Source organism: Christensenella hongkongensis, from assembly GCF_000981035.1.
Taxonomy (GTDB): Bacteria; Bacillota; Clostridia; order Christensenellales; family Christensenellaceae; genus Christensenella; species Christensenella hongkongensis.
This window is the reverse complement of sequence record NZ_LAYJ01000112.1, coordinates 173,015-287,993: the sequence shown is the minus strand read 5'-3', so window position 1 is coordinate 287,993 and position 114,979 is coordinate 173,015. Positions and strand designations below refer to the sequence as shown.

At 49.9% G+C, this 114,979-nt stretch carries 112 protein-coding genes, 2 tRNA genes and 1 pseudogene (2 of these 115 cut by a window edge); 29 read left to right on the top strand and 86 right to left on the bottom strand.

Annotation, left to right across the window (positions count from 1 at the left end):
• On the bottom strand, positions 1-1,445 hold the 5' portion of the coding sequence (locus tag CHK_RS11400) for an amino acid permease (RefSeq protein WP_046444163.1). It extends 67 nt beyond the left edge of the window; the window shows 1,445 of its 1,512 coding nt (coding positions 1-1,445); its start codon is at positions 1,443-1,445; the stop codon falls past the left edge of the window.
• Between the two features lie 338 nt (positions 1,446-1,783).
• Here CHK_RS11400 and CHK_RS11395 point away from each other — a divergent pair, with 338 nt between their 5' ends.
• Positions 1,784-2,797 (top strand): choloylglycine hydrolase family protein, encoded by a 1,014-nt coding sequence (locus tag CHK_RS11395; RefSeq protein ID WP_046444162.1) that lies wholly within the window; start codon positions 1,784-1,786, stop codon positions 2,795-2,797.
• 195 nt (positions 2,798-2,992) lie between these two features.
• Here the strand turns inward: CHK_RS11395 and CHK_RS11390 are convergent, their stop codons facing one another.
• From CHK_RS11390 to CHK_RS11380, 3 genes are all read right to left on the bottom strand, one after another.
• A complete protein-coding gene (locus CHK_RS11390) occupies positions 2,993-3,535 on the bottom strand; it encodes a cysteine hydrolase family protein (RefSeq protein WP_046444161.1) in 543 nt (180 codons plus the stop codon).
• A gap of 165 nt (positions 3,536-3,700) precedes the next feature.
• On the bottom strand, positions 3,701-4,627 hold the full coding sequence (gene cysK, locus CHK_RS11385; protein ID WP_046444160.1) for a cysteine synthase A: 927 nt from the start codon (positions 4,625-4,627) through the stop codon (positions 3,701-3,703).
• A gap of 16 nt (positions 4,628-4,643) precedes the next feature.
• Positions 4,644-5,921, bottom strand: a complete 1,278-nt coding sequence (locus CHK_RS11380; RefSeq protein ID WP_046444159.1) for an O-acetylhomoserine aminocarboxypropyltransferase/cysteine synthase family protein — start codon at positions 5,919-5,921, stop codon at positions 4,644-4,646.
• A gap of 210 nt (positions 5,922-6,131) precedes the next feature.
• Here CHK_RS11380 and CHK_RS11375 point away from each other — a divergent pair, with 210 nt between their 5' ends.
• From CHK_RS11375 to CHK_RS11365, 3 genes are all read left to right on the top strand, one after another.
• Positions 6,132-6,563 (top strand): RrF2 family transcriptional regulator, encoded by a 432-nt coding sequence (locus tag CHK_RS11375; RefSeq protein ID WP_046444158.1) that lies wholly within the window; start codon positions 6,132-6,134, stop codon positions 6,561-6,563.
• Positions 6,560-6,994, top strand: coding sequence for an RrF2 family transcriptional regulator (locus CHK_RS11370; RefSeq protein ID WP_046444157.1), 435 nt, complete (start codon positions 6,560-6,562; stop codon positions 6,992-6,994). Before CHK_RS11375 ends, CHK_RS11370 begins: the two co-directional genes overlap by 4 nt.
• Before the next feature lie 66 nt (positions 6,995-7,060).
• Positions 7,061-7,867, top strand: coding sequence for an NYN domain-containing protein (locus tag CHK_RS11365; RefSeq protein ID WP_046444156.1), 807 nt, complete (start codon positions 7,061-7,063; stop codon positions 7,865-7,867).
• 97 nt (positions 7,868-7,964) lie between these two features.
• On the opposite strand, the gene CHK_RS11360 is transcribed toward CHK_RS11365, so the two are convergent.
• The 5 genes from CHK_RS11360 to CHK_RS11340 all read right to left on the bottom strand — a co-directional run bounded on the left by CHK_RS11360 (position 7,965) and on the right by CHK_RS11340 (position 12,558).
• On the bottom strand, positions 7,965-9,038 hold the full coding sequence (locus tag CHK_RS11360; RefSeq protein ID WP_046444155.1) for a uroporphyrinogen decarboxylase family protein: 1,074 nt from the start codon (positions 9,036-9,038) through the stop codon (positions 7,965-7,967).
• A gap of 201 nt (positions 9,039-9,239) precedes the next feature.
• Entirely contained in the window at positions 9,240-10,448 is a 1,209-nt protein-coding gene (locus CHK_RS11355; protein ID WP_046444154.1) for an ROK family transcriptional regulator, read from the bottom strand.
• A gap of 339 nt (positions 10,449-10,787) precedes the next feature.
• Positions 10,788-11,435: an ABC-2 transporter permease gene (locus CHK_RS11350; protein ID WP_046444310.1), complete on the bottom strand. Its 648-nt coding sequence runs from the start codon at positions 11,433-11,435 to the stop codon at positions 10,788-10,790.
• A gap of 5 nt (positions 11,436-11,440) precedes the next feature.
• A complete protein-coding gene (locus tag CHK_RS11345) occupies positions 11,441-12,277 on the bottom strand; it encodes an ABC transporter ATP-binding protein (RefSeq protein ID WP_046444153.1) in 837 nt (278 codons plus the stop codon).
• Positions 12,278-12,303: 26 nt separating this feature from the next.
• On the bottom strand, positions 12,304-12,558 hold the full coding sequence (locus CHK_RS11340) for an AbrB/MazE/SpoVT family DNA-binding domain-containing protein (RefSeq protein WP_046444152.1): 255 nt from the start codon (positions 12,556-12,558) through the stop codon (positions 12,304-12,306).
• A 292-nt stretch (positions 12,559-12,850) separates the two neighbouring features.
• Here CHK_RS11340 and CHK_RS11335 point away from each other — a divergent pair, with 292 nt between their 5' ends.
• Positions 12,851-14,233 (top strand): TrkH family potassium uptake protein, encoded by a 1,383-nt coding sequence (locus CHK_RS11335; protein WP_046444151.1) that lies wholly within the window; start codon positions 12,851-12,853, stop codon positions 14,231-14,233.
• 101 nt (positions 14,234-14,334) lie between these two features.
• A pseudogene (locus tag CHK_RS11330) lies at positions 14,335-14,583 on the top strand (nitroreductase family protein); the annotation flags it as partial.
• Between the two features lie 68 nt (positions 14,584-14,651).
• Here the strand turns inward: CHK_RS11330 and CHK_RS11325 are convergent.
• The 16 genes from CHK_RS11325 to nth all read right to left on the bottom strand — a co-directional run bounded on the left by CHK_RS11325 (position 14,652) and on the right by nth (position 25,381).
• Positions 14,652-14,957, bottom strand: a complete 306-nt coding sequence (locus tag CHK_RS11325) for a Dabb family protein (protein ID WP_046444150.1) — start codon at positions 14,955-14,957, stop codon at positions 14,652-14,654.
• A gap of 13 nt (positions 14,958-14,970) precedes the next feature.
• Positions 14,971-15,639 (bottom strand): DUF6320 domain-containing protein, encoded by a 669-nt coding sequence (locus CHK_RS11320; protein WP_131924672.1) that lies wholly within the window; start codon positions 15,637-15,639, stop codon positions 14,971-14,973.
• The gene (locus CHK_RS11315; RefSeq protein ID WP_046444148.1) at positions 15,636-16,916 is read right to left on the bottom strand and encodes a hypothetical protein; all 1,281 of its coding nucleotides are present in this window, start codon (positions 16,914-16,916) and stop codon (positions 15,636-15,638) included. Before CHK_RS11315 ends, CHK_RS11320 begins: the two co-directional genes overlap by 4 nt.
• 156 nt (positions 16,917-17,072) lie before the next feature.
• Positions 17,073-17,702 carry a uracil phosphoribosyltransferase gene (upp, locus tag CHK_RS11310; protein ID WP_046444147.1) on the bottom strand — a complete coding sequence of 210 codons (630 nt, stop codon included), beginning with the start codon at positions 17,700-17,702 and terminating at the stop codon, positions 17,073-17,075.
• A 30-nt stretch (positions 17,703-17,732) separates the two neighbouring features.
• Positions 17,733-18,185, bottom strand: a complete 453-nt coding sequence (rpiB, locus tag CHK_RS11305) for a ribose 5-phosphate isomerase B (protein WP_046444146.1) — start codon at positions 18,183-18,185, stop codon at positions 17,733-17,735.
• Between the two features lie 144 nt (positions 18,186-18,329).
• Complete coding sequence (locus CHK_RS11300; protein ID WP_046444145.1) at positions 18,330-18,812, bottom strand: arsenate reductase/protein-tyrosine-phosphatase family protein; 483 nt, start codon at positions 18,810-18,812, stop codon at positions 18,330-18,332.
• Between the two features lie 4 nt (positions 18,813-18,816).
• Complete coding sequence (locus tag CHK_RS11295) at positions 18,817-19,872, bottom strand: L-threonylcarbamoyladenylate synthase (protein ID WP_046444144.1); 1,056 nt, start codon at positions 19,870-19,872, stop codon at positions 18,817-18,819.
• Entirely contained in the window at positions 19,869-20,630 is a 762-nt protein-coding gene (locus CHK_RS11290; protein ID WP_046444143.1) for a ZIP family metal transporter, read from the bottom strand. The genes CHK_RS11295 and CHK_RS11290 overlap by 4 nt, the downstream gene beginning before the upstream one ends.
• A gap of 428 nt (positions 20,631-21,058) precedes the next feature.
• Positions 21,059-21,271 (bottom strand): zinc ribbon domain-containing protein, encoded by a 213-nt coding sequence (locus CHK_RS11285; protein WP_046444142.1) that lies wholly within the window; start codon positions 21,269-21,271, stop codon positions 21,059-21,061.
• A 51-nt stretch (positions 21,272-21,322) separates the two neighbouring features.
• Positions 21,323-21,688 (bottom strand): ribosome silencing factor, encoded by a 366-nt coding sequence (gene rsfS / locus CHK_RS11280; RefSeq protein WP_046444141.1) that lies wholly within the window; start codon positions 21,686-21,688, stop codon positions 21,323-21,325.
• Positions 21,688-22,254, bottom strand: a complete 567-nt coding sequence (gene yqeK, locus CHK_RS11275; protein ID WP_046444140.1) for a bis(5'-nucleosyl)-tetraphosphatase (symmetrical) YqeK — start codon at positions 22,252-22,254, stop codon at positions 21,688-21,690. The genes rsfS and yqeK overlap by 1 nt, the downstream gene beginning before the upstream one ends.
• The gene (gene nadD, locus CHK_RS11270) at positions 22,232-22,891 is read right to left on the bottom strand and encodes a nicotinate-nucleotide adenylyltransferase (protein ID WP_052740541.1); all 660 of its coding nucleotides are present in this window, start codon (positions 22,889-22,891) and stop codon (positions 22,232-22,234) included. Before nadD ends, yqeK begins: the two co-directional genes overlap by 23 nt.
• Positions 22,892-22,895: 4 nt before the next feature.
• Complete coding sequence (gene yhbY, locus CHK_RS11265) at positions 22,896-23,183, bottom strand: ribosome assembly RNA-binding protein YhbY (RefSeq protein WP_046444139.1); 288 nt, start codon at positions 23,181-23,183, stop codon at positions 22,896-22,898.
• Entirely contained in the window at positions 23,177-23,473 is a 297-nt protein-coding gene (locus tag CHK_RS11260) for a hypothetical protein (protein WP_046444138.1), read from the bottom strand. Before CHK_RS11260 ends, yhbY begins: the two co-directional genes overlap by 7 nt.
• Positions 23,474-23,495: 22 nt before the next feature.
• Entirely contained in the window at positions 23,496-24,764 is a 1,269-nt protein-coding gene (obgE, locus tag CHK_RS11255; protein ID WP_046444137.1) for a GTPase ObgE, read from the bottom strand.
• Positions 24,761-25,381 carry an endonuclease III gene (nth, locus tag CHK_RS11250; RefSeq protein WP_046444136.1) on the bottom strand — a complete coding sequence of 207 codons (621 nt, stop codon included), beginning with the start codon at positions 25,379-25,381 and terminating at the stop codon, positions 24,761-24,763. Before nth ends, obgE begins: the two co-directional genes overlap by 4 nt.
• A 564-nt stretch (positions 25,382-25,945) precedes the next feature.
• Between nth and CHK_RS16380 the strand changes: the two genes are divergently transcribed.
• From CHK_RS16380 to CHK_RS11225, 4 genes are all read left to right on the top strand, one after another.
• The gene (locus CHK_RS16380) at positions 25,946-26,242 is read left to right on the top strand and encodes a hypothetical protein (RefSeq protein WP_160295642.1); all 297 of its coding nucleotides are present in this window, start codon (positions 25,946-25,948) and stop codon (positions 26,240-26,242) included.
• A 541-nt stretch (positions 26,243-26,783) separates the two neighbouring features.
• On the top strand, positions 26,784-27,023 hold the full coding sequence (locus CHK_RS11235; protein ID WP_046444133.1) for a helix-turn-helix transcriptional regulator: 240 nt from the start codon (positions 26,784-26,786) through the stop codon (positions 27,021-27,023).
• A complete protein-coding gene (gene def / locus CHK_RS11230; protein ID WP_046444132.1) occupies positions 27,023-27,475 on the top strand; it encodes a peptide deformylase in 453 nt (150 codons plus the stop codon). Before CHK_RS11235 ends, def begins: the two co-directional genes overlap by 1 nt.
• Before the next feature lie 157 nt (positions 27,476-27,632).
• The gene (locus CHK_RS11225; RefSeq protein ID WP_046444131.1) at positions 27,633-28,175 is read left to right on the top strand and encodes a helix-turn-helix domain-containing protein; all 543 of its coding nucleotides are present in this window, start codon (positions 27,633-27,635) and stop codon (positions 28,173-28,175) included.
• A gap of 91 nt (positions 28,176-28,266) precedes the next feature.
• On the opposite strand, the gene CHK_RS11220 is transcribed toward CHK_RS11225, so the two are convergent.
• The 18 genes from CHK_RS11220 to CHK_RS11135 all read right to left on the bottom strand — a co-directional run bounded on the left by CHK_RS11220 (position 28,267) and on the right by CHK_RS11135 (position 42,688).
• Positions 28,267-28,518: a TM1266 family iron-only hydrogenase system putative regulator gene (locus CHK_RS11220; protein WP_046444130.1), complete on the bottom strand. Its 252-nt coding sequence runs from the start codon at positions 28,516-28,518 to the stop codon at positions 28,267-28,269.
• Positions 28,519-28,524: 6 nt separating this feature from the next.
• Positions 28,525-29,718: a S41 family peptidase gene (locus CHK_RS11215; RefSeq protein WP_046444129.1), complete on the bottom strand. Its 1,194-nt coding sequence runs from the start codon at positions 29,716-29,718 to the stop codon at positions 28,525-28,527.
• A 194-nt stretch (positions 29,719-29,912) separates the two neighbouring features.
• A complete protein-coding gene (locus tag CHK_RS11210; RefSeq protein WP_046444128.1) occupies positions 29,913-30,485 on the bottom strand; it encodes a uracil-DNA glycosylase in 573 nt (190 codons plus the stop codon).
• The gene (locus CHK_RS11205; protein WP_046444127.1) at positions 30,472-31,038 is read right to left on the bottom strand and encodes a uracil-DNA glycosylase; all 567 of its coding nucleotides are present in this window, start codon (positions 31,036-31,038) and stop codon (positions 30,472-30,474) included. The genes CHK_RS11210 and CHK_RS11205 overlap by 14 nt, the downstream gene beginning before the upstream one ends.
• Before the next feature lie 28 nt (positions 31,039-31,066).
• Positions 31,067-31,657: a recombination mediator RecR gene (gene recR / locus CHK_RS11200; RefSeq protein ID WP_046444126.1), complete on the bottom strand. Its 591-nt coding sequence runs from the start codon at positions 31,655-31,657 to the stop codon at positions 31,067-31,069.
• Between the two features lie 6 nt (positions 31,658-31,663).
• Complete coding sequence (locus tag CHK_RS11195) at positions 31,664-31,999, bottom strand: YbaB/EbfC family nucleoid-associated protein (protein WP_046444125.1); 336 nt, start codon at positions 31,997-31,999, stop codon at positions 31,664-31,666.
• A 27-nt stretch (positions 32,000-32,026) separates the two neighbouring features.
• Positions 32,027-33,664, bottom strand: coding sequence for a DNA polymerase III subunit gamma/tau (dnaX, locus tag CHK_RS15800; protein ID WP_052740540.1), 1,638 nt, complete (start codon positions 33,662-33,664; stop codon positions 32,027-32,029).
• 38 nt (positions 33,665-33,702) lie between these two features.
• Positions 33,703-34,425, bottom strand: a complete 723-nt coding sequence (locus tag CHK_RS11185; protein WP_046444124.1) for a phosphatase — start codon at positions 34,423-34,425, stop codon at positions 33,703-33,705.
• A gap of 29 nt (positions 34,426-34,454) precedes the next feature.
• Entirely contained in the window at positions 34,455-35,333 is an 879-nt protein-coding gene (locus CHK_RS11180; RefSeq protein ID WP_046444123.1) for a DNA-3-methyladenine glycosylase family protein, read from the bottom strand.
• A gap of 62 nt (positions 35,334-35,395) precedes the next feature.
• Positions 35,396-35,662 (bottom strand): hypothetical protein, encoded by a 267-nt coding sequence (locus tag CHK_RS11175; protein ID WP_046444122.1) that lies wholly within the window; start codon positions 35,660-35,662, stop codon positions 35,396-35,398.
• A 111-nt stretch (positions 35,663-35,773) separates the two neighbouring features.
• Entirely contained in the window at positions 35,774-36,022 is a 249-nt protein-coding gene (gene rpsR / locus CHK_RS11170) for a 30S ribosomal protein S18 (RefSeq protein ID WP_046444121.1), read from the bottom strand.
• 27 nt (positions 36,023-36,049) lie between these two features.
• Positions 36,050-36,499 carry a single-stranded DNA-binding protein gene (locus tag CHK_RS11165; protein ID WP_046444120.1) on the bottom strand — a complete coding sequence of 150 codons (450 nt, stop codon included), beginning with the start codon at positions 36,497-36,499 and terminating at the stop codon, positions 36,050-36,052.
• 74 nt (positions 36,500-36,573) lie between these two features.
• Complete coding sequence (gene rpsF, locus CHK_RS11160) at positions 36,574-36,864, bottom strand: 30S ribosomal protein S6 (protein WP_046444119.1); 291 nt, start codon at positions 36,862-36,864, stop codon at positions 36,574-36,576.
• A gap of 96 nt (positions 36,865-36,960) precedes the next feature.
• The gene (locus CHK_RS11155) at positions 36,961-38,025 is read right to left on the bottom strand and encodes a hypothetical protein (protein WP_046444118.1); all 1,065 of its coding nucleotides are present in this window, start codon (positions 38,023-38,025) and stop codon (positions 36,961-36,963) included.
• Positions 38,026-38,112: 87 nt separating this feature from the next.
• Complete coding sequence (gene gltX / locus CHK_RS11150) at positions 38,113-39,576, bottom strand: glutamate--tRNA ligase (RefSeq protein WP_046444117.1); 1,464 nt, start codon at positions 39,574-39,576, stop codon at positions 38,113-38,115.
• A 26-nt stretch (positions 39,577-39,602) separates the two neighbouring features.
• The gene (locus CHK_RS11145) at positions 39,603-41,258 is read right to left on the bottom strand and encodes a glutamine--tRNA ligase/YqeY domain fusion protein (protein ID WP_046444116.1); all 1,656 of its coding nucleotides are present in this window, start codon (positions 41,256-41,258) and stop codon (positions 39,603-39,605) included.
• Positions 41,259-41,309: 51 nt separating this feature from the next.
• Positions 41,310-41,786 carry a 23S rRNA (pseudouridine(1915)-N(3))-methyltransferase RlmH gene (rlmH, locus tag CHK_RS11140; RefSeq protein WP_046444115.1) on the bottom strand — a complete coding sequence of 159 codons (477 nt, stop codon included), beginning with the start codon at positions 41,784-41,786 and terminating at the stop codon, positions 41,310-41,312.
• Positions 41,787-41,893: 107 nt separating this feature from the next.
• Entirely contained in the window at positions 41,894-42,688 is a 795-nt protein-coding gene (locus CHK_RS11135) for an MBL fold metallo-hydrolase (RefSeq protein ID WP_046444114.1), read from the bottom strand.
• Between the two features lie 276 nt (positions 42,689-42,964).
• Here CHK_RS11135 and CHK_RS11130 point away from each other — a divergent pair, with 276 nt between their 5' ends.
• Together CHK_RS11130 and CHK_RS11125 are read left to right on the top strand one after the other, a co-directional pair.
• The gene (locus CHK_RS11130; RefSeq protein ID WP_052740539.1) at positions 42,965-43,660 is read left to right on the top strand and encodes a C40 family peptidase; all 696 of its coding nucleotides are present in this window, start codon (positions 42,965-42,967) and stop codon (positions 43,658-43,660) included.
• Between the two features lie 143 nt (positions 43,661-43,803).
• Positions 43,804-44,358, top strand: coding sequence for a TetR/AcrR family transcriptional regulator (locus tag CHK_RS11125; RefSeq protein WP_046444113.1), 555 nt, complete (start codon positions 43,804-43,806; stop codon positions 44,356-44,358).
• Positions 44,359-44,428: 70 nt separating this feature from the next.
• Here CHK_RS11125 and CHK_RS11120 read toward each other — a convergent pair whose 3' ends face one another.
• Positions 44,429-45,592, bottom strand: coding sequence for an iron-containing alcohol dehydrogenase (locus tag CHK_RS11120; RefSeq protein WP_052740538.1), 1,164 nt, complete (start codon positions 45,590-45,592; stop codon positions 44,429-44,431).
• Between the two features lie 271 nt (positions 45,593-45,863).
• Between CHK_RS11120 and CHK_RS11115 the strand changes: the two genes are divergently transcribed.
• Entirely contained in the window at positions 45,864-46,766 is a 903-nt protein-coding gene (locus CHK_RS11115) for a hypothetical protein (RefSeq protein WP_046444111.1), read from the top strand.
• A 151-nt stretch (positions 46,767-46,917) separates the two neighbouring features.
• The gene (locus tag CHK_RS11110; protein WP_046444110.1) at positions 46,918-49,338 is read left to right on the top strand and encodes a YhgE/Pip domain-containing protein; all 2,421 of its coding nucleotides are present in this window, start codon (positions 46,918-46,920) and stop codon (positions 49,336-49,338) included.
• A 285-nt stretch (positions 49,339-49,623) separates the two neighbouring features.
• On the opposite strand, the gene CHK_RS11105 is transcribed toward CHK_RS11110, so the two are convergent.
• A complete protein-coding gene (locus CHK_RS11105) occupies positions 49,624-50,727 on the bottom strand; it encodes a DNA alkylation repair protein (RefSeq protein WP_046444109.1) in 1,104 nt (367 codons plus the stop codon).
• A gap of 403 nt (positions 50,728-51,130) precedes the next feature.
• Between CHK_RS11105 and CHK_RS11100 the strand changes: the two genes are divergently transcribed.
• Both CHK_RS11100 and CHK_RS11095 read left to right on the top strand, forming a co-directional pair.
• Positions 51,131-52,183 carry an inorganic phosphate transporter gene (locus tag CHK_RS11100; RefSeq protein ID WP_046444108.1) on the top strand — a complete coding sequence of 351 codons (1,053 nt, stop codon included), beginning with the start codon at positions 51,131-51,133 and terminating at the stop codon, positions 52,181-52,183.
• A 34-nt stretch (positions 52,184-52,217) separates the two neighbouring features.
• On the top strand, positions 52,218-52,841 hold the full coding sequence (locus CHK_RS11095) for a DUF47 domain-containing protein (RefSeq protein WP_046444107.1): 624 nt from the start codon (positions 52,218-52,220) through the stop codon (positions 52,839-52,841).
• 156 nt (positions 52,842-52,997) lie between these two features.
• Here the strand turns inward: CHK_RS11095 and CHK_RS11090 are convergent, their stop codons facing one another.
• The 6 genes from CHK_RS11090 to CHK_RS11065 form a co-directional block, all read right to left on the bottom strand.
• Entirely contained in the window at positions 52,998-54,506 is a 1,509-nt protein-coding gene (locus CHK_RS11090) for a glycoside hydrolase family 32 protein (protein ID WP_046444106.1), read from the bottom strand.
• 27 nt (positions 54,507-54,533) lie between these two features.
• Positions 54,534-56,024 carry a xylulokinase gene (xylB, locus tag CHK_RS11085; RefSeq protein ID WP_046444105.1) on the bottom strand — a complete coding sequence of 497 codons (1,491 nt, stop codon included), beginning with the start codon at positions 56,022-56,024 and terminating at the stop codon, positions 54,534-54,536.
• Positions 56,025-56,087: 63 nt separating this feature from the next.
• Positions 56,088-57,023 (bottom strand): ABC transporter permease, encoded by a 936-nt coding sequence (locus CHK_RS11080; RefSeq protein ID WP_046444305.1) that lies wholly within the window; start codon positions 57,021-57,023, stop codon positions 56,088-56,090.
• Between the two features lie 82 nt (positions 57,024-57,105).
• Positions 57,106-58,602 carry a sugar ABC transporter ATP-binding protein gene (locus CHK_RS11075; RefSeq protein ID WP_046444104.1) on the bottom strand — a complete coding sequence of 499 codons (1,497 nt, stop codon included), beginning with the start codon at positions 58,600-58,602 and terminating at the stop codon, positions 57,106-57,108.
• Positions 58,603-58,754: 152 nt separating this feature from the next.
• Positions 58,755-59,765, bottom strand: coding sequence for a sugar ABC transporter substrate-binding protein (locus tag CHK_RS11070; protein ID WP_046444103.1), 1,011 nt, complete (start codon positions 59,763-59,765; stop codon positions 58,755-58,757).
• A 240-nt stretch (positions 59,766-60,005) separates the two neighbouring features.
• Positions 60,006-61,226: an ROK family protein gene (locus tag CHK_RS11065; protein ID WP_046444102.1), complete on the bottom strand. Its 1,221-nt coding sequence runs from the start codon at positions 61,224-61,226 to the stop codon at positions 60,006-60,008.
• Between the two features lie 531 nt (positions 61,227-61,757).
• Here CHK_RS11065 and CHK_RS11060 point away from each other — a divergent pair.
• A complete protein-coding gene (locus CHK_RS11060; RefSeq protein WP_046444101.1) occupies positions 61,758-63,227 on the top strand; it encodes a GH32 C-terminal domain-containing protein in 1,470 nt (489 codons plus the stop codon).
• 108 nt (positions 63,228-63,335) lie between these two features.
• Here the strand turns inward: CHK_RS11060 and CHK_RS11055 are convergent, their stop codons facing one another.
• The 11 genes from CHK_RS11055 to CHK_RS11005 all read right to left on the bottom strand — a co-directional run bounded on the left by CHK_RS11055 (position 63,336) and on the right by CHK_RS11005 (position 73,836).
• Positions 63,336-64,151, bottom strand: coding sequence for an acetyl-CoA carboxylase carboxyltransferase subunit alpha (locus CHK_RS11055; RefSeq protein ID WP_046444100.1), 816 nt, complete (start codon positions 64,149-64,151; stop codon positions 63,336-63,338).
• On the bottom strand, positions 64,148-65,062 hold the full coding sequence (gene accD, locus CHK_RS11050; protein ID WP_082103528.1) for an acetyl-CoA carboxylase, carboxyltransferase subunit beta: 915 nt from the start codon (positions 65,060-65,062) through the stop codon (positions 64,148-64,150). Before accD ends, CHK_RS11055 begins: the two co-directional genes overlap by 4 nt.
• A gap of 3 nt (positions 65,063-65,065) precedes the next feature.
• On the bottom strand, positions 65,066-66,415 hold the full coding sequence (gene accC / locus CHK_RS11045) for an acetyl-CoA carboxylase biotin carboxylase subunit (RefSeq protein ID WP_046444099.1): 1,350 nt from the start codon (positions 66,413-66,415) through the stop codon (positions 65,066-65,068).
• A gap of 40 nt (positions 66,416-66,455) precedes the next feature.
• Positions 66,456-66,887: a 3-hydroxyacyl-ACP dehydratase FabZ gene (gene fabZ / locus CHK_RS11040; RefSeq protein WP_046444098.1), complete on the bottom strand. Its 432-nt coding sequence runs from the start codon at positions 66,885-66,887 to the stop codon at positions 66,456-66,458.
• 18 nt (positions 66,888-66,905) lie between these two features.
• Positions 66,906-67,391 carry an acetyl-CoA carboxylase biotin carboxyl carrier protein gene (locus tag CHK_RS11035; RefSeq protein WP_046444097.1) on the bottom strand — a complete coding sequence of 162 codons (486 nt, stop codon included), beginning with the start codon at positions 67,389-67,391 and terminating at the stop codon, positions 66,906-66,908.
• 39 nt (positions 67,392-67,430) lie between these two features.
• The gene (gene fabF / locus CHK_RS11030) at positions 67,431-68,672 is read right to left on the bottom strand and encodes a beta-ketoacyl-ACP synthase II (RefSeq protein WP_046444096.1); all 1,242 of its coding nucleotides are present in this window, start codon (positions 68,670-68,672) and stop codon (positions 67,431-67,433) included.
• 81 nt (positions 68,673-68,753) lie between these two features.
• Positions 68,754-69,488, bottom strand: a complete 735-nt coding sequence (gene fabG, locus CHK_RS11025; RefSeq protein ID WP_046444095.1) for a 3-oxoacyl-[acyl-carrier-protein] reductase — start codon at positions 69,486-69,488, stop codon at positions 68,754-68,756.
• Positions 69,489-69,514: 26 nt separating this feature from the next.
• The gene (locus tag CHK_RS11020; protein WP_046444094.1) at positions 69,515-70,450 is read right to left on the bottom strand and encodes an ACP S-malonyltransferase; all 936 of its coding nucleotides are present in this window, start codon (positions 70,448-70,450) and stop codon (positions 69,515-69,517) included.
• Positions 70,451-70,537: 87 nt separating this feature from the next.
• A complete protein-coding gene (locus CHK_RS11015; protein WP_046444093.1) occupies positions 70,538-70,756 on the bottom strand; it encodes an acyl carrier protein in 219 nt (72 codons plus the stop codon).
• A gap of 60 nt (positions 70,757-70,816) precedes the next feature.
• Complete coding sequence (locus tag CHK_RS11010; RefSeq protein ID WP_046444092.1) at positions 70,817-71,767, bottom strand: 3-oxoacyl-ACP synthase III family protein; 951 nt, start codon at positions 71,765-71,767, stop codon at positions 70,817-70,819.
• Positions 71,768-71,901: 134 nt separating this feature from the next.
• The gene (locus tag CHK_RS11005) at positions 71,902-73,836 is read right to left on the bottom strand and encodes an aconitate hydratase (protein ID WP_046444091.1); all 1,935 of its coding nucleotides are present in this window, start codon (positions 73,834-73,836) and stop codon (positions 71,902-71,904) included.
• A gap of 185 nt (positions 73,837-74,021) precedes the next feature.
• Between CHK_RS11005 and CHK_RS11000 the strand changes: the two genes are divergently transcribed.
• From CHK_RS11000 to CHK_RS10990, 3 genes are read left to right on the top strand one after another with little or no spacing between them, the layout of a single operon-like run.
• Positions 74,022-74,960, top strand: a complete 939-nt coding sequence (locus tag CHK_RS11000; RefSeq protein WP_307757335.1) for a DMT family transporter — start codon at positions 74,022-74,024, stop codon at positions 74,958-74,960.
• Positions 74,961-75,011: 51 nt separating this feature from the next.
• Positions 75,012-75,272, top strand: a complete 261-nt coding sequence (locus CHK_RS10995) for a hypothetical protein (RefSeq protein WP_046444089.1) — start codon at positions 75,012-75,014, stop codon at positions 75,270-75,272.
• A 24-nt stretch (positions 75,273-75,296) separates the two neighbouring features.
• Positions 75,297-76,331, top strand: coding sequence for a 2-hydroxyacid dehydrogenase (locus CHK_RS10990; protein WP_046444088.1), 1,035 nt, complete (start codon positions 75,297-75,299; stop codon positions 76,329-76,331).
• On the opposite strand, the gene CHK_RS10985 is transcribed toward CHK_RS10990, so the two are convergent.
• Complete coding sequence (locus tag CHK_RS10985) at positions 76,328-77,260, bottom strand: YitT family protein (RefSeq protein ID WP_082103527.1); 933 nt, start codon at positions 77,258-77,260, stop codon at positions 76,328-76,330. The two genes, CHK_RS10990 and CHK_RS10985, sit on opposite strands and share 4 nt — an antisense overlap.
• 181 nt (positions 77,261-77,441) lie before the next feature.
• Here CHK_RS10985 and CHK_RS10980 point away from each other — a divergent pair, with 181 nt between their 5' ends.
• Positions 77,442-77,621, top strand: coding sequence for a hypothetical protein (locus tag CHK_RS10980; protein WP_046444087.1), 180 nt, complete (start codon positions 77,442-77,444; stop codon positions 77,619-77,621).
• A gap of 77 nt (positions 77,622-77,698) precedes the next feature.
• On the opposite strand, the gene CHK_RS16375 is transcribed toward CHK_RS10980, so the two are convergent.
• The 6 genes from CHK_RS16375 to CHK_RS10955 all read right to left on the bottom strand — a co-directional run bounded on the left by CHK_RS16375 (position 77,699) and on the right by CHK_RS10955 (position 83,831).
• Positions 77,699-77,872, bottom strand: a complete 174-nt coding sequence (locus CHK_RS16375; protein ID WP_160295640.1) for a hypothetical protein — start codon at positions 77,870-77,872, stop codon at positions 77,699-77,701.
• A gap of 378 nt (positions 77,873-78,250) precedes the next feature.
• Positions 78,251-79,741 carry an L-fucose/L-arabinose isomerase family protein gene (locus tag CHK_RS10975; RefSeq protein ID WP_046444086.1) on the bottom strand — a complete coding sequence of 497 codons (1,491 nt, stop codon included), beginning with the start codon at positions 79,739-79,741 and terminating at the stop codon, positions 78,251-78,253.
• A gap of 20 nt (positions 79,742-79,761) precedes the next feature.
• The gene (locus CHK_RS10970; protein ID WP_046444085.1) at positions 79,762-80,385 is read right to left on the bottom strand and encodes a DUF4867 family protein; all 624 of its coding nucleotides are present in this window, start codon (positions 80,383-80,385) and stop codon (positions 79,762-79,764) included.
• A gap of 92 nt (positions 80,386-80,477) precedes the next feature.
• Positions 80,478-81,509 (bottom strand): TIM barrel protein, encoded by a 1,032-nt coding sequence (locus tag CHK_RS10965; protein WP_046444084.1) that lies wholly within the window; start codon positions 81,507-81,509, stop codon positions 80,478-80,480.
• Between the two features lie 195 nt (positions 81,510-81,704).
• The gene (locus CHK_RS10960) at positions 81,705-82,625 is read right to left on the bottom strand and encodes a helix-turn-helix domain-containing protein (RefSeq protein ID WP_046444083.1); all 921 of its coding nucleotides are present in this window, start codon (positions 82,623-82,625) and stop codon (positions 81,705-81,707) included.
• Between the two features lie 54 nt (positions 82,626-82,679).
• On the bottom strand, positions 82,680-83,831 hold the full coding sequence (locus CHK_RS10955; protein ID WP_046444082.1) for a Gfo/Idh/MocA family protein: 1,152 nt from the start codon (positions 83,829-83,831) through the stop codon (positions 82,680-82,682).
• Positions 83,832-83,995: 164 nt separating this feature from the next.
• Between CHK_RS10955 and CHK_RS10950 the strand changes: the two genes are divergently transcribed.
• The gene (locus CHK_RS10950; RefSeq protein ID WP_046444081.1) at positions 83,996-85,042 is read left to right on the top strand and encodes a Gfo/Idh/MocA family protein; all 1,047 of its coding nucleotides are present in this window, start codon (positions 83,996-83,998) and stop codon (positions 85,040-85,042) included.
• Positions 85,043-85,230: 188 nt separating this feature from the next.
• Here CHK_RS10950 and CHK_RS10945 read toward each other — a convergent pair whose 3' ends face one another.
• The 5 genes from CHK_RS10945 to CHK_RS10925 form a co-directional block, all read right to left on the bottom strand.
• Positions 85,231-86,307: a sugar-binding protein gene (locus CHK_RS10945; RefSeq protein WP_052740537.1), complete on the bottom strand. Its 1,077-nt coding sequence runs from the start codon at positions 86,305-86,307 to the stop codon at positions 85,231-85,233.
• Positions 86,308-86,364: 57 nt separating this feature from the next.
• Positions 86,365-87,345: an ABC transporter permease gene (locus CHK_RS10940; protein ID WP_082103526.1), complete on the bottom strand. Its 981-nt coding sequence runs from the start codon at positions 87,343-87,345 to the stop codon at positions 86,365-86,367.
• Between the two features lie 29 nt (positions 87,346-87,374).
• Positions 87,375-88,889, bottom strand: a complete 1,515-nt coding sequence (locus CHK_RS10935) for a sugar ABC transporter ATP-binding protein (RefSeq protein ID WP_046444080.1) — start codon at positions 88,887-88,889, stop codon at positions 87,375-87,377.
• A 1,020-nt stretch (positions 88,890-89,909) separates the two neighbouring features.
• Positions 89,910-89,986 (bottom strand) — tRNA-Met (locus CHK_RS10930).
• Positions 89,987-90,073: 87 nt separating this feature from the next.
• On the bottom strand, positions 90,074-90,415 hold the full coding sequence (locus CHK_RS10925) for an FtsB family cell division protein (RefSeq protein WP_052740536.1): 342 nt from the start codon (positions 90,413-90,415) through the stop codon (positions 90,074-90,076).
• Between the two features lie 193 nt (positions 90,416-90,608).
• On the opposite strand from CHK_RS10925, the gene CHK_RS10920 reads away from it, so the two are divergent.
• The 3 genes from CHK_RS10920 to CHK_RS10910 all read left to right on the top strand — a co-directional run bounded on the left by CHK_RS10920 (position 90,609) and on the right by CHK_RS10910 (position 93,520).
• Entirely contained in the window at positions 90,609-91,748 is a 1,140-nt protein-coding gene (locus CHK_RS10920; protein WP_046444079.1) for a DUF3048 domain-containing protein, read from the top strand.
• A 250-nt stretch (positions 91,749-91,998) separates the two neighbouring features.
• Positions 91,999-93,327 carry a type I glutamate--ammonia ligase gene (glnA, locus tag CHK_RS10915; RefSeq protein ID WP_046444078.1) on the top strand — a complete coding sequence of 443 codons (1,329 nt, stop codon included), beginning with the start codon at positions 91,999-92,001 and terminating at the stop codon, positions 93,325-93,327.
• Between the two features lie 118 nt (positions 93,328-93,445).
• Positions 93,446-93,520: transfer RNA gene (locus tag CHK_RS10910), tRNA-Glu, on the top strand.
• 182 nt (positions 93,521-93,702) lie between these two features.
• Here the strand turns inward: CHK_RS10910 and CHK_RS10905 are convergent.
• From CHK_RS10905 to CHK_RS10855, 11 genes are all read right to left on the bottom strand, one after another.
• Positions 93,703-94,719 (bottom strand): carbohydrate kinase family protein, encoded by a 1,017-nt coding sequence (locus CHK_RS10905; RefSeq protein WP_046444077.1) that lies wholly within the window; start codon positions 94,717-94,719, stop codon positions 93,703-93,705.
• A 42-nt stretch (positions 94,720-94,761) separates the two neighbouring features.
• A complete protein-coding gene (locus CHK_RS10900; protein ID WP_046444076.1) occupies positions 94,762-95,754 on the bottom strand; it encodes an AraC family transcriptional regulator in 993 nt (330 codons plus the stop codon).
• A gap of 241 nt (positions 95,755-95,995) precedes the next feature.
• Positions 95,996-96,883 carry a glycyl-radical enzyme activating protein gene (locus CHK_RS10895; protein ID WP_052740535.1) on the bottom strand — a complete coding sequence of 296 codons (888 nt, stop codon included), beginning with the start codon at positions 96,881-96,883 and terminating at the stop codon, positions 95,996-95,998.
• A gap of 88 nt (positions 96,884-96,971) precedes the next feature.
• Positions 96,972-99,413, bottom strand: coding sequence for a glycyl radical protein (locus CHK_RS10890; protein WP_052740534.1), 2,442 nt, complete (start codon positions 99,411-99,413; stop codon positions 96,972-96,974).
• A 342-nt stretch (positions 99,414-99,755) separates the two neighbouring features.
• Positions 99,756-100,841: a sugar ABC transporter substrate-binding protein gene (locus CHK_RS10885; RefSeq protein ID WP_046444074.1), complete on the bottom strand. Its 1,086-nt coding sequence runs from the start codon at positions 100,839-100,841 to the stop codon at positions 99,756-99,758.
• Positions 100,842-100,913: 72 nt separating this feature from the next.
• Complete coding sequence (locus CHK_RS10880; RefSeq protein WP_046444073.1) at positions 100,914-101,903, bottom strand: ABC transporter permease; 990 nt, start codon at positions 101,901-101,903, stop codon at positions 100,914-100,916.
• 29 nt (positions 101,904-101,932) lie between these two features.
• A complete protein-coding gene (locus CHK_RS10875; RefSeq protein WP_046444072.1) occupies positions 101,933-103,420 on the bottom strand; it encodes a sugar ABC transporter ATP-binding protein in 1,488 nt (495 codons plus the stop codon).
• 31 nt (positions 103,421-103,451) lie between these two features.
• Entirely contained in the window at positions 103,452-105,140 is a 1,689-nt protein-coding gene (lpdA, locus tag CHK_RS10870) for a dihydrolipoyl dehydrogenase (RefSeq protein ID WP_461949957.1), read from the bottom strand.
• 42 nt (positions 105,141-105,182) lie between these two features.
• Positions 105,183-106,550 (bottom strand): 2-oxo acid dehydrogenase subunit E2, encoded by a 1,368-nt coding sequence (locus tag CHK_RS10865; RefSeq protein WP_046444070.1) that lies wholly within the window; start codon positions 106,548-106,550, stop codon positions 105,183-105,185.
• A gap of 122 nt (positions 106,551-106,672) precedes the next feature.
• On the bottom strand, positions 106,673-107,644 hold the full coding sequence (locus CHK_RS10860; RefSeq protein ID WP_046444069.1) for an alpha-ketoacid dehydrogenase subunit beta: 972 nt from the start codon (positions 107,642-107,644) through the stop codon (positions 106,673-106,675).
• 34 nt (positions 107,645-107,678) lie between these two features.
• Complete coding sequence (locus tag CHK_RS10855; RefSeq protein WP_046444068.1) at positions 107,679-108,650, bottom strand: thiamine pyrophosphate-dependent dehydrogenase E1 component subunit alpha; 972 nt, start codon at positions 108,648-108,650, stop codon at positions 107,679-107,681.
• Between the two features lie 683 nt (positions 108,651-109,333).
• On the opposite strand from CHK_RS10855, the gene CHK_RS10850 reads away from it, so the two are divergent.
• The 4 genes from CHK_RS10850 to CHK_RS10835 all read left to right on the top strand — a co-directional run bounded on the left by CHK_RS10850 (position 109,334) and on the right by CHK_RS10835 (position 113,787).
• Positions 109,334-110,161 (top strand): transketolase, encoded by an 828-nt coding sequence (locus CHK_RS10850; protein WP_046444067.1) that lies wholly within the window; start codon positions 109,334-109,336, stop codon positions 110,159-110,161.
• A gap of 18 nt (positions 110,162-110,179) precedes the next feature.
• A complete protein-coding gene (locus tag CHK_RS10845) occupies positions 110,180-111,154 on the top strand; it encodes a transketolase family protein (protein WP_046444066.1) in 975 nt (324 codons plus the stop codon).
• 1 nt (position 111,155) lies between these two features.
• Positions 111,156-111,626 carry an RpiB/LacA/LacB family sugar-phosphate isomerase gene (locus CHK_RS10840; RefSeq protein WP_052740533.1) on the top strand — a complete coding sequence of 157 codons (471 nt, stop codon included), beginning with the start codon at positions 111,156-111,158 and terminating at the stop codon, positions 111,624-111,626.
• Between the two features lie 154 nt (positions 111,627-111,780).
• A complete protein-coding gene (locus CHK_RS10835; RefSeq protein WP_046444065.1) occupies positions 111,781-113,787 on the top strand; it encodes a heavy metal translocating P-type ATPase in 2,007 nt (668 codons plus the stop codon).
• Positions 113,788-113,869: 82 nt separating this feature from the next.
• Here the strand turns inward: CHK_RS10835 and glmM are convergent, their stop codons facing one another.
• Positions 113,870-114,979: the 3' portion of a phosphoglucosamine mutase gene (gene glmM / locus CHK_RS10830; protein ID WP_046444064.1), read on the bottom strand. 237 nt of this gene lie beyond the right edge of the window; only the last 1,110 of its 1,347 coding nucleotides appear in the window; the start codon falls outside the window, past its right edge — the gene reads right to left on this strand; the stop codon is at positions 113,870-113,872.

The following is a 114,979-nucleotide window of genomic DNA, read 5'->3' as shown; positions in this document are numbered from 1 at the left end:
ATTTTTTTCCCTTTCGGCAACGGCCTTTTTTTACGGGCAATGCGATATAAAATAAACGGCGCGATCATCACAAGAACAAAGCTTCCGGCCAACATTGCGATATATCCCTCCGGTTTGACGGAGCCGGCTAATTGCGAAGGAGGCACAAAAGAGATCGCCAGTGCAAAAACAGATACGGCAAGGCCGGCAAAAGCCAGAATCAACCTGACCGGTTTTCCTTTGGATATTCGGAATCCGCGTTCCAGGTCATCATGCTTCCTGACAAGCTTAATATAAGAAACCAGCATGATAACATATCCCGCGAGATAAATCACAGCCGTCAATGAAATGGCGGTAAAAAATGAAATGTTATTACCGCCTCCGCCGCCAAAGGTGAGCAACGCAGCCCAGCCGCTTACGATTGCGGCCTGCATCATCAGAAATTTGGTGGGAACGCCGTGCTTATTTGTTTCAGTCAGCGGCTTTGCGAGCAATCCAAACTTACCGGCATATTGCATACCCCAGGAAGGGCCGACGATCCAGGAGGATACCTCCGCGCAAATACCTATGATGATCAGTATCCCAATCAAACCTGGCATCCAGCTCAAAGCTGCGCCAAAATGACCGGAAAGGGCTTCAAATCCCTGGATAACGCCCAACGAAAGGCTGATTTCCTTTTCCGGTACAACCGAAGCAATCGACATTCCGTTCACTGTATTCAGAATAATGGCCATAATAATGAGCATAATGATTGCAAGCGGATAATTCTTTTTCACATTTTTCATTTCGATTGCGTGAGGCGCGGATGCTTCGCTGCCCGCATACGATAAAACAAAGGAAACAAAAACAACCAGGGTACTAATCTGGGAAAAACTGGGGACCAGACTTTGTGCGTCAAGCTTGATCAGGCTTTTCCCTCCGGTTGAAAAATAGGCGACCAGCATGGCGATTAAGATGATCGCCGGAACGATAGCTCCCGATGTAAAGCCTACCCTTGTAACCAAGGACGTCAGGCGCGTTCCTCTGAATTGCAGAAATGTCAGCCCCCAGTAAACGATAAGCACAAAGACATATTTGATCCACGGCGTTGTGTTCAGCGCGTCCCATTTCAGGACATAGGAGAGCGCTCCCAGAAGAAAATAAATCATGGTTACAGCGCTGACCGTACACTGGAACCATTGGAAAAACACATTGGCAAAGCCCCATTTTTCTCCCAGCATATTTCCCGACCAGGTATAAACGCCGCCTTTATCCCACCCCTTGACAGTCGCCATTTCGGCAGAGGATAACGCGACTGGGATAAACCATAAAATTGCAGCCAATAATAAGTAGAACACAAGGGAGAAGCCGGAAGATGCAAATGTTGGATATTCGTAAATTGCGACCGACATTGACGCTGTCAATGCAAAAAACGCGAATAAACTTAAATGTTTTCCCTGTGGAGCAACGTTATTTTCTTTTTTCATTTTGATTCTCCTCTATCGTTGCATGGCAGAATGAATATTTACACTATAATAAACTCCGGTTCGGTTTGTAATCATTGTTTTTGACGCGGCGCACCGTCCCGTAAACATTTCCCCAAGAGACTTATGCGTTAAAAAACACCCGCGCCATTTGTAGCGTAAAACACGTGATTTTAATAAACGGGAAGCCTTCCGCATAGCCCCAAATATTTTGTTTCCGGCCGGGGCGCGTTTGTCCTGAGATGCTTTTATTTTGTTTGGATTTCTTAGCCCGTGGTTATAATAGCTGAAATATATTTGCCAAACGCAAAAGTAATTTATTTAGAAAGAGGTTGTTCGATATGTGTACTGCATTGACACTCATGACTGATCAAAAAGAAGTTTTCTTTGGTAGAAGCATGGACTTTTCATACGCCATAGAGCCAGGCGTTTTTGCTGTCCCGGAGGCTTTTGAATGGAGCGACATTTTGGGAAATGCAAAATTCCAGAATAAATACCGCTTTATTGGCATCGGGCAGGAACTGGACCTTGGCCAGGGGGCAGAAAAAAAACTTGTCTTTGTAGACGGCGTAAACCAAGAGGGCTTTGCGGCAGCAACCTTGTATTTCCCGGGATACGCGCATTACAGCTCCGCGGCGGAAAACGTGGGGAAGCCTGCGCTTGCCGCCCTGGAGGTCGTACATTATCTTCTGGGGCAGTGTTCTTCCGTAGACGAAGTAGAAGATGCGATCCGTTCGGTCGAGATTATCAGCGTCGAAAACTCCGTTACAAAAATGGATACGCCGCTGCACTGGATTGCGACAGACAAAAGCGGCAAGTGCATCGTGATCGAACAGACGAAAAAAGGACTGGATGTGTGGGATAACCCCGTTGGCGTTTTAACCAACAGCCCTGATTTCAACTGGCATCTGACCAATCTTCGCAATTACATGAACGCGTCTACGCAGCAGGACGCGCACGTCCAGTGGGCAGATGCTACATTGACTCCCTTTGGTAACGCTTCAGGCACAGACGTACTTCCCGGAGGTTATACCCCGCCGGCAAGGTTTGTCCGTACTGCTTTCCAAAGGGCTCACGCACAAATTCCAAAAAGCAGGGAAGAAGCTGTTACCATGTGTTTCCACCTGATTGAAAACGTCATGATACCCAAAGGCATTGTGATCACAAATAACGACACTGTGGATTTCACACGCTACGTCTCCTTTATGAATACGCAGACATGCGAATATTTTTTCAAAACATACGATAACAATCAAATTATTACGGCGAAACTTCCGAAGGGGGATATGACAGGTCCGGTTTCTATGGGAAAAATCAGCCAGCCCCTTACGTTTCAGAGCTTAGCTGCAGAATAAAAAATATTTGAAGTGTTTTGCAACGAGCCGATGGAACGTGCCGTACTGAAGAAATGTTCCATTTTCCATTCATACTGAGATTTACAAAAGCAGGGAGGAACATGTTCCCCCCTGCTTTCTTCCTGCCCGTTCTCGTTCGGCCTTTATAACACGCTTGCTTATTTTTTCCGTGCTTTACCGCGCGCTTTCAGGCCGTTAAAATGTTTTGACTACTTCGTCAACCGTCGTAATTTGCGCGCCATACACATCCTTCAGGTAATTGATGCCGTAAATGTAATCTTCCTCCGTAAAGGAATCTGTCGCATCCTTTGGCACTACGATCTCATAGCCCCAATAATAAGCGTCCGCCGTCGTATGGCGCACGCACATATGCGCGTGCAGGCCCGTAATCACAAGGCGCTCAATGCCAAGCTCGTCCAGCAGGAGCTGCAAATCTGTCTGGAAAAATCCGCTGTAGCGTCTTTTAGGAATCACAAAATCGCCTTCCTGCGGCGTAAGCTCAGGGATCACCTCTGCGCCCGGCGTGCCTGCGATTGCATGATCCCCCCACAATTCCAGTTCCCTGTCAATCCCTTTTAAATGGGAATCGTTGGAATAAATGACGGTCACGTCTTTTTTCCTTGCCTCCGCCACAAGCTTTTCAAGCTGCGGCACGATTGCCACAGCACGCTCGCAGGTAAGCGCCCCTGTCACAAAATCATTGAGCATATCTACCAGAATTACTGCCGTTTTTGCCATTGTTTTTCTCCTTTAAATAATCGAATTATTTTTTATTCCTTACCATTACCTGATAGTGTAGCACAGAAAAAAATGATTACAATAGCATTTCCACTTTTGTTCATTAAAAAAGGAGAGCGAATGGGCTCTCCTATAGGGGAGGATAGGCAAATGAAGCCTATACCATTATTCATATAATGCAGTTGAAAGGTACCGCTCTCCCGTATCCGGGCAAAGAACCACAACCGTTTTTCCTTTGTTCTCAGGACGCCTGGCGATTTGTGCCGCCGCATAAAGGGCCGCGCCGGAGGATATGCCCACCAAAAGCCCCTCCTTTTTTGCGGCAAGCCGCGACGCCGCAAAGGCCTGTTCGTTTTCCACAGTGATGATTTCGTCAATCACCTTTGTGTCCAGTATTTCCGGCACAAAGCCCGCGCCGATTCCCTGTATCTTGTGCGGGCCTGCCTTGCCCTGCGAAAGCACCGGAGAATCCGCAGGCTCTACGGCGATCACCTTAACGTCCGGGTTAGAGCGCTTAAGCACATCTCCAACGCCTGTAATCGTGCCGCCTGTTCCGATTCCCGCTACAAAAAAATCAACTTTGCCGTTTGTGTCGCGCAGGATTTCCTTTGCCGTTGTGCGCCTGTGGATATCCGGATTCGCCGGGTTCACAAACTGGCCCGGAATGAATGAATTCGGTATCTGCTGTTTGAGCTCTTCCGCCTTTGCGATTGCTCCTTTCATCCCCTTTGCGCCTTCCGTCAGCACAAGCTCAGCGCCAAGCGCCGCGAGCAGCTTCCTTCGCTCGACGCTCATGGTTTCCGGCATGGTCAATATCAGCCGGTACCCCTTCGCCGCGCATACAAACGCAAGCGCGATGCCTGTATTTCCACTGGTCGGCTCTATGATCACCGAATCCCGGTCGATAAGGCCCTTTGCCTCAGCATCTTCGATGAGCGCCGCGCCGATGCGGTCCTTTACTGAGGAAAGCGGGTTAAAGTATTCGAGCTTCGCGACAATTTTTGCCGCCGCGCCTTCCTCCCTTTCATAATTTCTAAGCTCCAACAGGGGCGTATTTCCAATCAATTCAATTAAACTATTTGCAATAGGCACTTTCGTTCACTCCTTTTCAAATCTTTGAAAACGCAATTTCAAGGTCCTCAATGATATCGTCAATATTTTCAAGTCCAATCGACAATCTTACCTGATCCTCCGTAACGCCCGCCTTTTCCTGCTCTTCCGGCGACAGCTGCTGGTGTGTTGATGAAGCGGGATGCACCACCAGGGATTTTGCGTCCGCCACATTGGCAAGGTTCGAGAAAAGCTCCAGATGATCGATGAACTTTCTGGCAGCCGCCCCGCCGCCTTTCACGCCAAAGGTAAAGATCGATCCCGCGCCCTTTGGAAAATATTTTTGTGCAAGCCCGTAATATTTATCACCTTTGAGCGACGGATAATGAACCCACGCAACCTTGTCATGCCCGCTCAAATACTCCGCAACCTTCCTGGCATTCTCCACATGGCGTTCTACCCGCAGGGAAAGCGTTTCCAGCCCCTGAATGAACAGGAAGGAATTAAACGGCGACAGGCACGCGCCCGTATCCCTCATGAGCTGCACGCGAATCCTTGTTACAAATGCCGCGGGCGCTGTGTCATATCCAAAACGAACGCCGTGATAGCTTTGGTCCGGCTCTGTGAAATAAGGAAATTTACCGCTCGTCCAATCAAAGGTTCCGCCGTCTATAATCACGCCGCCAATCGACGTTCCATGCCCGCCAATAAATTTCGTTGCCGAATGTACCACTACATCCGCGCCAAATTCAAATGGCCGAATAAGGTAAGGCGTTCCAAAGGTATTATCCACAATCAGCGGGATTTTGTTTTTGTGCGCAATATCCGCCACCTTCTCAATATCGATTACATTGATGCCCGGGTTTCCAAGCGTCTCTATATAAAGCGCTTTTGTGTTCTCCCTGATCGCGCTTTCAAAGTTCGCCGGATCGTCCGGATCGACAAACGTCGTTGTGATTCCATACCGTGGAAGCGTTGTGGCAAACAGGTTGTAGGTTCCTCCGTACAATGTGGACGCCGCTACAATATGATCTCCGGCGCCGGCAATGTTGAGGATTGCATACGTAATCGCAGCAGAACCGGAGGCTGTGGCAAGAGCTGCAACTCCGCCTTCAAGGGCTGCGATCCGTTGCTCAAACACATCGTTGGTCGGGTTCATCAGGCGCGTATAGATATTCCCCGGTTTCCTGAGTGCGAAAAGATCCTCGCCTTCCTGCGTATCGTCAAACACATAGGAGGTCGTTTGGTAGATCGGCACTGCGCGCGCCTTTGTGGTCGGATCCACCTGCTGCCCTGCATGGAGCTGCTTTGTTTCGAATTTGAATTCTCTTGCCATTTCCGTGTTCTCCTTTATTGATAAAATATAATTCCTATCATTTTTGTAATCTTTTAACTTGTTTGCAAGTATATCATCAAAAGATTACTAAGTCAATAGGAATTATAATATTATTATTGATTTTTTTGCGAAATACTCTTACAATAAAATTAACTACTATTTGACAGGATGAGTTGCCGCTCTTTTAAAAAGCGGCGGGAAGGATTGGCAATGAAGCTTTCCACCAAAAGCAGGTATGCGCTCGAGGCGCTGGTATATATGTCTGTTTCCCCGGAAGGAACGCCCATCAGCATCAAACAGATTTCAGAAAAAACGGGAATTTCAGAAGGATATCTGGAACAGATTTTTTTTGCCCTTCGCAAAAAGGGCCTTCTGAAAACCATTCGCGGGAAAAGCGGAGGCTTCCTGCTTGGCAGCGACGCGCAGGATATTACTGCGGGCATGGTTGTACGGGCTATAGAGGGTTGTCTTGTGCCGGTTGCGTGCGTCAGCGACCTTTCCGCATGTGAAAGCCCCGTACGCGACCAATGCGTGACACGCTGGCTGTGGGTTACGATGTCTGATGAGATAAACGCAATCCTTGACAGTCTCACATTGTATGATCTTGGTACGGCATTCGTAAAAGGAGGAGGCACGGCATGAAGATATCGACAAAGGGAAGATACGGCCTGCGCGCTATGATCGATCTTTCGATGAACGCCGCAGACGATTATATTTCCCTCTCAAGCATCGCACAGCGGCAGGCGCTTTCCCTCCGATATCTGGAGGGCATCTTCTCCTCACTTAAAAAGGCGGGGCTGGTATCGAGCATCGCAGGCTCACAGGGCGGCTATAAGCCCGCGCTGCCCGCAGATAAAATCACCATGAAAATGATCCTCACGGCGCTCGAAGGAAGTATGTCCCTCACAGACGGCGACGCGGGAAACGATACTGCGCTGCGCGCCTTTCTCACGGAAAACGTATGGAACAAAATCGACGATACGATCATGCGGCTTTTGGAGCAAACGACAATAGAAGATATGATTCACGAATTTGAAAACAGGGAGCAGGCCGTGGATTCAAGCGGCCTGTGAAGTCTGTTTTTTAATCTGCACTATTTATGTTATAATGAAATCAATAAAGGTAGAAAGAAGATTTTTATGGAAAATGATAAAAGGATTGCGATATTGATCGACGCGGATAATGTATCCGATAAATATATCCCGTTTATTTTTGACGAGATATCCAATTATGGAACGCCGACCTACAAACGCATCTATGGGGATTGGACGACCACGCACAACACCGCCTGGAAAAAGGTGCTTTTGAACTATTCGATTGCGCCAATCCAGCAATACAGCTATACCAAGGGGAAAAACGCGACTGATTCGGCGCTTATCATCGATGCGATGGACATCCTGTATTCCGGAAATGTGGACGGTTTCTGCATCGTATCAAGCGACAGCGACTTTACAAGGCTCGCCGCACGCCTGCGCGAGGCGGGAATGTTTGTGATGGGTATGGGCGAACGGAAAACGCCCGCGCCCTTCATTGCGGCATGTGAAATATTTAAATACCTGGAGGTGCTTGCCTCCAGTACAAACGGCGAAGCCGCAGAAGCTGCCGCAGAAGCCGAAGCGACGGCGGAAAACGAAAAGGTTGGGACAAAGTCTTCCATGGCGAGTAAAACGCAGCTCACACGTGCAATCAAGGCGATCGTCAACGACATTTCTGACGACGACGGCTGGGCCTTCCTTGGCGCAGTCGGAAATTTGCTGAATAAACGGTATCCGGATTTTGACTCGCGTAACTATGGGTTTGCAAAGCTCACCCAGCTTGTAAAATCGTTGCGGCAGTTTGACGTAGAGCCGCGGCCCACGTCAAATCCACATGTAACGCACCAGTTTATCCGCATCAAAGAAAAACCAAAGCGGACAAAGGCCAATTCGGTACGTATTCAATCGTAGCAAAAACTCCCTGCGTTTTTCACGCAGGGAGTTTTTTATATTGTCCTGTACCTGCTGTGTCTGTGTTCTTGCAAAGGCACGGAAATTGTATTCTCTGCTAATCCAGCCTCCTCTGATATTCTGCAAGCTGCTCCGCCGTGCCATAATCGGCGGCCGACTGAATAAGCGCCATCATATTCTCATCCGGCGTGTTGTACCCCATCGCGCAGCCGGAGCTCAAAAATACCCCCATGCCGCCCGTCTGTTCAATAATATTCTTTGCCTTTTCACGCACCTGCTCCGGCGTACCCCATACGAGGGGATCGGACGGATCTACGTTGCCCATAAGGACAGCGCGGTTTCCAACGATTTTTTTTGCCCTGCCCATATCCACCTTCCAGTCCACCTCAATGATTTGCGAGCCGGTATTCGCCATCTCGTCAATGATGTTGGACGCGTCCCCGCAAATATGCAGGGACAGCGGGATTCCATAATCCTGAACCTCCTGCGCCATAATCTTCTCATGCTCAAACGCAAAATCATGGTACATATCAGGTGAAATAAGATTCGGCCCCGCATATGCCTCGCCAATAGAGGTCGCGTCAGCGCCTGCATCCTTCTGCGCTTTAGCAAACCTGATCGCCGCATTCCGGCAATATTCCAGCACCTTGTAGACATCCTTCGGATCCTCGGTCAAAAGATCCATCAAAAAATTTTGCGCCCCGCGAAGAAGGCACGCAAGGTCGAAGGGCCCCTGGTCTGCCCGGCCCATAATAAAGACCTCACCGCCAAGCTTCTGCCGCAAAATCTGCGTTGCCTCCAGCCATACGGGCAGTCTTCCATCCTTTAGCGGATCGGGCAATTCAAGGTTCTCCACATCCTTCAGGCTTTTCAGAAGAGGCTCCGACTCATCCACAACAGCTACATCATCCTCACGGAACTGCACCTTTGCGCCGCATGCTTCAGCGAGCGTCGCATCGTCCACATCAACAACGATTCCATCATAACCAAATTTTTCCTGGCTCACAAGATGTGTCTGCGCGATCAGTTTTCCATCCTTGTTGATTTGTCCGATTTGATAGCCCGCCGTACGGCATGCCACCAAAAACGCCTGCGGTACAACCGGGATCCTGTCCGGCATTTCAAAATTCATAGCCGCCATACATCTTTGCCACGAGTTCATTTTTTCCATTTTCTCCTCCTTTTATTAACCCATTATTAAATTGATTGCATCCTGCGAAATGGTTGCAAAAGCAACATTTACCAATACTGCCATCCCCGGGTAGCTCTCCTGCCCTTCGGGCAAATCCCCGTTGTGCTGGGTTCTATCACTGACAGTGTTTTATACGCACTAACTTAATTTATTAAATTAAGTTAGTGCGTATAAAATGAATCAGCTTTTAAAAATACGTTCAAACACCAATGCCACGCCACCCAGCGCATCAATATTCCGCCCAAAGGACGAATGGTAAATATTGATTTTTTCTGTGTGCTGCGGATAGGTTCTCCCCTTGATAAACTGTTTCAGCTCTCTCATGAAAAACGGGGAATGATCTGCAAGCGCGCCTGTCAATATAATTGTATCCGGGCTCAGGGCAACGATAATATTGCACAATGCGATTCCCACATATTTCGCACAGGCAGCAACTTCCTCCGCAAAGAGGCGCTCGCCGTCCTCCGCGCGCGCGCATACGTCTTCCAGCTCCAGTGCGTCGACCTCTTCGACGCCGTATTCGCGGCAAAACGCCGCGTCCGTTTTCAGCTTTTGCCTTACGGAACGCACAAGCGCTTTTCCATCGGCAAGCGCTTCCAGGCAGCCATAATTTCCGCAGGCGCACTGCGGCCCGTTCATATCAACCATCATATGCCCGATTTCGCCTGAGCCACTGCAAAATCCATGAAATATTTTCCCGTCGATCAGCACGCTGCTGCCAATGCCGCTTTGCATGACGCTGCACAAAAACAGACATTTTGAATCCTTTGCCTGCCCAAACCAATACTCGCACATTGCCGCGGCAGCCGTTTCCTTTTCAAACTCAACCGGAATGCCAATACGCTCTTCGACGATCTGCTTGATGGGCACATTGTGCCAGCCCGGAAGGTTAGGCGGATTGATAATCAGGTTCTTTTCAAAGTCACATGGCCCCGGCGTTATGAGCCCAATGCCGATTACCTGCTCCCGATGAAGACCATTTTCAGCAATAATCGATTCCAGTACATGGATTATTTGTTCGATAATCACATCTTTGCCTGCAGCTGCGTCAATATCCAAATGGATTTCTCCAATAATATTTGCCCTGAAATCCGTGAGTACACAGTTGATACGCACAGAGCTAAGCTCTATTCCAATCAGGTAATGCGCCGCTTTATTCAGAGAAAGCAATATCGGCTTCCTTCCTCCGCTCGATTCCTCCAGGCCGCTTTCCACGAGATAATTCTCCCGCAACAGGTGATTCACAATATTGGTAATCGTCGCGGAAGTCAACCCCAGCTTTCTGGCAAGATCCTTCCTCGATATTTTTTCATTCTCGCGGATCGCATCAAAGACAAGCTGTATATTATTTTCCTTCATTTTTGCACTGTTGATGTTTTTCGACGCCATTTTTTCTCTCTTCTGTATGCTGTTTCAAAATATGTTTTTTTCAGCATATTATATAAATGATAGCGCACGCTATGCGCATAAAAATATTTGCTGCATACCAGTTCCCTGCAAATGTTACTTGCGCAACCATCCGGGGAACTTTGATAACCCGAATCAGTATTTCTGTGGATAGCTTTATCCTACTATAAATAATATGGCTTGTCCATAGATTTGGCAAAACTTTTTTAAATGATTTAATTATATACCGTTTTCTGATCTTTCCTTCTGCAATACCACGTTTCTTCTGTCAAAAAAACGCCCACGTCTTTTACGCGCGGGCGTTTTCCGGCATTCCTGAAATTACAGATCGAGCAACTCAAACGACTTTACAGATTTTTTGTAAGCCGCCAGCGTAAGCAGCGCATACACCGCAACGCCAACCGCAAGCGTCGCAAACTGTGCCGCAAGATTTTCCGGCGTATTCACGTTAAGCGTATCCCGCACGAATGGGACGGCATACGCCGCTGCCTCCGCGACCACGATAAACACTCCGGTTGCGACGCACCCCCACAAAAACGGCACCCCCACCTTATTGGTATCCTTATAATAGCCAGTGAGAAAAACCAGGTTAAATATCCCAAACATCACAAATGAAAAACCAAAAAAGGCTGCATTCGCATCCATGCCCATAAGCGGTATTTCCCCGGCGACCTCCCCGCGTATGGCTGCAAACGGCGCCGCAATCGCCAGCTGAGCAAGCTCTAACAGCACTACTGTAAAAAACCTTGCCCCCACAACGCTCCGCTTGGGAACGGGCAGCAGCATGGTATAGTAGATGTCCTTGTTTTCCCTGCCCAGCATACAAATAAAGAAAATACCAAGGCAGGTATAAAAAAACACAATATAGCCCGGATAGGAAGGAATCAGGATCAATGCGGAAAGAGCCAGGAAAAGGAGCGCGGGAGGCTGCATGGCCAAACGCAATTCTTTCATAATCAGGTTTTTCATATCCTTCACTCCCTCTCCATATGAACCATGATATCCTCAAGGCCCGCTTCGCGCAGCTGCGCGTCTTTTATTGGCAGGTCTTCGGCTTTTACAAGGGCGCTGAAGCCGTTTTTGATGCGTTTATAGCCGATGAGCCGATCCCTGTCAACGTCCTGCGCCTGGCTTGTAAACTCCGCTACCCTGTACTGCTTCAAAAATGTCTCCATCTCCATACTGGCGACGATTTGGCCTTTTTTGATATAAGTCACATCGTCGGCACACTTTTCCAGGTCGGTCGTGATGTGCGTGGAAAAAAGGATACTTACCTTCTCTGTCTCCACAAGCTCAAGGAAAATATCAAGCAGCTCATCCCGGGATACCGGATCAAGTCCGCTCGTCGGCTCGTCCAGCAGTAAAATTTCCGCATGGTGTGAGAGCGCAAGCACAAGCGCGTACTTTACCTTCATCCCCTCTGAAAGCTCATCCGGCCGTTTTGCTTCATCGAGGCCGAAAAGCTCCATATACCGGCGATACGCTGCATCGTCCCATTTATCGTAAAACCGTTTGGTGACGTCCGTAATCGTCCTTAACCGCTTTTTTGGATAGTAGTTGATTCCCCCCAGTACAAATCCGATTCTTTGTTTGATCTCGTATTCATGTTCCGAAAACCGCTTTCCAAAAAACAGGATTTCGCCCTCCGCAGGATGGACAAAGTGGATCAGCGATTTAAGCGTCGTTGTTTTGCCCGCGCCGTTTCGTCCGATGAATCCCATAATCGTGCCTTCCCGCAACTCAAATGAAACGTCCTTAAGCTCAAAACCCGGATACTGTTTCCCTAAACCGCGAACCGATAACAAGTCCATACATGCTTTCCTTTCTGATCCGCCGGTTACTCATCCTGCGGCGTGTCCTGTTTAAACGGCATCTTTTGCGCTCCCAGTATTTCGTCTGCAAAGTCCCTGAAGATATCGTTCCCAACGAGTGCAATTCCCTGTTTGACGTCTGCAAGCACCAGCATCGTATCTCCCGGCTTGATATCAAACATATCACGCACCTGTTTTGGGATGACGATCTGCCCTTTTTCTCCTACCTTTACCGTGCCGATGTATTTTCCGTCCGGCGTTTCTACATCCGTATGTGACATAACGCTTCTCCTCGCTTTCCCACATTTCATACTAGTTATACTTTTCATACTAATCATACTTGCTATTTTTTCTTTTGTCAATATCCGCCCGGATAAATCCGTTTCATGAAAAGATTTTGATGTTACATATAACTGTTGTTCTTTTGCAGTCCTGTCGGTCAAATGGCTTCATACGGACAGCATCCCTGAATCGATTGTGGCAGTGCGTTCACAGGAAATGCGTACCTGAGCTACAAATCTTTTTATATTCTGATATAATGGATACGATTACAGCTTTAGGAGAATCTGCTTTATGGCTCACATATTGAAAAGGCGCGGCATCAGCCCAGCGCAAATACTCGTGTTTGGCTTTGGTGGAATGATCCTGTTTGGAGCGCTTTTGCTGTCCCTTCCCATTGCAACGGCAGATGGGCAACCCCTTCGTTTTTTTGATGCGCTCTTTACGGCAACCTCCGCCGTTTGCGTAACAGGCCTGAGCGTTTTTCCTGTCGGCGCGACGCTGTCCCTTTTTGGACAGGTAACGCTCCTTGTACTGATACAACTGGGCGGGATCGGTTTTATGACGATGACTTCACTGTTGTATATGGCGATTGGCAAACGCTTTACGCTGCGGGACCGCCTTGTGATCCAGAATTCCATGACTCAAAACGCCGCCGATAATTCACGCCTGCAGGGCGTTGTCAAAATGACGCGCGACATCATCATTATGACCGCAGTAATCGAGCTATGTATTTTTCTTGCTTATTCCAGCCGGTTCGTTCCAATGTTTGGCGTATCCCGCGGCTTCTATTACAGCATTTTCCAGGCAATATCGTCATTTTGCAATTCCGGCTTCGACGTCTTTGGTATGGGAACCGGCATGCAGCCTTTTCTGGGCGATCCGGTTATTTATATTGCAACCATAAGCGCGATGTCGCTGGGCGGAATTGGTTTCTACGTGCTTCTGGACCTGTACAGGAAGCTTTGCGACAAACGCCACCGTTTCCAGCTGCATACGAAAATGGTTTTATGCGTTAGCCTGTTTCTTGTTGCCGCCGGCTTTGTTTTGTTTCTCTTCTTTGAGCACAACAATCCCCAAACGCTCGGGCGCGAGGACGTCCCCGTACAGGACAAAGCGTCGTGGGCTTTATTTCATTCGGTATCTTCACGCACCGCCGGTTTTGCGGCGGTTCCGCAAAGCGACCTTACTCCCGCCTCCAAAATTCTGACTGTGATCTATATGTTTATCGGCGCTTCCCCTTCCGGAACGGGCGGTGGGATCAAAACCACTACCGTCGCGCTGATGTTTTTGTTTATCGTGTCCATTATCCGCGGGCGCGAGGACGTTGTCGTCTTTGGGCGGCGTATCAACAAAGCGATCGTATTACGCTCGGTTGTAATTGTAGCGCTTGGAATCCTGTTTGTTTTTATCGCAATCATCATTGTTTCGCTGATCGAATATGAACGGCCGATTTCCCTGTCCGATACGGTATACGAGGTCGTATCCAGTTTTGGCACGGTCGGCATGACCTCTGCCGTCACCGCCAATTTTACAGACGCGAGCCGCGCGGTATTCATGATACTGATGTATGGAGGCAGGGTTGGTATTTTCACTTTCACAATGGCTCTTGCAGCGCGTCTCGAGAACCGCGAAAGCAACATCCGTTATCCGGAAGACCGCATCATGATCGGCTGAGGCAACGCATATGCTTCTTCCCGATGCCCAGTACAAATCAGACCTGCCGCAATCAATAAAAACAGGAACGAAAGAAGGTATGCTTTATGACAGAGCACCGTATCCTTGCCAAAAACAGCGTCGACGGCATACTGGCAGCGCAAAATATGGAATTTGTCGCTGAAGCAAACGGCTTGGGCGTGCTGTTGAGCGGCTATTTTACAACTGCCGCCAACGCTTCCCGTAAAATAAAAAAAGAACTCGGCATTCCAAAAACAAAAAAAGCAGCCACAACAATGGTGCTGGGATACCCGAAAGTGAACTATCAGCGTTCCGCCCAGCGCGAAGGCCCGGACGTTACCTATTTATGAAGAAGGCTGGACGGCGCACCGCTTTCCATCTAACTGCACACGCGCAAGCGCCGCCCGGGCATGGCGTTTTAGTCCGCCACGTAATCCATGCACATGCGGTTTACGACCACTGGCCTTACATATGTGCTCCCCACGCGTTTATGCTCCGGATGCACAAGATAATCCGCAAGCGCCTGTTCGCTTTCAAAGGCGCTGTCCACCATGACCTCTGCATTGCACGACGCAAGCGGCGCGATAATGACATCCATCTTCACGATGCCCGGGATGATTCCTTTGAGAGCTTCCAGCTCGCGTTTGATCGCCGCTTTCGCCTCTTCACGTTCTCCGCCCGTAAGCTCTTCTTTGATATTCCACAAGATAATATGCCTTACCATGCCATTTTCCCCTTTACATATGAAATTTCTTTTGCATTTCCGATTTCACCTGGCGCAGCGCAAACCGCAGTATTCCCAGGATCGTGATACCGCTTGCGAAGGTGCACAACACGAGCGGTACGATTGCGATTTTAATTCCAACCAAATACAGGATGAGCGGAATAAACCCCATCAGCAAAAACAGGACCGCGTAAAGCAAATTCTCGCGCCAATAGGATTTATGAAAATACGAATAAAAATCGATATATGCGATCCCCAGCCCAAGAATCAGCGGCATCATCACCTCATACGACCATCCCAGCCGTCCAACCACAAAGTCAAACGCCATAAACATACCGATAACCGACACCATTTGCAGGAGCGTTTTCAGCCCTGCCGACACATCCGAAATAATCGTTACACGAATCAAAACCCACGCATAAAGTACGGGCGCCGCAACCGCCAAAAACCACGGCGTGCCATCCCATGTAAGCAAATTGATCACAACGCAAATTGCAATAATTAAAAAGGTCGCCAGCGACAAATATTCCGTCGTAAGGCTGCGGCTGTCCACATATGTTTTTTTGTTTACATGCGGATAAAGCTCATTTTCCGCCGGATGCTCCGTGAGGCGCTTACCACATAACGGACAGTATTCAAGGCAGTCGTCCACATATACGTTACAATCGTCGCAATAATTCATTGCCCGCTCCATTCGTTCCCTTTGATCTCCACGCGCATCCCAAGCTCCTTTGAAAAATGCTCAAAAAACCGGCGTGCAATGCCCGTTTCCATAATTCCGCGCGCAAATGTAATAACCATTTTATCCTTGTAGGATACCACCACGCAGTTCATGGGATTCATATCGCTTACGCCAAGCGCATAATAGACCTCTTTGATATGCCTGCTCATGGTTTCCGGAAATTGCGCCGTGCGAAGGTTTGAAAGCACCATGGTATAGCTGCCCTCACCATAGTTTTTGTAACTGCTTGACACCACAAGGTTTTTCACAAAAAGCGGCGTCATACGGATAAAAGGATTCTTTTCGAAGCCTACGTTTTTATTGATGTTGGCGGAGATGCTTTCCTTGGAAAGCCCTGCCTTGAGCTGCTCTGACACAGTCTGTAATATACTGTCAAAGTCAATTTCGCCGCCCACGACAACGCCCACATTGGCAAAAGAGATGAAATTACGCAGCGTATGCGAGGGGAACATCCCCCGCAGGTCCATCGGCACGGAAATAATGATAGGCCGTTTATCGTTTTTATATTCCAGCCCCTGGTCTTTTGCGATACATGTAATCAAAAGAGCCGCCACATAAGCCGAAACCGTCACGCCTTTTGCTTTTACGTGCTTCAAAAGCTCCTTCAGGTCAAGGATGCCATGCGTAAGGAATATTCCCCCGTCATGATTGGGCGTCCCCATGATATGGAACGCGCGCGGCGTACGAAGCTTGTTTGCCGCGCCTTTCGCGTCATAGTACACATTAAAGCTGTTTTCCAGCTCGTCCGCGCGCACCTTTCCCTCCGGATCGAGCACCATGCCCTGCGCGTCCACATCGTAGCCGCACAGCTTAAAATATTCGTACATCAGCGTTTTAAAAAACTCAATCGCACCGGAGCCGTCCGCAAGTCCATGAAAGCACTCCATGACCACGTTATTTTTGTAGTACATAATGTTGAATAAAAAACCATTGTTGATAAAATCCTTCAGGCGTTTGCATGGAAAGCCGCTCTCCTCTTTCACGACGGGGAGCGCGGGATTCGGTTCGAAATAATACCAGAAAAGACCGCGCCGCAGCGTTACCGCAAAGCTCGGAAAACGCGGCATAATCCGCACGAGCGCCTCCTGCAGAATCTCCTTTTGAACCGGCTCCGTAAGCTCAAGCCCAAGCCGGAAGGTCGTATTGTTGTGCGTTTGGGAGATGGATGGATATATTTTTGCCGCGGTATCGAGCCGGTACCAGTTTTGATCGGCCATAAGGACTCCTTTTTGCTGATTTTTGCAAAGGGCGGCATAAAATGCCGCCCTCTTTTATCCAATAGTATACGCGCGCCTACAAATGAAATCAAGAACGCTCAATGAATTACCATTAAAATTTGTCTTTGCAAGCCTTGCCTGCTATGCGGCAGTGCTTTATTTGGTACCGAACAGGCGGTCTCCTGCATCTCCCAGCCCCGGAACAATATATGCGTGGTCGTTGAGGCCTTCATCCACGGCCGCGACATAAACATCCACGTCCGGGTGTGCCTTGCGGACCGCTTCCACGCCCTCCGGCGATGCAATGATGCACACCAGCTTGATGTTGTTGCAGCCGCGCTTTTTGATCAGCGTGATTGCGTCGGATGCGCTGCCGCCCGTGGCAAGCATAGGATCGAGGATAATAAGTTCGCGCTCCTGCGCGTCTACGGGAAGCTTGCAGTAATATTCAACCGGCTGGAAAGTATCAGGATCGCGATACAGGCCGATATGCCCCACCTTCGCGCCCGGAACAAGATTCAGCACACCTTCCACCATACCAAGGCCTGCGCGCAGGATGGGTATGATACCCAGCGTTTTACCGGCGATCACCTTTGTGCGCGCCTTCGTGATCGGCGTTTCCACCTCCACCTCGCGCAGCGGCAAATCCCGCGTTACTTCATACACCATAAGCATCGCGATTTCCTTTACCAGTTCCCGAAATTCCTTTACGCCCGTCGTTTTATCGCGAATCATTGAAACCTTATGCTGCAATAATGGGTGATCGAGTATGTGTGCTGTAGCCATTTGTTCTCTTCCTCCGTATCTTATCTTTTCTTATTTTGAATACTTTTTCTCTACCGCCGTGATCTTGTCGATCCTTCTTTGGTGGCGTTCTCCATTCGAGAACGGCGTTTTCAGGAACAGGTCCACAATGTCCACAGCAAGCCCGGGGCCGATTGTCCTCCCGCCCATTGCAAGCACGTTTGCATTGTTGTGTTCACGCGTGGCGTGCGCTGTAAACGTATCCGAAACAACCGCCGCGCGGATTCCCGGCACCTTATTGGCAGCGATGGAAATACCGATTCCCGTTCCGCAGATAACGATTCCAAAATCCGCGTCCCCTGCGGCAACGCACTCTGCCACCATCTGCCCATAATCCGGATAATCCACCGATTCCTCTTCCTTGATGCCAAAGTCAATGACTTCATAACCATTTTTCAACAAATATTCCATGACCTCCGGCCGAAGAACAATCCCGCCGTGATCGCATCCAAATGCAATTTTCATTTTGTTACTCTCCCTCAGATTTTGTTTTGCCTAAGCGTTATGTCTTTGTCTTTTAAATTATACAATACTTTTTAACGTATTTCCACAATTATCCTGTGAATTCAAGGTAAAAAAAGACAGCGCATGCCTGCGCTGCCGTTCCTTTTAAATTTCGCCTTCAAGGCGTTTTACAAGGAGTGCGATCGCTTCTGACAGCTGCCTCGCACATTCGCGATACTCATCCATACCCTCGTCAAAGGGATCCATGATGTCGTACGAATTATCGACCGGCTCGCCCTCCACGCCCTGCGCGTATCCGAGGACTGTGTGCATTTTCTGCGTATCCTCCGGTGCGATTACCTCCATATGTTCAATCTGCTCCTTGCTCATTGCAAGGATGATGTCAGCCCACTGCGCAAGCTCCGGCGTAAACTGCCGTGCGCCGCGGCTGTCGATCTCGAGTCCATATTCTTCCATCGTGCGGACAGCCTCCTGCGTAGGCTCCGCATCCTCGCAGGCAAACGTGCCCGCTGATTTTGTCTTCACCTCTCCGTGAAGACTGCTACTTCGGTCTACTGCATCGTCCATCAGCGTTTCTGCGATGGGGCTTCTGCACGTATTTCCTGTGCAAACAAACAATACATTCATAGCTTTAAACTTTTTCCTCCATGACGGATACAATCTCGTGTCCCGCCGCCCTTATTATTCTGTTCATGACCGCAAGGCCCATCTTTTGCTCCTGCGCATGGAAATATACCGCGTCGAAATTTCGTTCGTCTATTTCCCGCAACGTGCGGAACAATGCCGCTTCCGCGTCCTGCGCATCCCGGCCCAGAAGGACTGTTTCACAGTCCTGATAAAACGGTTCGCAATCGTCAAGACACATCACCACCGCTTTTTTACCTTGCGTACAATCAATATGATACCTAAAATTGATCTTTTTCGCAACCTCTTTTTTATCGCCCGTAAAGACAACAACATTAGCCCTGGGCGAATAATGCTTATATTTCATACCCGGAGACGCGCATACTTCGTCTTCCTTCAGCTCGCCCGTCACGCTGGAATGTATTTTTACCCGCCCCGTGACCGCCCGGATCATTTCCGGCGTGATGTCGCCCGGCCTCAGGACAACGGGAATTTCGCCCGTCACATCCACCACGGTCGATTCCACGCCGACCTCGCACGGCCCTCCGTCAATCACAAGCGATACGCGCCCGCACAAATCCTCGTAAGCGTGCATGGCAAGCGTGGGGCTCGGTTTCCCCGACGTATTCGCGCTCGGCGCGGCAACCGGTACTCCTGCAAGCGCAATGATTGCCCTCGCAATATCGTTTTTTGGCATCCGCACCGCAACCGTTTCAAGGCCTGCGCTGACCTCATACGGTATCTGCGGTGATTTTTTCAATATAATGGAAAGCGGCCCCGGCCAAAACGCGTCCATCAGAGCGCGCGCAATATCGTTCACCTCCGCCGCAACGCCGTCAAGCTGGCTGTAATCGGCAATATGTACGATAAGCGGGTTATCCTGCGGCCTTCCCTTCGCCTTGAAAATCTGCGCGACCGCATATGCGTCAAGGGCATTTGCGCCAAGGCCATACACTGTTTCCGTCGGAAACACAACCAGCCCGCCGCGTCCTAATTCCTCTGCCGCTTCCCTCACCGCGCCGTCAAAATCCCGCGCTGCGAATATCGTTTTTGTTGCAATCATATCAAAACCACCAAAACGCCCCCAATTACGATTCCCGCCGCGACCGCCGCCCACGTATGCCAGCTCTTGCTGAGTCCCGCGGCCTGCGGCAGCAATTCGCTGAACGTGAGGTAAAGCATTGCGCCTCCGCCAAAGGCGATGCTGCCTCCAAGGAAAACAGGGGATATTGTGCCGATGAGCGCTCCCAGAAGTGCGCCCACAGCCATTGGCAACGCCGCAAGCAGCGCAATCAGGAATATTTTCCCGTATTTTACCCCGCCAAGCTTGAGGGGAATAGCAAGTCCCATTCCTTCCGGAATGTTGTGGACAAACAGCAGCGCCGCAAGCCCTATGCCAAAGCTCCATTCAGAGACAACGCCGCTCCCCAGCGCCAGGCCCTCCGGCAGGTTGTGCACCGCAATCCCCACGGCAAGCAACAGCCCGGAACGCACCATGCGTTTCTCGTTTAGCTCGTGTATCAGTTCTGTATCGTCCGAGGTCTGCACGTCGTGATGCGGCAATATCTTATTGACCAGAAACACTGCAAACGCGCCCACCGCAAACCATATAACCGTAAGCAGCCAGTCCGCCGACTCCACTGCCTCCGGCAGCATATCAAACAGTACAATGGCCAGCATGATCCCGCCGGAAAGTCCCATGAGGACAGCCGGGATACGTTTTCCGTTTACCTTGATAAAATAAGTGAGGATTGCACCGATTCCTGTGCCAAACGCACCCACAACAGCGCCTATAAGCGTTGCGTATAGTATTCCATCCATTGCATTCATTCCTTTTCAGTCGGTATCCCCATACCATTCCCAATCAATCATATAATAACGTTCGATTCGAGGGGAATCCGAAGTCGGGCGCATAAGACGCTGCCCTTCGGAGACGCGCCGTACAGTTCAAAAATTAAAATTGTGTACGGCGCGCTGCATCCGCCTATTAAGGCATAAGCGGGACAACATGGTCACGGCTCCTGAAGCTCCTCATTGCAGCATCTTATGTGCCCGCCGGCAAGCGTCAGCAAAATTCTTACACATTGCGATCTAAGCTAAGCGTTTGCCAGCGCCGGGGCAGCCTGTTGCATTCAAAGCCTGCTTACTGCGTGCGCAAAGGCATTTTCATGCAACAGGCTGCCCCGGCGTGAAATAAGTCGGTACAGTATAAGCATGCTTCACTCGAACGTTATTATATTCTTTTTCGATCATCTCCCGATCAGAAAATCCAGAATGTTCCAGCCGTCGTCCGTCTGTGCTTTATAAAGCTCTGTAAAGCCGCACTTCGCACAGCTCACCGTAATAAATTTCTTGTTCTGCACGTCAAATATCTTGGAAAAATTCCCGCCTGTTGCCTGAAATTGGTCGTGCACATATTGATTGCACCCGCATTTAGGGCAAATATACTGTACTTTGTCCATTGTATCCCCCTATCATACCGCCCCGTTGCCTCTATTGGCATATAGGCCGCTTTATTTCTTTTCCTGTTCCGCAGAATAATCGAGGAAATTCCCCTCTACCTTCCACAGGCGTTCAAGCTGGTAGAACTCGCGTTCGTCCTTGTGGAAAATATGGACCAAAACGTCGCCGTAATCGATGACCACCCAGCGGCCTTCCCGCTCGCCTTCCACGCGAAGCGGCTTTACTTCCTCCTCCGCCAGTTTGAATTGCACTTCCTGCGCCAGCGTTTGCACGTGGGACGTATTGGGCGCGCTCGCCACCACAAAATAATCTGAGATAATCGTCATATCCGCAACCTTCAAAACAACGATATCCTGCGCCTTTTTGTTATCCAGTATTTCCGCAATTTTTTTTGCCCGCTCTGAAATCTCCAACATCAAATCTCCTCTCCTGAAAACAGCTTTCGATAATAGTTATACGCCCCCACCGAATCTGTATCGATGAGGCTTTTCTTTTCTACAATATCAATAATCGACATCTTCAGTCCGTAAAGCACCGCTTTGTCGATATTCTCAAACGCAAGCCTGCGCGCTTCCCCGACTCCCGGGAAATCCCTGTTTGGTTCGATATAATCCGCCATATACACGATTTTCTCCAGCATGGTCATGCTTTTCCTTCCCGTAGTATGCCAGCGGATCGCGTCCAGCACATCCTCATCCGTCACATAACCCTTGTCCTTTAATACTGCGGCTGCCGTATGCCCGTGCAGCGTCTTATCCGTCAGGTATGGAATCCCATATTTTTGAGCAAGCGCCACATTATCCTTTTGCTTGGTAAAATCGTGCAGCAGCCCGGCCATACCCGCTTTATTGATATCAGCGCCATAGCGCTGCGCAAGTGCAATGGCTGTTTCCTCCACGCCCAGGGAGTGTTCAAATTTTTCTCCCCTGACATTTTCCTTCAGAAGCGCAACGATCCCATCACGGTTTCCGATATAATCCATTTGCAATGATGTATTCCTCCACGCTTTTGGGAACGAGTCCTTCGATGCTGCGTCCATCGCTCACCCGTTTCCTGATGTATGAAGAGCTCACGAAAAGCCCCGTATATTCCGATAAAAAAATCTGCGCGCCATATTCCCATTTAAGCCGCGCGATCTCTGCTGTCAGCTTAATCAGGTCATGGCTTTGCCGGCGCACACAGATAAACCGCGTAGACGCCAGAAGCTTTTCGAACTCGTGCCAGCTGCATAGCTCGAATACCGTATCCGCGCCAATAATGAAATAATAATCCGTATCCGGATTTTTTTCTTTCAGGCCGCACATCGTGTCTGCCGTGTACGAATAGCCCTTTCGCTTTACCTCGATATCCAAAATGCGGACGCTGCGGCTTTGGGAAACACACAACCGCGTCATTGCAAGACGCATCTCCTTTGGCGCGAGATTGTCTGTTTTGTGCGGCGGATTTCCGCACGGCATCAGGTATACCTCGTCCAGTGCAAACTCCCTTTCCACACGCTCCGCCATATCGATATGCCCGCTGTGCGGCGGATTGAATGTGCCGCCAAGGATGCCGACCTTCTTTCTTGGAACGCCCGGCCTCGCATCACGCGTGATTGTCATGCCTTCCATATACTCCATTGATTCAAATCTCGATCTTTTTCTTGGTTTTGGATTCGCGGTACAACACAAACTTCCGTCCAATTACGCTGACGCCCTCGGCACCCAGCTTTTCTGACAATTCATTGCATGCCTGCCGTGCGTCGGTACCGCTGTTTTGCTGTACCGTGCCTTTAATCAGCTCGCGCGCCTCGAGCGCGTCGTCTGCCTGCGTCAAAATATTTTGCGTGATATCGCCTTTGCCAATATGAATCACCGGCTCCATATCCTGCGCCATGCCGCGCAGCTTCGCCCGTTGTTTGCTTGTCAGCATCTTCCTCTGCCCTTCCTCTTTTGATCCAGCTTGTCCGTCATCGTGAGATACTTTTTACGATTCTGCTCACGTCCCCGCTCTATGCGTGTCCTCTCCCTGACCATTCCCATACGTACACCGCTGCTGATTGCAATCACAATCAGGGCAATGATCCAGAGAAGATAGCTCTGCGCGGGAACCTCTCCCACATAACTCCATAACCATACGCCAACCGCAACCAGAATGATCGCAGCCGCGCTCAATATCCTTCTCACGTCGCGTAAAACACGCACACGCTTCGCTGTTTCCATTACGCTTCCCCCAAATCCGCCGTTATTCCACGAAATCAAATTCTTCGCCGTTCAGCCTAACGGTATCGCCATCCTTTGCACCCGCCTGTACCAAACGCTTTATGATTCCCATATCCTTGAGCAGCTTGTGGAAATGCCGCATGGAATCCACCTCGTCCGGATTAATACGCGAAAATATCTCCTCGATAAGGGAGCCGTTCGCCTCCAGCACACCGTCCTCTCCATATTCAACCTCCAGCGTCAGCTCGGAATCCTGCATCTGCCATTCCTCAATCACGCCTTCTTCCTCAATAAGCTGTTCCTCCGGCAATGTTTTCAGAACATCCATCATCGCAACCTGAAGCGCGTCGATTCCTGTCCGCGTCGCCGCTGAAATCAAAAACACCTGTTTATCCGGATATATCTTTTGGAACCGTTTGAGATTTTCTTCCGCATCCGGCAGGTCGGCCTTGTTCGCCACTATGATTTCCGGGCGCTCGGCAAGCTGCTGCGAGTATTTTTTCAACTCCTCGCGTATTTTCACATAATCGTCAAGCGGATCGCGCCCTTCCGATCCTGCGATGTCAAGCACATGGGCAATCATACGCGTGCGCTCGATATGACGCAAAAAATCGTGTCCCAATCCTGCGCCCTCAGACGCCCCTTCGATCAGCCCCGGGATGTCGGCTACGATAAAATCATAATCATACGTTTTCACCACGCCAAGATTTGGCGCAAGCGTGGTAAAATGATAATTTTCGATTTTTGGCTTTGCGGAGGTCATCGCGGAAAGCAGCGTCGATTTTCCAACATTTGGAAAACCTACCAGGCCCACATCCGCTATCGATTTCAGCTCCAGGATAATTTCACGTTCCTGCACCTTTTTCCCGGGAGTCGCAAACCGCGGCGTCTGGCGCACAGAATTGGAAAACCGGGCGTTGCCTTTGCCTCCCGGGCCTCCCTTTAAAACCGTTATTCCGTCGCCATCACGAATATCCGCCGCAATACGTCCTGTCTCGCGGTCTATGATCACAGTGCCTACCGGAACCTTTACGACCACATCCTCGCCGTTCCTGCCCCGCATATTTTTCTTTTTACCATTCTCGCCGTTTTCGGCCCTGAACTTCCTGTGGTATCGAAAATCCATCAGCGTACGCATTCCGGGATCCGCAACAAAAACAACGTTTCCGCCTGTTCCGCCATCCCCGCCGTCCGGCCCTCCGGCGCTGACATATTTTTCGCGGCGAAACGAAACGGCGCCGTTTCCGCCGTCGCCCGCCTTGATTACGATCCTTACTTTATCTACTATCATTTATTGTTATAAGGGCACAAATCAGCAATACAGCAGGTATCGCACAAAGGCTTTTGCGCCTTGCACACCCTGCGCCCATGCCAGATCAGCCAATGGTGCGCCTGTGCCCAGTCCTCTTTCCTGAATATTTTTGTAACCTGTTCCTCTACCTTGTCCGGATTATCGGAATTGGCAAACCCAATCCGGTTGGACACGCGTTTCACATGGGTATCCACGGCAAACGCCGGAAGGCCAAACGCAAACGCCATCACAACATTCGCCGTCTTGCGCCCCACGCCCGCAAGTGTCGTCAGCTCCTCCATAGTGTGCGGCACCTGCCCGCCGTATTCGCTCATAATCCGCTGCGCGCAGGCAATCAGGTTCTTCGCCTTGTTTTTGTAAAGCCCGCAGGTCTTGATATAGCTTTCGAGCTCCGCAAGGTCTGCCTCCGCGAGCTCCTTCGGGGACGGGTAACGCTTAAAAAGATCCTTTGTCACGATATTGACGCGCACATCGGTGCACTGCGCCGCCAGAATCGTCGCGACCAGAAGCTCGTACGGATTTTCATACACCAGCGCGGATTTTACATCCGCATATTCTTTTCTCAATCTTTCGATGATTTCCTGTTTATTATCCATAATCTTATTTTAACACAAAAAAAATGGTTTTATCAATAAAACGCTTTTTTCCTTTGATTTATTGCATATCACAAATAAGCAATAGCCGTATCTCTATTTTAACACGTATGGTGATACTGACATTTTTCAGCCATTCTTACCCCCGGAGGCAAATACCCGTCAGCGCCGCGACTTGACAATTTATAGTAAAAGTTATTTAATAATAATTGAAAGAGTTTATTATTGTTTATCAAAAATCAACAAGTTTCTCAACACATCTTGATCGTATCTGTTTTATTCTTTTCGCACTCATGGTTTAGTTTCTATATAAAAATAAAAGGAGATTAGTCCCATGTTTTAGTTATTATATCATCGCATAAGGTTATATTCCCCTATCTTTCCCTGGCCGCAGATGGTTCTGCAGCGGATAAAGTCCCGACCACGGATGAATTGCCTCCCTGGTTGCCAGACGATGCGCCCGCGCCGCTTCCAAGTACTGAAATTAGCACCATTCATTTTTACATAAATGACAACAACGAAGCCGTTGTTTATGATCCGGAGACTACAATAGTACCTTATACTTCTGTGAGAGGAAAAAATGGAACCGCGACAATTTATTGGACGATGAAAAACCAGGTGTTCTGGTCTGTCACGTCTGTAACGAAAGCTTATATGCTTTTCAGCGGAAACATTACTTCAAACCAGGGAGGTTCTTATGGCGTCGGCGGTGCAGGCGGCGCTGGTTATGTTTCAGGAACGAAAAGTATACCTTCCTATGCGGGCAGGACAACGACGGTAACGCTAACCGGTTTTATGATTGATGCCTGGGGAATTTCCTTCACTCTTCCGGGAGTCTCCTCTTCCTATTACCGTTCAAAATGAAAAATGATATAATATCGTTAGATATGTATGATGTTAAGATAAAGTATATGGATTACTTATTCGATGCGCAGCTCTTTGTTCCGCCTGATAATGATAATGTAATCAATATTTCGCTATGCGTCCACCCGGACAACAAACAGGAGCAAGCGATATGTAACAAAACTGTCGGTATAATCAATAAAGATATACAAATGAAAGATATACAGATAGAAATTAACGGCATTTTGTTTCAGGCAGTGATGGAAGGATATTCATTTACTTTTGATCAAAGTCATAACGTATATAGTGATTATTCCTTGATCATAAAAAATGAACTGAGAGTTGTATAAAAATCAGCGTCACTTTGCCATTTGCTCTTTAACCGCCATCATTATTTTAGTTTGATGATGGCGGTTTTTTTACGGCCTGAAAATTTTATCAATAAAACGCTTTTTTCCCATGGTTCCACCAGTGTATTTTTGTATTTATGTCATGTTAACTTGACTTTTATCAGATTCGTGTTATCATTTGTCATGTAAACACGACATTTGCGGAGGATATGATGAAAAACAGGATTCGGCAGCTTCGGCTTCAGCAGGGGATGACACAGGAACAGCTTGGCAGGCGCGTAGGCGCGTCCCGGCAGGCGATTAACGCAATCGAAACAGAAAAATACGAACCTTCGATCTGGCTGGCTTACGATATCGCACAGGTTTTTGGTTGCGCGATTGAAGAGGTTTTCCAGTTTGAGCAAAGCGTAAAAAAATCGCGCGTGGAAAGCAGCAGGAGGGCAGTGCTGTAATGGCGGTGCGCAATTTACGTTACGAAGGCGACGAAATCCTGTCCAAAAGATGCAGGGAAGTAACTGTTATTGACGACCGTATCCGCGGACTGCTTGCGGATATGGCGGACACCATGTATTCCACGGGAAACGGCGCGGGGCTTGCCGCTTGTCAGGTTGGCGTATTGAAACGGCTTGTAGTGATCGATATGGGAGACGGCCTTAAAAAACTTGTGAATCCGGTTATCGTCGAAACCAAGGGGCTCCAGCGCTGTACCGAAGGCTGTCTCAGTTTTCCAAACCGCTATGGCAAAACAGCCCGTCCACGCGTTGTTACAGTACGCGCACTTGATGAAAACGGCCGGGAGTTCATGATGACCGGCGAAGGCGAGCTCGCGAAATGCCTGTGCCATGAGCTGGACCATCTGGATGGTATTGTTTTTACCCAAAAGGTATACGAATGGTGCGAATAGCTTCCGGACGGCGGCCTTTGCAGGGCTGCCCGCCATATTTTGGTTTTTTCCGCCGGACGCCACTTCAGGTTGCGCTTGTGCAAGCGCCGGTTTGTAGACTCTGTCCGCTGCTCAGGATATAATGCGGATCAGGAACAAATTCAGGGAGGTTTTTCAAATGGGATTTGCAGAAAACATACGGGCTGTCAGGAAGCAAAAGGGCATTTCGCAGGAAAAACTGGCGGAATTATCGGGCGTGAGCAGGCAAGCTGTGTCAAAATGGGAACAGGGAACCGGTTTTCCGGAGGTTGAAAAAATACTGTTTCTGTCAAAAAAGCTGGATATTTCTTTGGACGCGTTGATGTCGGAGCGTCCCATTGACCTTACGGAAGTGCAGCAGAATCAAAACATGCCAAATGGCGCCGGCAGCATATTGATATCCTCTTTTGACGGGAAATCATTGGTCAACTGCTATAAGATTTTATCTTCCAACCGGTTCAGAACCAGGCAGGGCGAGCCAAAATATGCCTTGTTTGGTATTGACGGCAATTCCTTCTGGGGTGAGCATTCAACCGTATTGGGCTGGTATGACCATGAAGAAAACATCAAAAAGGAAATTAGGGGTATCCAGTCCGCACTCAAAAACGGCGACGCTTCGTACGACTTAAAATATGCGGTCAAAGTCAAAAGGCACTGGGGCAACATAAAAATTGACGAGTGATGGGGCGCCCTGTAACGATCGTTTGTCCTGCAAGATCACAAACCATCTCAAAAAACAAAAAGCCCTGAGCTTTCAGGGCTTTTCCTTTTGTTTAATAAGTTTTGTTGGTCATCATGCTTTTTACGGTCACACCCTTGAGATTCCCAAGCCGTCCGGTGATTGCGCCGAGCTGTTCGTTGTTCACCTCTACCACCAATGAAATCACATAAATGCCTTTCTCCCGGTTGGGTACGCCCATGCGCGCATGTATCAGCTCCGAATATTCCGAAAGGATCGCATTGACCTGCGCGACGCTTTCCCTGTTTTCTTCTATGATGATCGCAATAATCCCAATCCTGTTCATATTGTTTTACGCCACCGGCTCTCCTTCCAATGTAACGATTGCCTGTTGCAGCTGCGTATCCGTCTCGGCAGTCAGCGCCGTAACGTCTACAGGAATATCGACAGGCACATCCGGCGTGATACCATCGCCATTAATCAGCTTTCCTGCCGGAGTATAATAAACCGCGCTCGTAAGCTTCACGCCGCCGCCGGAATAGTACGGCATATCGAACACCGCCTGCACAACGCCCTTTCCATAGGTCTGCGAACCCACCACTTTACCACGGCCCCTGTCCTGCACAGCTCCCGCGAAAATTTCCGCGGCGCTTGCGCTGTTCCCGTCCACCAGGACAACCAGCGGCAGGTCGTAATACTCGCCGTCCACTGTGGATTCGTCCTTGTTTCCGTTTTTATCCATTGCGTATGTAACGACGCCCTCCGGAATGATCTCATCGAGCATACTGACCGCGTCCTTCACGCTGCCGTCCATATTCCCGCGAACATCGATGATCATGCCTGTCGCCCCGTTATCTTTCACAAACTGGAGCGCTTTCTGGAATTCCTCCACGCACTTGCCGTTGAATTCAGAAATAATAATCCAGGCCGTCTGGTCGTCGAGCATGGTATAGGTAACACACTGCGCGTTCACATCTGCGCGCACAGCCTCCACATCACGCGGCGCTTCCGCGCCTGTCTTCACCGTCACTGTTACGGACGATCCGCTCGGCCCCCTTAGCAGGTTGAGCGAGCTTTCGTAATCAAGGCTTTTGATATCCGTACCGTTGACTGCGGTGATTACGTCGTTTTCCTTAATCCCCGCTGTTTCAGCCGGCCCCGCGGCATAAACACGCTCCACCTTCAGTTGCCCGGTTCCCATATAAGGCCCCGCAGTAATACCGATGCCCTGTAAATCCGCCTCATTCTGCTGATTGTATTCCTTATATTCATCCGCCGAATAATAAACGGAATACGGATCGCCCAGAGCTTCCACCATACCCTTGAGCGTACCGTTCACAAGCTGGTTTTCATCCACGCTCTGGTAGTAATTCTCTCCGATAATTTTTTCCAGATCGCTGATTTCCATGTACTTTTTGATATCCTGGTAATCGAGCTCGTTTCCCTTCATCTGGGACGTTTGGTAAAAATATACAAACAATCCTGTGACAAAGCTTGCCGTTATTGCGATTGCCGCGCAAAGCACAAATACTTTCTTTTTATCCAAATACTTTACCCCTCCGAATCGGAATGATTAAAACTTCAAAACATCCGTTTCACTTTTACGCCACAAAATAGCGCCTGTAAAACGCTGCTATTCCATACATCGCTTAAAAATATTACAAAGTTATTACAACTAATTATTATAACATATCATAGCAAAAATGCAAGTAATCCCCATTACAAAGGCAAATCTACGGTTCAGCTTTCTTTTTGAAGCCATTTTGCAAGCGCGCAAAGATCGCCCCGATAGACCTCTTTGAGCGAAGGATTGTAAATAATGCTCGCAGGATGATACAACGCAAACAAATGGTACTGCCTTGCGTTCACCATTACCTTTTCCGGCCTGCCGTGCCAGGCTCCTATCGTCGCCGCAGGATCGTTCCTCACCGCGCGAAGGGGCGTATTTCCAAGCGTTACGATCATACGCGGCGCGATCTCGCCAATCTCCCTGTGCAAAAAATCCTGCGCCTGCAAAACCTCCTGCTTCGTAGGCGGGCGGTTGGATACCGTGCCCTTTGCGCTCACCTTAAACGGCCTGAATTTGCATACATTGGTAATGTAAATCTGTTCGCGTCGCAGTCCCAATACATCCAGAAATTCATTTAAATTTTTTCCTGCCTTGCCCACGAACGGTTTTTTTTGTTCTACCTCGTCCCTGCCCGGCGCTTCCCCAATCAAAAGCAGCGACGCTTTCGCGTCGCCGTCTCCAAATACAAGCTCCGTCCCCGGATAAAATGCTGTTATCTCTTGATACAGTTTACTGAGCGACATTCCATTCCTCCAGTTTTTTCTTCAGTTCCTGAAAATCTTTTTTTGCGTCCTCCGCATAATCCGGATTATGCAAAAGCGCAGCCGGATGGAACGTTGGCATGATATAGAAATTTTTTACCTTTGTACACACGCCGTGCTCTTTCATCATTTTCACATCGCGTCCAAGAATCACTCCTGCCGCAATCCTTCCAAGACATACGATCACCTTTGGCTTTACAAAAGCAACCTGCGCGCGCAGATAGCCAATACACGCCGCACGCTCATCCTCCTGCGGATCACGATTGTTCGGCGGACGGCATTTGACTACGTTTGCAATATACACATCCGCGCGTTGCAGACCGATTCCGGCAAGCATCTGATCCAGCAGCTTTCCTGCCGGGCCCACGAACGGCCTGCCCTGTTCGTCCTCCCGCGCTCCGGGCCCTTCCCCAATAAACATAACGTCCGCATGGAGATTTCCTTCGCCAAACACGACGTTCCTGCGCTGCTGCGATAAACGGCAGGCCGTACAGCCCATCACCGTTTCATATAGCGTTTTAATCGAATCATACATAACCGCACCTCACACGCGCGCCCTCCGCTTATAAGGAGGTCCTTCCCTCAAGCGCCTTTGCAAGCGTGATTTCATCCGCATATTCCAGCTCGGCGCCAATCGGTATGCCATGCGCGATACGCGATACCTTCACGTCAAAACCGGCGAGAAGCCTGCTGATGTAAGCCGCGGTCGCCTCGCCCTGTACGTCGGGGTTTGTCGCAAGGATGATTTCCTTCACCTCGTCCGTCAGCCTTCCAATCAACGGTTTGATTGCGATATCATCCGGCCCGACGCCCTCTAGCGGGGAGATCGTTCCTCCAAGGACATGGTAAAGCCCGCGGTATTCATGCGTTTTTTCGATCGCAAATACATCGCGCGCATCCTTCACCACGCAAATAACCGACCTGTCGCGCCGCGTATCCTCGCACACGTCGCAGATATCGCTTTCGCACAAGTTGCCGCATATTTTGCAGTATTTCACCTTGCGCCGCGCATCATACATATCCACAGCAAACTGCTTTACTTCCGCCTCCGGCATTTTGAGCACGTAATACGCAAGCCTTTGCGCGGTTTTTGCACCGATGCCCGGCAGCTTACAAAACTGTGCAACCAGCTTTGAATAAGACTGTAAATTCATAACCTGTTACAGCAAACCTCCAAGATTCATGCCGCCGGTGATTTTCCCCATCTCCGTCTGCATCATTTCGTCCGCCTTTGCAAGCGCCTCGTTCACCGCAGCGATTACGAGGTCCTGCAGCATTTCCACATCGTCCGGATCGACGACTTCTTCTTTGATTTCAATGCTCTTCACGAGTTTTTTCCCGCTCGCAACGACACGTACCATGCCGCCGCCGGCGGTCGCTTCTACTTCGCGTTCCTCTATTTCGGCCTGCATCTGCTGCATTTTTGCCTGCATCTGCTGCGCCTGCCTCATCATATTCTGCATATTCATTCCGCCCGGGAATCCACCTTTTGCCATGTTTCATTTCCTCCAAAAGTTTTCTTATTATTTTATTACAACTTTGTCTTTCCCAAAAAGGTCAAACAGCTGTTGTTCCATACTTTTTTCTTCCTTGGCCTCTTCCTTGCCGTACAAAACCTCAATAACCATCGCTTTCCCGAATATGTCTTTTGTGATCTGCTGCATCTGCGTGTGGTAATCCTCTTTTTTGAACATATCCACCAGCACCGAATCTGCTGCATCTGCAACAAGGTCCAGCATATTTCCATGCGGGTGCAGCGTCTTTACCGCTCCTGCCGCCGGGGCAAGCACAGGTATTTCCCTGCCCACCATTTCGCGGAACTTCACAAGCGCCTCGCCGCTGTCCGGCAATTCCTGCGCCTGTTCCTCTCTTTTCTGCGCTGCATCTTTTTCGGCCTGTTCCGTTTGTTCTTCGGCCTCTACCGCTTCTATCGCCGCGCCTTCCTTCTTCTCCTGCACCGGAACATTGATTTCCTGCTGCGCCGCCACGGGAGCCGGTTTCGCCGCCGGGGGTTCCGCAGCCTGGGCCGCCTTACCCGCGCTCATGGAGAAATTCCCCTGCGCGATCCCTGCCGCGAGCTTTTCCACACGGGCTTCGAGCTTTTTTATACGCAGCTCCATATCTTTTGTTTCCACGTCCGTCGTATTCGTCGCCGCGCGCGCTACCGCTGCAATCAGCACCGCGTCCGGCGTGGTTGCGTAACGCAATATATTCTGGTTATAGATAAACACTTCCAGCACGCGCAAAAGATTTGCACACCGGTATGCCTCGTCCGCCTCCTGGGCAAGCCGCAGCGAAAGCTCTACCACGATATCCCTTAAAATATTGTGCGGTTCAATACCCGATTGCAGCATCCCGTTCAGCTTTCCAAGCGCCGCGCCCGCATTTTCTTCCAGCACCGCATCACACAGTTCTTTTGTCTTGAGGCTGTCTGCAATACCCATTGCTTCGTTCACGTGCTCCAGCGTAAGTGTATCCCTGCCGGAAACGCACTGGTCCATCACGGAAAGCGCATCCCTCATAGCGCCCTCGGCGGATTGCGCGATCATTCTGAGCGCTTCTTCTTCATAGGTAACGCCCGTCTTTTCTGCTACCTCGCGCAGGCGGGCAACGATATCCTCATCCGATATCCGTTTGAAATCGTAACGCTGGCAACGGGAGAGTATGGTTGCCGGCAGTTTGCGTATCTCCGTTGTCGCAAGGATAAACACCGCGTGCGGCGGCGGCTCCTCCAACGTTTTCAAAAGGGCGTTGAATGCTCCGGGCGACAGCATATGCACTTCGTCTATGATATAAATCTTGAATTTGCCGAGTGCAGGCAAAAGCGACACCTTTTCCCGGATATCGCGCACATTGTCAACGCTGTTGTTTGACGCTGCGTCGATCTCAACGATATCCACAAACGCGTCATTACGAAAACTCTTGCACACCTCGCACTCCCCGCATGGATTACCATCCTGCGGATTCAGGCAGCTCATCGCGTTTGCCAGTATCTTTGCCGTACTCGTCTTTCCCGTTCCCCGCGGCCCATAAAACAAATAGGCGTGCGTGGTCTGCCCCGTAGTAACCTGCTTTTTGAGAATATCCGTAATATGCTGCTGTCCGTACACTTCGTCAAAGGTCTTTGGACGAAACACGCGGTACAAAGTTTTATATGCCATAAAATAAAAGCTCCCTATCCATCCTGTTTGTCGCTATCTTATTGCGCCACTCTTCGTTTCTTTTCCTCAAGGTATGCCTCAAAGGTTTTTAAATCCCTGCTCACAATCAGCTCCCGCGGAAATTCAAGCTCGCGAAGCGCCTCAATCGCCGCATCAAAACCGCCGATATTATAACAGGAATGGGCGTCTGAAGACACTGTGATGCGTACGCCCTTTTGTTTGCACTGCCTGATGTATTCCCTGCAATATTTGGGACTTCCCTTGCGGTATTCAAAGGAATGGCTGTTGATCTCCAATAGTTTATCATACTTTTTGGCAGTATCCACCACTTCCTCGATATTGACCGGAAAATGCGGATTCCCCGGATGCCCGATCACATCGATGTATTTATTTCTGAGCGCATTTGTCATGGCTGCCGTGTTTTCCTCCACACTTCCCTGCGGGATCGTGATATCATGCAGCGACGCAATCAAAAACTGCTGTTTCTTCAAATACCCTTCGGCAAGGTCAACGTGTCCCTCGCTGTCCAAAATGTTAAGCTCGCAGCCCCGGATCAGCCTGACTCCCTCGATCTCGTCAGGAACGCTCATCAGCACATTCAGGCTGAATGCTGGCACGATCCCCTTCATGCCTGGGCCGTGATCCGTGCAGCAAAATGCCTCCAGGCCCTTTTTAGCTGCAAAGAGGGCGTTTTCACGCAATGTGGAATAAGCGTGGCCGCTCGCAACCGTATGCGTGTGCGTATCCACCAAAAGCTTCATGTTATCCTCCTGAAATACTCTAAATCTTATCATACCGCGTTGCGGTTTGTTTCCTGTTTCCCACTGTTTTCCCTTTGCCAGAAAAACAGGTATTGCTGCGCGATCCCCGCGTATTCGCCGAACTTATCCCGCGCGAACTCATAGATCGCCTTGTCGCTGCCGACAAAGCCGTAATGCTCCCTCATAACCCGCTTGATCCAGACATCTGCCGGAAACGCGTCATAAAATCCAAGGGAAAAAAGCAACACGCAGTCAGCCACCTTTGGTCCTACTCCGGGCAGGGCCTGCAGCTCTTTTTTAGCCTCCCCGTAAGGCAACGCACGAAGAGCCTCCAAAGAAAACCCCTCCGCCACCATTTTGGCCGCTCCTTTGAGATACGGCGCGCGATAGCCGCTGCCGCATTCTTTCAAATCCCCTTCCGAAAGCCGCGCCAATGCCGCGGGCTCCGGAAAACGGTGCCACGTCTTCCCTTCAAACGTAAAAGGTTCGCCGCACAGGCGGCAAAGCCGGTCAATGATCCCCCGGATACGTTTTACATTATTATTTGCCGAAACAATAAACGTAATGAGCGTTTCAAATGGCTGCTGGTTCAATATACGCAATCCGCAGCCAAACTCCCTGCCGCTTCTGAGCGCTTCATCGCTGCAATCACAAAATAATGCGTCATAATCGCGTTCCAGATCGAAATAATGTTTCCATATCCGTTCATAGTCCTGCGTCCCGCACGGATACAGCAACACATCCTCCCCGCGCTTACTCACACGCAAAAAACGCCCGTGCGCCACGCCCTCATAACAGCCGTCCCTCTCCGCAAAACGAAACGCCTGTCCATTGTCGAAGATATGCCTTGGCTCAAAACAGGACAACCCGGAAATTACCGCAGTTCCCTTGTCAAATGTTATATTCATAGAATCAGTATACCATAAAAAGGCTTTATTTTACAGCATACAATCCAGAGCAAATTCTCATTTTATTCGTCCGCAGGCTTGTCTTTTTTCTTATTTGCAGAAAACACACCCCACAGCAGAAAGCAAAGGCCCACGATACTTAAAACAATGCCAAAGGCAATCGGCGCGTCCATACCGCAGGTTACGACAGACTGCCAATACATCCCCATTTCCGTATCCCAGCCGGGTGCAGTTGTTGCAGCAACCGCCACCCCCGCCGTAATTGCCGCCGCACCATACAGGATCGTCCCCGCAATCAGCATACCAACCCCCGCGATTACTTTTTTCATATTCTATCGTTCCCCTTTCCAGCATTTTTTCAACTATAGCACAATATCAGGGTATAAAAAAGAACACACGCACATCGCGTGTATTCTTTTTATTGAAAAATTAATGTTTACTCAGTCGGATACATACGGCAGAAGCGCCATCACTCTTGCCCGCTTGATAGCAATCGCAAGCTCTCTCTGGTGCTTTGCACACGTTCCGGAAGCGCGCCTGGGCATAATTTTACCGCGCTCCGTCAAATATTTTCTTAGCTTTACAACGTCTTTATAATCGATGCTTTCCGATTTATCTGCACAAAAAGCACAAACTTTTCTTCTCGGGCGTCTTGCGCGCATCGGTCTTCTCGCTCTTTCTTCGCTCATTTGAGAAATTCTCCTTTTCTATCAGAATCAGAAAGGCAGTTCCGCGTCGTCGAGCGGCTGGAAATCCGATAATTCCTCTGCAAACAGGTCGTCGGCATTTTGCTGCGGCTGCGGCATATTTTGTCCGGGCGCGTCTCCGCGTGTAGCTCCCGGGTTCTGCGACTTATTTGTCACAAATTCCACTTCGTCCGCAACGACCTCCGTCACATATTTCCTTACGCCGTTCTGATCGTCGTAGGTTCTGGTCTGAATCGTTCCGATCACACCGATTTTAGAGCCCTTTACAAAATACTTTGCAACAAACTCCGCTGTAGACCGCCACGCAACGCAGTTAATAAAATCTGCCTGCTGCTGGCCATCCTGCGATTTATACCTGCGCGACACCGCTACGGTAAAGCTTGTTACCGCAACGCCGCTCGAAGTCGTACGCTGTTCCGGATCTCTTGTTAAATTCCCAACCAGAATCGCTTTATTCATCTTGGAACCATCCTTTTTTTACTGTCGTTTCCGGGCAAATCGCCCGTTATCCTGCACCGGGGCAGAACACCCTTTTATTTTTCGTCTAAATTGATTACGATATAGCGGATTACATCGTCGGAAATCTTGTAATTTCTTTCGAGCTCAACCGGCAGTGTCGGTTCCGCTTCAAATGTCATCAATACATAATAGCCGTCGTTTAAATACTGGATCGGGTAGGCAAGTCTCTTTTTGCCCCATTCGTCGATCTTTTCAATCGTACCGCCATTGTTCGTTACGATATCAGAAAATCTTTTGACGAGGGCGTCTTTCTTCTCCTCTTCCATATCCGGCTTTAAAATATACATTGATTCATATTTTACCATCCGTAATTCACCTCCTTCTGGACTAATGGCCCTGCTTTTTGCCCGCAGGGCAAGGACGCTACATCAAGATATTATAGCTTAACCGCCTATCAAAAGTCAAGCGGTCGGCCCGGATTCGTTTTCGTCGTTCCCAGGCTCCGGCTCCTGTTTTTCCTGTTGCGGCGCGCCTGCCTGATGTGCTTCGGACGGCGGCTGCGGTGCTGCCGGCGGGATATTTCCCTGCGGCTGCTGCGGAATCTGGCCCTGCGGCGGGGCCTGCGGAGCTCCACCCTGCCCCATATTCTGCGGCGGGTAATACTGTCCCTGCGCTCCAAACTGCGGGTTGCTCACGGCCTGCGCTTTTTTGCGCGCATTTTTTCTTAAGGTAACGACCAGTACGATCGCAATGATCACGACCACAGCAATAATCACGCCAACCATGATATTACGCATTCCATCCGCTTTTGCCTTATCCTGCGCATACGTTGCGCCGGTGCTCGGAATATTCTCATAGGAAGCGCTCTGTACAATTTCTTTGAGGGTTGACTTTTGTTCGTCCGTTACCGGCCCGTCGTAACTAATCATCCTGATGTAGATAAATTGCCCGTTTTTCACAGTTATGTACAGTTGCTGCCATAAATCTATTTCGCCTGAAGTACCATCCACAGAACCCACCATATATGTGGTATCCCCAATTTTTTCCAAGGAATCTATATTGATATTTGCATCGTCAAATATCTGCACGCCGTTCGAAACCATATCGTCGAGTACATCCTGATCCAACTCCCCCGAGCTGTTGATGCCCGTAGCTTCCTTCATTACCTCCTCCATATCCGCCTGCGAAAGCGTATCGAGGTCGTAAACATATTCCGAAGCATTATCTTGCCAAGCAGAAATGGAATATTCGAAGCTTCCGTTTGGATCAATCGCATTAAAGTAAATCATATTGTTTTCCAAATAATCCATAAAGTAGTCCACATCAACACCAAGCTCTTCTACCCATTCCTCTACCATATCATTGGCCTCTACTCCGGTAACTGCCGTCATCAGCCCCTCCGCGCCTGGAATCGTCACCGTCATGTGAAGGTCCGGAATCTCGAACGTTTCCCCTGCCGCAAACCCGGCGGCGGCAACCCCCAGCACAAGCACGCAAATTACCACCATGCAAATTATCTTCTTCATTTTGATACCTCCGTTTTTCATTCTGCACTTTTTAAAAAAAGCTGCCGGCTGTGGGTAATCTCCCCTTTGATCCGGCAGCTTTATTTCCTATTGAAGCGAATCTTCAAGCTTCCTTATGCCAGTCTCAATCCGGCTGAGCGCCTCATGCCTGCCAAGCAAATAGGCGATTTCGATTGCTCCTCCGGGCGTTACCGGCGTACCCGACAGCGCAACGCGCAGCGGGTATAAAAGCTGTCCGTTTTTGATACCGAGTTTTTCTACGAGCGACATCATCGCGTCGTGGATAGCGCTTTGCGTAAATTCCGGCAGGTCCCTCAGTACCGGATACGCCTCCCTTAAGTACACGAGCGCGCTCTCCGGCGTAACCTTCATCTTTTTGTGGAAATAAAGGTCTATGTCATAATCCGGGAGCCTGGAGAGGAACGTAAGCTTTTCCGGAATCTCGTTGAGCACCTCAAGCCTCGGCTGGATCAGCCTTGTAATGAGCGGCAGGTCGAATTTATCCGGATCGATTGCCTGCTCGAAATATGGCATTGCCATCTTGATAAAATCCTCTTCTGAAAGGGCGCGGATATATTCCGCATTCATCCATTTGAGCTTCTCCACATCAAAAATCGCCGGGCTTTTACTGATGCCCGATACGTCAAACGCGTGCTCCAGCTCCGGCAGCGTGAAAATTTCCTGGTTGTCTGCGGGCGACCAGCCCAGCAATGCAATATAATTCAAAATCGCATGGGACAAATAGCCCTTTTCTATAAAATCCTCATAAGACGCATCGCCATGCCGTTTGGATAGCTTTGCGTGTTTATCGCGCATCACCGGCGGCAAGTGGATATATTCCGGCACATCCCAGTCCAGCGCTTCATATAAAAGGTTATATTTCGGCGTAGAGGAAAGATATTCGATTCCGCGTATTACGTGCGTAATTTTCATGAGGTGGTCGTCCACCACGTTTGCAAGATTATAGGTCGGATATCCGTCCGATTTCAGCAGGATGTTATCCTCCATATCGCTGTTGGGAACCGTCACATCCCCATAGACCATATCACTGTAGGTCGTCTGGCCTTCGGCCGGGATATTCTGGCGTATCACATAAGGCACGCCTGCGTCGAGCTTTTCCTGAATCTCTTCCGGTGTTAATTGAAGGCAGTGCTTGTCATATTTGAACTGCCGTCCGTCCTGCTCGCACTGGCTGCGCAGGCCTGCAAGGCGCTCTTTGGTGCAGAAACAATAATACGCTGCTCCGCGTTTCACAAGCTCCTGTGCGTACTTTCCATAGATGTCCTTCCGTTCGGATTGGATGTACGGGCCGTATTCCCCGCCAACATCCGGTCCTTCGTCATAAATGAGTCCCGTATCCTTGAGCGTACGGTAAATAATCTCGCTGGCTTCGTCCACCAGCCGTTCCCTGTCCGTATCCTCGATACGCAGGATAAACTTCCCGCCATTTTTCTTGGCAAACAAATATGCGTAAAGCGCCGTCCGCAACCCGCCAATGTGCAGATATCCCGTGGGGCTGGGCGCAAATCTCGTTCTTACTTCCATTCTCATCGTCCTTTCCGGAATTTATCCTGCTCTTACTTGCCTGCAAGCACCTGCTTTGCAAAGCTGTCCTTGAGACTCACGATCTGATTGAATACGAGCTTATCTGCCGTTGTATCCACCGGATCGATGCTAAAATAGCCCTGCCGCATAAACTGGAACCGGTCGCCCTTCTGTGCTGTTTTGATGTGCGGCTCCACCATCACATGGTCGAGCACGACCATAGAATTCTCGTTGGGAATCATCGTTCCGTCCTCCTGCTCAACAAAGAGGGAATCCAAAAGGCGCGCCTGCGCTTTTACCGCGGATTCCGCTTCCACCCAGTGCAGCGTACCCTTTACTTTTTTTCCGCTGTTCTCCCCGCCGGATTTCGTTGTAGGATCGTAGGTGCAGATCACTTCCGTAACATTGCCGTTTTCATCCTTTACCACACGCTCACATTTGATGATATAAGCGTTTTTGAGGCGCACCTCCCCGCCGACAAACAGGCGGAAATACTTTTTATTGGGTTTTTCCTCCATAAAGTCTTCCTGCTCGATGTACAGGTGCTTTGAGAAAGGAACCTCGTGCGTGCTCCCGCTTCCGGGCATATCCTCTGCCGTAAGCATTTCCGTTTGCCCGTCCGGGTAGTTTTCGATGGTCAGCTTAAGCGGACGCAGCACCGCCATAATGCGCGGCGCATGTGCATTCAGGTCTTCCCTTACGCAGTGCTCGAGCAGCCTTACGTCAACCTCGGATACCGCCTTTGCAACGCCGATACGCTCGCAAAAATCACGGATTGCAGCAGGTGTGTATCCCCTGCGGCGGACACCGGAAAGCGTAGGCATGCGCGGATCGTCCCAGCCGGATACAACGCCGTCGTCCACCAGCTTTTTCAGGTAACGCTTGCTCATCACCGTATTGGTCAGGTTCAGGCGTGCAAACTCGTACTGGTGCGGCACATTTTTGCATTCGCAGTTTTCAATAAACCAGTCGTAAAGGGGACGATGGTCCTCAAACTCCATGGTGCACACAGAATGCGTCACACCTTCAAACGCATCCTCCAGAGGATGCGCAAAATCGTACATGGGGTAGATTACCCACTGGTCTCCCGTTCTGTGGTGCGGCGCTTTCACAATGCGGTAAATCGCCGGATCACGCATATTGAGATTCGGCGAGGCCATATCGATCTTGGCACGAAGCACCTTTGTTCCATCTGCAAATTCGCCCGCCTTCATGCGTTCGAATAAATCCATATTCTCCTGCACGCTCCGGTTGCGGTAAGGGCTTTCTTTTCCCGGCTGCGTCAGCGTTCCACGATATTCCCGCATTTGCTCGGGTGTGAGATCGTCCACATACGCAAGGCCCTTTTCCACCAGCTTTTTGGCACATTCGTACATAAATTCAAAATAATCCGAGCCGTAGACCTCATTGTCCCACCGGAAGCCGAGCCATCCGATATCCTTTTTGATTGCCTCGATATACTCCGCATCCTCCTTCACCGGATTCGTATCGTCAAAACGCAGGTTGCACCTGCCGCCATACTCTTCGGCCAGTCCAAAATTGAGGCAGATCGCTTTTGCGTGCCCAAGGTGCAGGTATCCGTTCGGCTCAGGCGGAAAACGCGTTACTACCGTCTTCACCGCACCGTCCGCAAGGTCGCGGTCAATAATTTCTTCGATAAAGTTTTTCGATTCGTTTTCTGACATCATTGTCTCTCCAAATAATTCCAAATTATAAATAGTATTGTTATTATATCACAGTTATTTGTGATATGTCTCGTGATTTATGATCTTGAACGCGCGGAAAACCTGTTCCAAAAGAACAATGCGGAAAAGCCTGTGCGGCAGCGTCATTTTCGAAACGGAGAGCCGCATATCCGCACGCGACAGCACCTCCTGCGAAAGCCCGAGCGATCCGCCGATTACAAAGCAAAGCGTACTGTTTCCGTCCGTCATAAGCGCGTCTGTTTTCTGTGCAAATTCCTCTGATGAAAGCTGCTTCGCCGCAACGTCGCACGCGATTACAAATCCTTCGCATTTGGAAAGGATCCGCTTTCCCTCCGCTTCCTTCACCGCCAATTCCGCTTTCTCTCCCCTTACATTCGAGAGCGGTTCGTCCGGTAGTTCCTCCACTGTAATATCGCAAAAACGTCCGAGCATTTTGACATACTCGGCCTGCGCTTTCAGATAAAAATCCTCTTTCAGTTTCCCTACGCAAACAATTTTGATTTTGACCATTGTCATCCCTTTCTGAAAACCATGCTTTTTCCCAAAAGCGTGGCAGCCTATAAAAAAACTCCGGATACCCCTCCGAAGTTTTCCAAATCAACTGTTTTATTCCGGGTTCAGGTCGCCGCATAAATTCCCGTAACCCCTTCGCGCTTTGCCATCGCGACGGCCACGTGCTTTCCGATTGTCACACCGTTTTGTTGCAGGAAGCTGCACACCGTCTCATAAGCCAGTTCATAAAAATTATTCTTTTCTGATAAATGCCCGAGCAATATGCCCCTTACGCCCGCCGCAGCCAGCTGGTAAGCCGTTTTCGCCGCGTCGTCGTTGGAAAGATGCCCATGCGTGGAAAGAATTCTGCGTTTTAAATAGTAAGGATACGGACCGCATTTGAGCATCTCCACATCGTGGTTGGATTCCAGTAAAACGATGGAAGAACCCGCCACCTGCGCCAATATCTTTTCCGTCACTCTGCCAAGGTCAGTCATAATGCTGACCTTCTTGCCCCCCGCCGTTACGCTGTAACCAAACGGACGCACCGCATCGTGCGATATTTCATACGGCTGCACACACAAATCCTTTACATAAAAATCCTGCTCGTCGATGACGCGTATATTTTTGCTTTGCACCTCGCCCAGACGCTTTTCCATCTCACACCACGTCTGCTCGTTTGCGTAAACGGGAATATCGTACTTGCGCGAAATCACCCCAACGCCAGCAATGTGGTCGCTGTGTTCATGCGTAATCAAAATACCGTCAATGTCCTCCATGTGCGTATCGACCTTTTTCAGCTCGTTTGCTATTTTCGTACAGGAATACCCAGCGTCTACAAGCACCTTGGACGTTTCCGTTCCGATATAAATGCAATTTCCCTTTGATCCGCTGAACAGTGGGGATATTTTAAGCTCCATATATTGTGCCTTTCCATTACCATGTAACACATAGTATTGTATACCCTTTTGTGTTTTTTTTCAATCAAATTTATTTTTCATCCCCTTTGTCCCGAAATTACTGTTTGCTCATTGCAACCGCTCTCTTTTTCCGCTATAATAACAGTAATTTTTATAGCGATTTATCAAAAGGCTGATTACAGGCTTTTGATATAAATTGCAAATCCAAGCGATTGATCGTATGTATGGCATAACCTGCTTTACGCTGAATCGCTGTAATTGATTTGGGGTTCTTATATGGATACGGTAAACAATGTGCAGAAAACATGCAGCTGTGCGGCTGCCTCCGGGAATCAAAGCGCGGCTTCCATAAGCGATTCGCAGCGCCTTCTTTTTGCGCAGTTACTCGCGCAAAGTATGGATTCCTCGCTTGCATCCCTTGCGGATTTTTCGGAAAGCGATAGCGATAACAAGCGGAGCAACGGGGGAAGTTCTTCTTCGCTGTTGTCTTCCCTTGCAGGCCTCTTTGCAGGCGGCACGCAAACCACTGCTATTTCGGGCCCGTTTGGTAATTTCTCCACTGCCGGGCCGGTCGGCCAGACTGCGGCGCAGGCTGCCCTTACCCGCGTTGGCGATCCATATTCGCAGGCCAGGCGCGGAACTGGAAATTATGTTGACTGCAGTTCTTTTACGCAGTGGTCATACGGGCAGGCAGGCGTTACGCTTCCGGGCACGGCGGCAGAGCAGGCCCAATATTGCGCGCAAAACGGTTACACCATCGCGCGCGGGGATTTACAGGAGGGAGACCTCGTGTTTTGGAGTAAGGCGGGCTGCGACTGCGGACGATACGATGAAATCCACCATGTAGGTATTTATCTTGGGGACGGCAAAGTCGTGGAGGCGAGTTCATCAAAAGGGCAAGTCGTGGTAAACGATTTGTGGGGTGAAAACGGCGGCAAATGGCAGGTTGCCATGTATGCCCGCCCATATTAAACGGCAAATAGCAAAGAGAGGATTTCCTCTCTTTTTTTGTATTTAAATTTTGATCCTTCCAAAAAAACCGCTTGCTATTTTTCCATTTCTGGTTTATAAGTAATTATACTGACTGGTCAATCCAATTTCAAAGGGGCAAAGCCATGAATAAAACCAAGGAAGCAATCTACAACGCGTCTGTCGATGTGTTTTCGCAGTCTGGCTACACCGGCGCGGCAATGGATGAAATTGCAGTGCGGGCCGGAGTTGCCAAAGGAACTCTTTATTATCATTTCAAAAGCAAAGAGGAGCTTTTTCTGTTTGTTATGCAGGAGGGGCTTTCCTATATGATCAAGGATGCGCAGCGTGTCCTGTCGCGGCCCCTCGCCCCCGCAGAAAAGCTAAAGGCCCTGTGCCAGTCGCAGCTTAAGGTCGTCCATAAAAACGAGAACTTTATCAAGGTAATCTTAAGCCAGCTTTTCGGACAGGAGGAACGGCAGCAAATCCTGCGAAGCAAGTTAAGCGAATACACTCTGCTGATTCAGTCCTGTATTGCAGAGCTGGAAGGCGCGCCAAAAAGCCAGGCCGAAACAGATGCGGCAGTGCTCGGCTTCCTTGGCACGCTCATTTCCGCTGCGGTATACGGAGCGCTGGATCATTCTCCGCAGAAGGATATGCCGGATATCCTGATGCAAAATTACCTGCGCGGTATTCTGTAAGCAAAAAAACGGGAACACCAAGGCGTTCCCGTTTTTTATTTTCCAAACAGTTTTCGGATCAAAGCTGCTTTTAATAAGCTTCGTTATAAATTTCTATCATCTTATCCACTGTCATCGGCTTCGGATTTCCATTGTGGTTCATATCGTTAAACGCAAGCTCCGCAAGCTTTGGAATATCCTCCTTTTTGCAGCCGACCTCGCGCAGCCTTGGAATCCCAACATCGCTTGACATACGCTTGACCGCCGCAATGGATTTATCCGCGACTTCAATGACGCTCAGTCCGTCGCCAACCTCTCCCATTGCAACTGCAACGTCCGCAAAACGTTCGGGACAGGCTGTGATGTTATATTCCATTACATATGGCAGCATAATCGCGTTTGCAACGCCGTGCGGAGTATCGTAAGCGCCGCCCAGTGTGTGTGCCATTGCATGCACGCATCCAACGGGCGAACTATTAAATGCCATGCCCGCCATCAGGCTGCCCATCAGCATTCCCTCACGTGCCGGTATATTTTTTCCATTTGCAACCGCCTGCCGCAAATTCTGTGAAATAAGCTCAATCGCGTGCAATGCCAGCGCGTCTGTCTGCGGCATAGGCGCAATCGATGTGTAGGCTTCAATGGCATGGGTAAGCGCGTCCATACCGGTAGCCGCCGTAAGGCCGGCGGGAACCGAAGCCGTCAGCACCGGATCAGCCAAAGCCAGGTCGGGCGCATACCACGGATGTCCAAAGGAAGCTTTCATATTACGCGCAGGATCTGTAAGTACAGACCAGATCGTCACCTCGCTGCCCGTCCCTGATGTCGTCGGTATGGCGATCAACGGTTTTTTCCTCTTCTTCAAAGGGTTTTTCTGGCCCTCGCGCGTCACCTCGTAATCCAGTATATTTCCGCCGTTTGCCTCAACGATATTGATTGCCTTGGCAACGTCCATCGAGCTTCCCCCACCGATTGCAATCGTAATATCGCAGCCGTTGTCCTTCATGACTTTCACGCCCTGCTCAATACACCCAACCACCGGGTTTCCTTTGATGTCGGCAAAACGCACCACCGGAATCTGCGCGTCCTGCAGGTATTTTTCAATCGTATCGATCATCCCCGTGGAGATCAAACCCGGATCTGTCACGAGCAGCGCTTTTGTGCCTCCGAATTCCTTTACCTTGTCGCCAATGGTTTCCGCCGCTCCCACGCCGAATTCCACTGTTGTAAAATGCTTAAATATTTTTGTATCCATTTCCAATCTCCTATCTACCCTTAATTGCATTATTCCATGCGTTTTTATTATATCATCGGTATCTTTTGATTGAAAAAGCCGTATAGGCCCATAAAAAACGATTTTGGGAAACCAATCCTCAAAATCTCTTAATGTAACCGGTTACCTTAGCATATTAAGGCATTTCTACCATGAATGGTATTATCATATTACCATTGGTTTTTATATAATAAAATAGAATGATCAAACGTCGCATCACAGCTTGGACACCGAAGAAAGAGGATTTCAATCCATGGACATTCTGGCACTCATCGGGGCGTTTGGCGGAGGCCTTATCGGCGCGTTCATTGGCGCGATTCCCGCTTTTATTATGACAGGCGTTATCGCCCTGATTGGCGGGATTGCGACCGCGTCCGGCGCTCCGGCAGACCTCACAATCGGGTTTCTTGCATTCGGCGCCTTTCTCGGCCCGCACGTCGCATTTGCAGGCGGCGTTGCGGCGGCAGGCTTTGCCGGAAAGACAAAGCGGATCAAATCCGGTTCCGATATCTTTATTGCGCTCAACCAGTTGAAATCCCCTGCCGTGCTACTCGTCGGCGGGATATTTGGCATGCTCGGCTTTCTGATCCATTATTTGATCGGAATCATTCCCTTTGCCGCTTTGCCTGACCTTCCGTCAATCACCGTGGTGATTCTGGCGGTTATCACGCGCCTGCTTTTTGGCTCAAGCGGCCTTACCGGAGAATGCACCGGGCCTGACAAAAGAGTATGGCTGCTGTGCGGAAACGACATTCTTTATGACGTGCTCCTCGGCGGCGGCGTTGGAACAGCGGTGGCGTTTGTCGGCAGCGCCCTTTCGGGCGCCGGAGCGGGCGATACGTTTCTCTCTGTTTATCCTGTTATCTGCTTTGGGTTTTCTGCCGTTACGCTTCTTTTTACCCAGATGGGCTTTGCCGTACCCGCAACGCACCACATCACATTCTGCGCTGCGCTTGCGGCTGTTCTTGGCATTTCCCTGCTTGGCCCGGTTGGCGGCGCATTACTTGGTACGCTTTTCGGCGCGCTCGCAGCAGTGCTTGGAAGCCTGTTTTGCAACCTCTTTAACACCCGTTGCGACACACATTTCGATCCGCCGGCCACTACGATCTCACTCCTTACGGTTGCGTTGGGCCTGATTACCATAGCCGTTTCCTGAATTCCTTTTTGGACACTAAAAAACATTAAAATTATAACCAACAGGTAAACTGTTGGTTTTTTTGCGTGCAATGTGTTGACAAATAAGTCCAAAAGCAATATTATTTATACTGACCAGTCAGTATAAATAATTCAACGAAGGAGTGTTACATTTGAAATTTGCAAAAATAGCAGGAAACGATATCTCCAGTATTTTCACAAACAGGCTGATACGCGTCTCGGTGATTGCCATCCTGATTGTGCCTATGCTTTACAGCCTTTGCTATCTCGCCGCATTCTGGAATCCTTACGGCAGGCTGGATCAACTGCCTGTAGCCGTGCTAAACCTCGACGAAGGCGCGACGCTTGACGGAAAGCCGGTCAATTATGGGGACAATGTGGTGGACGACCTGCGCGGCAACAACGAAGTCAAATGGTCTTTTATCACACAGGACGACCTCAAGGACGGCTTCCAGAACACGGAGTACTACTCCATGTTCACAATTCCGGAAGATTTTTCCCAAAAGATTGTCAATGCAAAAACGGGCGAGCCTACGGTGGCGGATATTATCTATACCTCGAATCAGGCCAAAAATTTTCTTGCCTCGCAAATCAGTGGAAATGTCGAGGTCCAACTGAAGGACCAGGTTTCTTCTTCTGTTACGAAAGAATATACGCTGGCTGCTTTTGACGGGCTTTACGACGCTAAGGACGGGCTTTCGCAGGCAGAAGACGGCGCTGCCGAGCTGCATGACGGTATCGGCCTGCTTTATGGAAAACTGCCCGACCTCACGGACGGAGCAAGCAAACTCACGGACGGTTCCTCCACGCTCAACACAGGGCTTACCCAACTGAATTCGAATGTTCCCGCCCTGAAAAGCGGCAGCGCCCAGCTTTCCGGCGGCCTCGCGGAGCTTAATAGCCAGGTTCCCGCGCTTACGCAGGGAGCAAACCAGCTAAGCGAGGGCGCGGGCAGGCTATCCGGCGGTATCGACTCGCTTGAGGCCAAAAGCAGTGAACTTGCATCCGGAGTCAATCAGCTTTACGAAGGGGCGCAGTCTCTTTCAGGGGGAATCACAGAATTATCCGACCGCACCTCCGAGCTGTCCGGCGGTGCTGCGGCGGTAAAATCCGGCACTGCAAAGCTCAGGGACTCTGCCGATGCGCTTGCACAAGGCGCGGCAGGCGTATCCTCCGGCCTTGACGCGCTCATATCCGCCACATCGTCCACCACAGACTTTGACGATGCGGTCACAGATATCAAAGCACTCATCGATTCCGGTTCGGCTACGCCCGACCAGCTAAAAGGTGCGCTTGACGCCCTGCAATCCTCCTACCACAGCAACCTTGCCGACCTGAATAACGGGCTGCAGAGTGCAAAAGGCGGTGTTGGCAGCATCGAAACCGGGCTTGGCGCATTGCAATATACCCTTGATCCCTCCAATACGGTAATGCCGGATGGCTCTCCTGCGTTTGCCGCAGGCGTCGACCAGCTTACAAACGGTATTGATACCGCCGCGGATGCGATCAATACACAGCTGAAGCCCGGCGCAGACCAACTTGCGAGCGGCATCGGCGAATTAGACGGAAAGCTGCCCGCCCTTTCAGAAGGCATCAACACGCTGTCAGAAGGCGCTCATCAACTGGACTCCGGTGCAACCGAATTATCTGAAAAAACGCCCGCGCTTGCAAACGGCGTTTCGCAGCTTGCTACCGGCAGCAACGCATTAAACAGCGGTATAAACCAGGCAGCAAACGGTATTTCGCAGCTTACGAGCGGTTCTTCGGAACTGAAAAACGGCATGGATTCGCTGCAGTCCCAGCTTCCACAGCTGACCGACGGCGTTACCAAATTAAACGATGGCTCCGCCGAGCTTTCGACAAAGCTTGCAGACGGCGTAAGCTATATCGACGGTAACCTTGTAAACTCAAGCGAATCGATGGCAGAGTACATCAGCGAGCCCGTCTCGATTTCAAACCAGCCGGTCAATCCCGTTCCGGATTATGGCACTGGTTTTGCGCCTTACTTTATACCTCTTTCCCTGTGGGTGGGCGCAATCCTGATGTTTTTCATTATCTCTCCCCGTACCGATCCGCGCTATCAGGCGGGCAGCGTGCAGTCAGTGATCGGCAAATATCTTTCGTATGCGTTCATCGGCGTACTTCAGGCGATCATGGTAGGTGCAGTGGTCTTAACGCTTGGTTTGACGCCAAACAATCCCGCGCTCTATTTCTTTACGATCATAGTGATGTCTCTCACGTCGATCGCGATCGTTCAGGCGCTGATTTCACTACTTGGGGACGCGGGGCGGCTCATCGCCATCGTTCTGCTGATCCTTCAGCTTACCGCGGACGCAGGCACCTTCCCGCTCGAGCTTGTTCCGAATTTCTTTAAGGTGCTCAATCCGTTTATGCCGTTTACCTATTGCGTTACGGCCTTACGTGAAGCGATCTCCGGCTCTGATATCGCCCTGATCTGGCAATGTATCGGTATACTTGCGATCTTCCTCGGAAGCTTCCTCGCACTATCCATCATCTTCAAAAAGCGCGGGGAAAAGCTTCAGGATAAAGTTGAGCAAATGAAGCTGGCATAACGCTTCTTTCATGTATGCAGTCAGTTTGGAACCCCCGCTCCCTATCAGCCTGTAAAGAAACCCCGATTTTCAGCAATGAAAATCGGGGTTTGTCATGTAAACATCAAATAGCGCATAAAAAAAGGCGGCAAGCCCACAAGACCAGAAAATTTCATTCCGGCCCGGTTTCTTATTCGGCCAGGCCCTTATGGGTGGTATTGCATCTATTATTTATCAATTTGGCCTGTAAGGCAAATCATAAAGTTGAAGCGCCACCAAAAACAGCCACGCCCGCCTGAAAGCATACTATTTTGCAGCCAGAACTTCAAAATCAAGCGTATCCTGCTCCGTGCCGTTTGCGATAAGCGTAATCGAATGGATGCCGGGATAATGCTTCCTTGAACTTACGTCGGCAAAGGAATGTTTTTTTGTGTACAGCCTCTTCCCGTTTTCCTTGAAGGAAAACTCAGATATCTGGAATATCCTGCGATTTCGTTTGCCGCTTGCTTTCACATAATCAATACCATATTCGAGCCGTACCTTGGCCTCTTTTTTCGCTTCAACCATAAAGGAAAAGGTCATATCTTCCCCAATGGAAACAGCTGCGGCGCCAAGCGCGAGGCCTTCAACCTTCACACAACCGGCGCCTGCAAACCCAAAGATACCCAGCACATCCCTGTTTCCTTTTTTGAGAAGCGTCCTGCATCCGTGCTTCACAATCCAATCGGTATGCCTGTCTTTGCCATACCAAGCCTTTGCGGTCTGTGCAACAAGATCAGGCTGTGTTTTTGAGATGTCGTTCAGATTGTTGGCCACGCTTTTCCGGACATACGGCGATGGATCTGCCTTCAGCTGTTCTAAGATGCAAAGAACCGGGGAAGGATCTTTTTTGAAGCTGTCCAACGCTTGCCCCCACGGCAGACTGGGACGGCACCCCTCGCTGGCGAGCCGCCTGACATGCTCATTGGCATGACCGGCCCACGCGGACATCTGCCGCATCATACGCTCCTCGTGATTGATGATAAAGGGCCTAACGGCAAACTCGGAAGAAGAGGATGGGGTATACCGCTCCAAAGCCGCCATCGACAAATCCCAAAAGCATTCGTCCTGCCCGTAAACTTCAACAAAATCCGGGAAGTACATTAATGTAAAGTCGTTAAACCCCGCAGGATAACCCGCAACGACCTTATCAATGATGCCAAGCGCCTGTTCATAATCGTTTGGCAAATGCTTTCCCAAATTGACAGTAATTCGCCGCATTCGGGCTTTCAGCGCTAACCCATCCCATGTTTCGTCCATAATGCCGTCCACAAAATCATCAACCCGAAACGGTTGATATACGGCTTTCATCCGCAGAGCCAGCTCTCGAATCGACCGATCATTATATCTGTTTTTCAGTAATTCTGCCATATTGCTTCCTCTTTTCAAATGGCATTTCGCCACGAACGTTCACATCAACTCTTACGACAGGGGATGCCGTCCTGACAGCCAAACATGTTTTTACGCCACAAGTTGATCTGTATTTATCATAGCACATTCTATCCGACAGCTAACGTCATATTTTCAGTCCCCATATGCGAAACCAAACGACAGGTTATTATGATACAGCGGCTTGGCCTGAAAGACAAAGCAAACTCCGGCCGCGGTGCATCCCGGAAATCTTTTCAATATCGTTTCACAACCTCTTTCATTATTTCCCTTTTTGGTTTATCCTGTATTTGGGAATCTTTTATGAAAAGTGGTATGTCACTGCTTTTTCTGTTTATAAAGGTAGAAATATCGTTATGATCATTTTTTTGACGGGGGAATTATTATGACAATTTCATTACCGGATTTTATATCCCAGCTCGGCTCCAATCCCGCGCTGCTCATCACCGTCATCCTGACACTTGGGGTTATTCTGGTGAACGGCTGGACAGATGCGCCAAACGCGATTGCAACCTGCGTTTCCACACGCGCCCTAAAGCCCAAGCCCGCGATCCTGATGGCCGCAGTGTTCAACTTTCTCGGCGTGCTGCTTATGACCATGGTAAACGCCACCGTCGCCTACACCATTTATAGCATGGTCGATTTTGGCGGGAACTCACACGAAGCTCTGGTCGCGCTGTGCGCCGCAATGGTAGCCATCGTTACATGGGCTACCGTGGCATGGCGCTTTGGGATTCCCACCAGCGAAAGCCATGCGCTCATTGCCGGGCTTTCCGGTGCTGCGATCGCAATGCACGGCGGCCTTGGCGGCATCAACGGCGCGGAATGGGTAAAGGTATTGTATGGCCTTGCGCTTTCCACCGGCCTTGGGTTTGGACTGGGCTGGGTATCCGCAAAAATCACGGCGTTTGCCGCACGGGATATTGACCGCCGCAAAACCACAAAATTTTTCCATTATGGGCAGATCGGCGGTGCTGCAGCTATGTCGTTTATGCACGGCGCGCAGGACGGGCAAAAATTTATGGGCGTGTTCCTTCTTGGCATCTTTCTTGCCAAAGGGCAGGCTAATGTGACGTCCTTTGAAATACCGATCTGGCTGATGATCCTGTGCTCCGTCGTCATGGCCCTCGGGACCTCGATCGGCGGCTACCGCATCATTAAGGCGGTTGGGATGGATATGGTCCATCTCAAAGGCTATCAGGGTTTTTCAGCCGACGTATCCGCCACCACCTGCCTGCTGATCTCTTCCCTTACGGGGCTCCCGGTCAGTACGACGCACACGAAAACCACTGCCATCATGGGCGTAGGCGCGGCACGGCGCGTTTCCTCCGTTCACTGGGGCGTTGTGAAGGATATGTTTATGGCATGGATACTTACCTTCCCCGGCTGCGGCGTCATAGGTTTTTTAATGGCGTTGCTCTTCATGGGAATCTTCTGAACCTTGCCGGTCTCAAATTTGAAAGGAATCTATTATGGCACGAAAAAACGCTTACAACTATTTTGACGAATTTGTAAAGCTCGTGGGCTATTCCTGCGACGGCGCGGAAATTTTGAATCGTACGCTGCGCGATTTTAATCCTGAAACAGTTGCCGAATCCATGAACGCGCTGCATGATATCGAGCACAGCGCGGACGACACCAAGCATCATATGATGAAGGTTCTGACGCATGAATTTCTCCCCCCGATCGAGCGCGAAGACATCACAGAGCTTGCCGAGCGGATTGACGACGTAACGGACGCCGTGGAGGACGTGATTGTAAAAATATACACCTTTAATATTCAGGCCATTCGTCCTGACGCACTCGAGTTCATGGATATTATCATGAACTGCTGCAGCACAATGAAAAAGGCCATGCAGGAATTCCATAATTTCAAAAAACCCGCCCTCCTTATGGAGTATATTATTGAACTCAACCGCCTGGAAGGCGAAGGCGACCAGCTATACACCAAAGCGATGCGCAATCTGCACGTGACCTCAAAAGATCCCCTCGAAATCATAGCCTGGTCCAAAACCTTCGACTATCTTGAAAATTGCTGCGACGCGTGCGAAGACGTTGCAAATACGCTTGAAAGCGTAATCATGAAAAACACCTGACCGTGCAAGTTCTACAGGCTTTGCACGATCCGGCTATCCTGACGAAATACAAAAAAGATCTGCGTTTTGATACGCGGATCTTTTTCGTGTCGGAATCAAAATGAATTGTCAGCTGCTTTTGCCTTCCCCTTTTTGACAGGGAGAATGGCTTTTATTTCAGACTTCCTCGTTCAGTTTAATGTTTGTTACGTTCAGTGTGCCGTCTTCAACGAACAGTCCAAATTTATGGAAGGGCACTCCTCCCGTCGGATCGTAGATGCGGTAGGAAAGCGCAAGCTCGTCGTTTACAAAGCATTCCACAAAGGAACCGTCCACAAACGCCTTGACGTCGATCTCCCTGCCGTTTTCAATCTTCAGGGGGCGTTCTATGGTTCTTGGGCCGTCGACCTCCATCGGCGCGTCGTCTATTTCCGGATTCAGTGTTTCCCAGAAAGGATCAAGCGCAACCGGGTAACGGGTGATGCTCACCCTGGAACGCGCGGGTTCGAAAATCAGCTCCCATGAAGGCGACAGGCCTTCCGTGCTTTTAAGCAGCAGGCCAAACGCGCCGTATCCGTCTTCCAGATTCAGCTTCGCATGCAGCATTACCGCATCTTTGCTTTGTTCTTCAAAGAAGCCGTATGCAAAGGTGGATGTGGATTCCACCCTGAGGGAATCTTTTTCCTCTTTCCAGTCGCCCATCATCGGCTTGAACTGCTTTGGCACGGGTTTCCCAAACGAATCCACGATTTCATGGGGCACGCATACGACAAGTGTGCCGTCCTCCTGCTGCAACAGCTCGTGCGGCATTGCCATATCGCCCGCGTAGGTCCATCTTCCCTCATTGGTCAGCGTTTCGCGTTCATAGATATTCCCCCACTGAAAACGGCGTTTGCCGTCTGTAAGCGATTTCGCCGCATAAAAACGCCTTCCGTCAAAGCCCGGGAGACGCGGCGTGCGCCACGGCCCATGGCAGCTCTTTGAAATACGGTATGTCGTTTTGGCGTTCTGGTCAAAGTGGGAATATACCAAATACCACCAATCGCCCATCTTAAACATCTCCGGGCATTCCGGGCAAACCATATACCAGGGCGAATATAAAACATGATCCTCGCTCCAGTTCCACAGATCGGATGACGTGCGGTAGGTAATAACGCCTTTCCTGTGGAACGGCCCGCCATCCTTATATCTGGCGGCCAGCACCATCCAATACACCTGTTCGTCTTCATTCCAGAACACGTAGGAATCGCGATAATCGATCTGCTCCAGATAGGGATCCGGACGCAAGGTCGGGAAGTCCGGACGCTTTGTATAATGATATCCGTCTTCGCTCGTTGCAAGGCTTATCTTCTGCGGATTTTCCGCGTCATGGTCAAACGACGTAAAAAACAGATAGAACATTCCGTCGTCCCGTTTGCGTACGAGGCTTCCGGTCCAGCACCCATCCTCATCCATCTGTCCCGGTTCACCGGGATAGAGCGCCGGCTCATGCACCGTCCAATGCACCATATCTTTGCTGGAAATATGGCGTTGTGTATCCTTGCTCCTGATTTCGGGTACAATTTCTCCCAGGGAGTCCCACGGCGGGCTTAAGTGTATCACATGATATTCCCCGTCAAAAAACAAAGGCATCGGATCACTGCAAGGCGGGTTCTTCGGGCCTGAACGGCGATAAATGTTAGACATAATGAAATCTCCTTACTTTTTATTATTTTATATGTTTGTCCTTTCGAACAAATCTTTATTATTTTCATATAGATCAACAAACAGTTGATATGCTTCGTCATAAACGTTCTTCGTTTTTGCAGACGGTTCGTACACAGTCTTATCAAATGCAATCAGGTGGCTGCTGTCCTGTGCCGTACGGAATATACCCGTGCCAAGCGCAGCCAGTATTCCTGCGCCGAGGCACGCCTGCTCCTTAACCTGTGAAACGACGATCTCTTTTCCAAAGATATCCGCCTGGATTTGCAGCCATACAGGGCTTGTAGCCGCTCCTCCTGACGCGATGATACGTTCAACGCCAATTCCCAGTTCGTCGAAAATATCGAGCGTTCCCTTGAGTCCGAAGGCAACCCCTTCCATTACGGCGCGGGCAAAATGCCTGTCGTCATGGATCAGCTGGAGCCCAAAGAAAATCCCTTTGGATTTTGGATTCATATAGGGTGTTCTTTCCCCTGTCAGGTGCGGAAGAAACACGATCCCTTCACTGCCCGCAGGAATCTGGGCCGCCATGTCGCTCAATTCCTCGAAGGATTGCTTTTTCAGGATATTGTCCTTGAGCCACCGCAGCGACATGCCGCTGCACAGGGTTGCGCCATAGATAATAAACGCTTTGTTGATCGCGTGGCAGAAGGTGTGCGTCCTGAGCTTCGGATCATATATATCCTCCGCTATGTAGGATGCGATCTCCCCGCCCGTGCCGATGTTGGACACCACGACGCCTTCCTGATACGCGCCGTTTCCAATGCACTGGCACTGCTGGTCTCCGCCGCCAAAGATGACCGGGATCCCTGCGCGAAGCCCTGTTTGCCTCTCACATTCCGGCGATACCTCACCTGCAATTTCAGTCGATTCGTGGCAATCAGGGAAAAAATCCCTGTCAAGACCTGTCCTGCAAATAAATTCTTCGCTCCAGCCTCTTGCCCTGACGTCAAAGCAGGTTGTGGACGACGCATCAGACGCATCCGCCCCATATGCCCCTGTCATCCTGTACCTGATATAATCCTTGGGCATCAGTACCTTATCGATCTGCCTGTAATGCTCCGGTTCGTTTTCCCTGATCCACATAAGCGACGGGAAGGCAAAGCCGGTGTATGGATCGTTATGCGCGATCCTCTTGATCTCATCCTCAGACAGCAGCTTTTTGATTTCCTCCACCTGTCTGTTTGAGCGCTGGTCCAGCCATATAATCGCCGGACGTACGGGCTTGCCGTTCGCATTCACGGCGACAAGGCCGTGCATCTGCCCCGACAGCCCAACCGCCGCAATTTTTTCAAACGCAGCCTGGTGGTCAGACTTCAGCTTTCCCAATGTATCGCAGACAGCGTTCCACCATTTTCCGGGGTTCTGCTCCGCATACCCCATTTGCGGCACAATCACCTCATAGCCCTGTGAAGCTACGTCAATTACGCCGTTTTCGCTGTCCAGCAGCAAAGCCTTTGTGCTTGACGTACCGATATCTATTCCCAATAAAATCGACATACTATTCCTCTGCGGCGGACAGTCCCGCCCCTCCTCAAGTGTTTACTTCGTTTTGTCGGCAGCTTAGAATTTTTCATTTCGTTTTTTCAGAAAATCGATGGTAACGGCAATCAGTATTACGATACCCTTCACAATGTCCTGCATGGACGAATCAATGGCCAATAAATTCATTCCGTTGCTCAGGATCGCTATGATGAGGCAGCCGATGATGGTACCCGATATGGTGCCTACGCCGCCGCTCATGCTGGTGCCTCCCAGTATAACCGCGGCAATGGCGTCCATTTCTGCTCCGTCTCCCACGCTGAACTGTCCGGAAAAGGTCCGCGACGCGCTGATAATTCCGGCAAACGATGCAAACAACGCAGCGAGGATAAAGACGACGAACGTCACCTTTTTGGCATTGATGCCGGCATAAGTCGCCGCCTGTTTGTTATCGCCCACCGCATAGATGTGGCGGCCAAATTTCGAATATGCCAGCAGCAGCCCGGTGATTGCGATGATGATGATCATAAATACGACAGGTGCGGGAATCGCACCGAAGTACCCTGTTCCGATAAATCCAAATAAATCGTCGTTTACCATGATCGTTTTATTCTGCGTATATACCTTTACGAAGCCACGGCCAATATTCATAGTGGCAAGCGTCACGATGAAAGAGGGAATTGTGGTTCGCGACACTACAAAGCCGTTAAACACGCCGATCAGCGTCCCGCAGCCCATTGCAAGGGGTATCGCCACAATCGAAGCCATGCCGTTGTTGGTGATAAAGCCTGCGCACAGGCAGGCCGACACCGCAATAACGGAACCAACCGATAAATCAATACATCCCAGGATGATGACCATTGTCATGCCGCATGCAAGAAATACGTTTGTGGACATCTGACGCAGTACGCTCAGAATGTTGCGCGACGTGGCAAACGAATCCGTCAGGATCGCCAGCACCACGCACAGCGCAGCCAGCCCGATGAGAATACCTATTTTGCTTTTGAGTCCTGTCATAAACGTATGCCCAAAACCCGAAAGTCCGTTTCTTTTTTCCAAAGTTACCTGAGCCTTCACTTTTCTATACCTCCAACTATTGTTACGCTACATCGGTTGTAGCCAGCATCATTATCTTTTCCTGATCCAGCTCTTCACGCCGGAGCACGCCTGTCGTTGTACCGTGGCACATCACGACCACCCTGTCGCTCATGTTAATGAGCTCCGGCAATTCCGAAGAAATCATAATGATCGACATTCCCTCGGCTGCCAAACCATTGATCAGCTCATAGATTTCAGCCTTTGTTTTCACGTCTACGCCCCTTGTGGGCTCGTCGAGTATCAGGATGCGTTTGGTACACAGCAGCCACCTTGCAATCAGCACCTTTTGCTGGTTCCCCCCTGAGAGTCCGGATACGCTCTGTTCCATCGTGGAAACCTTCACAGACATTTTATCGATATAGGTCTGCGCGAGTTCCTTTTCATGTCCGCGCTTTAGCGCCACGCCCTTGATGAAGTCTGATAAAACGTCAATGGTCATATTAAACCTGACGCTCTGTTCCAGAAACAGCCCCAGCTGTTTCCTGTCCTCCGGCACCATACCGATTCCAAGGTCAATCGCTTCGATGGGATCTGCGATTTTAATTTCCTTCCCATCCAGCTTTATGGTTCCGGCAGCCGGCTTTTGCAGGCCAAAGATGCAATTCATCGCTTCGCTGCGCCCCGCGCCCACAAGGCCCGAAAATCCCAGGATTTCTCCCTTCCGCAAATCAAAGCTGCAGTCCTTCACGCGCATACCGTCCGAAAGCCCCTTCACTTCCAGAATCACTTCGTCGGTTGCGGTATCCGTCTTTGTGTAATAACTGGATAATTCCCTGCCCACCATCAGCGAAACAAGCTTTTCGCGGGTTGAATCCTTTGTGACAACCGTGTCGACATATTGTCCGTCGCGCATGATGGTGATCCTGTCCGATATTTCATCAAGCTCGGACATCCTGTGTGAGATATATATGATTCCCATGCCCTGTGCTTTTAATTTTCTGACCGTATCGAACATGACCTCGACCTCTTTATTGGAGAGCGAAGAGGTCGGCTCGTCCATAACGATGATGCGGGCTCCAAAGGAAATCGAACGAACGATTTCAATCATCTGCTGTTCCGCAATATTGAGTTCTCCAAGCTGTTGGTTCGCTTTTATGTCAAGCCCAAACCGGTCCAGTATCGCCTGCGCTTCCCTGAGCTGCTGAGATAGCCTGACACTTCCAAACTTCCCGTCGAGTTCCTGGCCCAAATAGATATTTTCCGCTACCGACATGTGCGGGATCAGCATCAGCTCCTGGTGAATGATACTGATTCCATTTTGCCTGGCAGAGTTGATATCCTTGATTTCAACCTTTTTTCCCTCAATCAATATTTCGCCTTCATCTTTGGTATAAATGCCGCCCAGCACTTTGATGAGTGTTGATTTCCCCGCGCCGTTTTCTCCAAGCAGCGCGTGAACCTCTCCACCGCGCACCTCGAGTTGCACCTTGTCAAGCGCTTTGGTGCCCGGAAAGCTTTTGGATATATTTTTCATTTCCAGTAAAACGCTCATTCTCATACCTCCCTCATGTTTTTCTATTTCATCGGTCCTTACCCGTTATTCTCTTATTTCAATATTTTTGGTTGTATCAATGATCTTTTTTATTCCGGCGCGGAGGTGTCCGCGCCGGAATCTCTGCCTAATACTTCATTGTATTTGTTTGCTTTTCCTTATTGCCATGATTCCGCAAGGTAATCCTTAACGTTATCCCTGTCGATGATGAAAGGCTCGATGTAGATTTCTTTCTCAACGTTTTCGCCATTTAGTATTTTATAAGCGGCCTCGACGCTGGCTTTGCCGATGTTGATCGGCGACTGTGCCGCCGTTGCCCGGTAAACCGTATTTTTTGAAATTTCCGCCTTTGCTTCAGGGCCACCGTTTACGCCGTAGATTGCAACGTCTTCACCCGCGGCAACCACTGCTGCATACGCGCCCATACCAGATTCGTCGTTGATTGCGAATATCGCAACCAGGTCATCGTTGGCCTGCAGGATATCATTTGTGATTTCCAGGCCCTTTTCCGGCTTTCCGCCAGCATCCAGCTGTGCTACGACTTCAAAGTTGGAATCCTTGATGCCGTCGAGGAAACCGTCTGCGCGGTCAGTTGCAGCCGTGTTAACCGGAAGGTCGAGTACCGCTACCTTCCCGCCGTCCGGGAAGTCCTTTTTCAGTGCCTCTGCCGCCAGCTGTCCCGCTTTAAAGTTATCCGTAGCGATGAAGGTATCAACCTGTTCGATATTTACAACCGCGGAATCGAAGTTTACAACCGGGATCCCCGCTTCTACAAGCGCTTCCACCGCCGGTCTGCACGCTTCCGAGTCAACCGGATTGAAGAATACAAGGTCAACGCCCTGGCTGATAAAATCTTCTACAATCTGGAGCTGTGCGTTGCTGTCGGCCTGTCCTTCCAAATGGATGATGGTATCTCCATTTGCCGTAACCGCTTCTTCAATCGGAGCGTATACTGCGTCAAAGAAATCTCCCGCGCCCCATTCCGTGAAACCGAATTTGTAGTGCTTGTCGGAATCGTTTGACACGCCGCTTGCATCAGCGGAAGCCGTTGCTTCTGCCGACGGCGCTGTTGTGCTTTCCTCCGCCGCCGGTTCAGCAGGCGTAGAAGAGCATGCCACCAGCGCTACCGCCAATGCGAGGCACAATACGATTACCATGATTTTTTTCATTCTTTTTTCCTCCGTTTTTCTTTTTTAGTCCTTTTAACCGGACAAATAGATATTTGACTGATGTGGACGATAAATTGAAATTCGCGTAAAAAGCGTACACAAAGCAGAGCGAGGTTCAAAAAACCGCCAATAACAACCATGCTGACCGTTATGCTTTTTTTAAACGATAAGCATTATTATGTAGTTTTTCCTGTGTTTGTGATTTGATCTTCCGGTCAAATCCGTCCTGACTTTAATTGACTACGCATTTTTGCTGTCGCTAAACAGCAAAGGCATTGAAAACGCACGATTGATTGCAAGGGCCGCAGCGCCGTAATAGGCGGGATCCTTGTCAAAAGAAGTTAATCGAATCTCCAGTTGATTTATCACCCTCTTTATCGTCAGTTTACTGATAAGCTTCTCGAGTTCCTCTACTACCGGCAAGCCAATTTCGCTTACCTCGTCCCCTATTATGATAAGACTGGGATTATAGCTGTAAATAATATTGGTAATACCTGCTCCCAGATACTTCATAACCCTTTTAAAAATTCTGTAGGCAAACTTATCCTTTTCGCGCACCGCCTTTGCCAGCATGGCAAAATCAAATTCCATGGGGAGCGATGTGTCTCCATCGGCGCACGCCTGCCGCTCCTTGAGCGCCAGATTCAGGAAAGCGATGCTGGAGGCGTAAAGCGTCAGGCAGCCCCTGTTTCCGCATTCGCAACGCAAACCGTTGAACATAATGCTTGTATGGCCGATTTCTCCTGCGATGCCCTGCGAGCCCTTCATGATCTCGCCTTTATGATAAATCCCGCTGCCGATGCCCTGCCCGACCGCAACGTAAACGATCGTATCATCATCGTGCGGTTCACTGGAAAGCGTACACTCCGCCAGCACACCCGCATTCGCGTCATGGTCTACGACAACCGGAACATCAAAGCCCTTTTGCAGCTCCTCTTTGAGGGATATCCTCTCCCATCCCGGGAAATCCGCCACCGGCTCTATTTCCCCAACCTTTGAATAGTAGGGGCCAGGCACCGCAACGCCAATCGCGACGATATGCTTATCCGGATTGCCCGCAATCAAGTCCTTGATATCTTTCTTGATCCTGTGCAAAAGCAGCGTCAGTCCTGTACCGGGAACCTGTTCTTTTTTATAAAGTAATATTTCATCCCCAACAATGTTGAATAACCCAACGCTGTAAAACCGGCGTGTCAGCCTTACGCCGACTACAAAAAACTTTTGGTCGTTTATGGTAAGCCCAATCGACCTGCGGCCTTTTTTACCCTCTATCGAACCGGTCTCCCTTACGATATCCCAGGATATAAAATCATTTATAATATTTGTAATGGTTGCTTGTTTCAAACCCGATTGCTTTGCCAGCCTCGCCCGCGAACACAGCCTGTTGCGTTGCAGCAGCTTCAGGATCAGCGTTCGGTTCATCTCCTGGATGCTCTCAAGGTTCTTTCCTGTATCTTCCATAGGAGCCCGTCCTTTAGTCGTAGTGGTAAGATTTTTTATTTGTAAATTGGATTAATTGATTAATTTTCTTAATCATAACACCGGCTTTGTTGTTTGTCAACGCCTATTTCGCTGTTTTTTGATATTTTAATATTTTTCGTCAAAAATAAAAATCAGCATTTCGTTGCTTTTTTCCGCATTATAAAGGCGTTTTTCAACAAATTTCAAACGAACATCATTTCTTCTATTACTTAATCCATTAAATTAATTCGCCTAATTAACTAAATTGTATTGACATCGTTTTGGGGCTATGTTATTCTTCAGGTAATCGAATCCCAACCATATAATAGATATATAAAATCCAAAGTATATGCGGCCTTTTTATACAAACGCCGCTTTTTCCGGTCCGATCCATCCGGCAGCAAATAAACGCAATCAATTTACAGCGTATTAACTTATGGCGCCGCCGTAAAGGCTCGCCGCACAGCAGTTTCTATCAAATGCTTGCCGCGCAACCATTTGGCAAACCGCAATCAATAACAGGAGGTTCTTATGAAAGTCTTTCGCAGAAATCAAAACAATCTGCCATCCGGTGATGCAATTCCATTTTTCCACGATGGCGTTTACCATTTATTTTATCTCACAAGCCCGCCGGGAACCACACGCTGGCCCCAGCGCGTGCGTACCACATGGCAACACGCCCGTTCTACAGACCTTGTAACCTGGGAGGAATTGCCGCCCGCGCTCGTTCCCGGCAACGAGCCGGATCCTGACGCAAACGGCTGCTGGACAGGCTCCGCTATCTTTGCAGACGGAATGTATCATATTTTTTATACCGGTTACCACATCAGCGGGGACTCCCCCCAAACGATATGCCATGCAACCAGCAAAGACAGCGTCACCTGGACAAAAGATTCCGCCAATCCTTATATTGTGCCCGACACAAATCTTTACGAAAATATAGACTGGCGCGATCCTTATGTGTTTTTTAACACAGAGGACGACTGCTATTGGATGATCCTCTCCGGGCGGCACAACGCCGGTCCGGACAACAGGCGCGGATGCGTTATACTTTATAAATCAACCGACCTGAAAACCTTTGAGCATTATGGCCCAATCTACGACGCTTACCACACCAACTGCCCGGAATGCCCGGAAATGTGGAAAATGGATGATTTCTGGTATCTGTCCTATTCACGGTTTTCCGAACGCGCCCAAACCTTTTACCGTTATTCCAAATCGCCCTACGGGCCGTGGCGTACTCCCGTTTACGACGGAATTGACGGACGCAGGTTTTACGCCGCCAAATCCCTTGTGAACGATGAAGGCAGGCGCTTTTATTTTGGCTGGCTGCACGACCGCGAAGGCGGTACGGACGACGGCTGGTGGCAATGGGGCGGCGTTTTTGGGATTCCCCACGAGGTCGCCCCAATGGGCGGTGGGAATCTTGACGTATTCATGCCGGAGGAATTCCACAGCGCTTACACGAAGCACATCCCCACCGGATTCACGCCCAAACTGGGAGATATCAGGCTTTATGGCGATAAGGCCATTGAACTGAAATCCACAGGCACGCTTTCCTACGGTTATTTTGACACGAAGGAAACCGGGATTTTGTTTGAATGCGACGTACTGCCCACAGATATTGGCGACTATTTTGGAATCACCCTGAAAACGGACGAAGACCTGGACAAAGGCTATCTGCTTGTGTTTGACTATGCAATGCAGCGGCTTTCCGTCAATAAGATGCCTGCGCCGCTCGATCCTTTTTGGGCTACCCTTTCCGGCAAGGAACAACCGGCCCCCGAGGCAGACGGCCCGCGCGTATGTGAAAAGCCTTTTCGCTTTGAACCCGGCGAATACATCAACGTAAAAATTGTCCTGGAGCATGATTCCTTTGAAATTTTCGTGGACGATATGATCGCATTTTCCTACCGGGCCTACGAAGAAGCCCCTTACAACCTTGGCGTATTCGCGCAGGACAGCAGCGTGGAATTTCACAACCTCTCAATCAAAAAATAATCCCTCCTTTCGGATGTTTATCAGGGAGTAATGTTTCCTGATACCGGTCTCCACCGCATCTGAAGCATAAAAAAAGAGCTGTCCCTGAAAATCAGGGACAGCTCTTTTTTATTCTTTTACCGCATCCTGCCCAAACGACCGGATTTTTTCATACCGCTTTTCCAACAGCTTATCGATCGGTTCCTTTTGCAGCTCGCGCACTGCGTCTGCAAGATACTTTTTCACAATCCTGGCAAACTTGCCTTTATCGTCCGAGTGCGCGCCGCCTTCCGGCTCTGGAATCACATCGTCAATAAATCCAAGTTCCTTTACCTCCGCGGCTGTCATTCGCATCAGCTCCGCGGCTTCCGCAGCCCGCGAGGAATCCTTCCATAAGATACTGGAAAAGCCCTCGGGCGAAAGAATGGAATATACGGCATTTTCAAGCATAGCGAGCCTGTCGGCTACTGCAAGTGCAATCGCGCCGCCGCTTCCGCCTTCGCCGATAAACAGGCCGATCACCGGCGTTTTGAGCCTGGAAAGCTCAAGCAGGTTCCGCGCAAGCGCTTCGCCCATGCCGCGTTCCTCCGCACCAATCCCGCAAAACGCTCCCTGCGTATCCACAATGCAGATTACCGGGCGGTGGAACTTCTCCGCCTGCCGCATCAGCCGCAGCGATTTACGGTAACCTTCCGGGTTGGCGCATCCAAAATTGCGCGTCACCTTTTCGCGCAGGTCTGCGCCTTTTTCCTGTCCGACCACCGTAACGGGTATGCCGTCCAGGTATCCGATGCCGCCGATCACCGCCGCATCGTCTGCGAACAGCTTATCGCCGTGCATTTCCATAAAATCATCAAAGATATATTTGATCATGTACTGCGCTGTCGTCCGTTTGGGATCGCGCGCTGTTTGTACGATCCCCCATGCCGAGCGTTTTTCACTCATTTCGCGCCACCTCCCGTATGCAGCTTCAGCACCTTCGTGAGCGTTTCCTTTAGCTCGCCACGCGGTACGATCATATCGATAAAGCCCTTTTCCATCAGAAACTCCGCCGTCTGGAAGGTGGGCGGCAATATCTGCTTCACTGTCTGCTCGATCACACGCCGTCCCGCAAACCCAATAATTGCGTTCGGCTCAGAGATCGTCACATCGCCAAGCATCGCAAAGCTTGCGGTTACACCGCCTGTTGTTGGATCTGTCAATACTACAATATATGGAAGCCCTTCCTGATCGAGCCTGCCGATCATAGCAGCGGTTTTGCTCATCTGCATCAGGGAAACAAGGCCCTCCTGCATGCGTGCGCCGCCGGAAACCGTAAAGGCAACAAGCGGCAGTTTCTTTTGCAGCGCAAGCTCTGCTGCACGCGCAAACTTTTCTCCCACAGCCGCGCCCATAGAGCCCATCATGAAAAAGCCGTCCATTACGGCGATCACCGCCGGCTGCCCGCCGATCGTGCATTCGCCTGTGATAATCGCTTCCTCTTCATTGGTATAAGCGCGGATTTTTTTGATCTTTTGTTCGTAACCGGGAAAGTCGAGCGGATTCTTTCCAATGAGCCCGCAGTCTATCTCCGTAAAGCTGCCGTCATCCGCCGTGTAAAGAATCCGCTGGCGTGCGGAAAGCCTGAAATGATAATGGCAATTTGTGCATACGTTAAGGTTTGCAAGAAGATCGTCCGTATAAATAACGGCCCCGCATTCAGGGCACTTTTCCCACATGCCCTCCACCTGCTCCTCATCGTGGGCGACAGGCGGATTGATGATCTGCTCCTCCGGCAGTACCGGCATCTCCGTCTGCTGGTTTGTGCGATATACGCGCATCGTAATGTCTTTGCGTTTTTTAGAAAATAAACCCATTGATTATTTTGCCTCCATGATACGCCCCACAAGCCCGGTATCGAGCTTTCCAGTGATCACGTCTTCATTGTTCAAAAGATCGAGTTGGAAATCCGCATTTGTTTCTACGCCGTCCACAACAAGCTCCGTAAGGGCTGCGCGCATTTTGGCCATTGCACGCTCGCGTGTGGGCGCGTGCACAATCAGTTTACCAATCATGCTGTCATAGGTTGGCGGAATCTGGTAACCGGTATACATTGCCGTATCAAACCTCACACCCGGCCCTCCCGGAAGGTGCAGCGCGTCGATCATACCGATTGACGGCATAAAATTCTTTTCCGGATCCTCCGCGTTGATACGGCATTCAATCGCATGTCCCATCAACGGAATATCCTTTTGCTCAAAGGAGAGCTTTGCCCCGTTCGCAACCAGTATCTGCTCGCGCACAATATCCTTGCCCGTAATCATCTCTGTCACCGGGTGCTCTACCTGCACGCGCGCGTTGAGCTCCATAAAATAATAATTGCCCGACTGCTCGTCGTATAAAAATTCAATCGTTCCCGCATTTTTATAACCGGACGCCTTCGCGGCGCGTACCGCCGCCTCGCCGATCTCCCGGCGCTTATCATCGCCAAACGCGATGCTGGGCGCCTCTTCCATCACCTTTTGGTTCCTTCTCTGCAAAGAACACTCGCGTTCGTACAAATACACCGCGTTTCCATGATTGTCGCACATGATCTGCACTTCAATATGCCGCGCGTCCATAATACATTTTTCCATATAAAGCGTCCCGTCGCCAAACGCCCCCAACGCTTCTTTATACGCCGCGTCAAACGCATCCTCAAGGTCTGCCTCCTGGTCTACCTTGCGTATCCCGCGGCCTCCGCCGCCGTTCGCAGCCTTGATCATGACCGGATACCCAATCTTCTTGGCGATCTTTTTGGCTTCGCGTGCGTTTTTAAGCGCCTCAAGCGAACCCGGAATAATCGGCACATCCGCCTCAGTCATGATTCGCCTCGCCATCAGCTTATCGCCCATTTTTTCCATTGCGTCCGCATCGGGGCCGATAAAAATCACGTTGCTTTTATTGCACATGCGCACAAATTTTGAATTTTCAGATAAAAAGCCGTAGCCCGGATGGATTGCGTCCGCTCCTGATATGCTGGCTGCAGAAAGCAGGTTGTACGCATTCAGGTAGCTGTCCTTTGGCGCAGGCGGCCCAATGCAATATGCCTCATCCGCAAGCTGCGTATGCAGGGCATTTGCATCGATCGTCGAATATACCGCAACGGTTTCTATCCCCATCTCGCGGCACGCACGTATCACACGAACGGCGATCTCCCCGCGGTTAGCAATCAAAACCTTATTAATCATTGAATACTCCTTCACTCATGCAAAGCGTTTGTGCGCGTCTTCAGTCCTGCTTCACAAGCACGAACAAAATCTCTCCCTCGCACACAACCTGATCCTTTACGGTCGCTTTGACTTTTCCCTTGCCGCCCATCGAGGACAGCCGCAGGATTTCCGTTTCGAGGATCATGTCGTCCCCCGGCTTTACCATGCCGCGGAAACGAACCTTATCGATTCCTCCAAATACGGCAAGACGCCCTTTATACTTCTCATCCTGCAAAATTGCAACAGCACCTGCCTGCGCAAGTGCCTCTGTAATCAATACGCCCGGTAAAATCGGATTCCCCGGGAAATGCCCTTTGAAGCAAAACAAGTCCTCGCGGATACGCCACAGCGCCTTGGTGCGCTTTGCCACCTCGCACTCCAGGACTTCGTCCAAAAACAGGAACGGGGCGCGATGCGGAATAATTTTTTTGATGCCTTCCTGATCAATCATTATCTGGCTCCCCCCGTCTTAAATATAGTTGAACAAAAGCTGGCCGTATTCCACACTGTCGCCGTCTTCGCAGGCAACCCATGTGATTTCGCCATCCTCTGGCATTGTAATCTCGTTCATCAGCTTCATCGCCTCAACCATGCAGATGATATCACCCTTTTTGAGCTTGTCGCCAATTTTGACGTCCTTGCCCTCTGAAAGCTTATGATATACGCCCACCAGCGGGGAAACGATTTCCTTGCCGCGGCTTTCCTGCTGAACCGGAGCCTCCGCCGTAGCAGGAGAAGCGGGCGCTTCTGCCGCAGGCGCCGCCGTCGGCATAGCAGCCACCGGTCCGGAAGCGATTTGCGCGGAAATCTGCGGAGGAGCCGTTACATAAACCGTTTTTGACTCTCCGGTGCCACGTTCCATTTTGAGACTGAAATCGCCGTCGTTTAATTCAAATTTACTCAAATCTGTGTCGTCCACAGCCTTGAGGAGTTCCAGTACTGATTTTAAATCCACTGTTTCGCACTCCTTTTTATCATTCAAAATTTATACTACTCAAACCTTTTTAAACAGCAGCGCCGCGTTATGTCCGCCAAATCCAAGCGAATTTGAAAGCGCAGCCTGCACGTCCAGTTTTCGTCCTTCGTTCGGAACATAATCAAGGTCGCATTCCGGATCCGCCACCTGGTAATTGATTGTCGGCGGGACAAAGCCGTCCACAATACTCATGATCGAAAAAATTGCTTCGATACCGCCTGCTGCGCCAAGCGCGTGGCCTGTCATCGATTTTGTGGAGGATACCGGGATTTTGCAAGCGTCTTCGCCAAATACCTGCTTGATCGCCATTGTTTCCGTTTTATCGTTAAGCTCTGTCGACGTGCCGTGCGCGTTGATATACGAAACCTCCGACGGCTTCATCTCCGCGCTGAGAAGCGCATTTTGCATTGCCTTGGCAACCGCTGCGCCGGTCGGCTCCGGGGCGGTCATATGGTAAGCGTCGCACGTTGCGCCATAGCCCACAATTTCCGCATAGATGCGCGCGCCGCGTTTTTTTGCCATTTCATATTCTTCCAGCACCAGCACGCCCGCGCCTTCGCCGATCACAAAGCCGCTGCGTTCCAGATCAAAAGGAATCGACGCGCGTTCCAGCACATCTGCTTTGGTCAGCGCCTTAAGCCCCAAAAATCCGGAGATCGCCAGCATTTTGATCGGAGACTCCGCGCCTCCGGCGAGCATCGCGTCCATATATCCGTCCTTAATCAGGCGGTAGGAATCACCAATGGAGTGATTGCCTGACGCGCATGCCGTTGCGATCGAGGTACAATACCCTTTGAGCCCGTGCCTGATGGCGAGGTTCCCCGACGCCATATTGCTGATCATCATGGGAATCAAAAGCGGGTTAACCCGCTTAAAGCCCTTTTCGTTGAGCTTGGTAACTTCTTTTTCCATTGTGTCAAGGCCGCCGATACCGCTCCCCACAAGCACGCCAAACCGGAACGGATCGCACGGGAGCTCTTTTCCCTGCTCAAGTCCTGCGTCCGCCATTGCCTGACTGCCTGCAATCACACCATATTGCGCATACTCGTCATAACGGCGCACTTCTTTTTTGTCAAGAAAATCAAGCGGATCAAGATTTTTCAGCTCTCCCGCAAAATGGACAGGCAAATCTTCCGCTCCTGCTTTGGTGAGCGGCCCAATTCCATTTATGCCGTTTTTAACGTTGTTCCACGCTTCATTTACCGTATTTCCGGTTGGGGAAAGGATGCCCATTCCTGTTACAACAACTCTTCTGCCCATATAATTTTGTTCCTTCCAATCTATAATCCGCCCGCAACGCTTATGAGCGCCACGCCGGCAAAGCCTTTGCCTGATCCCTTATTACATATACATTCCGCCGTTGACGGAAAGCACATGCCCTGTGATATAAGACGCCGCCTCGCTTGCAAGAAAAGCGACTGCGTCGGCAATGTCGTCCACAGAGCCGCCTCGCCTGAGCGGAATGCTGCCTAAAATTTCCTCGCGCGCCTTCTGGGGCATTGCATCTGTCATCGGTGTTTCCACAAAGCCCGGCGCAACCGCATTCACAGTGATGTTACGCGAACCGATTTCCTTTGCCAAAGATTTTGTAAAGCCAATCATCCCTGCCTTAGACGCAGAATAATTGGTCTGTCCGCCCTGACCGCACAAGCCGACTACGGAGGCCATGTTGATAATACATCCGCTTCTCTGCTTCATCATGTAAGGCACAGCATGGCGGCAGCAGTTAAATACGCTCTTCAGGTTCACGTTGATTACCGCGTCAAAATCCTCTTCTTTCATGCGGGCCAGCAAACCGTCCCGCGTGATGCCTGCGTTATTGACAAGAATATCGATAGAACCAAAGGTTTCCACCGTCTGCTTCATCATCGCTTCCACTTCGCCAAATTTACTTACATCCGCTTTGATCGCGATTGCCTTTACGCCCTTTTTCTCGATCTCCGCAACCGCTCCGGCGTAATCCTCGTCCTCAAATAAATAATTGACTACAATGTTATTGCCTTCATCCGCAAGCCGCAGGGCAAGTTCCCTGCCAATCCCGCGCGAAGCTCCTGTGATCAGTGCTGTTTTTGCCATTGTAAAATCCTCCAGTATCTCCGGAATCAAAATCCCAGCTCTTTGAGTCCGCTTACCGCCGCCTCAAACGATTCAAAATCATTGATACAATATGTATTCACGCCCTTGTCGATCCTGCCTGTAAAGCCTGTGAGCGTCTTCCCCGGGCCTACCTCCACGAACGTATCGTAGCCCTCGCCGATCATCGAACGTATAATCTGTTCGAACAGCACTGGGCTGGATGTCTGCTCCGCCATTACCTGTTTCATTGTCTGCTCTTCGTACGGCATTCCGGTACGGTTTGCATAAAGGATAAATTCCGGTACGCCGAACTGCGCGCCCTCAATCTCCCCCAAAATATTTTTTGCAGCCTGTGCCATATGCGACGAATGGAACGCGCCGTTTACCGGCAGCCGCATACACTTGATTTTATTTTCCTTGCAGTACGCCATCATCGCCTCGATGCGCGATAAATCCCCCGCAACCACGGTCTGCCCCGGGCAGTTGTAATTGACCGGAATCAAAACGCCGCCGCCTGCAAACTGCTGTGCAAGCTGCCTGACCTCCTCCGCCGTTTTCCCGAGCACCGCCGCCATTGCGCCTTCATGCTCCTCAGATGCCTGCTGCATCCACGCCGCGCGCTTTTCCACAAGCCGCAGCGTTTCCTCAAAGGGCAGCACGCCCGCAGCCGTTATCGCGGCATATTCGCCGAGAGAAAACCCCGCAGCCGCGCCGGGACGTATCCCCGCAGACTTCAAAGCCTCGTATGCAGCGACATCCACTGTAAAAACAGCAGGCTGCGTATTGATTGTCTGATTCAGTTCACTTTGCTCTGCCGAAAAGCACATATCCAAAATTCCGGGATGGACCTTCTCCGCCCGTTCAAACAATGCCCGCGCTGCGGGAACGTTGTCAAAAAGGCTTTTTCCCATTCCGGTCTTTTGCGCGCCCTGCCCGGCAAAAAGCACCGCCAGTTTACCCAATAGTCAGTTCCTCCAAACAAATATGCGAAAGCGCAAAATAGATACTTTTGCGCCCGCATTCCTGTTTCATTCTAAAAAAATAATTGCTTATTTGTTGTCTTCGATATATTTTACGAGGTCTGCAACGCTTTTCAGGTTTTCCGCTTCCTCCACGGATACGTCAAATTCTTCTTCGATGTCCATTACGATTTCAACCATGTCCAGAGAATCGATCTTGAGACTCTCAAAGGTTGCGTCCATTGTGATATCGTCAACGTCGATATCCATTTTGTCACTGATAATTTCCGCTATTTTCTCATAAATCATTTGCTTTTCCTCCATAGAAAAATAATTAATCAAACGCTTTGTAACCGCGTTTTTACCTGTTTACCACTCGTATACCGCGCAGCCGGACGATAAGCCGCCGCCAAAGCCCGCGATTACAAGCTTCTGCCCTTTTTTGAGCAAGCCCTTTTTGTTCATCTGGTCAAGCGCAATCGGAATGCTCGCAGCCGACGTATTGGACGTATCGTCGATATTGGAATAAAACTTTTCGATTGGCTGTCCAAGGCGCTGTGCGATGGTTTTCGTAATGCGCTGATTGGACTGGTGCATCAGGAACCAGTCGATTTCCTCAGGCGTTTTGCCCGTTTCCTCGAGCGCAACGTTGATGACGCGTTCCGCCTCGCGCGTTGCAAATACGTATACCTCGCGCCCTTTCAGCGATGCGTAGGAAGGCTGGACTATGCCGTCCACAAGCGTATTCATGCCGTTGATCTCAATGAGCCCGTCCGTATCCGGCTTGGAATACACCTCAAAATACTCAAGGTTATCGCCATACTCCACAACCATAGCGCCCGCTCCATCCCCAAACAGAATACAGCTTGCGCGGTCGTCCATATTCATAAAACGCGAGAGCGTCTCGCTTCCGCACACCAGAAACGGCTTGCCGCCCGGTTTCAAAAGGCCTTCCACCGCCTTTAGCGCAAACATAAACCCAGTACATGCAGAGTTTACGTCAAAGCAAACCGCCACAGGGATTTCAAGCTCGCGCTGGATCTGGCTTGCCACGGAGGGCACGCCCATTTCATTCGTCACAGACGCGACCACGATCCCGCCGAGGTCGTCCTTCGTGATCCCCGCTTCCTTCATCGCGATGTTTGCCGCGATTACGCACATATCCTTGTTCCACATTCCGTTTTCCACGTAATGCCGGCGCTTGATGCCCGTGCGTTTTGTGATCCATTCGTCAGACGTATCTATAATTTTTTCAAAGTCCTCATTGGTCATCACCTTTTCAGGCAGGTAACTGCCGGTGCCCATGATACGTATACCCATATTTCCTCCAGTAACGTCGTCCTCTTCTATAAGTCAAAATTTAGACAGTATAATAATATTCTAATCCACTGTAAATGTCAATCAAAACAGGAGCCGGAGGAACGCTCCCGCTTCTCCCCCCGCTCCTTTTATTCTTACTGATTCGCCTCTTTTGTGTAATTAAGCAGCCCACCTGCGAGCAGCATTTCACGCAGGCGCGGCGAAATACTCAGCTCTACTTCAAAGCTTGCTCCCTTGGTTTCGTTATTTACAATGAAGATTTCCCTGCCTTTCACGTTTTCACGCACACCGGTAATCTTCAGTACATCGCCCTGGTCGATCTTATCGTAATCCGCTTCGTTTACAAAGGTGAGCGGCAAAATTCCGTTGTTGATGAGGTTTGCCATGTGGATACGTGCAAAGCTCTTTGCGATAACGGCTTTAACGCCAAGATACAGCGGCGCAAGCGCGGCGTGCTCTCTTGACGAGCCCTGCCCGTAGTTATGCCCCGCGACAAGGATCGATTTTCCGGCTGCCTTCGCGCGGCCCGGGAACGTCTCGTCTACAGGCGTCAGGCAGAAATCTGCCAGATACGGAATATTGGACCGGTAGGGAAGCAGCTTTGCATTGGAGGGCATAATGTGATCCGTTGTGATGTTATCCTCCATTTTCAGCATAACCTCCGCCTCGATCTCATCCGCAAGCGGCTCGTGTTTGGGGAAGGGCTTGATGTTCGGACCGCGTACCACTTCTACCTCACACGCGCATTCCGCTGGAGGAATAATCATGTTGTCGTTTACCTCAAATTGCTCCGGCATATCGACGTCGAGGATCGAAAGGTCTGAAAGCTCCATCGCATCCGATAAGTATCCGTTTAATGCTGTCACCGCGGCCGTTTCAGGACTTACGAGATATACGCTTGCGCTTTTTGTCCCGCTTCTTCCAAAGAAATTCCTGTTAAAGGTACGCACGGAAACCGCATCCGTCGCTGGAGACTGCCCCATGCCGATGCACGGTCCGCAGGCGCATTCCAGAATGCGCGCGCCCGCATCGATCATATCGGCAAGCGCCCCGTTTTTGGCCAGCATATTCATCACCTGCTTGGAGCCGGGTGAAATCGTCAGGCTTGTATGCGGGTTTACTGTCTTTCCTTTCAGGATAGCCGCAACGCGCATCAGGTCGCGATAGGAAGCGTTGGTGCAGCTTCCAATACATACCTGGTCTACTTTGATCGGGCCGATTTCCCCGATCGTCTTGACATTATCCGGGCTGTGCGGCATCGCGGCCATTGGCTGCAGCGTGCCAAGGTCAATTACAATGTGCTCGTCATACTGCGCGTCCGCATCCGCAGAAAGAGGCGTAAAGTCTTTTTCCCTGCCCTGCGCCGCGAGGAATTCCCTTGTGGCTTCGTCACTGGGGAAAATGGAGGTCGTCGCTCCAAGCTCCGCTCCCATATTGGTAATGGTGGCGCGCTCCGGAACAGAAAGGGCTTTCACACCCTCGCCCGTATATTCGATGATCTTACCCACGCCGCCTTTTACGCTCATCACGCGCAGCACTTCCAAAATCACGTCCTTTGCCGATACGCCCGGTTTCAGCTCTCCCACAAGCTCCACATTTACAAATTCAGGGCAATTCAGGTAATATGCGCCGCCGCCCATTGCCACTGCAACGTCAAGGCCGCCCGCGCCGATTGCAATCATTCCAATCCCGCCGCCCGTTGGCGTGTGGCTGTCTGATCCGAGAAGCGTAGCCCCCGGCACGCCGAATCTCTCCAGATTCACCTGATGGCAGATACCATTGCCCGGACGCGAAGCATAGATTCCGTGTTTTTTTGCGACGCTCATAATATAATTATGGTCGTCCGCGTTTTCAAATCCGCTTTGCAGCGTATTGTGGTCAATATACGCCACAGACCGTTTGGTCTTTACGCGGTCGATGCCCATCGCTTCAAACTGCAGGTATGCCATTGTTCCGGTAGAGTCCTGTGTCAGCGTGTAATCGATACGGATGGAAATCTCGCTTCCGGGAATCATTTCGCCTGAAACAAGATGTTGCTCCAATATTTTATAAGCCAGCGGTTTACCCATTCTTTTTCTTTGCCTCCGTTATTCTACTTAATTATATACCTGCTTATTTTATACGTTTTACCTACTTTTTTCAAGTAGCGTGCCTTTCTTTTTGACGCTGTCGACTATATAATATAATATAGTATAGTATCATTAATTCAATGTGAAGTTGGTGTCATATGCGGCAAAAAACACAGAAGCAGTTTTTGCAAAAAAATATCGTCGTATTCGTTTTGGCAATCGTATGCTGCCTGCTCTGGGGAAGCGCCTTCCCGGTGGTAAAGCTCGGCTATGCCGCCTTTGCGATCTCCTCAGGGGACACCGCCTCGCAAATCCTTTTCGCGGGGCTTCGTTTTGCTCTTGCTGGCGCGCTTGCCATTCTTATCGGCAGCGTATTGAAAAAACGGTTTCTTCTTCCGCAGAAGGCCTCCCTGCCGAGCATTGGCAAACTGGCCCTCGTCCAGACGATTGCCCAATATCTGTTTTTTTATATTGGCCTTGCGAACACCACCGCAGTGAAATCCGCAATCATCGGAGGCACCTCCTCCTTTCTGGCCATCCTGATCGCATGCTTTTTGTTCCGGCAGGAAAAATTCACAAAAGCAAAGTTTGTAGGCTGCCTGCTTGGATTTTCCGGCATTATTGTCGTTAACCTGCAAAGCCTTGGCTCCGTTTCCGGCTTCACCTTTTTCGGCGAGGGCTTTATCCTGTTTTCGAACATTGCCTATGCCATGTCCTCGTCCATGATCAAAATCTATTCCAAACAGGAAGATCCTGTGGTTCTTTCCGGATACCAGTTTTTATTCGGCGGTATTGTGATGACAATCGTCGGACTTTTGCTGGGCGGCGCGCTCCCCCATATTACAATGCAGGGAATGCTCATGCTTATTTACCTGGCGCTTGTTTCTGCGATTGCCTATTCCGTATGGGGGATGCTCCTGAAATACAATCCGGTTTCCAGGGTTGCCGTATTCGGCTTTATGATACCGGTATGCGGCGTACTCCTTTCCGCGCTGCTGCTAGGAGAAACAGATCAGGCATTCCACCTGCAAAGCCTTTTGGCACTGCTGCTGGTTTGCGCCGGAATCATCATAATCAACAAGGTTCGCCCGCCAAAAAAGAATGCGGCGCTCTACAAAAACTGATAGCGCTTCAGGTTATCTGGTTACAATAAAAAGAAGGACGGTTATTAAGAAATGATTACAGTATGGGGCAAATTATACAAAAATGGTAAAACGCTTCTCGCCAGCACCTGCACAAGCAGCAAGCCGGATTTTTCGGACGCTCTTTTGGAGTGCCTCGAAAGCTTTGCCAAAGAATTCGACATAGAAGTACCCATGTGGCATTCCAATCATACCAAACAAATGGGGCTGTTCCGTAAGGCGACATTCAAGCCGGATGATTTTGTGGACAGGTTCCCCTATGATAAATTTGAAATACAAATTCTGGACAGCTGACAGACTGCCAAAAGAAAGGATCCCATGAAAAAAATTGCTTTTTACGACGCGAAGCCATACGACAAAACATGGTTTAACGAGTACAGCCGCGAATACGGTTTTGAATTGAAATATTTTGAAAACAAGCTGAATGCGGACACTGCGGTTATGGCGGGCGGCTGCGACGGCGTATGCGCCTTTGTAAACGATACGGTAGATGCGGAAACGATAGACGTTCTTTACCAGAATGGTATCCGCGTGCTTGCATTGCGCAGCGCGGGCTACAACAACGTTGATTTCAAGGCCGCCTGGGATAAAATACATATCCTGCGCGTACCCGCTTATTCGCCATACGCCGTAGCCGAGCATGCAATGGCCCTGCTTTTGACTTTGAACCGCAAAATCCATCACGCCTACAACCGTACGCGGGAATTTAATTTCAGCTTAAGCGGCCTTGCCGGCTTTGACCTGCACGGAAAAACAGCGGGCGTAGTAGGCACCGGGAAGATCGGCCAGATTTTTATCGATATCTGCAAGGGCTTCGGCATGAAAATCCTTGCGTACGACCTTCATCCGAATGAGGAGCTGGGCATCGAATATGTGGACTTTGCCACCCTTTGCCGCGAATCGGACGTAATCTCCCTGCACTGCCCGCTGACAAAGGAAACGCAGCATCTCATTAATGGCGGCTCTATTTCAGGTATGAAAGACGGCGTAACTCTGATCAATACATCCCGCGGAGCCCTTATTGACAGCGAGGCGCTTGTAGACGGACTGAAAAGCGGAAAAATCGGCGCGGCGGGGCTTGACGTATATGAGGAGGAAAGCGAGCTCTTTTTCGAAGACTTTTCCAATACCGTCGTGCAGGACGATGTTCTCGCGCGGCTGATTTCCATGCCCAACGTAATCATTACGTCCCATCAGGCGTTTCTTACGAGGGAAGCATTGCAGAATATCGCCCGGGTGACGCTCGAAAACTTAAGCGCATATTTTCAGGATCAGCCCCTGTTTAACGAAATCTGTTACCAGTGCAAATCAATGCCCTCGTGTGATAAGTTCCATAACAAACGGTGTTTTTAAATTTCTCCCTGATTTGCCTTCTCGTTCTCCATGCAGGGCTTGCAAAAGCCCTTTGCCGCAGGATCGTCGTTCGGCTGAAAGCCAACGCCCCTGATTTGCCCCGCCTCTCCTACGATAATAAAGGCGTTGGGATCGATTTTATGGATCAGATGGTACATCTTCGTTACCTCCGGCCTGCGCACCGCGCAAACAAGCATCTCGCCTTCCTGGCCGGTATATACGCCGCGCGATTTGAGCGCCGTAACGCCCCTTCCAAGCCGGCAGATGATTTCATTTGCAATAAGGTCGTTTTTCTTTGAAATAATAAACAGCATCTTACCGGTGGCAATGCTGGTACCGTACAAAATCGCGTCGATTACCTTTGATTCGATAAAAATGACGATAATCGCGTACAGTGGACTTTCCAGGTTCCCATATACGAAGCCGGAGCACGCAACCACGATCACATTCGTAATCAATATCATTTTCGCCATCGGAATATGCGGCCATCGCTTGCTCACGAGGTTTGCGACAAGGTCTGTGCCTCCCGTCGTGCCCCCGCGCATCAGTATGAGCGCAATCCCCGCTCCATAAAGCGCTCCACCAAATACGATCGTAATCAGCGGATCGCCCTGATAGACCGGAAGCAGCCCCTCCGTCACATCAATCATCACCGATGAAATGATCGTCGCGGCGACGGTCTTGATCACAAATTGAAAACCGAATGCAAAAAATCCCAATAGAAACAAAGGAATATTCATCACGATCACCATGGTACCAATGGGCAGCCCAAACACGTAATTGAGCATAGTCGCGATACCGGTCAGCCCTCCCGGCGCAATGTTGTTCGGCGATATAAAGGAATTAATCGCGATCGCAAATACAAAACTTCCCACCAGGAACAGTATGAGATCGATCGTCAGCGTTTTGGCGTTAATGCGTTTCTTCATCCTAATTGCCTCCTCATTCTGAAAAGCATCCAGCATACCCTTTTTCCACTATTTTAGCACAAATAACAGTTGACTCTCCCATTGTTTGCTTTCTTGTTACATCTTTCGTACAATTCCCGGTTTATATACAAAACAAAGAGTGTATTATGTATAAAACCGATCAAGCAGGGAGGGAAACAAAATGACAATGCACGGACACCGCTCCGCGGTTCACGATAACGAAATCCGCAAGGAGCGCGACGCTTACGAGGCGGAAAACAGCCAGAAGCAGGCGCGGCTCAAAGAGGAAGTGGACAAACACAGGGAGCATGAAAGGGAATCCCGGGAATCCCAAAAATACGAATCTGAAGAAAAAGAATAACACAAAAGCCGCCCTTCACATTGGGCGGCTTTTGATATTTGCAATCAAACTCCACGGCTTCATACGCCGGGATTGTTTTATGCTTTCGAAAGCTTGACTACTTTTACAGGCGTATCACAATGTCCGCATTTGTACTCGTTTTCCGAAGCCTGGTCCATTGACCGGAATTTACATATAACCCTGCATTTTGGACACACGCCATAGGCTGTGAGTTCTCCGCGATAAAAGGTTCGGTCCGCATAGCGCTGCATAACGATGCACCTCCCTGCAATGATAATCAACACCAGTGTTCTGTCGTCCTGCGCAAGACACCTATACCATAGCATGGCCCTTCCAAAGAAGCAAAGCCCAGCCGCAGCAGAGAAAGCGCACAAAGCACAGGGAAAGCATGGGAACCTGCGGCAAAACGTTTTGTTCCTAAAACCCCCGGGGAAAACGTAATAATGTAAGAAAATACGCAAAAAGGATCAGCCGCCATGAAAAGGCAGACAGGTTCCGAACCCTTACAGACCGCGCGCTTGCAATCTCCATTGATTTATTACCATTCACGCATCATTTTTACAGAAAAGAAAAACCGTATTCCTGCGGTTTTTCTTTTTGTCCTGAAGGAGGTTCGAAACGAAGTTATCTTAATCAAACGGATTTTCCGTTGGATAAAGCATTCCTTTGGGGCGGTTGAAGGCAATATCCTTCACGCCCAGGTAAGAGAAGATGGTAAACAACGTTTTCCCGCAATGCGCGAATGCTACCGCGCCATGATGCGGATATCTCTTTTCAACCAATACGTTGCGGTAAAAACGTCCCATTTCCGGGATGGCAAATATGCCGATGCCGCCAAAGCTCCCTGTCCCAACCGGCAGGACCTCTCCCTGCGCGATGTAGGATTTCACCTCTCCGCCAGCCGTACTCTGCAACCGGAAGAAGGTAATCTCACCCGGAGCGATATCCCCTTCAAGCGTGCCGCGCGTAAAGCCCGGCTCGTCCCCGTTTTCCAGCAAACGATTCAAAATCAGCTGGTATTTGACCGCTCCTTTGGAAAGCTTGCACAGCGGAGTATTCCCGCAATGGAAACCCATAAAGATATCCTTTAGCGTATAATCGTACTTACCTTTGATCTCTTTTTGATACAGGTCCTCGGGCACGGTATTATTGATATCGAGGATCGTGACGGCATCCTGCGTAACGCATGCGCCGATATATTCGGAAAGCGCTCCATAGATATCTACCTCGCACGCGACTATATATCCTTGCGAGGTCATCCTGCTGTTAACATAGCAGGGCTCGAATCCAAATTCTTCCGAAAAAGCAGGCCAGCATTTATTGGCAAACGCCACATAATCGCGGGCTCCCCTGTTTTGCTCCGCCCAGTCTTTGAGCGTCAGCTCAAACTGCGCCATACGCGGCAGCAGGTCTGGATAGGTGTTTCCTTCCCCAAGCTCCTGTTCCATGTCCTTCACTACGCCTGCAATACGCGTATCGTCCTTATGGGCGCGGTAGGCAATCAGCAGGTCAAGCTCAGAATTTTCCTGGATTTCAACGCCCAGATCATAAAGCGGTTTGATTGGCGCGTTGCACGCAAAAAAGTCTTGCGGGCGCGGCCCAAACGTGATGATTTTCAGGTGTGATATGCCTATGAGCGTACGCGCCACCGGAATAAACTCCGCAATCATTTGCGCGATATCCTCAGCACTCCCCACCGGATAGGAAGGAATTACCGCCGGTATGTTTCGCAGCCCAAGGTTATAGGAGCAGTTCAGCATTCCGCAGTAAGCGTCTCCGCGCCCGTTCATCAGGTCGTCCGCTGCTTCCTCCGCGGCTGCCGCATACATCACCGGCCCGTCGAATTTCTGCGCTATCAGCGTTTCCGGCGTCTCCGGCCCAAAATTACCCAGAAACACCACCAGCGCGTTACAGCCCGCCGCGTTTACTTCATCCACGGCCTTTAACATATCGGTTTCATTTTCTACCGTCGTCTTTGCTTCAAAAATATCGCTTCCACGTCCGGCGCACGCGTTTGTGATCGCTGCCCGGCGGCGTTCTGAAAGCGAGATGACAAAGCAGTCGCGGCTCACCGCGATGATGCCAAGCTTTACCTGTGGAATATTTGAAATTGTGCTCATCGATTTGACCTCCTATTTGTTTACAGGGCGATATTCTCGCCAACCAGTCCTATAAAAGCGCCGTCCTTATCAAGCCCGCTCTGCGGGTGGGCGATCAGCCACTTGTTTTTTGCGAACAGAAGCGCGTCTTCCCCCTCTTTTTGCGGCGCCTGTGAAAGCGGGAGATTGGTATTCTGCGGCAGTACCACCACGCAGCGGAAGCCTTGCCCATTTACGCCGCACGGCGCATAATGCAGGGCCGTTGCATAAAGCTCCACCGCCGTTGCCGCGGGCACCAGGAACGCCTCGATTTTTGAGGTGTCGTAGGTATTTGTACTGCGGTCAATGTCCTGCTCCATCCCAAGCAGCAGCACGAGGTCTGTGCACGCAATGTCTATCTCGCTCGACCGGTGATATTCAAGGGCGTTAAGCATATTGTTTTTTCCATTACAATAGCCTACCTGTATAGGCAGCTCCCCATAGACGGAATCCCTAAGCTCCTTTGCTGCGGCAAGCTTTTCCAGTTCTTTGTCGCCCGGCTCGTAGATTACATCGTCAGGCATCGGCGTTTTTTCCATTGCTTTCAGCAGCTCTTTGCCGCCTTTAAATTTCAGAACCCTGCCGTATTTGGCAAACTGCGGCGAGGTAATTGGTAAAATATTCATTCATTTGTCCCCCTTCTAAAAAAAGAGGGAAAAGCGGCGTTGCCTTCCCCTCCCGATGACAGATTGTGTTTTGAAATTTTCCAAGCGAAACGTCAGCCGTTCAAAAGCAGTTCCATCACATACATTTCAAGCTTTTCAAAGTTTTGTTCCCTGACGCATTCCTCCTGAAATTTATAATCAAATTTCCTGACCTTTTCAAGCAGCAGCTCAAATATTTTCTTGCTGTTGATAATGTGGCGGTAGCAGTCGCTTGCTGGCTGGGTACGCATGGATTTTACATCAAGGCCCACACATTCGCCGTTGTCGCCAAAATTATTTTCGTATAGCACCTTCACCTGGTTAAACGCAGCGCGGATGTTTTCCACTCCAAAGGTCTTATCCTGATCGTAGCGTATGCCGTTTTGATCGTTGAGGTGTACGCCCCATAATTTTCCAAACGTGATGGCAAGCGCCATATCATCCGCAGGATCAAGCCCTGCCAATATGGAATGCGCGCTTTCGATACATACGCCCACACGGGACGGATCAACCGTATTTGCGCCGACTGTAAGCGCGTGGCCTACCGTGCCGCAATAGCTCCTGTCGATAGGCTCGTTCGGCTTGGGCTCGATCAGTATTTTGATACCCGGATCGTATTCCAGAATGGTATTGAACGCGTCCCTCATCTGGATGATTTTTTCTACAGGGTTTTTCCCTTCGGCACAAAGCGTACCTTCCCTTGCAAGCCAAAGCTGTATCTTATCCGTACCAAGCGCCCGTGCGATATCAACCGACCGCAGCGACCTCCAGATCGCAAAATCATAATCCTCTTTTTTGCTTGCCGTAAAGCCTCCGTCGTTGGTATGCGCGTCAAACCACAGGCGGGGTGCGACGAATTCCGCAAACAAGCCGTCTTTATCAAGCGTGGCCTTCAAATCCTTCGCATAATCGACGATCGCTTTCTCCGACATATTATTGATATCCGGAACCGCATCGTCGTCATGAAACTGTACGCCATCCATGCCGATTTCTGCAAATGTTTTAAGCTTTTCCTCCAGCGGAATCGAAGGACGAATCCCCGGACCGAATGTTTCGTTGCCTTCGTGGACATTCCACGGGCCAACGGTAAATCTGAATTTTGCCATAGTGCAATTTTCCTCCTGCCTGTATTTTGTTTTATCAATGAAAAAAGAATAAAGTTAACTTTATTATCATTATATGCACTCCTGCAAAATTCATGCTGACAGCTTTGCTTTTTTTTTAAGACACCATTGTTTATTCCATGAAAAAATCCTATATTTTATCGCATATCCAGTGGTTTTGATTGTTCCCTTTTTTTGTCATTCGCTTTCATTTTTCTTAATGGCCTTAAGTGCGCGGCCCGCCTCCATCATAATGTGCTGCTCGCTGCATTCCGAAACGTCCTCCTGCCGTCTTTTATTGGTTTTCCTGTACTCCGTCGGCGAGCAGTGGAATTCATCCTGAAACGCCTTGTTCAGGTACTTGTAATCCGAAAATCCACATTCCATACAGATATCGATCAGGTTCAGATCCGTATTCAAAAGCAGGTTTTCCGCTTTTTCCACGCGGATGCGCCGTAAATATTTCTGGAAGGAGATACCAAGGTAGTTTTTGATAAAGTGCGAAAGATAATACATATCCAGCTTTTCTTTATGCGCAATCTCCTTGAGTGTGATCGGATACATAAAATTATCCTTGATGTATTCTATGATATGCCGCATCCTGTCCATGTTCCGGCTTTCTGCGTTCACGGTTTTTTCGTCCAGCAGGATATAGTTGTCATACTGGATCATCGTATAAATCATATGGTTGAGTATTGCCATCATTTCGATTGGATGGCCGTCCTTTTTCTGCGTATAACAGGTGACAATGTCTATCATGCACTGGCGCAGCCTGTTCCAGTACTCGTAGGATTTCTCCTTGATGATATGCTTGTGCCGAAACCGCACATGGGTTATTTTGGGATAATAGGCCTTGCACAGGTCAAGGTCGAACTGGATTACAATAGACATATTGTTCTGGTCCGTATGCCGCAAACTGTGTATTTCATTTCTGTTGCATAAAAAGATATCATTTTTACGCAGCAGGTGGCGCTCCTTTCCATCGTCAAGGCTCATGCTGCCGTCAAGCACCATCATGATTTCCATATCGCTGTGGAAATGGTATTCCCGCTGATTGATCACCACGACAAAGGTCTTCAGGCTGGTTCCCTTGATGTGCGTTACGAATTCATATTCCATAGGACATACACCTCACACGTTTTTTCTACAGCATATCAGCAAATGGTAACGGGATTATTCCCCGTTCATATCTACCCAGACCGCGCCCGCTTCAGAGCTGTCCACGCATTTGCTTAAAAACCGCACTCCTTCAATCCCCATATCGATCGTCGGATAGCCGTAGCTTTCCTCCACGACTTTTTTGCCGGAACGCCGGTCGCGCAGGGCAGCGCAAAAATCCCGGTAGATATTAGCAAACGCCTCCGTCAGCCCTTCCGGATGCCCGCATGGCACACGTACATACTTCTGCGCCTCCGGCGTTAAATATGCCGCCCCGCGGCTGTAGACCATCGGCGGCTGTCCGCGCAGCGAAACCTTCAGGTAGTTGTTTTCCTCCTGCACAAATTCAAGCGTGCCCTTTTCCCCAAAAACCCTGATTTTAAGCGCGTTATCAAACCCGATCGCCACCTGTGAAGTCCAGTACATTCCCGACGCGCCGCCATCATATTTCACAAGCACCTCGACGTTATTGTCCAGCACGCCGCCAGTTCCAAACACGTCAAGATTGCAGCACAGCGAACTGATGCTCAGCCCTGTCACATAACTAACCCAGTTTTCAATATGTGTTCCAAGGTCCGCCACGCACGCTCCCCTGCCCGACAGCGCCGGATCCGTCCGCCATGGTTTATTCTCCTCCGTCACATTTTCCAGCGAGTCAATCAGCCAATCCTGCGGATATTCGGCAATCACCATACGTACTTTTTCGATTACGCCGTTGCGGAAAAGCTGGCGCGCCTCGCGCGTCATGACATGCCCCGTATACGTATACGGCACGCAAAACAGGCAGCCTTTTTCCTGCGCGAGCCGTTTGAGTTCCTCACCCTGCTTCACCGTGAAGCACAGCGGTTTTTCGCATACCACGCTGATGCCCTGCTGTAAAAACAGCTTTGCCGCAGGATAATGAAACCGGTTGGGCGTAACGATATCCACCCAGTCTATTTTATCCTCCCGTGCGCCTTCCCTTTCGGCCATTTCTTCAAAGGTCCGGTAATTGCGCTGTGTGTCTATTCCAAGTTCTTCGCCTGCCTGCACGATTTCTGCTTCAATATTCGAAAAACATCCCGCCACAAGCTGCGCTTCATCGTTCAGGCGAATCGCCGCCCTGTGCACCGCGCCGATAAACGCGCCCGGCCCGCCGCCGACCATCCCGTACTTTAGTTTTGTCATTTGCTTATCCTCCCGCCTATGTTTGTTATGATTTGTCTTATATGTTTGCGTTCTTTCCCCGAAACCGTTGTTTTCGTTTTTTACAATGTTATAATAAAATTATCATCTGGACGGAACGCTGCACGCGTCCGCAGACGAACCAAAGAGAGTGAGGGTTACATACAATGGAAAAATTACGTTTTGGAGTCATTGGCGCCGGCGGAATTGCCGACCGTCGTACCCTGCCGGGCATGATGGACGCGAAAAATGCCGAGCTTACAGCCGTTATGGAGGTTTCCGCCGCAGACGCCGAAAGGCTGCGCGATAAATACCATGCCAAACGCAGCTATACAAACGAGCATGAGCTTCTTGCCGATCCTGAGGTGGACGCCGTTTATATCGCATCCCCCGTCACCTTCCATGGAAGACAGGCAATCGCCGCAGCGGATGCGGGAAAGCACATCCTGATTGAAAAGCCTCTTGCGATGTCCAGCGAGGAAGGGCAGCAGGTACTCGACCATTGCGAGAAAAAGGGAGTCCGGATCGCCGCGGGGCTGATGATGCGTTTTGGTTCGCATATCATGGAAATGAAACGCGCCGTCCAGGACGGACGCATCGGCCAGGTCGTATCAGGCTATTCCCAGTTCACGCTTTGGAACCCTGATATGGAAGGCAACTGGAGGCAGGTAAAAGCCATGTCCGGCGGCGGGTGTATGATGGATATGGGCGTGCACACGATAGACCTCATGCAATATATCACCGGCAGCCGCGTCCGGCGCGTTGCAGCCATGAACGACACGGTAGTGTTCCACTACGACGTTGAGGATTCCTCTACTGTTTTGCTCGAGCTTGAAAACGGCGCGCAGTGCGTAATCCAGACAAACTTCAATATTCCTGACCAGGCTGCAAAATGGCGGGTTGAGCTTTTTGGTACCAAGGGCCGCCTGATGGGCGAAAACGTAATCGGCCAAAACGACGGCGGCAGCCTGAACGCACTGTATCTGGAAAACGTTGGCGGTTATGATCCCAAACAGGATCACAACGCGTTTACCGGCGTCGATATCGCCGGCGATTTTGGCAACATGTACACGCGCGAAATAGAGAGCTTTTCAAACTCGATTTTAAAGGGCCTTCCCCTTGAGGCTCCGGCAAGCGACGCTGTACGCGTGCAGCGCATCATGGAGGCCGCTTATCGCTCCTCAGAGGAAAATGTGATCATTCATATCGATTAAGGGAATTGTCCTTTCCATCATACTATACAAGGGCCATTCTGACCAGACTGCCGCAATTCCGGCAGTCTTTTTTCTTATCCTTCAAGCCCCTGCCTCTTTTACAAAACAGCCTTCCCCCTCCATGGAGGGAGAAGGCCTTTTGTCTCAATGCCTGCGCTGCCGAAGGCGCTGTTTTATCCTTCTTATTCTTAATATGCTGTTTTTGTCTTCAGCGCTTCTTCCACGTTTGATTTATCGATCTCTTCAAATCCGGTGTCAATGTAATGCGTATCGTCTCCCAGATCAACGCTCGTATCGCCCTTGATGATTTTGTAGAGTGTCTCGATGCCGATTTCGCCCATCTTTGGATAATTCTGTCCGATCAGCTGGTCTACCATATCGAGCTGTACGAATTGCAGCATAGGATAAGCGCTGTCAACAGAGATAACCTTGCCTCCGTTTGCCGAGAATTCCTTGAGCTCAGGAGAAGAATCCGGATCTGCAAAGAGCGGCCAGCCGCCGTCAAAGAACCAGCCTGCGAGGTCCGGGTTTGCTGTTGTAAACTGGGCGACAACTTCAACAGATTTCTGTACGTCGTCCTCGCCGGTCTGCACGGGGAGTACTTCAATGTTACTTCCTTCTACAGCGTCTTTGAAGCCTGTGATCCTTTCCTCAAGGTTTGGTGCTCCGAGCACGCCTGTCAGGATTGCTACCTTACCGCCGTCCGGCAGTGCTTCGAGCATTTTTTCGCCGCCCAGCTTGCCGATTTCATAGTTGTTGGTTCCTGCATAAAACGCTCTTTGCGAATCCGGCGAATCTGAGTCAAACGTTCCAACCGGGATGCCCGCCGCAACCGCTTTATCAATCACGTCCTTCAAAGCGTCCGCGTCGTTGCAGCTGATAAGGATGCCGTCAACCTTCTTCTGGATCAGGCCTTCAATTACGTTAACCTGCTCTGCAGCGTCCGACTTTGCCGGCCCAACCCATTCCATGTTGATCCCAAGTTCTTTCGCTTTATTCTCTGCGCCAACCTTTGCGTCAATAAAGATCGAATTATCCAGGGACTTTGGAACCACTGCGATCGTAATGTCTCCATCCGCTTTTTCAGCTCCCGCTCCGCCAGTATCCGAGCTTGCAGCCGGAGCCGCCGAGGATTCCGCCGGGGCCGACGACTCAGCCGGTGCGGATGATTCCGTACCCGGCGCGTCCATCGAGCAGGCTGCAAGTGCAAAAACAAGCACCATGACCAAAGCGCATCCCAATATCCGTTTCAGATTTCTTTTCATAATTTTTTCCTCCTAGTATAATTTTTCCTCTGTTTCAAGAGAAATTATAAATCCGTATTACCGTTTTGAAGAACGCAGCTTATCAAATGTAACTGCCAGTATGATAACGATACCAAGCACCGCCTGCTGCCAGTAAGCCGATACGCTCAGCAGCACCAGCCCGTTTCGCAGTACGCCCATAATCGCCGCGCCGAGTATCGGCCCCGCTATGTTGCCCGTGCCACCGTTTACGCTCGCGCCGCCAATGATAACCGCCGCGATTGCATCCAGTTCATAACCCTGCCCCGCTGTGGATTGTGCTACGCCAAGGCGCGCCGCCGTCGCAAGGCCCGCAAGGCCTGCAAGAAGTCCGCTCATTGCAAACACAAGAATTTTAACCCTGTCCACATGAACGCCCGATACACGCGCGGCTTCTTCATTTCCGCCAATCGCGTAAATCCGTCGGCCCACCACTGATTTATGAAGTAAAATGCCAAATATGATGGCCACAACAATCAGCAAAATGATCGGCGTGGGGATTCCTGCAATGTAGCCCTGTCCAATAAACTTAAAACCGTCCGGTAATTTATTGATGGGGTATCCGCCTGTGATGCCGTAAGAAAGCCCGCGCGCAATGCTCATGGTGCCCAGCGTCGCAATGAACGGAGGCAGCTTGAGCTTTGTTACAAAAAGGCCGTTCGCAAGGCCGAATGCAAGACCTGCCGCGCAGCCCATTACAAGGCCGCCAAGCGTCCCCATTCCCCAGTTTGCCATCGCCATGCCGCCAACGACGCCGGAAAACGCAAAGATCGAACCAACCGAAAGGTCGATACCCGCGGTAATGATGACAAGGCATTCGCCGATTGCCATGATTGCCGTAAACGAAAACTGCCTGAATACCGAAAGCAGATTATCCGAGGACAAAAACGCACTTCCGGTTGTGATCGTGAGCACGGCGCAAAGCGCTACGAGAATGATCACAATACCAAATGATGCCGAATTCTTGAATTTCACAAAAATATTAGGTGATTTCAACGTCATACTTTCTGAATTTTTCATAAATATCTCTCCATCCTTTTCGAATACTTTTATGCCTGCTGTGGCTCAGGTTGGTCATCCTGCCCCTGCAGGATAATAGACATAATGCCTTCCTGCGTCGCTTCCTCCCTGGACACGATTCCTTTTATTTTGCCTTCATTCATCACGACGATCCTGTCGCTCATGCCGATTACCTCCGGAAGCTCGGACGATACCATGATGATGCTGACACCCTCCTGTACCAGCGTATTCATCAGCATATAGATTTCCTTTTTAGCCCCAACATCTATGCCTCTTGTCGGCTCGTCCAGAATCAGGATCTTTGGATGTGTTGCAAGCCATTTGGCAATAACCACCTTTTGTTGGTTGCCGCCCGAAAGGTTCTCTGTTTTTTGTTCGATTCCCGGAGTCTTGATCGAAAGCTTTTCCACATAATAATTCGTAACTTTGCTTTCTTCCCTCGATTTGATCAGGTTCCCCTTGCTCACGCTTTCAAGGCTTGCCATCGTAACATTTTCGCGCACCGCCATCCCAAGGATGAGGCCCTGCAACTTTCTGTCTTCCGGGACAAACCCCATACCAAGCGCAATAGAATCGCTCGCCTGATGGTTTCCTATCTTCTTTCCATCTATTGTAATCTCGCCGGAATCCATTCGCTCTGTGCCAAAGATTGCCGCCATCGTTTCACTGCGTCCGGCCCCTACAAGCCCGGCAAAACCGAGCACCTCGCCCCTGTAAAGCGAAAAGCTTACATCCTGTACCGCTTTTCCCGAGGTAAGGTGGCTTACCTCCATAATCTTTTCCCCACGCTGCGCCGACACCTTGGGGAACAGATCGTTGATTTCCCTGCCAACCATCATCTGTATCAATTTTTCTTCGCTGCATTCACCTGCAGGCACCGTATCAATGCACTCTCCGTCGCGCAGCACCGTAATGCGATCCGCAATCTCAAATATTTCGCTCAGCTTATGCGAAATAAATACGATGCCCTTTCCCTGATCGCGCAGTTTGCGGATAATGCCCATCAAAATCTCGTTTTCCCGCTCCGTGAGGGATGAAGTTGGCTCGTCCATAATGATGACCTTTGAATTCACTGAAAGTGCTTTCGCGACCTCCACCATCTGCCTCTGCGCAATCGAAAGATCTTTCACAAGCGTATTCACGTCAATATGGAGGCCAACCTCTTTGGAATACATCGACGCTTCTTTCTGTGTCGTTTTGGAATCAAAAAGCAAACCCTTTCTTTTTTCCCTGCCCATAAAAATATTCTCGCCAATACTCAGGTTCGGCATCAGGTTCAATTCCTGATAAATAATGCTGATTCCAAGCTGTGTCGCGTGCTCCGGAGAATGGATTTCCACTTCCTTGCCGTCAATGAAAACCTGTCCTCCATCCTTTGTGTAGACACCGCTCAAAATCTTCATCAGCGTTGATTTGCCCGCTCCGTTCTCTCCGATCAGCGCGTGTACCTCTCCCGCCTTAATTGAAAAGTTAACGTCATGTAATGCTCTGACGCCCGGGAATGATTTTTCAATGTCTTTCACCCTCAAAACTTCATTGCCCATTCGCTCATCCTCCTCCCACAGCACCTTTATTTATGCCATTCATGTTGGAAAACTATTCTGTTTTTCTCATTGGTAATATTCAATACACCGCTTTTTTCTCAAACCACGGTGTCTCCTGCTGCTTTCGCTGAAACGATCTTGTCCTATTGTATTGTTTCTGTTGTTTTATTTTGAAAAGCGTGACGGGTACTTTTTCCTTTTGTAAAATCAATACCCGGTTTCATTAATCTGATGATATCTTAATTTCCTGTAATCCATATAGACACTTTTGCTATTTTAATAGATACACATTTGCTGATTTTGCGCTTTTTATTTTCGCATTGTTTTGTCATAAAGAACACCCCGATTTTTTTCAGTAGGAAACGGCCCTGAAAGAACCTTCTCTAAAATCAGATCAGTGCGGCTATTTCAGCATTTTGAAGCATATCCTGTTATTTTCCGGTTCTGGAAAGTGGATTTGCGCGGTCATATTTCAAAGGTCGTAATTCATGATGAATTTGCTATTACAGTGATTCATTTTTTGTTTGAAAAGCCAATATGTTTTACAGCCCTAATTCAGACTTCTTTGCTCAATAAAGGCTGCTTTCACAGATTGGGGATATCAAAATCTCATAACCGCAAACAAACTATATAGTCGTTTCCTTATTAATATTATTTACCATATTAATATTATTTACCATCAATGCTTTCCTCCCTTATGTAGGGCAGATTATAATTACGATAACATAATTGGTAAACAGATAGCGAAATTTCGTATACGGGCAAACACGGCACAGGAAGATTTGTCAGCTCGGTTGCAGACAAAAGGCTGTGACCTGACCAGAAGCGCAGTTGCAAAAATCGAAGCAGGAACAACGGCATATTTATACTTGTGAAATCAAAGCGATAAAAGAAATACTTAAAGTATCTTATGAGTATTTGTTTATTTAATCAATTATTCATAACTTCATGTTTCTTTGCACAGAAACTATCACAAAAATAAAAAGGCTCTCGGATTTTTCCGAAAACCTTTTGCAGTAATGGTTGCGGGGACAGGATTTGAACCTGCGACCTCCGGGTTATGAGCCCGACGAGCTACCAAACTGCTCTACCCCGCGACGTATAGTATTCTATGGTCTCCAACAGCGACCAAGTAATATTATATAACGACACCTGCCTCATGTCAACTAAAAAATAAATATATTTCATTCACCGGCAGATGGCTCGTCACTGGCCTGCGGATCAGACGACGGGCTGCTGTTTTCCTGCTCCACATATTTTTTGTCGCCGGGCTTTAGCCAGCCAAGGCGTTCACGCGCCTGCTTTTCGATATATTCATCAGAGCCGATATAATCCAACTCGTTTTTGTAATAATCAATTTCCTTTTCGAGCTCTTCCTGCTTTGCGTTAAGCTCTTCCTGCCGTGATATCTGGGACGCAAGAATCGTCTGCTGATTAAAAAACGTTAAACTGGCATACACCAGAACGCCAATTAACACAAAAATCTTTATTCTGTTAAAGCGAAACGTTTTTTTCTTTTTTGCCATAACAGCAAGCCTCCCATGGTTTCCTATAAGATACCACAAATATCGCTTCACTTCAAGAAAAAGCGCAAACTACTGACAAATATAATACCCTGTCGCGAAATAAAACAATCTTAAATTTTACAGAAATGTTTATAAATCGTAAATATGATGTTATAATATACAAACTTAGTAAAATAAGGAAGGTTTGTTATTTATGAAGAAGATACTGACAGTTTTATTGGCAGCGCTCATGGTCTGCGGTGTATTTACGGCTTGCTCCAAGCCCGCAGAAGAACCGTCTGCCGCTCCAACGACCATTACAACAGAGACTCAGGAACCGTCGGCTGCGCCGGCAACAGAAACGCCGGATGCAATCCCCACGGATGTGTCGCCCACTACAGGGCTTACGGGGAATACGACATATAAGCCGATTATCGTGCAGATTGACAATGAGTCGGCAAAGGCCCGTCCGCAAACGAATATTCAGGCTGCGGACGTCGTTTATGAAACCCCTGTGGAGGCCAGCGACGTACGTCTCACCGCGCTTTACAACGACGCAATCAACGGCGAAGACGCTCCTGACGAATTTACGGTCGGGCCGGTCCGCTCCACGCGCTACTATCACCAGCGCATCCAGCAGGAATGGGATGCCCTTTTCGTACATAACGGCGGACCTGATTCAACAGGCGTTTCCGAGACAAACATCTGGGGCGAAAGCAGCGATCACATCAAACAGCGCATCAACGGAGCAGGCAAGCATGCCACGCATACGGAACTCTTTTTCGCCCTGAAAAAGGGATCGCCCGTATCGGCATATGCAGGCGTTGACCTGATGAAAGCACTCGAGCTGTATGATTACACGCCTGAGCCGCTGCAGTCCTTTACGTTCTATCCGCTCAAGGATTATGCCGATGAGCCGGAGATTGAAAAAATCGAGCTTTCTTTCTATAAGAGCCCGGGATTCGTATCCTATGAATACGATAAGGATAAAGACAAACTGATTCGCTCCATGAACGGAAAAGAATTTGAAGACGCAGTTACGGAAGCTCCTGTAGAAGTCCAGAATCTTGTAATCCAGTATGTGGACGGCATCAAGGACACCGGTTCGAGCGAGGGCTCGCGCAAAATCGTTACGCTTGAGGGCAGTGGAAAAGCGGAATACGTAATCCACGGCAAACACCTTACCGGAACGTGGGAGCGTCCAAGCTATACCGATAAAACAACCTATCGGCTGGACAGCGGCGAAGAAGTAACCTTTACGCCAGGCAATACATGGATTGAAATCCATCCGTCCGAGCACGACGTTGTCACAACGTTTGCAGATGGAACGGAAGAAACCAATAACGGACAATAAAAATTTTGAAGGCCGCCTGAAACAACGGGCGGTCTTTTTATAGTCAATAAATCAAACCCAGCGCATCGTACAGATATAACCATGTGCGTTGCGCAAGGCGGCTTAGTCCGAAGGGATCGGAGAAGGTCTCAGGGATAGTGATTTGGAAAAATACCGTTTGCGCAGGAAGTTCATAAACTGCAATAATAGTTGCCTATTCCCGCTGATATCATATATAATAGGTATATTAGCAAATATGGAGGAGAACAGAATGCCAAAATATACCAAGGCACAGCTTCACAAATTGATTGACGAAAACGATATTAAATTTTTACGGTTACAATTCACCGATGTTTTCGGCATTTTAAAAAATATAACGGTCATGGCTTCCAAGCTTGACACAATTATTGAAAAAGGATGTATGTTTGACGGCTCGTCTATCGACGGATTTGCGCGCATTGAGGAATCCGACATGATGCTGGTTCCCGATCTGGATACATTTGAAATCTTCCCCTGGTCAAACCCCAAGGGACGCACTGCCCGGTTTATCTGCGATGTATATATGCCGGACGGCACGCCGTATGAAGGCTGCCCGAGGCACATCCTCAAAAAACAGCTGAAACGCGCTAAGGAACTCGGCTATACGCTTAATATCGGCCCGGAATGCGAGTTCTTCATGTTTCACAAGGACGCGAATGGCAAAGCTACAATCGAGACAAATGACGACGCAGGATATTTTGACCTTGCACCGCTCGATATGGGCGGGGGCGCCCGTCGTGATATTTGCCTTGCACTCGAAGAGATGGGTTTTGAAATCGAAGCGTCCCATCACGAATGCGCGGCAGGTCAGCATGAGATCGATTTTAAATACGGCGACGCGCTCAGGATGGCAGACGACGTAATGACCTTCAAAATCGTGGTCAAGCGCATTGCGCAGATGCACGATTTACACGCTACCTTTATGCCCAAACCGATTTTTGGAATTGCGGGCAGCGGAATGCACATCAATATGTCATTGTGCACAGCTACAGGAAACGCCTTTACCAGCAAAGCGGATGAGCTTGGGCTGTCGCGGCAGGCTTATGGCTTTATGGCCGGCATCTTAAAGCACGCGCGCGGGTTGTCTTTGCTTACGAATCCGACGATCAATTCCTATAAACGCCTTGTTCCGGGCTTTGAGGCGCCCTGCTATATCGCATGGTCTGCCAAAAACAGAAGTCCTCTTGTGCGCGTACCATTTGCCCGCGGCTCGGCTACGCGTATTGAAATGCGCAATCCCGATCCTACCGCAAATCCGTACCTTGCATTTGCGGGCGCTCTTGCAGCAGGCCTTGAAGGCATCGAACACAGCCTGACGCCTCCACCGCCCGTGAATAAAAATATTTATACACTGACGGATGAAGAAAAGACCATGCACAAAATCAAGCGCGTGCCGCAGAACATGTTTGACGCGATCAATGATTTTAAAGAGGATCCGCTGATGCGCGAAGTTTTGGGCGGCGCCTACGAAAAATACCTCAAAGGCAAGAAAAAGGAATGGGCCGATTATTCCCAGCACGTTCACGAGTGGGAACGCGAACAGTATCTTACCAAATATTAAAAATAACAAACATGCCGCCTAGTAAAATAAGGCGGCATGTTTTATGCTCGACAGACGATTTCGTTATTGACAAAAGTCCCGGAATCCACTACAATTATTATTGCTATCTGATTTAGACGGCCCCATGGTCAAGCGGTCAAGACGTAGCCCTCTCACGGCTGAAACCCGGGTTCGATTCCCGGTGGGGTCACCATTGCATTTGAAACTCGAACATTTTTAAGACGTTCGAGTTTTTTATTTATATTCAACTTTGAGAAGTGGCAGGGGCCTCGGATACAAAAAAACCGCCAGCAGCAAAGCTGGCAGTTTTGAATTTTGCTTACGATGATTCGTATTATCTCTTCCGTTTGTCAGTTCATCCAAAAGAAGAGCTCTTCACTGTTTTGTATTTCCGGATAATTCTTCATAGAGCTTTAACGCTTCGCCCACGCTGCGCATGCCTTGTGTGGAACCTTCCTGCGACAGAGAACAGGCCGCCGAAGCAATCCCCATCACAATCGCTTCTTCAAGTTGTTTTTCCTGATAGGCACCGATCAGCACGCCCGAGCAAAACGCATCCCCCGCGCCAACCGTCCCCTTGATATATCCATCCGGCAGGCTAAGGCTCCTCTTTTCCACATAGTTCCCCTTTTCATCCATTCCGTATCCTCCTTCAGGCGCATGGATCACCGCCCAGGTGGAAACTCCCATACGAAAAAGCTCTTCTAACGCTCTTTTGATGTTTTCCTTTTGCAGGATTCCATCGTCGCCGCGCAGCAAAACTCCCGTTGCCTGCTGCGCCTCAAGCTCGTTGATCACGCAATAATCCGTATATTTGAGCGAGGGCGGAACCAGCTTTTCAAAACGGTTTCCCATCTCGCTGACAACGTCGATTGACGTTTTAATTCCATGCTGCTTTGCCTCGCGCAGCAAGCGCGCCATTTTGGTCCCATATTGGGCGTCTTCCTGATCGAGCGCGTCAAGCAGCAGGATGTATCCAATGTGCAATATTTTTGCGTCTATTTTGTCCCAGTCAAAATCCGCTTCACAAAGCTGGGCGTTTGCGCCGCGGTATTGAAAGAAGGTTCTATGCTTTGTCGTATTTTCACACATCACGATTGTAAACGAAGTCCTTCCCTCGCGTTTGAGCCCCGAAAGCGAAATATTCTCATACTGCTCAAGCTGTTGCTCGATGAAGTCCCCGTCCGCGTCGTCGCCAATGATGCCAACAGCACTAAGCTCAAGCGACGGATCAAGGCTTGCAAGGTCCATCGCCACATTGCACAGCGCGCCGCCCGTGGCCCTTGTAATCCCCTCCGTAATGGTCGTCAACTCGCTTTTCCCAGGGTAGCATTCGATCGGATAAAGAATATCCAAAATCGCATTTCCCGCAACACAAATTCCATTTCTCATCTTTGTTTCTCTCCTTATTCTGTTCAGTCGGTTCCGGTTTTGCTATAAATATAGCTTCACCTGCTGATATAGCTGCTTTTCCTGCAAATATTCGAAAAACCGTTCAAATGATTTTTCATCTCCCATGATGATATATTGGTCGTTTGTCATGTCAATATCGTTTTGCGGGCCGATCTCTCCCTGATACCGTTCACGAAACTGCGTGGGCGTACATTTATACTCTTCAGAAAACGCCTTGCACAGGTACCTGTAATCCGAAAAACCGCTTTCCATACAAATATCAATCTTCTTCTTATCCGTTTTTAAAAGCAGCTCGACAGCCTTATCAAGCCGCAGGCGGTTGACGTATTGCTGGAAGGAAAGCCCCAGGTATTTTTTGATGAAGTGGGACAAATAATACATGTCCAGCCCTTCCTGTACGGCAAGGTCCGCGAGCGAGAGCTTGTAAATAAAGTTTTCCTGGATAGTCGTGATAATCCGGTTGATGCGTTTGAGGTTCCTGTCGTTGGAAAGCCTCTTCTCCTCGCTGATTTTTTCATATTTTGTGTTTGTAAGCAACGTATGGAACAGCAGGTTTAACAGCCCCACCACCTCCAGCCTGAACCCCTCTTTTTTGTGGTGAAGGCTCGTCATGATCCGCACCAGAAACCCATACAATGTGGTGTACAGGTTTGACATTTCATCCGCCGCGATATTTCGATCCAAAAACTTATAGGAAAGCATCTCCGGATAATACACCTTGCAAAAGCTCCTTGGTATTTGCATCACCATAACCTCGTTGACCGCTTTTGTTTTCTGGACACAATGCAGCTCGTTTGCATTGATGATAAAAATATCGTCCGTTTGCAGGGTAAAGCTTTTTTCCTCTGTATGTACGATCACCGGGCCGTCCAAAACCAGCAGAAACTCCATTTCCTTATGCCAGTGAAATCTAGATTTGTTCATGCTGATCAGGCGGGATACGTGCACCTTAACGTCAAGGCCACTCGTGAGCTGTACCAATTCGTATTTTTTATCTTTTACTATATTGGCCATCTTATCCCCTCGTCAAATAAAATCCAGGCATAAAACCATCCGCACGCAATTTGCATTCCGGTACGGACGCTATGCAAAAAAGTGTGTTCCCATCTATCCTATTCAGTTGTTTACAGAATTACGGTTGAATTTTTCGATATCAGCGGGAAGTGAGCGCCCCTGCCGTGACGAAAAACTAAAAATTAATACGTTTTACAATGTTATTTTACCATAAATATATTTCCCGTTGGATTAAATTAGGTCATCCGCTTTTTTTGGCAGAAATCCCATATTCCCGCATCAACTCTATGATGCTGTCAATTTGCGCGTCCTCCGGTGTGATTGCCTGAAGCTCGTAATCACGGTATAGCTTGTGGTATTTTCCTTCCCCGTATTTGTGATATGGCAGGAGATGCACTTCCCTTACGCCTGCCTCCTGCAAAAACTCTGCCGAGCGTTTCATGTTTTGTTCGTCCGCATTGACCATTCCAATGATCGGTATGCGTGTGATAAGCGCATCGCTCCTCTTTGCCGCGACCTTTTTCAGGTTTTCGAGGATCAGGCGGTTGGATACTCCCGTATATTTTTTGTGCAGCCCGTCGTCCATATGCTTCAAATCATAAAGGATATGATCCACCTCGCCAAAAATTTCCTCCGCCGCTTCCCATTTTGCATATCCCGTCGTTTCAATCGCCGTATCAATCCCACTTTTTTTTGCCGCGCGGATAAGCTCCAAAGCAAACTCACCCTGCATCAGCGGTTCCCCGCCTGAAAGCGTCATTCCCCCTCCGGACTTACGGTAAAAGCTCCTGTCTTTCTCCACCTCGCGCATGACCTGCTCTACGCTTACCTTTTCGCCGATCATCTCGAGGGCCTCCGTGGGACATATGTTTACACATTTCCCGCACGCGATATCGCATATCGTAAAAGGCTCGCGTCCCCGTTCCCCGGTTGGACACGAGGAAAAGCATTTGCCGCATCCGATGCACAAATCCGGTTTGAATACCACCTGCTTTCGCAGCGGCTGTGATTCCGGATTTGAGCACCATGCGCACTTCAGAGGGCAGCCTTTCAGAAAAATGATCGTCCTGATGCCAGGGCCATCATGGAGGCTGTAGCGTTGTATGTTAAAAATAGTTCCCTGCTTCATAGCATTACTTCTCATCGCTTACCATTCGCCGCACACCCTTCCCGGGGCCGTTCCCCGGGAAGAATGCAGGGCATAAGCACTATTCCCGTTAGCTGATTTTATGTTCGGTCCTTCCGATGATGCCATCCTGCACTTCATGCGACAGTTCGTTGAAAAATGCGCTGTAGCCTGCGACACGCACCACCAGCCCCTTGTATTTCTCCGGATTTTTCTGCGCCTCGCGCAGCATATCCCCTGAGACGATATTAAACTGGATGTGGCCGCCGCCCATCTCGATATATGTCCTGATCAGACCTATCATTTTTTCCATTCCGTCAGGTGTTTCGAGCGGTCCTTTATCCAGCCGCATATTAAAGATTACGCCGTTGGGCGCACGCAGGTGGTCAAGCACGCATACGGAATTCAGCACGGCAGTCGGCCCATGAAGATCCGTTCCATTCGCCGGCGAAATCCCATCCGCAAGCGGATCCTTCGCGTGCCTTCCGTCCGCAGTCGCGCCCGTTTCCAGCCCAAAGGCTACAAATGAGGAAACCGGCACCAGCGATCCGATAAACTTCCCGCCATAATAGGTTTTATGGTCTTCCAGCTTGTCAAAAAAGCTGTCCGTGGCAAACTTTGCAAGCTCGTCCACCTCTGGAATATCGTTTCCATAATGCGGTACCTTGTTGATCAAATATTGACGCAGGTCTTCCCTTCCTTCAAAATCGGTTTCCAGGGCCTGTGCCATTTCCTGCATCGTGCAGACCTTGTCCTCAAACACAGCTTTTTTTACTCCCATCAGGGAATTTCCTACGTTTGCAATGCCAATTCCATAGGGCGCCGACCAGTTGTAGCGCATACCGCCCCATGTGACGTCCTTCCCATTTTCGATGCAATCGCCAACCAGTATGGAGGTGAGCGGTACTGGCATCTTGTCCTTGCTCACAGAATCCAGGTAATTATTCCACTTGATATTGTTGTTCACACAATATTCCATCTGCCTGTCAAAGGCCTCCAGGAATTCTTCAAATGTCCGAAAGCTTTCCGGGGCGCCCGTTTTAACGGATACCTGCTTTTTGCAGATATTGCACATACCGTTCGATATGGTAAGCTCAAAAACCTTCGCGAGGTTAAAGTATCCTCCGTTCAGCCTTCCGAATGTATTGAGCGGCGAACATTCGATGCAGCCCACGGGCGCGTAGTCCCTCGCTTCGTGCAGCTCCACCCCCACATTCATCAGCGCCGGAATATATACCTCGTCGTTTGCAAGCTGTGGCATACCGTTTCCAAGCTTCATTGCTTCTGCGGTTTTCAACAGAAGCGTATGCGGGGACTGGTTGTGCACGCGAACGGAAAAATTGGGCTGGTTTAACAGCATATGGCTGTGCGCTTCAAGGCAGCGGAAGCTCAGGTCGTTTGTCGCGTCCTTGCCGTCCCTTCCGAGTCCTCCCACCACAAGATTTTGCCCCATTGGAAAGCCTGCGTGAGACGCCGCGTCCGCCGCGCGGTAAATTTTGAGCGGTTCTGAAAATTTAATCCAGAACGCTTCCAAAAGCTCCTGCGCGCGCACCTTATCCATCATGCCTTCTATAATATCCTTCTCATACAGCGGATACATAAACTGGTCAAACCGTCCCGGCGTAATCGAAACGGCATTGTCATAAATCTGGACGACAAGCTGCAAAAACCAGACCGCCTGAAGCCCTTCGTAAAAGGACTCGGCAGGATACTCCGGCACCCGCGCACAAATACGCGATATCTCCATCAATTCTTTTTTGCGCTGCGCATCCTTTTCCTGTTTTGCCATTTCCATTGCAAGGCGGCTGTAGCGCTGTGCGTATGCAATAACCGAATCGCACATACTGATGCACGCATGGTAAAAGTGCAGCTTATCGATTGCATCCGGCTCCGTGCCGTTTATTTTTTCGATTTCCGAATTGACGCGCTCTTTCACACCATTAAGGCCCTGCTCGATCACGACCTTGTAATCGTGCAGCACATGGCCGAGACCGCCTTCTTCATGGACGCCCGTGCTGTAAAGCACCGCATCCTTCCTCAGCAGCTTCACATCCTCCGGCATTTCAGAAATAACCCTGTCTGAAAAGGTTTTTCCCTTCCAGAAAGGATAAATTTCTTCCATAAATTCCCGGCGGACCTCCGGCGGCACAATAAATTTATCCTGTCCCCGCGTTTCGAAAATATCGATCTCTTCCCTGATCCACTCTACGGCATATTCCGGAAACACCGGTGCACTACGCTGTTTTTCTGCCTGATGACCAACGATCAACTCATGCCCCAGAATATAGATCGTCATTTCCTTCATCAGCTTTTCAAACGCTTTCGCGCGTACGGAAAAAATGTTTTCTCCTTCATATTCCTTATATACCTGCGTTACGAGCCTTGCGCGTTCGATGCACAGGTAGTTTTTCGCGCTGATTACCTGATGCCTCAGCTTTTGCCCCCGTTCGTATGCCGGTGTGCCGGGCACGAGTACGTGGTCCGGCGTGATATCCATTTGTTTGCGAGCGCTTAACGATACAAGCTTTGTCATGTCATTCCAGCTCCTTTCCTTCATGATGACTGATTCTTTTCAATCGGACCGAAGTCCGTAATTCTGTTATGTGAACCGTTTTTTTCTTTCCTGTCTTTATCCTACAAAAAAGCGGCCTTTTTTTCCTTCATTATCTTGCGAAAAAAACGCGGTAATCTTGCGCTGTTTTTTTAAACCTTCTGATTCCTCACCTTAAAAAACGCGGACTGCCACGTCTTCAGAAGATTCGTCTTTGACTTTTTTGTGATATCAGCTCCTTTTTTACCCAAATAAAAACTCCGGCAAAAGCCGGAGTTTTTATACTTTAGATATTGATTTTGTTTACCCGTTTTTTATTATACTTTACTTGTAATCCGCGATATATTCCGTGGATTTTTTCACAGTGTCTTCATAATCGGCCATGGTAGCTTTGGTAACCAGCATAACGTCCGTCGCGATGCTGGCTTCCATATCTGTCTTTCCCTGCAGGTAATCATATGCCGCCTGGACAGCCGTAGTACCAATCAGCACCGGCTGCTGGACAACCGTGCCGATTACGAACGCATCGTCCTTTTTGATCGCCGCGATAATATCTTCGTCCTCGTCAACGCCCATAATCTTGAGGTCGCCGCCACGGTTTGCCGTTTCCACAGCCGCCATAACGCCGAGCGTACTCGAGCTGTTGAGCGGACAGATCAGGTCGATCTCGCCTGCGGGGTAAGTAGTAAGCGAGTCTTCCAGCAACGTCATCGTATCCTCAGAGGTGATGGAAATCGGCGATTTTTCAATAATTTCCACGTCAGGATACTGGCTCATAATTTCAGTCCATCCTGTCTTCCTGTCCCTCATGGACGTAATCTGGTCGTATGTTACGACAATAACCTTGCCTTTTACATCGCCATTCTTCTCTTTCAGGAAGTTTACCGCTTCTTCTGCGTTTTTCTTACCGATTTCAACGTTGCTTGAAGCGATATGCGATACAACCTCGCCGCCTTCCGCCGCAACGTCTACCGTGAATACGGGAATTTTTGCGTCGTTTGCGTCAAGTACTGCCGGAGCAATGGAAGCCGAATCAACCGGATTCAGTATAATCGCATCCACCTTCAGCGCATTTACCATGTCCTGAACGTCGTTAAGCTGTTTTGCAGCGTCCTGCTGTGAATCGAAGTCTACAAGCTCTACGCCAAGCTCCGCGGCCTTTGCCTTCATTGCAGCCAGCATGTCCTGGAAAAACTGCATGTTGTAGTCCATCAGGCTCACGCCAATCTTATAGCTGCCGCCTGCCGCCGTTGTTTCCCCTGCATCTGGCGATGCGTCTACAGAAGCTTCCGTGGCGGCTTCCCCAGGCTGTGATGCGGAAGCGGCGCCCTGCTGGTTTTCCGCACAACCGGAAAATACCAGAGCTGCGGCAAGCATCACACACACCACAATCAATACTGTTTTTTTCATTTCTTTTCCTCCTTGTTTTTTGTTTTTCGATAGTTGTTACCGAAACTTTTATAAAATTTGTTATGATTTTCTTTAAGAATTATTCTTTGCCGTCTTGGAATACAGCACGACCGCCACCACCAGGATAACGCCCTTCAGAATCTGCTGCCAGTAAGAGGACACGCCCACAATGTTAAGCCCGTTGGTGAGAAACGTAAGGAACAATGCGCCCAGTATCGTGCCAAGGATGTATCCGCGTCCGCCGGAAAGGCTTGTTCCTCCAAGGCATACCGCAGAAATTGCGTCGAGCTCAAGGCCATCCGCCATAGTAGGCTGGCTTGATGCAAGCCGCGCGGTGTAAATGATACCTGTCAGTGCTGCTGTCAGCGCACAGATCGCGTATACCTGTATTTTCACACGGTCTACTTTGATGCCGGAAAGACGTGCGCATTCTTCGTTACCGCCCGCAGCGTAAACCCTGCGCCCAAATTTCGTTTTTGCTAGCACGATCCATGCAATCGCGATCACTGCGATCATAATGATAACTGAGATCGGCACGACGCCCACATAACCGCGGCCTATGTTCATATATTCCACCGGAAGCCCTGAAATTGGGAGCCCGCCGGAATACAGAAGCGAAATCCCTTTTGCCGTGCTCATCATGGCAAGCGTTGTGATAAATGGCTGTATTTTGAGCTTCGCGATCACAATTCCGTTTACGATACCAAGCCCGAGGCCTATGAGCAGCGCAAGCACGATCGATAACCCCATGTCCATGCCCGCTTTGGCGATAAAACCTGCGGAAAGCGTGCCACATAGGTTTGCGACAGAGCCTACGGAAAGGTCAATCCCGCCGAGTATCAGTACAAATGTCATTCCAATTGCCACAACCATTTGTGCAGCGGCCTGCCGCAATACGCTGATAAAATTATCTCCTGTCATAAAGGATGCGGGCGACGCGATGCAAAGAATTATGATCAGTCCGATAAATACAACCAGTATTCCGAACTGCGGGAAAGAAGTGATCTTTTTTCCAATGCTTTGCTTTCCGAGCATCTCGCCCGAATTCATTGTTTTATTCATAAAATTTTCCTCCAATCGTTTCTGCTGCTTTACGCGCCGTGCGCATATGACATAATGAGCGGCTGCGTTGCTTCTTCTCTCGAAACAACTCCTGTGATCTTTCCTTCGTGCATGACGATAATACGGTCGCTCATGCCCATCACCTCCGGAAGCTCTGAGGATATCAGTATAATTCCAACACCCTTTTTGGCAAATTCCACAACAATTTTATGAATTTCTGCCTTTGCTCCTACGTCAACGCCTCTGGTCGGCTCGTCGAGAATCAGGATATCGAGATCGTGCGACACCCATTTGGCAAGCACAATCTTTTGCTGATTGCCTCCTGAAAGACTGCTTGCCGGATGGTTGGGCGAACCGATCTTGATGCCCAGTTTTTCAACCATAGCCGCTCCCAGCTCATTTTCTTCCTTTTTATTGACAAAGCCCATTTTAGAGATGCTGTCCCATTGCGTCACCGCAATATTGTCTTTGATGGACCCTGCAAGGTTGAGGCCATATTGTTTTCTGTCCTCCGGCACATACCCCATGTGCCGGTCGAGTGCATCGCTTGGGGATTTGATTGAAATGCTTTTTCCATTGAGTATGATCTCCCCGCTGTCCGGACGCTCCTTGCCAAAAAGCACATTTGCCATTTCTGTACGCCCTGCGCCGACAAGTCCTGAAAATCCGAGTATTTCTCCTTTGCGCAGCTTGAAATTGAGGTTTTCAAACTGTCCTTTTTTGCAAAGGTCCTTCACCTCCAGTACAACGTCTCCAAGCTCTACGTCTTCTTTGGGGAACATCTCTGTAATCGTCCTTCCCACCATATGCTCGATTACTGTCTGGGTATCGAGCTTTTCAATGGGCCACTGCCCGACATACGTTCCATCCCTTAAAACAGTGATGTTGTCACCGATCTCAAAAATTTCTTCCATTCTATGCGAGATATAAATGATGGTAACGCCCTTTTGCACCAGTCCGCGGATGCAGGCAAAAAGCTGCTCTACCTCAGGCTCTGTAAGCGAAGAGGTCGGCTCATCCATAATCAGCACCTTGGAGTCGGATAGCGTTGATTTTGCAATTTCAACCATCTGCTGCTTTGCGATCGTGAGATCCTTGATCAGGATAGATGAATCGATTTCCACCCCGATGTTTCGCAAAAGCTCGTTGCTGACGCGCTCCTGTTGCCTCTTATTCACAAAGCCCTTATCGCCCAGTTCCCGCCCCACAAAAACATTTTCTGCAACGCTCATATAAGGAACCAGGTTCAACTCCTGGTAAATCATCGATATCCCGGCCTTGATCGCGTCCGAAGGGCCTGTTACGTTAAGCTCTTTTCCGTCAAGCTCAATCGTGCCCTCGTCCTTGGTGATCGCGCCGGCGAGAATCCGCATCAAAGTCGATTTGCCTGCGCCGTTCTCGCCCATGATCACGTTTACTTTTCCCTTTTCAAATTTCATACTGACGTCTTTTAGCGCATACGTCCCGCCGAACCGTTTGGATATATGATTCATTTTCAGCACATACTGATCTGCCATATTGTTCTAACCTCCCGTTTGTTCTGGTTCGTCAATTCTTTCGCCTTTTTCCTTNCGGCTTATGTACCGCGTGACCGGATACGTCCTCCGCGGCCTCCATAATTGCCTCTGAAAGCGTGGGATGCGCGTGGATCGTCTTTGTTATCTCTTCTGCGGTGCATTCCATATTGATTGCAAGCGCGAGCTCGCCGATCATATCCGTGGCCCTTGGCCCGATGATATGCGCACCCAGTACTTCGCCATGCTTTTTGCCTGCAAGTATCTTGACAAAGCCCTCTGGTTCGTCCATTGCGAGCGCCTTTCCATTTGCGCTGAACGGGAACCTGCCAACCGTATATTCCACGCCGCCCTTTTTCAGTTCTTCCTCGGTTTTTCCCACTGAGGCGATCTCCGGGCTGGTGTAGATACAGCCCGGCACAAGGTCAAGCGCTATCTCCGAATCCATTCCGCAGATATGCTGCGCAACGTGCAGTCCCTGGGCGCTCGCCGCATGTGCGAGCAGCACCTTCCCATTTACATCGCCAATCGCGTATACCCCGCTTACATTTGTCATAAAGTTATCGTCCGTCACAATCCGCCCGCGCTCCATGCCGATCCCGGCATTTTCCAGCCCAAGCGCCTGTGTTTCCGGCGTCCTGCCTACGCACACAAGCACCTTTTCCGCAGATACGCTCCGCATCTTTTGGTCCTGCTCAAAGCTGACACTTTTCATCTTTGCGTCGCCCTCGATCTTCGTCACCTTTGCCTGCGTGTGGATATCCATCCGCTTACCTGCGATGGCGCGGAACGCGTCTGCAATCTCTCCGTCCATATTGCCAAGGATATTCGGCAGTGCTTCCAGTACCGTTACCTTTGTTCCAAATTCCGCGTATACGCTGCCAATCTCCATCCCGATGACTCCGCCGCCGATGATGACCATGCTTTTTGGCAGGCTGGTAAAGTCCAGCGCCTCTGTGCTTGTGATCACATTTTTTCCATCGATCCCATCGATTGGTATTCTTGCGCTTTCGCTCCCGCTTGCGATTACAATGGATTCAGCGCTGATTTCCTGTACATTTCCCTTGCCGTCTGTAACGCGAAGAGTCTTCTCTCCCGCAAAGTTTGCCGTGCCGGCGATCACCTCCACACCCCTGCTTTTCAGCAGGAACGCGACGCCGCCCGTAAGCTTTTTCACCACGCCATTTTTCCGTTCGTTCACAGCTCCCGTATCCACCCTGTATCCGTCTACTGTAATCCCTGCTGCTGCGCTGTTTTTGATCGTACTGAGCACCTGCGCGCTGTGCAGCAAAGCCTTTGTGGGGATGCAGCCGCGGTTCAGGCAGGTGCCGCCCACCGTATCCTTTTCAACGAGCACTGTTTTTTTGCCGAGCATCGCAAGCTTTATCGCTGCGACGTACCCGCCCGGGCCGCCGCCGATCACGATAACATCCGCTGTTTTCCCACCGGATTTACCGTTCTTCACTGCCGGCGTTTTTGCTTTTTCCTGCTTTTCCGGTTCCTGCGGCGCTTCGCCTGCCTTGCGTATTTTCGCCACAACGGTTCCTACCGGATGCGTACCGCCTTCTTCTACGATGATCTCGAGGATGCCGTCTGCCGGGCTTTCTACCGAGGCGGACGCTTTATCATACTCAAGGTCGTAAATCGGCTCTCCCTTTTTGACTGTGTCGCCGTTATTCCTGAGCCACTTAACCAGCGTTCCTTCCTTCATCGTCTGGCCCATTCTTTGTATCACAACTGTTTTTGCCATTCGTAATCCTCCCCCTTAACCAAGCAGCAGCAGGAACGGCTTTGTGATGTACCGTTTGAGTTCCTCTAAAAATTCCGCTGCCGGAGCGCCGTCAATCACCCGGTGGTCTGCCGTCAGGCTCAACACCATCATTGGCCGCACTGTGATCTCGCCGTTTATGACGACGGGTTTTTCCACGGCGCGTCCTACGCCGAGTATCGCTCCCTGCGGCGTACTGATAATCGGCGTAAACATATCGATGCCCATACCGCCAAGGTTTGTGACGGTAAATGTGCCGCCAGCCATGTCCGCGCCTGTCAGCTTTCCTTCCTGCGCCTTGCCGATGAGCTGCTTTGCCTCCACTGAAATCTGCGGTACGGACAGCCTGTCGGCATGATTTACAACCGGCACGAGCAGTCCGTTTTCCACTGCGACGGCCATTCCGATGTTGATATCCGAATGGTACACGATTTCCTCACCCTCGAGGCTTACATTTACATAAGGCTTTGCTTCAAGCGCTTTCGCTACCGCTTTGATCAGCATATCGTTCACGCTGACCTTAACGCCCTGTGCCGCGAATTCTTCGTTCAGTTCTGCGCGCAGCTTCATAAATTCAGACATATCCACGTCTGTCGAATACGTAACGACCGGACATGTAAAGTAGCTGTCCACCATATTGCGCGCGATAGCCTTCCTCATGCCGGACATCGGCTCGCGCCTGTCCGCCTTCGTTTCCTGCGCGGCAAAAACAGCCTGTCCGTGTTCCTCCGCTGCCGCTTCACGACTTTTCAATCCCTGTGCGTAACGCTCCACGTCCTCGCGCACAATGCGCCCGGACGATTTTGAAGCCTTCACATCCGCAAGGTCCACGCCAAGCTCCTCTGCAACCTTCCTCGCGAGCGGAGACGCCTTCACACGCCCGCCCGTTTGCCGCTGTGTTGTATCACGGCCTTCACCTGCCTGATAACGTTTCAGGTCTTCCTCAGTGATCCTGCCGTCCGATCCTGCGGGGACAACATCCGCAAGGTCGATCCCCATTTGACGCGCCATACGTTTTACTGGAACAGACGCCTTCATTTTTTCCTGCCTTGCCGCTGCGCTCTTTACGGGCGCCGCCTCTTGCTTTGCCGGTATAGGCGCGTCCTTTTGCCCGCCGGCCTCCAGCTCTTCTTTGGTAAGAAGCGTACCGACTACCGTAGAAACCGGAACCGTTTCTCCCTCAGCCACCTCGATATGCAGGTACCCGTCCTTGGTGCTCTGCACATTTGCCGAGGCTTTATCGTACTCTATTTCATACAAATCTTCGCCAGGCTTCACATAATCGCCGTCCGATTTATACCAGCGTACAATCGTTCCTTCCTTCATGGTCTGGCCCATCCTGACCAGATATATTTTATTTGCCATTGTTTTCTCTCCCCTGCGCTTTTATCGCAATTTGTCAAAAGATTGGTTACAGGCTTTTGGCAAATTGCATATGCAAGCGGTTTATCAAACGTTTCACATAACCTGCGTTATGTTCAGTCACTTTAGAAAATCTCCGCGATCATATCCGCCACTTTATCGGGGCCTGGAACATACGCGTCCTCCAAAACAGGGCTGTACGGAACCGGACAGTCCGGCGCGGTGATACGCAGGATATTTTCATCCAGCTCGTCGAGGCATTCCTCCGCAACGATTGCCGCAATCTCAGATGCAAAACCGGAAGTGTGTACCGCTTCCTGAACAATCGCAAGCCGGTGTGTTTTACTGATAGAATTCAGTATCGTTTCCTTATCGAGCGGCACGAGCGAACGAAGGTCGACAACCTCGGCGCTGATTCCTTTTTCCGCCAGCTGCCCAGCCGCCTGCATCGCTACCTGCGTCATCATGCTCCAGGAAACGATCGTAATATCGCTGCCTTCACGTATGATATTTGCTTTTCCAAACGGAACCGTGTAATCTCCCTCCGGGACTTCTCCCTTCATGCTGTATAATGCCTTATGTTCAAGAAACATTACGGGATTGTCGTCCCTGATCGCCGTCAAAAGAAGTCCCTTTGCGTCTGCGGGCGTCGCGGGCATCACTACCTTAAGCCCCGGAATATGCGTAAACATTGCTTCCAGCGTCTGGGAATGCTGCGCTGCCGCACGCACTGTCGCGCCGGAGGCCGCCCTTATGACAAGCGGCATCGTGCATACGCCGCCGAACATATAACGCATTTTTGCGGCCTGGTTCATGATCTCATCCATAGCGACTCCCGCAAAATCCACGTACATCAGCTCCACGATCGGGCGCATGCCAAGCGCTGCCGATCCGACGCCAAGCCCTATGATCGCCGTTTCGCTGATCGGCGTATTGAGAATACGCTCCGGCCCAAATTCATTATAAAGCCCTGACGTTACGCCAAATGCGCCGCCCAGCTTTGCTACGTCCTCGCCCGCAAGGAATACCATGGGGTCTTTTTTCATTTCAAGCTCAATCGCTTCTTTGATCGCTTCACCATATGTTAAATTACTCATCTTGATTCTCCTTTGATTCAATATTTGTTTGGGCTCAGACATATACGTCTTCCGTCAGGATCGAAACATCCGGCCACGGGCTTTCCTGAGCGAACTCAATCGCTTCTTCTATTTCCTCGTCCACCTTCTTTTCGATCGCGTCAAGTTCTGCCGCGCTTGCATATTTGCCGTCCAGCAAATCCTTACGGAATTTGGGGAGCGGATCTTTCTTCAGCCATTTCTCATGTTCCTTTTTTTCACGGTAAATAAAGAGCCTTGCATCCGGATCTCCTTCCCAGTGCCCCAGCCTGCGCCATGTTTTAAMCTCCATCAGCGTTGGGCCGCCGCCCTTTCTTGCGCGTTCTACCGCTTCATCCGTTGCGTCGATCACAGCCATAATATCGTTTCCTTCCACCGTTACGCCCGGCATTGCGTATGCCTTTGCGCGCTCGGAAAGGTCTGCAAGCGTGGTAAGCTCCCTTTGGCTTCCGGAAATTCCGTAAAAGTTGTTTTCCAGCGCATAGATCACCGGCAGCTTCCATGCCGCCGCAAGATTCAGGCTTTCGTGGAAGGTTCCCCTGTTGGATGCGCCGTCGCCGAAAAAGCACGCGCAAACCTGTCCTTTGCCAAACGTTTTGCAGGCATAGCCCGCGCCTACCGCAATCGGCAGGCCAGCGCCCACAATACCATTCGAGCCCAGGATACCGAGCTCCATATCGCAGATGTGCATCGAGCCGCCTTTGCCTTTGCAATAGCCCGTGGCCTTGCCGGAAAGCTCTGCCATCATCAGCTTCAGGTCTCCGCCCTTTGCGATCAAATGGCCGTGGCCCCTGTGTGTGCTTGTAATGTAGTCGTTGTGATTGAGCACGCCGCAAACGCCTGCCGCAACGCCTTCTTCTCCGGCGTACAGATGAACCGAGCCGTGCAGCAGCCCGTTTGCATACTGCTCATGCGCCGCCATTTCAAAGGCGCGGATCGCAACCGCATTGCGGTAAATCTTAAGTAACATCTCTTTGTTCTTTTTCATTTCAAACCTCCATAAGTATCCTAATGTTTTGTTTTTTCTGTGCTATCAAGCCTAAATCGTTTGTTTTCCATAAAATAGTGTCGCCAACAAAACAAACGCCGTGCGCCTGTGCTGTGACCGGGAATCGCCAAATTTGTTTTGAGTTTTTATTTTGTCAGGATAAAATTTTGTCGTGCTTGATGAGATCGTTTTGTGCATTTGTTCTTTTCATTCATTCTATGCTACCCACCCGCCACTCCTCCATGTTTATCTTGTCAAAAAAACGCGGCGGTTTTGTTGTTTACTCCTCCTGCCCTGCGTCAGAAATGCCAAAATAGCGCTTTTTTCACCGCGTTACTTTTGCACAAATTAGTCCCGTTTTTCAAAAAATATGAGCAAAAAAGGAAAAGCAATCATTTTTATTTGTTTGTATAGTGAAACCATAGTAATTTGTCAAAAGGCCAGTTACAGGCTTTTGGTATAAATTGCATATGCAAGCGATTTATCGGATGCTTTTAAATCTTGTATTGGGTTGAATCGCTGTAAAGCTCACAAACCTGCAGGCGCTCAAAAAAAAGGAACACTCAATTTGCCTGTATTCGCATGACGTCACAAAACCATTATGGATCATCGGCTGTGAAACATTCGCCAAATGTTTTGATAGGATAAAATGGAAAACATTTCTATTCAGAAAGGAGAATCACATGAAAACGACTCAGGAATTAAAAGATTTTGCGACAAACATCCGTATCGAGAACATCAAATGCCTTAAAAAGCGCGGTTTTGGCCACGTGGGAGGCTGTATGTCCGTTGTAGAGGTTCTCGCAGTCCTTTACGGCAACATCATGAAATACGATCCAAAAAATCCGGGCTGGGAGGGCCGCGACTACCTCATAATGTCTAAGGGGCACGCAGGTCCCGCCCTGTTTGCAACGCTTGCCCTGCAGGGTTACTTCCCTTTGGAATGGCTTGATACGCTTTCCGAACCCGGAACGCGGTTGCCCAGCCACTGCGACAGGCTTCTCACCCCGGGCATCGACGTTTCTACCGGCTCTCTTGGACAGGGGCTTTCTATCGCAGCGGGGCTCGCGCAGGGCTTCCGGATCAAAAAAATGGATAACCGCGTATTCACGATATTAGGAGACGGTGAAATCGCCGAAGGCCAGATCTGGGAAGCTGCCCAGTACGCCACGCATTACAAGCTCAACGGCATTACCGCTTTTGTTGACTGGAACAAACGCCAGGTAGACGGTTACGTCGAAGACATTATGGATGCAGGCGGCATCGCTGAAAAATTCGAGGCGTTCGGCTGGTATACGCTCACAGTAAACGGCAGCGATGTGCAGGCAATCCAAAATGCAATTTTGAAGTCAGACGAACAGCGGGCTGACCGTCCTGCCGCCATCATACTTGACGGTATAAAGGGAAGCGGCGTGCCTGAATTCGAACAGCTTGAACACAATCACCACTTCGCGCTGGATGCCGGCCTTGCAGACAAAGCGATTGCAGATCTGGAAAAAAAATTATCCTAACCCAAAGGAGGTAAGCATATGTTTCAACTGGATTACAACGGAGCAATGGAGCAGACGCCTGTTACAGAGCTGTTTTCCAAATTTCTCAGTCAATCTCTCAGGGACGATCCTGATATGGTCTATCTTGATGCGGACCTCATGGCCGCAATCGGCGCGCTGGACGTACGCGCCGATTATCCTGACCGCGTAATCAACTGCGGCATACAGGAAAGCAATATGATCGGCGCAGCCGCGGGGCTTTCGCTTCTGGGCTTCAAGCCTTTTGTGCACAGCTTCGCCGCATTTGTCACACGGCGCGCCTTCGACCAGATATTCCTGTCCATCGCTTATGCGGACAAAAGCATCCACATCATCGGCAGCGAGCCGGGCGTCCGTCAGGATTTCAACGGCGGCACGCATATGACGTTTGAAGACGTGGGCCTGATGCGTACGATCCCCAATGCGTATATTTTTGATATCACAGACAATGCGATGCTGCTTTCGGTCTTAAACCAGACCAAAGATAAAAAAGGCGTGTTTTATTACCGGCTGCCCCTCGCGGAAATCGTCAGGGTTTATGCGGACGGTTCCGATTTTGAGCTTGGCAGGGGTAACATCCTGCGCGAAGGAACGGATGCAAGCATCATCGCCTGCGGACTTCTTGTCCCGGCGGCGCTTGAGGCGGCAAAGCTTCTTGAAAAAGACGGTGTTTCCGTACGCGTCGTCGATATGTTTACGATCAAACCGGTCGATGAAGCCCTTGTCGTGGAATGCGCAAAAACTACCGGTGCAATCGTCACTGCGGAAAACGCATCCGTATACGGCGGCCTTGGCGAAGCCGTGGCGCAGGTTGTCACGGAAAAATGTCCCGTATTTATGCGCCACGTAGGCATCAGGGATGAATTTGGCGAGGTTGGCCCGGAAAGCTATCTTTACGAACGCTTCGGCCTTACCGCCGAAAATCTGGCGCAAAATGTAAGGGATGCCGTAGCGGCAAAAAAGGGGGCAAAGTAAAATGGCTATGAAGGTGATCATCGGTGCGGATCCTCTTGGGTTCGCCATCAAGGAAGACGTAAAAAAATACCTTCTTTCAAGCGGTTATGAAGTGGAAGACATCACAGGCGACGGCCCAATCGATTACTACAATGTAGGGTACAACGTCGGCAAACGAATCTCTTCAGGAGAATTTGAACGCGGGATTATATTCTGCGGTACCGGCATGGGCGTAAACATCGTTGCAAATAAATTCCCCGGCGTATATTGCGGCTTGTGCGAATCCGTGCTTACCGCAAAGCTGTGCCGCATTATCAACAACTGCAACGTACTCTCCATGGGCGGAACGCTCAACGGCGGTTTTAAGGCTGTTGAAATGGCAAAAGCGTTCATGGAAACAGGATTCTCCGAAGGGTTTTCTGAAGCGAGCCCGGAATTCCTGCAAAAATCTTTTTGCTGCGTGCAGGATATTGAATCAGAGATTTTCAACTGATCAAAAACCGTTTATCCTCTATCCAAAACCACATACATACGATTGACATCGCAAACAGGCGGGGCAGGATTGCCCCGCCTGTTTGCGCCATAAAAAAGATTTGGTATTCCCTGATGTGGTTATCTTAATTAAAATATAAAGGACGGTTATGGTTATGGAACATCCTATGGATATGCCCGCGCATGGAGAAGGCGGACATATGATGAATATGGGAAACCTGAAGAAAAAATTTTTTATTTGCCTTATACTCACGATACCCATTCTTTTTTTATCGCCCATGATGGGTATGGCTCTTCCATTTCAGGTGACGTTTGAAGGTTCGGAGTGGATTGTGCTCATCCTTGCCTCTGTCCTTTTCTTTTATGGTGGTATGCCCTTTTTAAAGGGGGCGGTATCCGAACTGAAAGAAAAGCGGCCCGCGATGATGACGCTCATTTCCCTTGGCATCATAGTCGCCTACTTTTACAGCGTTTATGCGTTCATCTCTGCCAAAGCAAATCCCGGCCACACCCACGCGATGGACTTCTTCTGGGAGCTTGCGACGCTGATCGACATTATGCTGCTCGGGCACTGGATTGAAATGAACGCCGTTATGAACGCGGGGAACGCAATGCAAAAAATGGCGGAGCTCCTTCCGGGCAGCGCACAGGTCGTAGCGCCTGACGGAAGCATCCGGGAGGTGCCCCTGCAGGAGCTTACCGTCGGGCAAAGCGTGCTCACCCGTGCAGGTGAAAAAATACCCGCCGACGGCGTAATCGAAAAAGGCGAGACTACTGTAAACGAATCCATGGTTACCGGCGAAGCGCGTGCCGTTGCGAAAAAAGCCGGAGATAAAGTAATCGGCGGTTCTGTAAACGGCGCGGGTACGATTACCATAAAAGTAACGGGTACGGGCGAGTCCGGTTACCTTGCACAGGTGATGCAGCTCGTAAACAGCGCACAGCAGGAAAAATCAAAAGCCGAATCCCTATCCGACAAGGTTGCAAGATGGCTCTTTTACGCCGCGCTTTTTGCCGGAATCGCCGCGCTTGTCGTCTGGCTTATTGTGAGCCGCAATATGGACACTGCGCTTACCAGAATGGTAACGGTCCTTGTGATTGCCTGCCCCCACGCGCTTGGCCTTGCAATCCCGCTCGTCGCGGCGCGTTCCACATCGCTTGGCGCAAAAAACGGGCTTTTGGTGCGTAACAGGCGCGCGCTTGAAACAGCCAAAAAAGTCGATGTAATCATGATGGATAAAACCGGCACGCTCACGGAAGGCAACTTCCGCGTCACTAAGGTTCTTTCGTTCGAATCCGGCCTTAATGAAACGGATATCCTCGCTATGATGGGCGGGCTGGAACAAAATTCCAATCACCCGCTGGCAGCAGGCATCCTCAGGGAAGCGCACGACCAAAACATCAAATTGTCCGGCGCGGATGACGTCAAAAACGTTCCGGGCGTTGGCCTTGAAGGGACGCTGGGCGGCAAAAAACTCAGCATTGTGAGCGCCTCCTATCTTGACCGGAACAATCTCCCTTACGATAAACAGGTCTTTGCAGAGCTTTCCGGAAAAGGCTATACCGTAAGCTTTCTGGCAGTAGACGGCAAAGTTGCCGGGCTGGCGGCGCAGGGAGATGAAATCAAGCCCCACGCAAAGGAAATGATAGACGCGTTAAAGCAACGAAACATCCGGCCTGTGATGCTTACCGGCGACAATGAAGCCGCCGCGCAGGCTGTTGCCAAAAGCCTTGGTATAGACGACGTACACGCTTCCCTCCTGCCGGAGGACAAGGAACGCATCATCAGGGAATACCAGCAAGAGAGCCTCACGGTAATGATGGTCGGTGACGGTATCAACGACGCGCCCAGTCTTGCGCGGGCAAATATCGGCGTTGCCATCGGCGCGGGAACGGACGTGGCAATCGATTCTGCCGACGTGATCCTTGTGCGCAGCGATCCCGCCGATATCCTGCATTTCCTGTCCCTCGCACGAAATACAAACCGTAAAATGGTACAGAACCTGTGGTGGGGCGCGGGTTATAATATCGTGGCAATCCCGCTTGCGGCAGGCGTGCTTGCGGGCGCGGGTATTCTGCTCAGCCCTGCGGTCGGCGCGGCGCTGATGTCCTTGAGTACGATTATCGTGGCAATCAATGCGGTTACGCTCAAAATCGATTAGTCAAGCACCATGATTGGAAAGCAACCAAAAAAGGCCAGTCGTATTTTCATACGGCAGGCCTTTTTTTGAAACCCTCTTTTGATCATCCCAGCTGTTGCTCGATGAGCGACGCAAGCCTCACGGCATGCTCTGTGATCTGCCCGCTGTCTTCGCCCTCAATCATTACGCGTACAAGCGGCTCTGTGCCTGAGGTTCGGATGAGTACCCGTCCGGTACCCGCCATGCGCTGCTCAAGCAAATCGATTTCCCTGCAAATCTGTTCATCCTCCGCATAAAAATGCTTTTTGCTTTCAGATACTCTTGCGTTCACCAATACCTGTGGCAAAATACTGATCACACGGGCAAGCTGCGAAAGCTTCATTCCGCGCTTTTTCATGACCGATACCAGATGGAGACCGGAAAGGATACCGTCCCCCGTTGTGCTTTCGTCAAGAAAAATGACATGTCCGGACTGTTCCCCTCCAAAATTACAGCCTTCCTGCCGCATCTTTTCAAGCACATACCGGTCCCCCACGTCCGAGCGTAAAAGGCGTATGCCTTCCCTTTTAAGCGCAAGCTCCATGCCCATGTTACTCATCACCGTCGCTACTACCGTATCATGCGCAAGTTTTCCTTCGTTTTTCAGGTCGATTGCACAGATCGTCATTACCTGATCGCCGTTCAGGATCGCTCCGTTTTCATCCACCGCGATCAGCCTGTCGGTGTCCCCGTCGAACGCAAGGCCAACATCGGCTCCCATTTCCCGCACCTGCGTCGCGAGGCTTTCCGGATGAGTGGAGCCGCAATTTTCGTTGATATTGGTTCCATCCGGCATGTGGTAACAGGCATGCACCTTTGCACCCAGGCGTTTGAACAGCTCCGGCGCAACCGCTGAAGACGCTCCATTCGCGCAGTCGAGCACAATCATAAGCCCGTCGAGCGGCATTTTTGCAAGTGATTCAATGTGATCCACATATTCGCGCTGCGCGTTTTTATGCCGTACGCGCCTGCCGATCTCCATGCCTGAAGGGGCGGGAATCTCCTGCCCGCCGGTTGCGATCAGCGCTTCGATCCGGTCTTCAATACTGTCCGCCAGCTTGAATCCGTCCATGCTGAAAAACTTGATTCCATTGTATTCCACCGGGTTGTGCGACGCGGAAATCATCGCCCCTGCGTCGCAGCCAAGATGCTTCGTCAGGTATGCGACGGCAGG

What these genes read in the sequence shown, in the direction of transcription:
- CHK_RS11080 (WP_046444305.1), bottom strand. Translation starts at nt 57,023, where the DNA reads ATGACAGGACTCAAAAGCAAAATAGGTATTCTCATCGGGCTGGCTGCG.
- CHK_RS11390 (WP_046444161.1), bottom strand. Translation starts at nt 3,535, where the DNA reads ATGGCAAAAACGGCAGTAATTCTGGTAGATATGCTCAATGATTTTGTG.
- CHK_RS10905 (WP_046444077.1), bottom strand. Translation starts at nt 94,719, where the DNA reads ATGAGAAATGGAATTTGTGTTGCGGGAAATGCGATTTTGGATATTCTT.
- CHK_RS10980 (WP_046444087.1), top strand. Translation starts at nt 77,442, where the DNA reads ATGACAATGCACGGACACCGCTCCGCGGTTCACGATAACGAAATCCGC.
- fabG (WP_046444095.1), bottom strand. Translation starts at nt 69,488, where the DNA reads ATGGCAAAAACAGCACTGATCACAGGAGCTTCGCGCGGGATTGGCAGG.
- CHK_RS11015 (WP_046444093.1), bottom strand. Translation starts at nt 70,756, where the DNA reads ATGATTTATGAGAAAATAGCGGAAATTATCAGTGACAAAATGGATATC.
- CHK_RS11235 (WP_046444133.1), top strand. Translation starts at nt 26,784, where the DNA reads ATGAAAAACAGGATTCGGCAGCTTCGGCTTCAGCAGGGGATGACACAG.
- CHK_RS10965 (WP_046444084.1), bottom strand. Translation starts at nt 81,509, where the DNA reads ATGGCAAAATTCAGATTTACCGTTGGCCCGTGGAATGTCCACGAAGGC.
- CHK_RS11105 (WP_046444109.1), bottom strand. Translation starts at nt 50,727, where the DNA reads ATGGCAGAATTACTGAAAAACAGATATAATGATCGGTCGATTCGAGAG.
- CHK_RS11095 (WP_046444107.1), top strand. Translation starts at nt 52,218, where the DNA reads ATGGCACGAAAAAACGCTTACAACTATTTTGACGAATTTGTAAAGCTC.
- CHK_RS11165 (WP_046444120.1), bottom strand. Translation starts at nt 36,499, where the DNA reads ATGAATAAAGCGATTCTGGTTGGGAATTTAACAAGAGATCCGGAACAG.
- rpsF (WP_046444119.1), bottom strand. Translation starts at nt 36,864, where the DNA reads ATGGTAAAATATGAATCAATGTATATTTTAAAGCCGGATATGGAAGAG.
- CHK_RS10850 (WP_046444067.1), top strand. Translation starts at nt 109,334, where the DNA reads ATGAAAACGACTCAGGAATTAAAAGATTTTGCGACAAACATCCGTATC.
- accD (WP_082103528.1), bottom strand. Translation starts at nt 65,062, where the DNA reads ATGGGTTTATTTTCTAAAAAACGCAAAGACATTACGATGCGCGTATAT.
- CHK_RS11210 (WP_046444128.1), bottom strand. Translation starts at nt 30,485, where the DNA reads ATGTCGCTCAGTAAACTGTATCAAGAGATAACAGCATTTTATCCGGGG.
- CHK_RS10955 (WP_046444082.1), bottom strand. Translation starts at nt 83,831, where the DNA reads ATGACAAAACTAAAGTACGGGATGGTCGGCGGCGGGCCGGGCGCGTTT.
- CHK_RS10995 (WP_046444089.1), top strand. Translation starts at nt 75,012, where the DNA reads ATGATTACAGTATGGGGCAAATTATACAAAAATGGTAAAACGCTTCTC.
- CHK_RS16375 (WP_160295640.1), bottom strand. Translation starts at nt 77,872, where the DNA reads ATGCAGCGCTATGCGGACCGAACCTTTTATCGCGGAGAACTCACAGCC.
- CHK_RS11350 (WP_046444310.1), bottom strand. Translation starts at nt 11,435, where the DNA reads ATGAAAAACCTGATTATGAAAGAATTGCGTTTGGCCATGCAGCCTCCC.
- CHK_RS10845 (WP_046444066.1), top strand. Translation starts at nt 110,180, where the DNA reads ATGTTTCAACTGGATTACAACGGAGCAATGGAGCAGACGCCTGTTACA.
- CHK_RS11370 (WP_046444157.1), top strand. Translation starts at nt 6,560, where the DNA reads ATGAAGATATCGACAAAGGGAAGATACGGCCTGCGCGCTATGATCGAT.
- fabF (WP_046444096.1), bottom strand. Translation starts at nt 68,672, where the DNA reads ATGGGCAGAAGAGTTGTTGTAACAGGAATGGGCATCCTTTCCCCAACC.
- CHK_RS11005 (WP_046444091.1), bottom strand. Translation starts at nt 73,836, where the DNA reads ATGGGTAAACCGCTGGCTTATAAAATATTGGAGCAACATCTTGTTTCA.
- CHK_RS11205 (WP_046444127.1), bottom strand. Translation starts at nt 31,038, where the DNA reads ATGTATGATTCGATTAAAACGCTATATGAAACGGTGATGGGCTGTACG.
- CHK_RS10975 (WP_046444086.1), bottom strand. Translation starts at nt 79,741, where the DNA reads ATGAGCACAATTTCAAATATTCCACAGGTAAAGCTTGGCATCATCGCG.
- CHK_RS10865 (WP_046444070.1), bottom strand. Translation starts at nt 106,550, where the DNA reads ATGGCAAATAAAATATATCTGGTCAGGATGGGCCAGACCATGAAGGAA.
- CHK_RS11120 (WP_052740538.1), bottom strand. Translation starts at nt 45,592, where the DNA reads ATGGATACAAAAATATTTAAGCATTTTACAACAGTGGAATTCGGCGTG.
- CHK_RS11115 (WP_046444111.1), top strand. Translation starts at nt 45,864, where the DNA reads ATGGACATTCTGGCACTCATCGGGGCGTTTGGCGGAGGCCTTATCGGC.
- CHK_RS10840 (WP_052740533.1), top strand. Translation starts at nt 111,156, where the DNA reads ATGGCTATGAAGGTGATCATCGGTGCGGATCCTCTTGGGTTCGCCATC.
- CHK_RS11380 (WP_046444159.1), bottom strand. Translation starts at nt 5,921, where the DNA reads ATGGCAAGAGAATTCAAATTCGAAACAAAGCAGCTCCATGCAGGGCAG.
- CHK_RS10935 (WP_046444080.1), bottom strand. Translation starts at nt 88,889, where the DNA reads ATGGGCAATGAAGTTTTGAGGGTGAAAGACATTGAAAAATCATTCCCG.
- CHK_RS10945 (WP_052740537.1), bottom strand. Translation starts at nt 86,307, where the DNA reads ATGAAAAGAAATCTGAAACGGATATTGGGATGCGCTTTGGTCATGGTG.
- CHK_RS11315 (WP_046444148.1), bottom strand. Translation starts at nt 16,916, where the DNA reads ATGGCCGATCAAAACTGGTACCGGCTCGATACCGCGGCAAAAATATAT.
- recR (WP_046444126.1), bottom strand. Translation starts at nt 31,657, where the DNA reads ATGAATTTACAGTCTTATTCAAAGCTGGTTGCACAGTTTTGTAAGCTG.
- CHK_RS11090 (WP_046444106.1), bottom strand. Translation starts at nt 54,506, where the DNA reads ATGTCTAACATTTATCGCCGTTCAGGCCCGAAGAACCCGCCTTGCAGT.
- dnaX (WP_052740540.1), bottom strand. Translation starts at nt 33,664, where the DNA reads ATGGCATATAAAACTTTGTACCGCGTGTTTCGTCCAAAGACCTTTGAC.
- nadD (WP_052740541.1), bottom strand. Translation starts at nt 22,891, where the DNA reads ATGGAGTATATGGAAGGCATGACAATCACGCGTGATGCGAGGCCGGGC.
- CHK_RS11285 (WP_046444142.1), bottom strand. Translation starts at nt 21,271, where the DNA reads ATGGACAAAGTACAGTATATTTGCCCTAAATGCGGGTGCAATCAATAT.
- CHK_RS10860 (WP_046444069.1), bottom strand. Translation starts at nt 107,644, where the DNA reads ATGAGTAATTTAACATATGGTGAAGCGATCAAAGAAGCGATTGAGCTT.
- CHK_RS11065 (WP_046444102.1), bottom strand. Translation starts at nt 61,226, where the DNA reads ATGGAAGATACAGGAAAGAACCTTGAGAGCATCCAGGAGATGAACCGA.
- CHK_RS11185 (WP_046444124.1), bottom strand. Translation starts at nt 34,425, where the DNA reads ATGAAGCTTTTGGTGGATACGCACACGCATACGGTTGCGAGCGGCCAC.
- CHK_RS10835 (WP_046444065.1), top strand. Translation starts at nt 111,781, where the DNA reads ATGGAACATCCTATGGATATGCCCGCGCATGGAGAAGGCGGACATATG.
- CHK_RS10960 (WP_046444083.1), bottom strand. Translation starts at nt 82,625, where the DNA reads ATGGAATATGAATTCGTAACGCACATCAAGGGAACCAGCCTGAAGACC.
- CHK_RS11325 (WP_046444150.1), bottom strand. Translation starts at nt 14,957, where the DNA reads ATGGTAAGGCATATTATCTTGTGGAATATCAAAGAAGAGCTTACGGGC.
- CHK_RS10990 (WP_046444088.1), top strand. Translation starts at nt 75,297, where the DNA reads ATGAAAAAAATTGCTTTTTACGACGCGAAGCCATACGACAAAACATGG.
- CHK_RS11130 (WP_052740539.1), top strand. Translation starts at nt 42,965, where the DNA reads ATGGATACGGTAAACAATGTGCAGAAAACATGCAGCTGTGCGGCTGCC.
- CHK_RS11155 (WP_046444118.1), bottom strand. Translation starts at nt 38,025, where the DNA reads ATGAAGAAGATAATTTGCATGGTGGTAATTTGCGTGCTTGTGCTGGGG.
- CHK_RS11320 (WP_131924672.1), bottom strand. Translation starts at nt 15,639, where the DNA reads ATGAATTATTGCGACGATTGTAACGTATATGTGGACGACTGCCTTGAA.
- CHK_RS11070 (WP_046444103.1), bottom strand. Translation starts at nt 59,765, where the DNA reads ATGAAAAAAATCATGGTAATCGTATTGTGCCTCGCATTGGCGGTAGCG.
- CHK_RS11075 (WP_046444104.1), bottom strand. Translation starts at nt 58,602, where the DNA reads ATGAGAATGAGCGTTTTACTGGAAATGAAAAATATATCCAAAAGCTTT.
- CHK_RS11340 (WP_046444152.1), bottom strand. Translation starts at nt 12,558, where the DNA reads ATGTCACATACGGATGTAGAAACGCCGGACGGAAAATACATCGGCACG.
- CHK_RS10875 (WP_046444072.1), bottom strand. Translation starts at nt 103,420, where the DNA reads ATGGCAGATCAGTATGTGCTGAAAATGAATCATATATCCAAACGGTTC.
- CHK_RS10900 (WP_046444076.1), bottom strand. Translation starts at nt 95,754, where the DNA reads ATGGCCAATATAGTAAAAGATAAAAAATACGAATTGGTACAGCTCACG.
- rpsR (WP_046444121.1), bottom strand. Translation starts at nt 36,022, where the DNA reads ATGAGCGAAGAAAGAGCGAGAAGACCGATGCGCGCAAGACGCCCGAGA.
- CHK_RS10890 (WP_052740534.1), bottom strand. Translation starts at nt 99,413, where the DNA reads ATGACAAAGCTTGTATCGTTAAGCGCTCGCAAACAAATGGATATCACG.
- fabZ (WP_046444098.1), bottom strand. Translation starts at nt 66,887, where the DNA reads ATGATTGATCAGGAAGGCATCAAAAAAATTATTCCGCATCGCGCCCCG.
- upp (WP_046444147.1), bottom strand. Translation starts at nt 17,702, where the DNA reads ATGGCTACAGCACACATACTCGATCACCCATTATTGCAGCATAAGGTT.
- CHK_RS10950 (WP_046444081.1), top strand. Translation starts at nt 83,996, where the DNA reads ATGGAAAAATTACGTTTTGGAGTCATTGGCGCCGGCGGAATTGCCGAC.
- CHK_RS11365 (WP_046444156.1), top strand. Translation starts at nt 7,061, where the DNA reads ATGGAAAATGATAAAAGGATTGCGATATTGATCGACGCGGATAATGTA.
- CHK_RS11345 (WP_046444153.1), bottom strand. Translation starts at nt 12,277, where the DNA reads ATGGACTTGTTATCGGTTCGCGGTTTAGGGAAACAGTATCCGGGTTTT.
- CHK_RS10880 (WP_046444073.1), bottom strand. Translation starts at nt 101,903, where the DNA reads ATGAATAAAACAATGAATTCGGGCGAGATGCTCGGAAAGCAAAGCATT.
- accC (WP_046444099.1), bottom strand. Translation starts at nt 66,415, where the DNA reads ATGATTAATAAGGTTTTGATTGCTAACCGCGGGGAGATCGCCGTTCGT.
- yhbY (WP_046444139.1), bottom strand. Translation starts at nt 23,183, where the DNA reads ATGCTGACAAGCAAACAACGGGCGAAGCTGCGCGGCATGGCGCAGGAT.
- CHK_RS10940 (WP_082103526.1), bottom strand. Translation starts at nt 87,345, where the DNA reads ATGAAAAATTCAGAAAGTATGACGTTGAAATCACCTAATATTTTTGTG.
- CHK_RS11195 (WP_046444125.1), bottom strand. Translation starts at nt 31,999, where the DNA reads ATGGCAAAAGGTGGATTCCCGGGCGGAATGAATATGCAGAATATGATG.
- CHK_RS11175 (WP_046444122.1), bottom strand. Translation starts at nt 35,662, where the DNA reads ATGAAAAAAGTAATCGCGGGGGTTGGTATGCTGATTGCGGGGACGATC.
- gltX (WP_046444117.1), bottom strand. Translation starts at nt 39,576, where the DNA reads ATGAGAATGGAAGTAAGAACGAGATTTGCGCCCAGCCCCACGGGATAT.
- CHK_RS11290 (WP_046444143.1), bottom strand. Translation starts at nt 20,630, where the DNA reads ATGGATGGAATACTATACGCAACGCTTATAGGCGCTGTTGTGGGTGCG.
- rsfS (WP_046444141.1), bottom strand. Translation starts at nt 21,688, where the DNA reads ATGTTGGAGATTTCAGAGCGGGCAAAAAAAATTGCGGAAATACTGGAT.
- CHK_RS11145 (WP_046444116.1), bottom strand. Translation starts at nt 41,258, where the DNA reads ATGATGTCAGAAAACGAATCGAAAAACTTTATCGAAGAAATTATTGAC.
- yqeK (WP_046444140.1), bottom strand. Translation starts at nt 22,254, where the DNA reads ATGGATTATATCGGAAACCGTGATGGGATCGTTGCGCTTCTGAAGGAA.
- CHK_RS11335 (WP_046444151.1), top strand. Translation starts at nt 12,851, where the DNA reads ATGGCTCACATATTGAAAAGGCGCGGCATCAGCCCAGCGCAAATACTC.
- CHK_RS11055 (WP_046444100.1), bottom strand. Translation starts at nt 64,151, where the DNA reads ATGAGTGAAAAACGCTCGGCATGGGGGATCGTACAAACAGCGCGCGAT.
- rpiB (WP_046444146.1), bottom strand. Translation starts at nt 18,185, where the DNA reads ATGAAAATTGCATTTGGATGCGATCACGGCGGGATTGTTCTTCGGCCG.
- CHK_RS11125 (WP_046444113.1), top strand. Translation starts at nt 43,804, where the DNA reads ATGAATAAAACCAAGGAAGCAATCTACAACGCGTCTGTCGATGTGTTT.
- CHK_RS10885 (WP_046444074.1), bottom strand. Translation starts at nt 100,841, where the DNA reads ATGAAAAAAACAGTATTGATTGTGGTGTGTGTGATGCTTGCCGCAGCT.
- xylB (WP_046444105.1), bottom strand. Translation starts at nt 56,024, where the DNA reads ATGTCGATTTTATTGGGAATAGATATCGGTACGTCAAGCACAAAGGCT.
- def (WP_046444132.1), top strand. Translation starts at nt 27,023, where the DNA reads ATGGCGGTGCGCAATTTACGTTACGAAGGCGACGAAATCCTGTCCAAA.
- CHK_RS11260 (WP_046444138.1), bottom strand. Translation starts at nt 23,473, where the DNA reads ATGGAAACAGCGAAGCGTGTGCGTGTTTTACGCGACGTGAGAAGGATA.
- CHK_RS11010 (WP_046444092.1), bottom strand. Translation starts at nt 71,767, where the DNA reads ATGGGTATACGTATCATGGGCACCGGCAGTTACCTGCCTGAAAAGGTG.
- CHK_RS11180 (WP_046444123.1), bottom strand. Translation starts at nt 35,333, where the DNA reads ATGAATATAACATTTGACAAGGGAACTGCGGTAATTTCCGGGTTGTCC.
- CHK_RS11100 (WP_046444108.1), top strand. Translation starts at nt 51,131, where the DNA reads ATGACAATTTCATTACCGGATTTTATATCCCAGCTCGGCTCCAATCCC.
- CHK_RS10970 (WP_046444085.1), bottom strand. Translation starts at nt 80,385, where the DNA reads ATGAATATTTTACCAATTACCTCGCCGCAGTTTGCCAAATACGGCAGG.
- CHK_RS11135 (WP_046444114.1), bottom strand. Translation starts at nt 42,688, where the DNA reads ATGGAGCTTAAAATATCCCCACTGTTCAGCGGATCAAAGGGAAATTGC.
- CHK_RS11225 (WP_046444131.1), top strand. Translation starts at nt 27,633, where the DNA reads ATGGGATTTGCAGAAAACATACGGGCTGTCAGGAAGCAAAAGGGCATT.
- CHK_RS11375 (WP_046444158.1), top strand. Translation starts at nt 6,132, where the DNA reads ATGAAGCTTTCCACCAAAAGCAGGTATGCGCTCGAGGCGCTGGTATAT.
- CHK_RS10925 (WP_052740536.1), bottom strand. Translation starts at nt 90,415, where the DNA reads ATGGCAAAAAAGAAAAAAACGTTTCGCTTTAACAGAATAAAGATTTTT.
- CHK_RS11300 (WP_046444145.1), bottom strand. Translation starts at nt 18,812, where the DNA reads ATGAATGTATTGTTTGTTTGCACAGGAAATACGTGCAGAAGCCCCATC.
- CHK_RS11395 (WP_046444162.1), top strand. Translation starts at nt 1,784, where the DNA reads ATGTGTACTGCATTGACACTCATGACTGATCAAAAAGAAGTTTTCTTT.
- rlmH (WP_046444115.1), bottom strand. Translation starts at nt 41,786, where the DNA reads ATGGTCAAAATCAAAATTGTTTGCGTAGGGAAACTGAAAGAGGATTTT.
- CHK_RS11360 (WP_046444155.1), bottom strand. Translation starts at nt 9,038, where the DNA reads ATGGAAAAAATGAACTCGTGGCAAAGATGTATGGCGGCTATGAATTTT.
- CHK_RS11060 (WP_046444101.1), top strand. Translation starts at nt 61,758, where the DNA reads ATGAAAGTCTTTCGCAGAAATCAAAACAATCTGCCATCCGGTGATGCA.
- CHK_RS10985 (WP_082103527.1), bottom strand. Translation starts at nt 77,260, where the DNA reads ATGAAGAAACGCATTAACGCCAAAACGCTGACGATCGATCTCATACTG.
- obgE (WP_046444137.1), bottom strand. Translation starts at nt 24,764, where the DNA reads ATGATAGTAGATAAAGTAAGGATCGTAATCAAGGCGGGCGACGGCGGA.
- CHK_RS11295 (WP_046444144.1), bottom strand. Translation starts at nt 19,872, where the DNA reads ATGATTGCAACAAAAACGATATTCGCAGCGCGGGATTTTGACGGCGCG.
- CHK_RS11220 (WP_046444130.1), bottom strand. Translation starts at nt 28,518, where the DNA reads ATGAACAGGATTGGGATTATTGCGATCATCATAGAAGAAAACAGGGAA.
- nth (WP_046444136.1), bottom strand. Translation starts at nt 25,381, where the DNA reads ATGGATAATAAACAGGAAATCATCGAAAGATTGAGAAAAGAATATGCG.
- CHK_RS10920 (WP_046444079.1), top strand. Translation starts at nt 90,609, where the DNA reads ATGAAGAAGATACTGACAGTTTTATTGGCAGCGCTCATGGTCTGCGGT.
- CHK_RS10895 (WP_052740535.1), bottom strand. Translation starts at nt 96,883, where the DNA reads ATGAAGCAGGGAACTATTTTTAACATACAACGCTACAGCCTCCATGAT.
- glnA (WP_046444078.1), top strand. Translation starts at nt 91,999, where the DNA reads ATGCCAAAATATACCAAGGCACAGCTTCACAAATTGATTGACGAAAAC.
- CHK_RS11355 (WP_046444154.1), bottom strand. Translation starts at nt 10,448, where the DNA reads ATGGCGTCGAAAAACATCAACAGTGCAAAAATGAAGGAAAATAATATA.